Raw genomic sequence first — 114496 nt, 5'->3', positions numbered from 1 at the left:
GCGTGCGAGCAGCGTGGTGACGACCGGAAGCTGGAACACCAGGCCGAAGGAGAGGACCAGCGTCATGATCAGGCTGAGATATTCCGAGACGCGTGGCAGAAGCGAAATCCCGACTTCACCTTCGGTCGGCGCCTGCTGCATGGCGAGGAAGAACCACATGACCATGGGAGTGAAGAAGAAATAGACCAGCGCGCCGCCCATCAGGAAGAGGACCGGCGAAGCGACCAGGAACGGCAGGAAGGCGGCTCGCTCGTTCTTGTAGAGGCCCGGCGCCACGAACTTGTAGATCTGCGAAGCGATCACCGGGAAGGCGATCACCAGCGCGCCGAACATCGCCACCTTCACCTGGGTGAAAAAGAACTCCTGCGGCGCGGTGTAAATCAGCTCGGACTTGGCAAGATCGAGGCCGGCCCAGAGGACAGCCCATTTGTAAGGAACGACAAGCAGGTTGAAGAGCTGCTTGGCGAAGAAGAAGCAGACGACGAACGCGACGAAAAACGCGCCGATCGACCACATCAGCCGAGTGCGCAGTTCCATCAGATGCTCGATGAGCGGCTGCGGCTTGTCTTCGATGTCACCGCTCATGCGTCGTCCTTCGGGGTATCAGCCTTTTTCGGCGTGCGCTTGCGGGCCGGAGCCTTGACGAGCGCCTCATCCACAACCTGGGCAACGGGCGCCGGTTTGGCCGCCGCGCGACTGCGTTTCGGTTTTTCGACAATAGCAGCCGGGGCAACCGGAGCCGCCGCGGTCTCGACAACGGGTTTTGCCCTGGCGGCGGTCTTGCGGACCGGCTTCGGCTTTTCCACGACGGTCGCTGCTGCCTCAGGTGAGGCAGGCGCGGACTGGGCCGGAGCCGGGACTGGCGCAGGTATCGAGGATGCAGGCGCTGCCGACGGGAAGTTTGCGGGAACCTCCGGAGCGGCCTCGATGCTCGACGTGCCCTCGACAGCCTGCCGGGCCTCGATATCGGTCTCGCTGACGGCCGACGTCGGCATCTGCGTCGCCTTCTGCAGGTCGGCGCGGATTTCCTGACCCATCTGCCGGAGCGGGTTGATCGCATCCCTCAGCGCGTTCGTCGGGTTCAGCCGCTGCGCATCCGAAATCGTCTTGCGCACGTCGTCGAGTTCCGACTCCTTCAGCGCCTCGTCGAATTGCGAGCGGAAATCCCCGGCCATCTTGCGCAGATTGGTCGTCATCTTGCCAAAGGCCCTGAGCATGGGCGGCAAATCCTTCGGACCAACCACGACGATCAGCACGATCGCAATGACGAGAAGCTCGGTCCAGCCGATATCAAACATTCAACGAGGCTCCTGGAACCCGCCACTCGGACATTACGACCGGGTGGTTTCCTTGGCCTCTTCAGCCTTGAGATCAACGGTCTTCGTCGCGGTCGTCGCGCCGTTCGCCTCGGGGGCGTCCTCGTCGCTCATGCCCTTCTTGAAGCTCTTGATGCCCTTGGCGAAATCGCCCATCAATTCCGGAATCTTGCCGCGTCCGAAGAGAACGAGCACGATGACCAGAACGATCAGCCAATGCCACACACTGAAAGAACCCATAAGTCCAACTCCATTAGTACCGTTTCATCGATGTAAGCTCTTTATGATGCTTTTTCAAACACCAAAATGTCGTCAGTGGACACCTTATCGAGACGTCCTTAACCCTGCACGACAACTCGTCGGCGCGGATCCGGCCGCAGTCCGGCTGACTGGCCCTGCAAATCGCGAACATCAGGGATTTCAGGCCACCAGGGGAGCCTCCCGACTGGAGTCCCGCTGCAAGCTGGCTGCCTGGGGGCACGGCCGCATCGCCTCTTCAGCATCGTGGCCGACTGCCATCACCGTCGCGACACTCTCATCAGGGTCGCCGGCGTTTCGGCTCGGATAATCTCCCATAGCCAAGAAACGAGGCCGGAAAACGGCCCTTCCGTCAAAAAAACGACCTGCCAAGGAGTCAACGTGACGGACTGTTTGCCGCAGGAGAACGGATGGTGCGACAGACGGACGCGCTCCTGGGCCGCAACCACTCCGGCGAAATCACTCTTCCGCTTCGCCGCCCGGCGTCAGGAGGCCAAGTTCCTCGAGGTCGAGTTGCGTGATCGGGTCCTCGTCCTCGGAAAGATCGTCGACATTGAGCGGGACGGGTATCGCAAAGCCCGGCGGGATGCGGCCGGAAAGCAGACCGGCGCCCTTCAATTCTTCGAGACCGGGCAGATCGCGCAGTTCCTCAAGGCCGAAATGGTCGAGGAAATCGGGCGTCGTGGCGAGCGTCACCGGTCGTCCCGGAGTGCGGCGGCGGCCGCGGAAGCGGACCCAGCCCGCTTCCATCAGCACGTCCAGCGTGCCTCTGGACGTCTGTACCCCGCGAATCTCCTCGATCTCGGCGCGGGTGACTGGCTGGTGATAGGCAATGATGGCCAGCACTTCGAGTGCTGCGCGCGACAGCTTCCTCGTCTCGTTGTCTTCCTTATGGATGACGAAAGAGAGATCGGCGGCGGTGCGGAAGGCCCAGCGATCGCCGCTGCGGATCAGGTTGACCCCGCGGAGGGCGTAGACCTCCGCCAGCCGCAGCATGACGGCGTTCACATTGGTGCCGCGCGGCAGGCGTTCGGCCAGAAACGTTTCAGAGACCGGCTCGGCCGAGGCGAAGACCAGCGCTTCCGCGATCCGCTCGACTTCCGCCGATGAGAAGGACGGGAGCTCCGCCTCTTCTTCCGCGGCGATCGGCGGATCGTCGTCCTCTTGCGGCGTCAATCAACGCCTCCCTTGGCGGGCTGTGGCGGAGCGGGCTGCTGCGGTCCGGTTCCCTTACGCAGAAAGATCGGCTGGAAGGCGCCGTCCTGGCGGATTTCGAGCTTGCCTTCGCGCACCAGTTCGAGCGACGCGGCAAAGGCACTGGCGGTTGCCGTGACGCGATCCTCCGGCGGCAGATAGGGCAAGAGATAGTGCTGCAGCGCCGTCCAGTCGACGATCTCGCCGAGCATGCGGGTCAACAGCTCGCGGGCGTCGACCAGCGACCAGACCTTGCGCCTCTCGATCGTCACGTGGGTGACGGCGGTGCGCTGGCGCAGGTTCGCATAGGCCGAGAGAAGATCGTAAAGCGTCGCGTCATAGGCGGATTCGACGCGATGCGGGATATGTTCCGGCGCCCCGCGGGCAAAGACGTCGCGGCCGAGGCGATTGCGATTGACTAGCCGGGTCGCCGACTCGCGCATCGCCTCGAGGCGCTTCAGGCGGAAAGCGAGCGTCGCTGCCAGTTCCTCGCCGCTCGGGCCGTCGTCGCCCTTGACCTGCTGCGGAATGAGCAACTTCGACTTGAGATAGGCGAGCCAGGCGGCCATGACGAGATAATCGGCGGCAAGCTCGATACGGACCCGCCGGGCGCTGTCGATGAACAATAGATATTGCTCGACCAGTGCCAGAACGGAGATGCGGGCGAGATCGACCTTCTGGGTGCGGGCCAGATGAAGCAGCAGGTCGAGCGGACCTTCGAAACCGCTGACATCGATGACAAGTGCCGGATCGTCCGTCGCACGTTCGGCGCCGGCATCCTGCCACAACTTGTCCATCGGAATGGCGTTCTGCGATATCGTCGTTGCCATTCCCCAACCTCTTGCTGTCGACAGCCGTCAGGAGACGGCGAGAAGACCCTGGAACTCCGCGCGGACCGCCTCCTCGCTCAAGCCGTCGCCCCGGCCAAAGGCCGCTTCCACCGCCTTCGCACGCCGCAACGCTTTCCCGCCAAGCGGTATCGCTTCCTTCACGACGGCCTTCATTTCGTCCATCACGCCGTTGCAATGCAAGACAATATCGCAGCCGCCCCCAACGATTCTCGCCGCGCGCTCACCGATCGTGCCCTTCAGGGCGTTCATCGACGTGTCGTCGGACATCAACAGCCCGTCGAAGCCGATATGGCCGCGGATGATTTCGTCGATCACCTTGCGCGAAATGGTCGCCGGCTCGTCCGGGTCGATGGCGGTGAAGACGATATGGGCGCTCATCGCCATCAGCTCGTCCTTCATGGCGACGAAAGGCAGGAAGTCATGCGCTTCCAGATCTGCGCGCGAGACGGTGACCACCGGCAGTTCGTGATGGCTGTCGGCCATGCCGCGGCCGTGGCCCGGCATGTGCTTCATGACCGGCAGCATGCCGCCCGCCTTGAGGCCGTCAGCGGCGGCCTGGCCCATTTCGGCAACCGTCTTCGGATCGAATCCATAGGCGCGATCGCCGATAACGTTGCTCGCCCCCTCGATCGGCACGTCAAGCACTGGCAGGCAATCGACATTGATGCCGAATTTCATCAGGTCGAAGGCATGCAGGCGCGACATCAGCCAAGCCGCCCGCAGGCCCTTTTCGCGATCCCGGCGGTAAAGCTCGCCGAGCACGGCGGCCGAGGGATAACGCTCGATCATCGGCGGACGGATGCGCTGGACGCGGCCGCCCTCCTGGTCGATCAGCACCGGCGCATCCGGCCGGCCGATGGCATCGCGCATGGACGCGACGAGATCGGTGATCTGCGCCGGCTCGACGCAATTGCGGGCAAACAGGATGAAGCCCCAGGGCCGTTCATCCCGGTAAAGCGCCACTTCGTCCACGGTGAGGGTCGGGCCGCTGGAGCCCAGGATCATTGCTTTTGATTCGCTCATGGTCCGATCTTAGATCATTGGAGGGCCAACGAAAAACGGGGCGCCCAGGCGCCCCGCTCGATTTCTTCGGATTTCAGTCCCTACCGGCCGACCAGGCAGGTACCGCCGGCGGCGCGATAACGCTCGCACAGCGCTACGGCGTCGTTCTTGCTGCCGGCCGGAATGCGGACACGGTAGAACGTGCCCTTGCCGGCGATCTCGGCAGACTTGATATCGACGCCGCGGCCGCCGATGACGTTGCCGAACTTGGCCGACAGGCTCTGATAGGATTTCTGGGCTTCCGCCTGCGACGGCAGCGAGGCGATCTGGATCACGTAATCCCCAGGTCCCAGCGAAGCGACCTGGTTCGATGCGGACGCCGGAACGGCGGCTGTCTGCTGGGCCGGTGCACGGACATTGCCCTGATCGGTAACGGCTGCGACCACGTTGACCGGCTGTTCGGACGGACGTGCGATCGGGACCGGAGCCTTTGCCGCAGGTGCAGAGGCCTGAACCGGAGCGACAGGTGCCGGAGCCTGTGCGGCAGCAGGAGCAGGGCTAGGCGCCGCGGCAGCCGGGGCCGGCTGGGCGGGAGCGGCTGCGACGGGCGGCGTGACCGGGTTCGTTCTCACCACGTTGACGTGTTCGGCCGGAGCGGCCGGATTGGCGGGCGCCGAGACCGGAAGGATACCGCCATTTCCGGCAGTCGAGTTAGCCGGCAGGGGTTGCGTACGGACCGGTGTCGCCGGCACGGAAGCCGGGACCTTCTCGGGGAAAGCAGCGGCCGTTTCAACCGGCTTTGCGCCGGCGGCAGGCAGCTTGGCGGTTTCCGGCGCGGCAAGCGCCGGGGCTGCAACTTCCTGCTCGACCAGCTTGCCGTCGGGGCGGACGATCATCGTCTTGACCTTGCGCGGCATGACGGTCACGGGCTGCTGCTCAGCAGCGGCATTGTTTTGCGCGGTCCGATCCTGCGGCAGGAGGCGAGGATCCTCCGTCTCGCCGACATCGGTCGGCTCGATATCGTTCTCGCCTTCGAGCGGAAGCGTATCGGGCATCAGGGTCTTCTGCACGACGTCGATAGGCTCCTCATTGGAGGAGATCAGGGTGCGCTGCTTCGGATCTTTCGGCGAAACGCCGGCGACACGGTCGTAGACCGCCTTGTCCTGGTTCGGGACCGTCTTGCCGCCCGGATTTTCCGGCGCAATCTTGATCGGTTCGTTGTCTGCGGCAATGATGACCGGTTCGCCGCCCGACACGACACCCGACACGCTGCTGCCGAAGAACGCGTAGGCGCCGACACCTCCGAGGATCACAACCCCGGCAAGGACCAGCGGCACAGCCCAGCTGCGGACGGAACGGCGGGCGTTCTCGACGGTCGCGACATAGTCGGCATCGGAATAATGCAGTTCCTCGTGCTCAGCGGCAGGCAGAGGCGTCGTCAGGCTGCGGCGGAAATCCTCTTCCAGAGCCCGCTCGAAGTCGTCGAGATCCGTATAGTTCGGCGAACGGGCGGCTTCGGCGGCGGCCTGCCGGCCTCTCGGCGCGATATCGATTTCCGGCTTGCGTGCCGGCGCCGAGGCCGGCTTGCCGGGGGCGGCCAGAAGCGTCGCGAGCTCGGCATCGATGTCAAGTTCGTAATCGGGACGATAGGCCGGCGGCTGTTCCGGCTCTTCTGCCGGTAGCGACGGTACGTCGAGTTCGGCGATCGCCTCCACCTGGTCTTCCGAATCGGCAATCTGGGCCGGATCGAACGGCAGGTCAGCAATCGACTCCGGCTCTTCTACAACCTGCGTCTCCACGACTGGTGCCGCCGCAGCAATGACGGGCGCAACGCGCGCGACCGGCGCCACGGAAGGAGCGACAGCAGGTGCAGGTTCGGCTTTCACAGGGGCTGCAGCCAGAGACGGTGCCTGAACCGGATGTGCCTGCGCCTCTTCAACGACGATCTCGGCAAGGTCGAGTTCGAGACCATCGAGCGCCAACTCGAATTCCTCGTCGGAGAACGGATCCGTCTCGTCCACAGACGAGACCTCGGCAACCGGGGTCTTGGCAACCGGCGCATCGACAACAGAGGGTGCCGCCGGCGCGACAGATACGGCGGCGTGCGTCACGGCTGGCTCAGGCTTCGCCACAGGCGTCGCGAGCGGCTGCCCGTTCGATGTCGGCAGCGTATAGCGCTGGACGTCATAGATCAGTTCGTCCAGCGCGGAGAACCGATCCTTTTGCGGCGTAGCGGCCGGTACGGCAGCGATCGGTGCAGCGGTGACCGGCTCAGGCTGCGGCTCCTTTGCGGACACCTGCGGCTCGGCAGCCTGTGCCGGCTCGATATTCGGGCTCGGGATATCGTTCAGGACGGGAGGCTCGAAGGCATATTCGTTCGATGCAGGTGCGGTCACTTGAGAAGCGGTTACCGCCGCCTGTGCGGAGGCCGCAGAGACGTCTCGTGCCACGCTGAAATTGCTGAGCGGCATCCGGAAACCGGGAACGTAGGCGCCCTTGCCCCTCTCCGTCTTCGGCTCCAGCTCGAACTTCGCTTCGGGTTCCAATTTCGCTTCAGGCTCGAACGCCGCCTCGGGCTCGGGGGCTGACCCATGCTCGAATGTCGCCTGAGGCACGAACCGGACTTCCGGCTCGAATCTCGCTTCGGGCTCGAACGTCACTTCGGGCTCGGCTGCCGCAACGGGCTCGGCCGCGATCGAGTTTTCCAGTTCAGCCGCGAGATCGAACTCCTCCGCCGGGTCTTCTACCGACGCGGCGGGCGACATCGAGCCTGCAGCGGGGAAATCGGGCAGATCGAAAACGGGCTCCATGCGCGCGGCTTCGAAAGCCGGCTCGAATACCGGTTCCGCGGCAACGTTCCCGTCAACGGCATCAACCGCCCGCGGCGGCTCCTCGTCGCCAAAACGGTCAGCGCGCTCGCCGACAGCGTTATCGGCCGACCGCAGGGCCTGCGGCACTTCTACAGCGGCAGCTTCGGCCGGAACGAACTCAAGTTCCTCCGGCTCCACCGGCGGCGCGGCGAAATGCTGAGGGACATCGTCGAGCGCGATATCGTGGATGGGGTCGAGATGCGGCGCGTCATAACGCTCGAACTCCTGAAGAAGCTCGTCTTCGAGATTGAACGCCGGCTCCCGCCGCTCAGTCGATGAAGTATCGGCGGAAGATGATCCGGGCCTGGCAGCGACGGGAAGATCGTCGTAGCCTACGATGCGGGCGAGTTCTGCCAGCGGATCATCATCTGCAAAGAAGTCCGGTAAATCATTCCGGCTACGCGCAAGGTTGTTATCGGCCATTACCTCGTCCACTCACCTACATTACAACGCATATGCCAGTGCAATGTGGGGAAATGGTGGCGATATCTACCGCATTTCTTCCGGTGCCGCAGTGCCTGTGATTCCAAGTCCTGACTTCAAAACAGAGGCGACAGCATGCACCAGCCCAAGCCTGGCAATACTCAATTCTCGGTTTTTATCGTTAACAAAGCGTAATTCCGGTTGTTCTTTACCCTTATTCCAATGCGCATGGAAGAAACTTGCCAGATCATAGAGGTAAAAAGCAAGCCGATGAGGCTCCTGCGCCTGGGCTGCAGCCTCAATGATCCTGGGGTATTCCGCAAGTTTGGCGACCAGTTGCATCTCGTTCGGATCGTTGATCAGGCTGCTCGAACCTTTTAGGTCTAGCGAATCGAAATCGAGACCCGGAAACGCTTCCTTTGCCTGCCGGAACACCGACGAGCAGCGCGCATGGGCGTACTGCACGTAGAAGACCGGATTGTCCTTCGACTGTTCGGTCACCTTGGCGAAGTCGAAATCGAGCGGCTCCGAGCTCTTCCTGTAGAGCATCATGAAACGCACCGCGTCGCGACCGACCTCGTCGACCACTTCGCGAAGGGTCACGAAATTGCCGGAACGCTTCGACATCTTCACGGGCTCGCCATTGCGGTACAGCTTGACGAGCTGGCAGAGGAGCACGGTGAGCTTCGCCTTGCCGCCGGAGACGGCGCGCGCGACGGCCTCCAGGCGTTTGACGTAGCCGCCGTGGTCAGCGCCGAGCACATAGATCATCTCGTCGTAACCACGATCGAACTTGTCCTTGAAATAGGCAACATCCGCCGCAAAGTAAGTATAGCTGCCGTCCGACTTGATCAGAGGCCGATCCATATCGTCGCCCACCTCGGTGGAGCGGAACAGCGTCTGCTCGCGGTCCTCCCAGTCTTCCGGCAACTGACCCTTCGGCGGCGGCAGCGTGCCCTTGTAGACGTGCCCCTTGAAGGTGAGGTCGTTGATCGCCTGGCGGATGCGCTGCGCGCCATTGGCATGCAAGGTCCGTTCCGAATAAAAGACGTCGTGATGGACGTTGAGCGCTTCGAGATCGCCGCGGATCAGCGCCATCATCGAGTCGATCGCCTTGTCCTTGACGATCGGCATCCAGGCGTCTTCCGGCATGTTGTGCAGCCGCGGACCGTATTCCTCCGCCAGGGCCTGCCCGACCGGCACGAGATAGTCGCCCGGATAAAGACCCGAGGGGATCTCGCCAATCGTCTCGCCCAATGCCTCGCGGTAGCGCAGGAAGACCGAGCGGGCCAGAACGTCGATCTGGCTGCCGGCATCGTTGATGTAGTATTCCTTGGTCACGTCGTAACCGGCAAACTCCATCAGGTTCGCCAGCGCATCCCCCACCACCGCGCCGCGGCAATGGCCGACATGCATCGGACCCGTCGGGTTCGCCGAGACGTATTCGACATTCGCCTTCTTCTCTGCACCAACCTTGGAGCGGCCGTAATTCGTGCCCTCGGCAATGATCGATGCGAGCAGGCGCTGCCAGTAAGGAGCGCCAAGCCGGATGTTGATGAACCCGGGACCGGCCACGGAAACTTCGCTGACGTCGGAATCCGAACGCAGCGCTTCGGCGATGATATCGGCAAGCGCACGCGGATTGGTGCCGAGCGGCTTTGCCAGAACCATGGCGGCGTTGGTCGCCACATCGCCGTGGCTCTGGTCGCGCGGCGGCTCGACTGCGATACGGCCGAAATCAAGCTCGCTTCGCTTTTCCCTGATAATATCAAGGCTTTCCAAAGCGTTCTTAATTCTTGTTTCGAAGTCGGCAAAAAGATTCATGTTCAATCATCCCCGAGACATGCCCGAGGACCCTTGCTGGCCAGTGTCATTGGTGGCGGTGCCTAGCGCAAATCCGGAGTCTGGTCAAACAGCTCGCCATGCGCCTTGATTGCGAACGTGTCTGTCATTCCGGCGAGATAATCGCCCACGTGACGCGCCCTCGCCGTCTCGCCGAGCCCGGCGATATGATTGACCCAATAGTGGCTGCGCATCAGCGACGGGTCATTCATATAGGCGCCGAACAGGTCCGAGACGATCTGGGAGGCGCCGGCGCGGATGCGCATGATGTCGGGATGCCGGTAGATGCGCGAGAACAGGAGCTTCTTGATGCAGCGGTCGGTCTCGGCCATCTCCTGCGAGAACGTGGCGATGACATGCCCCGCGGCACGGACGTCTTCGGCGCTCTGCGGATCCACCTTGTCGAGATTGTGCTGCGCCACGTCGATCACGTCCTCGACCATATGAGTGATCTGCCGGCGCATGATCTCGTGGGCAAAACGGCTCGGTTCGAGATGCGGATAACGTGCCCTCACCTCCGTCATCAGCTTGGCGAGGAACGGGACCTCATCCAGCATCTCGAAGGTCAGCAGGCCGGAACGCAGCCCGTCGTCGATATCGTGGGTGTTATAAGCGATGTCGTCGGCGATTGCGGCGACCTGGGCTTCAAGGCTGGCATAGCTCGCGAGTTCCAGATCATGCAGCTCGCAATAGTCGCGGATCGGCTGCGGCACGGGGCCACGGGTTCCCTCGCCGGTGGCGCTCAGGAGCGGACCATTGTGCTTGACGAGGCCTTCGAGGCTTTCCCAGGTCAGATTGAGCCCGTCGAAATCCGCATATCGGCGTTCGAGCTTGGTGACGATGCGGAGAGACTGGGCGTTGTGGTCGAAACCGCCATAGGGCTTCAGCATCTCGTCCAGCGCATCTTCGCCGGTATGGCCGAACGGCGTGTGGCCAAAGTCGTGGACCAGCGCCACGCCTTCGGCGAGATCCTCGTCGAGCTTCAGGGCGCGGGCAAGTGCGCGGGCGATCTGCGCCACCTCGATCGTGTGGGTCAGCCGGGTGCGGTAGTGGTCGCCGTCGGGGCTGATGAAAACCTGCGTCTTGTGCTTCAGCCGCCGGAATGCCGTGGTATGGACGATGCGATCGCGGTCGCGCTGGAATTCCGAGCGCGTCAGGCTGCCGTCCTCGGGAAACAGACGTCCGCGCGACGCCCAGGGGTTGGCGGCGTAGACCGCCCGTTCGCCACTGCCGAAACCCAGCGCCCTGGTATCGATCGTCATGCCGTCACCTGTTTGTTCATCCGCCGCCTGCCGCCCATTGACGTGCCGTTCACGTCTTCATACCTATAGTGAAGCTGCGCGCAATGCCGGTGACAGGAATCTCTCCGGGCCTTGAACCCGGCAGGAGGCGGATAATATGGAAACCAATGTAACTCTTTCAAATGCGGCGGCCAAGCGCATCGCCGAAATCGTCGGCAACGAAGCCGGCAAGCAGGCGCTGCGCGTCTCGGTCGAAGGCGGCGGCTGTTCGGGCTTCTCCTACAAGTTCGATCTCGCCGAAGCGCCTGGGGACGACGACGTGGTGATCGCAAACGGCGATGCCAAGGTGCTGATCGACAGCCTCTCGCTCGTCTATATTGCGGGTTCGGAGATCGACTTCGTCGATAACCTGCTCGGCCAGTCCTTCCAGATCAAGAACCCCAACGCGGTCGCCAGCTGCGGCTGCGGCACCAGCTTCTCGATCTGATAACCCTTCCTTGCGCGCAGTTCGCCCTTCCCAACGCTTCCTCTTTCGCTAAAAGAGGAAGCGAACATGGAGGCAAGGGCCGATGAAGATCGCCACCTGGAACATCAACGGCGTCAAGGCGCGGATCGACAGCCTGCGCCAGTGGCTGACCGATTCCTCTCCGGATATCGTCTGCCTGCAGGAAATCAAGTCCGTCGACGAAACCTTCCCGCGGCTGGAGATCGAGGCGCTCGGCTATCACGTCGAGACCCACGGCCAGAAGGGATTCAACGGCGTCGCGCTGCTGTCGAAGACCAAGCCCGACGAGGTGATGCGCGGCCTGCCGGGTGGTGAAGGCCCGGACGGACAGACGGACGAGCAGTCGCGTTACATCGAGGGTGTCTTTTCGGTGCCGGGCGGCGCGATCCGCGTTGCCTCCATCTACCTGCCGAACGGCAACCCGGCCGACGATCCGGTCAAATACCCCTACAAGCTGGCCTGGATGGAGCGACTGCGCCTGCACGCGCAGAACTGCCTTCTCCTCGAAGAGCCGCTGATCCTTGCCGGTGACTACAACGTCATTCCCGAGCCACATGACTGTTTCGACCCGGCCGCTTGGGCGACGGACGCGCTGTTCCTGCCGCAGACCCGCGCCGCTTTCCGGCGCCTGGAAAACCTCGGCCTTATCGACGCGGTACGCGCCACGACAGACGCGACCAAGCTCTATTCCTTCTGGGACTATCAGGCCGGCGCCTGGCAGAAGAACAACGGCATCCGCATCGACCATCTCCTGCTCTCGGCGGAAGCCGCCGACAGGCTGAAATCCACCGCGATCGAGAAACATGTCCGGGCCTGGGAAAAGCCTTCGGACCATGTGCCCGTCATCGGCATGTTCGATTTCGGCTGATCGCCCGAAAGATCGGCGAGGCGTCGGTTATTCGACGCCTCGGGCGAACTCCTGAGACAGGGCGACCGCGCCGCGGCGATCCTCTTCGCCGACGACCGAAAATGCCTGCTCCTGCAATTGCTGCATCCAGACACATTCCTTGGCGGTGCACTTGTCGAGCGCCGCCGTCATGAAGGCGAGCCCCCGCACCGTCTGGCCTTCCTGGAAGAGGACATTGCCGAAAACCGACATGGCGCCCGGATGGCCGCTCTTGCGGGCCTGGTTCAGCCATTTCTTCGCCTGCTGGATGTTGGCGGTACCGCCCTCGCCTGCGAGAATCATCCGGGCGAGCTGGAACTGGGCTTCCGCCACGCCGAATGTGGATGCCGCCTGGAAATAAAGTTGCCGTGCCTGTGAAAGATCCGGCTTGATCGGGCTGCCGGGAATGCCGCGGCGATAATAGTTGGCCAGCGACAGAAGCGCGTTGACGAAGAAGCCTGTATCTTCCGAACCGGGCTCGACGCCCTGCGCCGCGATCTCGTTATAGATCTTGAAGGCCTCGAAATCGTCCTTCGCGACGCCGTCGCCATAGGCGTACATATTGGCAAGCGCCCAGCGCGAACCGGTATGGCCTTTCTCGGCGGCATAACGGTAGGCCTCGACCGCATCTTCCTTCTGGCCGTTCTTATAGGCCTTGAAGCCGAACTTGAAGAGATCGAATGGGCCGGACTCCTTCGTCACGCCCGACTTGATATCGAAGGCCGCAGCCGATCCCGCCAAAATCGAGGCGAGCGACGCTCCAAGAAGCAATACTCTCATGGATCGAAAATCAGACTTCGGCATGGTTCAGTTTCTTTCACTCCGCGCGCGACGACCCGCCGCAGCCCGAGCATCGCTCGCTGCCGGAACAAGATTTGTCCGGGAATATCCCGCGCCTGCTCCTCCCGAGAGACGAATGAAACTGTAGCCGCCGTTTTCGGCAAGACTAGGACCCATAACCGCAGCGATTGCGGCAGGACAGGGCGACATCAGAATCCGCCCGCCTGAGCGCAAAAAGCCCGGCTTTTCATAAAGAAACCCGCCCATGATACTCCAATTACGCGCCCCGCCCCCGCGTTCCGCGCCTGTTCTTCCTCTATCGCTGCTCCCCGTTTGTGGCGGGAAGTGGACAGAAACGCCCCTCTCAAGGCACCTGACAATAGTCTCGAAAAAGTGTTGCTAAATCGTCACAAGAGAAACGACGAAACTGTTCCTCATCCGAACTAAAATTCGCCACAAAAAAGCCCGGTCGCAACCGGGCTTTCAAGCTTCAATCAAGTGAAGTCAGAACTTGACCTTCAGAGACGTCGAGAGAGCAGCAACCAGATCGTCACCAAACCGGTATGTTGCTTCGTCACCAGCGGCAACGCCGTCGATGGTCACGGCACCTGAACTGCCGCTGGTCAGGATGCCAAGCACGCCCGCCAAACGAATCTCGACGTTCTTGTTCGGCGAATAGGCGACACCTGCGCCAACGGTCCAGGTATCCGTGAGGGTGCCAAAGCCCTGCGAAGTCCCGCGATCCCAGGTGAGGCTGACCGCGCCGCTCCACTGTTCGTTGAACTTGTGGCCTACGCCGCCGGTCACCGTCCAACCGTCCCGGTATCCGAGTTCAAGCGCGGTAACTTCCACGCCGCCGGCATTGTAGAACGGGATCCGCTGCAACACGCTCCAATTGGTCCATTTGACCGATCCGAAGGCGAGCCAATCGGGAGCGATGCCGGATTGCAGCTTGAGTTCGATAGCCTCCGGCATGGTGGCCGATCCTTCGACTGGAATGATCGTGCCTGCGCCGGAGATCACGCCCCCGAGGAGTGGCGAAAGTGTAGTCAGATCGACCTCGCCGGTGACATCCTTCAGCTTGACTTCGCTATAGTACATCAGGCTTGCGCGGAAAGCGTATTCCGGGATTTCATAGGCAAGCCCCGCACGCCAGCCCCAGCCGTCGCCTTCAAGATCGAGCCGTCCAACACCAGTTCCGGTCAGTCCTCCAGGAGGCGCCACCAGCCGCTCCTTGAAGCCGTCCATCTGCAAATAGCTGCCGCCACCGATGATACGCAAGTCGCCCGGGCCGGCATCGAATTTGTAGGAGCAGGTCAGCGCGTAGTTGTCGCTGTTGATCTTTGTTTCGATGTTCTGGTTTGCCCCGGCCCAACGGGCGCCTGGGTTAGTATGTGCGCCATAGGGCTGCGAGTAGTCGACCATACAGTCGAATCCCTCGAAGCCCGCCTTGGCGCCGATACGCGGCGACCAGTAGTCTTCCGTCTCATCAACCGAGTTGGAATAACCCAAGGCGTTGAGTGGACCATCTCCCGCGAATGTATCGGTGACGTTCTTGAGTTTTCTCTGGGGCATCACGAAGGTGGCCGTCGACTCGATCGCGACCGAAGACGGATCAAAAAGCAGATCGATATTGTATCCGCCCCGCTCGATGCCGCCTGCGAGCGCAGGCGACTGAAGGGTGCATCCAGCTACGAGAGCAAAGACGCCCCTTGAGATTAGTTTGCTTACCATAAATTCTCCCACTCCCTGGTAAGTGACCGAAATCACTCTAGATGGTTCGCTCCAATTGACAACTTTCGGCTGTCCGGCGCTTCGCGGCGCAAACGCTCTATAGATTTACGTAAGCAAACCAGGAACCGGGGCTTCGATGCCGATTTCGGCACAAAATTGCTCTTTCTCCCTTAACGCGATCGTTAAAATTAGAATTTTATTATTTTAAGCCGGCTATCTGTGTCAATGTGGCAACAATGCGGCTTTCTGCAAGTGAGCAGTTGCACACAAGCGCCCCAAGGCCAACAAATGGTTGCGAAAAGGAAATGCCGCGTCCGTTTCCGGCGCGGCATCCCTGATCGCGTTGATTCCCAATGAAGATGGTCAGCCAGCTTCGCTGATGCGCAGAAGAGCGATCTTCAGGTTCGCCATCTGGATTTCCAGCTCGGCGAAGCGTTCGCGCTCGGCAGCAACCACTTCGGGATCGGCATTGGCGACGAACTTCTCGTTGGCCAGCTTCTTGCCGATACGGTCCATCTCGGCCTCGGTCTTGCCGACCGCCTTCTCGATGCGCGCCTTTTCGGCCACGAGGTCGATCAGGTTGCCGAGCGGCAGGCAGGCGGTCGCCTCGCCGACGACGATCTGGGCGGAACCCTTCGGCGCCGCGTCGGCAAGCTCGATGGTTTCGACACGCGCAAGACGGCGGACGGCCGCCTCGTGACGGCGCAGACGCGCCTGGGTCAGTTCGTTGGCGCCGACGACGATCAGCGGTGCAACGGCCGATGGCGGCACGTTCATCTCGGCGCGGGCCGAGCGCAGACCGGTGACGAGGTCAACCAGCCAGTTGATCTCTTCCGCAGCCGCCTGATCGGCGAATTCCGGCGCCGGCCAGTCGGCGTGGCAAAGCAGGCCGTCGCGGGTTTCGGTGTGGGCCCAGAGCTCTTCCGTCATGAACGGCATGAACGGATGCAGGAGCTTGTAGGTCTCTTCCAGCACGTAGGCGGCACAGGCCTGGGCCTCTGCCTTGGCACCCTCGTCCCCGCTTGCGAAGATCGGCTTCAGGAGTTCCAGATACCAGTCGCAGACCTGGTTCCAGACGAAACGGTAGAGCGAACCCGCCGCCTCGTTGAACCGCTGGGTCTCGACGGCCTCCGTGACGTCGCGGATGGTTTCGGAAAGCTCCGTCAGTATCCAGCGGTTGACGGTGAGCTTCGTTGCCTCCGGCTGGAAGGCCGGATCGCGCTTGACGCCGTTCATCTCGGCAAAGCGGGTGGCATTCCAGAGCTTGGTGCCGAAATTGCGGTAACCGGCGATGCGGGCCGGATCGAGCTTCACGTCACGCCCCTGCGCCGCCATGATCGCCAGCGTGAAGCGCAACGCGTCGGCGCCGTATTCGTCGATCAGGTCGAGCGGATCGATGACGTTGCCCTTCGACTTAGACATCTTCTGACCGCTCTTGTCGCGCACCAGGGCGTGGACATAGACGGTGTGGAAGGGTTCGACCGGGTTACCGTCCTCGTCCTTCATGAAGTGAAGGCCCATCATCATCATGCGGGCGACCCAGAAGAAGATGATGTCGAAACCGGTGACCAGCACGCTGGTCGGATAATACTTTTCGAGTTCCTTGGTCTGGTCCGGCCAGCCGAGCGTCGAGAACGGCCAGAGCGCCGAAGAGAACCAGGTGTCGAGCACGTCCTCATCGCGGGTCAGGATCTCGCCCGGCTTGAAATTCTCCAGCAGATCTTCGACGAGGGCCTTCATCGGGCCTTCGTGCGACAAGTAATGCTGGATCGCCGCCTGCAGCGCTTCTTCCTCGGTCTTTTCGACAAAGACCTGACCGTCCGGGCCGTACCATGCCGGGATCTGATGGCCCCACCAGAGTTGGCGGGAGATGCACCAGGGCTGGATGTTCTCCATCCATTCGAAATAGGTCTTGTCCCAGTTCTTCGGCACGAACTTGGTGCGCCCTTCCTTGACGGAAGCGATCGCCGGCTGCGCCAGGATGTGGGCATCGACATACCACTGTTCGGTCAGTCGCGGCTCGATCGGCACGCCGCCACGGTCGCCATGCGGGACCATATGCTTGTGCGGCTCGATCTTGTCGAGCAGGCCGGCTTCCTCGAAAATCTCGACGACGATCTTGCGGGCGGTGAAACGGTCCTGACCTTCGAGACGGTCCCAGGCGCCGTGAAGGGCGGCGGGATGATCAAGCCCTTCCAGGAAATCCTCGTTGTCCTTGATGGTGATCGTACCGTCGATATTCATGACGTTGATGGCGCGCAGCCCTGCCCGCTTGCCGACTTCGAAGTCGTTGAAATCGTGCGCGGGCGTGATCTTGACCGCCCCGGTGCCGGCCGTCGGATCGGCATAATCGTCCGCGACGATCGGGATTCTGCGGCCGACGATCGGCAGGATGACGTGCTTGCCGACGATAGCCTTGTAGCGTTCATCCTCGGGGTTCACGGCAATGCCGGTATCGCCGAGCATGGTTTCGGGACGCGTCGTCGCGACGACGATATAGTCGCGCGTTTCGAATTCGGTCGCATTGCCGTCTTCGTCGAAGGTGACCGGATACTGGTAGGTGACGCCTTCTTCGAGCGGATAGCGGAAATGCCAGAGGTTGCCGTTGACCTCGTGCTGCTCGACCTCGAGGTCGGAAATCGCGGTCAGCAGCTTCGGGTCCCAGTTGACGAGGCGCTTGTCCTTGTAGATCAGGCCCTGCTTGTAGAGCGTGACGAAGACTTCCAGGACCGCGGCCGACAGGCCCTCGTCCATGGTGAAACGTTCGCGTGACCAGTCACAGGAAGCACCGAGACGCTTCAGCTGGTTGAAGATTAGACCGCCCGATTCTTCCTTCCATTCCCAAATCTTGTCGACGAAGGCCTCGCGGCCCATCTCGCGGCGTCCCGGAAGCTGGCGCTCCATCAACTGGCGCTCGACGACCATCTGGGTGGCGATGCCCGCATGGTCCATGCCCGGCTGCCAGAGCACGTCCTTGCCGCGCATCCGCTCGAAGCGGATCATGATGTCCTGCAGCGTGTTGTTGAGCGCGTGGCCCATATGCAGCGAACCGGTCACGTTCGGCGGCGGGATCACGATCGTGAAGGTTTCCGCGCCCGGCTTGGCGTTGACGCCGGCGCGAAAAGCGTCGGCCTCGTCCCAGGCCTTGGCGATCCTCGGTTCTACTTCTGCGGAATCATAGGTCTTTTCGAGCATTTCCTGACCCGTTTTTGTTCTTTGAGAGCTATCGGGGTGTAAATAGGATGGGGTGTTCCAAGTCAATAAAAAAGCCGCCCCGTCACCGGAGCGGCCGTATCGATCAGCCTTGCGGGCGGATGGGCTAAGCCAGCCGCTGGCTTAGCGGCGCGTGCCACGGGATACGCGTTCGATTTCCTCGCGCACCAGGCGCTCGACCAGCGTCGGCAGGTTGTCGTCCAGCCATTCCTGCAGCATCGGGCGCAGCATGTCGCCGGCCATATCCTCGAGCGAGCGGCGTTCCATGCCGTTGAATACCGAGGCGAGCTCGCTGAAGGATTTTGCGACCTGAGCGCCGGCTTCGGCGGACAGCAGGTTCGCGGTCTCCTCGATCTTCGCCGGCAGGCTGCGCGGGGCGGATTCTGCGGCGAGCTTCGGTTCTGTTTTCGGCTCGATTCTTGGTTCGGGCCGCGCCGGTGCTTCGGCTCTGTGCGGAGCCGACAGCGGCGGATCGAAGACCGGCATCATGACACGCTGGACCGGCTCCGGCTGCGGCGCGACCGGCTGCGAAACCGGAGCGGCCTGCGTGGACGGGGCGGCCTGGGCGACCGGTTCGCGGAATTCCGGCATGCGCGGCATCGGGCGAAGCTGAGCCGGCTCCTCCTGGCGTGCCGCCGGTGGGGGCGAGGACGGCGTTTGCGCGGAAGAGGCAACCGCCGACGGGGCCGGCGCAGTCGAAAGGCGCACGGGGCCGGTCTCCTGCTGGCGGGTGGAAGCGGCCCGGACCCTTGCGGCGACATCTGCGAGCGACAAGGTACGATCCTGCTGTGCCGTCTGGCCCGACGATCCCGACGCGTAGTTCATCGGCTCGTTGCGCGATGGCGCGCCGCGATCATTGGCAGCCATGTCGGGAACAAAGCCCGTCTCTTCGCCGTCTTCGATCTCGTCGTCGCCATAGACCGGGGGAAGCTGGCCGCTGAGCGCGTTCTCGGCATTCGGTTCATTGCTTTCAATGATCCGGCGAATGGACGCCAAGATTTCTTCCATGGAGGGTTCACGCGCTACATTTGGCTGAGCCATTTTCATCCCCGCTGTTACCGGCACTCGAATCGGCCCCGTGGAGGGTGAACCGAATCGACGTTACTCTAAGGTGTTGGGGGGGCTGGAAACAATGACAAGTGCCCCAGGCCTCTTACCGATACACAGTTTTGTTGGCGTTGTGAATCCCGTAAGTCACAGTTGCCGGAAACAAGTGACACTGGCGTGAAATAAACAGATGCCACCGCCGGAAACGACAAAGGGGCCGCAAGGCCCCTTCCCGTTCATGGCGTTCAGACCACGCCGGTCGATCAGAACACGAATTCCTTCGCCTTGCGGAAGCCCGGCAGCGGCTTCACCGAGGCGTTGAAAGAGGCGCTTTCGGAGATGGAACCCTGCTCCTTCACCAGCACCTTCGCCTGGGCGGCATTGCCATAACCGACGACAGCGACCAGCCGTCCGCCATCGCGCAGCTGTTCCAGAAGCGCGGCAGGCACTTCCTCGACGGCACCGTTGACGAAGATGAGGTCATAGGGCGCCTCGGCGGCATAACCATTCTCGAGCTCGCCGGTAACGACCGCGACATTGTCGTAGCCGAGCGAGGAGAGCGTCGCGGTTGCCTGCGAGGCCAGCGCCTCATCCGCCTCCAGAGAGACGACGGAGCCTGCGATCAGCGACAGGACGGCGGTCGCATAACCGCTGCCGGTGCCGATTTCGAGCACGACGTCGTCCTTGGTGATTGCGGCAAGCTGCAGAAGCTTGGCAAGCGGCGAGGCCTCCATCAGATACCGACCAGGGGCAACCTCGATGTCCGCATCGATATAGGCGAGCGACTTTGCCTTGGCCGGCACGAAGGCTTCGCGCGGAACATTGTAGAAGGCCCGCAGAACCGAATGCGACGTGACATCGGTGGTGCGGATCTGATTTTCGACCATCTTCGTCCGTGCTGCTTCGAAATCCATCATCTCAGTCGTCCCAAATCACCCGGCGATGCGCCGGTCTACGCATGACCGTCTTACTGAGGGCAAGACATGCTTTCAAGACACTGGCCGCTTTCGAAGCAAAAAAGCGGAGGAGACCGCCTCCCTCTCCTTAGGCTCAACCGTGGGACCCAGCCTCAAGCGTAGGCCGGCGGCGCTTCTTCCAGCTTGCGGATGGTCACATAGTCCCGGCTATAGGAAGAGCGCAGGCTGTGGTCCTTGTCGAAGGCAGACTGCTCGGCGGAGGTCAGCGGGAACATGCCGTCGGCGAATGTGCCGGTGCCTTCGACCTCGTTGGTCGCCTGGCGGTGTACGTTGATTATCCTGGTGATCATGACGCCTTCCCTCCGTTCTACCCCATAATTGCTGAGCGGGCCTTTCTGTTCCGAGCCTAGGAGGAGAAGGTTAAAAATTAACCATGTTGCAGCGCACACAAAAATGCGTGGTAAATGCTTGGTATCAAAGCACGTTTGGATTTGAGGAACAGGTCCGGGAAGAAGGGGGAAATGGAGGCCTCGCCGAGAATCGAACTCGGGTGCAAGGATTTGCAGTCCTCTGCGTCACCACTCCGCCACGAGGCCGTCCGAACGCATAAAGAGCGAGTGGTGTCGGGCGTTTAGAACGAATCGAATAACGGCGCAAGCGGGTTTGGCCCGTTTGTCATTTTTTTCCTGCACGAGGCGAGGAAGGCCACAGCCGGCACGTCGATTGTTGCATCCCCAGCCCCGCACCTGCGTGCGCAGCGCCCCCGGGATAACATCCCAAGCCGGTTTCATAAAAAATTCACCAAACCCAAGGAACCAAATCCTTTCGGATGAGTTACCTACGCCGCAATGCAAGGTGTAGACATGACGAGTAACGTAACTGAAGCAGATGATGCCGTGTGGAGTTCCCCGGTCAGAGTACGCATTGGATACGGTTTCCCAGAAACGATCCGCGGGCCGAGAGAAGCCCTGGAATACCTCAACTGGCGCTGGCCGGTGCGCGAAGGTACCTATTACATCAAGGCCCTGAAGGAATGCGCCGCCTGCCTGCAGCGCAAGCTCCCGCTGGAAAGGGTGCGGGAAACCTTCATTCTCGCGAGCATCGAGGCGAAGATGCTGAACTGACCGCGATCCTTCCCAATGTCCAGCGGGTTTCGCCATGAGGCGAAGCCTGGAGCTCCGACCATCGCCGGAAAGGATTTGTTAAGCTTCCTTACCGGGACGTTCGTTAAAGGATTTTGCTTAAAACGGCAGACGACGGCGATGTTGTCGTCTTTTATCCTTGTGAGAAGGATCGCCATGACGGCGATGATTCAGTATGAAACTCAGTGTTTCTGACGCCTTGGCGGCGTGCGCGACCGTTGGTTCGCTTTCCAGCATCCTGTATGTGGGGCATCTTTTCGTGACCCTGTTTTAACGCCTGCCGATCACACGGCGGCGCTTACGCTGGCCAGTAGAAGTCGGAACGATAATCAGCCGGAATGTCGGCCAATCTGGCGATGGCTTCAGCCACGAAACCGATCTGCATGGCCAGATAACGGATTTCGCGCGGCACCGGTATGCCGGTCAAACTTTCCCGATTGCGCCAGGTCTCGTACCCGGTCGACCTGATCCTCCGCTCGGCCTCGCGAAGCACGTCGTCGCGGCTCGGCATATCGCCCTCGGCCAGATCGGCAGGCTTCGCCACGCAGGCCGCAAGCCCGCCTTCGATCACTCTCAGACCCATGTTCACCCTCGTCTTCAATCCCGGGAGCAATCCTAGTGATTCGGGGAGAGATGCGCCAGAGTCTCTAAGGCAACACTAAAGTAGCGACAGCCCGGCGACTGTGCTAAAATGACGTCGTTGTCGGGTGGGGAGCACCGGGCGGCGACCATGCGGTAGGAGGAGACCGTTATGCAATATCTGGAATTCATCACCACGCTCAATCCGGTGGTGCTGGCGATCCTCGTGATCGTGCTGGCCTGCGGAGCGTACGATTATTGGGCCCAGTCTCGATAACGGCCCGATAGCGGACCGCGCAGCCTTTTGATTTTCATGAGACGCCGGGGCGTTCACGTTTCCGGCAGGTTGTGGCTCGCGCCTTTGCGAGGACACGGTTTGTTGATATCCATGCCGCTCAATTGAAGCGGAATGGAGAAACGAAGAGTGAGCGCAAGCATCGAGTTCGACGATACCTCAACCTCGCTGAGCGGCACGCTGCGGCAGCTTATCGACGGCATCACGGGTCAGTCGGTGACGCTGCGCCAATTGATGGACGCGGTCGGCGAACAGGGCCTGCTGCTCATCTGCGCCGTCGCCTCCCTGCCTTTCCTCCTCCCCGTATCGATCCCCGGCGTCAGCACCGTGTTCGGGGCGGCGATCATCCTGATCAGCCTGGCGATCACCGCCAACCGGCTGCCGTGGCTGCCGAAGAAAATCCTCGACCGTGAGCTCGATACGAAAAAACTGCTGCCGGCACTGGAAAAAGGTGTCAGTATCGTTTCGCGCCTCGACCGGTTCCTGAAGCCGCGCATCTCCGCATTGACCACCGGGCGGCTCGTCAATCGGGTGAACGGCCTGGCGATCGCGGCCGGCGGCGTGCTCCTGATGTTTCCGCTGGGTCTGGTGCCCTTCTCCAATACGCTGCCGGCGATCGCGATCCTGCTTCTGTCGACCGGCATGATCCAGCGCGACGGGCTGATCGTCCTCGGCGGCTACCTCTTCAACGTCATCACGGTGATCTATTTTGGCGTGCTCGCCTATGTGGCATTCAGCGCCGGCCAGGGTATCGCATCGATGTTCGCCTGAGTTGGGGCAGCCTTATCGCTGCTCGGCCTTGCGCGCCCGCCGCCTTGCCCACCAGAGCCCGATACGGCGCCGCTGACGCCGCACGAAGGGCAGATCGTGCGAAAGCACCAGGAAGCCGAGCGGCACCATCCAGAAGCCGAGAATCGGCAGGAAGCCGAGCACACCGCCGAAAATCAGGCCGAGACCGACGACGACTCGGCCGATCCGCGAGCGCGGCATGGGAATCTGTACGCTGCCGAGCGCCAACTTGCCGCTTTGCGGGTCCATTCCAAATCGCGTCGGCTTCCGTTCACCTGCCACTCTCGATTATCCTCACCGGTTAAAGGCCTAGCTTTGCCCGGGAAATGGGGCTTTACCGGGGATAAAACAACCAAGTTCGTTTTTTTTGCAAAAACCGCTTGGCAAAACGACAAAGCATTTGTATTACCCGCCGCACACGCCGCGACCCTTCGCGGATGATCCCTGGTAGCTCAGCGGTAGAGCATTCGACTGTTAATCGACAGGTCGCCGGTTCGAATCCGGCCCGGGGAGCCAATTTCAACAAAAGCGCGCCTTTCGGCGCGCTTTTGTCGTTTCTGGCCCATGAATGACGACTTCCACTCCCCGTCGTCGCCATAGTCGGCGAGCGCGTCCGGAGCTCGACGGGAGGTCGTGATTCCTCAGCGCCCCGTGCAGGGTCAAAACGCAATCCGGATGCTGATCGGCGCCTGGCGGGTGGCTCAGAGTTCGAGCACGACATACTCGTCATCGACGGAGATCTTGAAGACTTCCGCGCGATACGTCCCCTCGACGAGCCTGGCGCCGTGTTCCACGGCGACGTCGTAGCTCTTCACCCTCGTGCGCGCCGGGTCGCACCAGGATTTTCCCGAGCGCAGGTCGAATTCCCAGCCATGCCAGGGGCATCGTACCAGTTCACCGTGACGGCTCATCTTGACGACGCCCGGCTCGTCGGACTCGAAGAGCGAGGTGAGCTTGCCCTTGCAGAGGTCAGCCCCTTCATGCGGACAGCGGTTGGCGATGGCCATGAACTCGCCGGCGACGTTGAAAACCGCGATGTCGCGGCCTTCCACATGGACCAGCTTGGAAGCGCCCGGCGCGATCTCGTCGACACGAGCGACGACGTGGCGGGCGGGTGGACGCTTTTCCCGCGTTGGCGTCGTGCTCATTTCAGGCCAAACAGTTCCACCGCGTTGTCGCGGAAGATGGCGGAACGCTCGGCGGGCGTCAGCGGCACCTTGAAGGCGAAGCGCGGGTCGTCGAAATCCCAGTGCGGGTAGTCGGTCGAGAACATCAGCCGGTCGGTGCCGATCCAGCGCAGGATATCGAGGAGATGCCGGTTGTTCTCCGGCTCCTCGATCGGCTGGGTCGTGTACCAGAAGTTCTCGCGCACATATTCCGACGGCTTGCGCTTCACATGAGGAACCTCGTCACGCATACGCTTCCATTCCCGGTCGAGGCGCCAGACGAGCGACGGCAGCCAGGAGAAGCCGCCCTCTACGAGCACGATCTTCAGCTTCGGGAACTGCTCGAACACGCCTTCGAGGATCATGCTGGAGAGCACGGTCTGGAGGCTGTTGGAGGCTGCGTAGTGTTCCTCCAGATAAAACGAGCTCCAGCCGGACGGCGTATTCGGGCGGTAGCCGAAGGCACTGGTATGGAGCCCGATCGGCAGGCCGTAGTGCTCGGCCGCCTCGTAGATCGGCCAGTAGCGGCGGCGGCCGCAGGGCTCCAGCGTGCGCGGCGGCATGGCGATCTGCACGAAGCGGCGGTCGGTGACGCGCCGGTCGATCTCGGCGACCGATTCCTTCGCATCCTCTTGGGAGATACAAATGGAGGCTTTCAGCCGCGGTTCCGGCCCGGCAAATTTGTCGATCTGCCAGTCGTTCAGGGCCGCGCAGAGCGCTGCGCCGAGTTCCTGGTTGAAAGCCATGCTGCCCGCCGCGAGCGGCTGCAGGATGCCGTAGTCGATATTGCACTCCTCGAGCAGCTGTTGCTGTAGGAAAGCAAGGTCGGATGCCGGAGGGCCACCGTTCGGCGGCCAAGAATCGCGGCGCATGCCGTTGCCCGGCGTCATGCGCGGATAGGGCAGTGTACCGAGCAAGGGGTTTGCCGTGCGCACGGCAAAATCGCGCACATGCGTTTTCCAGCGTTCGGGGAGATAGTCGAGCAACTGGTCGGGCTTTGAGAAGGCCGGATGCACGTCGCAATCCACCACGCCCTGGATCTGGGATTTTTCGGAGCTACGTTCGAGTACCGGGGTTTCCATGGGTCAGCCTCCAAATCTCGGATAGGTGGCGAGAACGTTGTCGCGAAGGATCTTGTTCACCTTGGCTTCCGGCAGGCCCTCGGGCAGCACGTCCAACCCCTCGAAATGCCAATGCGGATAGTCCGAGGAGAACAGCAGCATATCATCGCTGAGCAGATGGTCGAGCGTCTTGGCGACGTCCTCGACATCATCAGGCCCGTCGAAGGGCTGCGATGTCATGCGGATATGCCGGCGGATGATGTCGGCCGGCGCGTCCTTGACCCACGGAACCTCGATGCGGGTGCCGCGCCAGTCCTTGCTCATGCGCCACATCAGCGCCGGCATCCAGGTGACGCCGGATTCGATCATCACCGCCGTCAACTTTGGGTATTTGACGAAGACGCCTTCGGAAATCAGGCTCGCGACCTGGGTTGCGAAGCCTTGCGGCTGCACCACATGGTCCTCGATCAGGAAGGAATGGAAGCCGCTATGGCTCGGCGCATGGCGGAAATTCGATCCCGCATGAATGCCGATCGGCAGGCCGTGTTTCTCGGCCGCCTCGTAGATCGGCCAGTAGGTGCGCCGGCCGAGCGGAAGCTCGGTCATGGCGAGCGTCAGGATCTGCACGAAACGCTTGTCGTCGGCGCGACGCTCGATCTCCTCGACCGCGGCCTCGACATTCTGGAACGGCACCAGCATGGACGCCCTCAGCCGGCTGTCGCGGCTCAACCACTTGTCGGCAAGCCAGTCGTTGGTGGCGCGGCATATGGCGGCTGAGAGGTAAGGATCGAACAAGGCGTGGGCGCCGGAAACAACGTTGAGGATGGCGCCTTCGAGACCGAGCGGGTCGAGCAGGTTCTTCTGCATCTGCGTGAGCGGATCGCTGCTCCATGCCCAGTCGGGCCGCATGTAGGGACGCGTGCGCTCGGGAAAACTCATCAGTTCCAGCACGTCGACTTCGCGCGAGGTGACGATCTCCTGCCAATAGTCGTCGAGATAGGGAAGCAGGTCGGCACGACGCGGTGTCGGCGGATGGACGTCGCAGTCGATCGCCCCGGCGGTTTCGAATCTAGCCATTTTCGTAAACGTCTCGCTCATTGTTGGTCGATGAATTATCCTTGGGTGTCAGTCTCGCAACGTCCCTCTTTGATTGCCTCATGCCGCCTGCGCTCCCATCTTTTCCTCGCGAATGAAGTCCGCCGCCTTTTCCGCGATCATCACGGTCGGGGCCTGGGTGTTCCCAGAGACGATGGTGGGCATGATCGAGGCATCGACGACGCGCAGGCCGGTGAGACCATGGACCCGCAGCCGATCGTCGACCACCGCCATGCGGTCGCGGCCCATCTTGCAGGTGCCGACGGGATGGAAGGTGGTGTTGAGGGTTTGGCGGGCATAATCGAGCATGTCGTCGTGGGACTGCACGGCAGCAGTCGGCGCTATTTCCTCCGGCTCGAAACGCGCCATGGCCGGGCTTGCAACAATGCGCCGGACAGCCTCGATCGATCGTATCAGGATCTCCCGGTCCGCCTCCTCTTTCAGGAAATTGTGCAGGATGCGCGGCTGGACCGAAGGGTCGCCCACCGCGACGTGGCAATGGCCGCGACTTTCCGGCCGCAGGATGCACGCCGACGAGGTGATGCCGGGGAACGGATGCATGGCGCCGCCGAAACTCGGCGAGGTGGAGCCGGAGACGTGGATCTGGATTTCCGGCGCCGGCGCATCCGGCGTGGTCTTGAGGAAGGCGCCGAGCAGCGTCGGCGACCCGCCGAGCGGCCCGCGTTTGGTCGCAAGATACTGCATGCCGAGCAGCATCCGGCCAAGCCGTGTGCCGGCGCGGGTATTCAGCGTATGGGTATTGTGAAGACGATGCTGCACCCGGATGTGCCAGTGATCCTGCAGGTTTTCGCCGACACCCGGCAATGCGTGCAGCACCTCTATCCCGGCCGCTGCCAGAACGTCCGGCGCACCAACGCCGGAGCGTTCGAGAATGGCCGGCGAGCTATAGGCTCCGGCCGACAGAATGACTTCCCGCCCCGCCTTAGCCTCGTGATTCTGGCCATCGAGGCTGAACACGACGCCGCTCGCCCGCTTGCCGTCGAAGGTCACCCGGTCGACGAGGGCGCGGGTGACGACCGTTAGGTTGCGGCGGTTGCGGACCGGCTCCAGAAATGCGCGGGCGGTGGAGTGGCGCACACCGTTCTTGATGGTGGCGACGAAGAAGGCCACGCCTTCATTGTCGCCGGAATTGTAGTCGTCCGCAGCGGGAATACCCTGCTCGATCGCTGCCCGGCGATAGGCTTCGAGGGCCTCCCACCGCACATTGGGATCGGAAACCGCCCATTCGCCCTCCGTGCCGTGAGCCCCCTCATCCGGACGATGGAAAGCTTCGGAACGCTTGAAATAGGGCAGCACACTTTCCCACGACCAGCCGCGATTGCCGAGCTGCGCCCATTGGTCGTAGTCGTAGGCATGGCCGCGTACATAGATCAGGCCGTTGATGGCGGAACTGCCCCCGAGCATTTTTCCGCGCGGCAGTGCAAGCTGGCGTCCATTGAGATGGGGTTCAGGCTCGCCCTTGTAGAGCCAGTCATATTGGGGCCTGCCGATGAGATAGGCGAGACCAAGCGGCATGTCGACATAGAAGCCCCGCCCCTCGCCGCCGCCCTCGATCATCAGCACCTCGACCGTCGGATCCGCCGACAGCCGGTTGGCCAGAACACAGCCTGCCGTGCCGCCGCCCACGATGACGTAGTCGTAGGTACGGGAATGCTCGAACGCACCCATGGTCTCTCCTCCACTTCCCGCAACAGGTAGCCGCGCGCCTCGCGGTTACGGCGCCGAAACGGGCACCGGAAGAGCGAAGGACACAACGGCCGCACAATCACAGCCTCCCGTATAATCATGGCATACGAGCCGGTTGGAAGGAAGTCGTGTTGCGGCAAAACCGAATACAAAAGTATACATCGATATCCTCCTGCTGTAGGTTTCCCCTACGGCAGGTTGTCGCAATTCGGGAAGAGGAAGCCGAATCGTGGATGTGATGTATGCATCACCAGCCTTGTCGGCATGAGTTTGTTTCATCAGTTTGTTTCATTGGGGAGGAGCCCAGAGATGAGCAAGACGAAGGACGGCGTGCCGTCTGTCATCCATAACAGCAGGATCAACCGAAGAACGCTTCTGGCGTCCGGCGCAGCGCTGGGAGGCGCGATGCTGCTGCCCGGGCAGATGTTCGCCCAGACGCCACAGGCCAAACCGGGCGGCACCTTGCGCATCGCCATGCCCTTCAACCCGGCCGCACTCGACCCGATGACCGGTCGCAACGTGCCGGATTTCAACGCGCTCTACGCACTGTTCGACGCATTGATCGCCTTCGATCCGGCGACGCTCGAGCTGAAGCCGATGCTGGCCAAGGACTGGACCTTCACCGATCCGACGACGCTGGTGCTCAACCTCATCGACGGCGTGAAATTCCATGACGGCACCCCGTTCAACGCCGAGGCCGTGAAGTTCAACCTCGACCGCTTCATGAACGACCCGCGCTCGAACGTGAAGTCGGACCTGGTTTCGGTCGCATCGGTGGCGGTCACCGGCCCGAGCCAAGTGACGATCAAGCTCAAGCAGCCGAACTATTCGCTGCCGACCATCCTGACGGGCCGCGTTGGCTGCATCATCTCGCCCGCTTCCATCAAGGCTGCCGCCGACGGCAATGTCGACCGCAATCCCGTCGGCACAGGACCGTTCAAGTTCGCCGAATGGCGCGACAACGACCTGATCCGCGTCGAGAAGAGCCAGAACTACTGGCAGCCGGGCCTTCCCTATCTCGACGGCATCAACTTCCGCATCATCAACGAGCTGAACACCGCCGCCCGCACGGTCACAGCCGGCGAAACCGATCTTGCGCTCAACATGGCCGCGCAGCAGATCGCTACTGCCCGCCGTGTGCAGGACCTCACCGCCGAAGCCAATCCTTCGATGATCTTCTTCACCCTGATGATGAATTTCGCCAAGCCGCCGCTCAACGACATCCGGGTCCGGCAGGCGATGAACTACGCCATCAACCGCGCCGAACTGAACCAGGTTCTGATGCTTGGCCTCGGCGAGCCGACCTCGACCATGTTCCCCAAGGATTTCTGGGCGGTGGATGCCGGAACGGCGCAGTTCTACCAGCACGATCCGGAAAAGGCGCGCAAACTGCTGGCCGACGCCGGATATCCGAAGGGTCTGGAAGTCGAAACCTGGAGCTGGCCGGATCAGACGTCGGTTCAGCGCCTCGAAGTGGTCGGCAACCAGCTTGAGCAGGTCGGCATTCGCCTCAAGGTCACGCCCTCGCCTCCTCAGGTCGTGAACCAGGCTTTCTATATCGAAGGCAAGGGCGCGATGATCCTCAATCCGCAGGGCGGCTGGCTCGATCCCAGCCAGACCTACGAACGGCTGTTCGGCGCGACCGGCCAGTTCAATGCCGGCAAAATCGAAGACCCGCAGTTCCGTAAGCTGCTGGACGCCACCGGCACCTCGGCCGATGCCGGCAAACGCAAGGAAGCTTTTGCCGCACTCCAGCGTTTCGTCGTCGAGCAGGCGCTGCACCTGCCGCTGGTGACCTCGGCTGCCATGTCGATCCGCAACAAGAAGGTCAAGGACTTCCAATACGACCGGCTGCACTCGCCGCGGTTCCACCGCGTCTGGCTCGACCAGACCGCGTGATCCGCAGCCAGGATACGATAGAAGCAACGAAACAGCCCGGCTGCGAGGCCGGGCTGTTTGCATCTAAAATGGAATTACCGGCGCTTGATGGTGGGGTCGAGAAGCACGCGGATCGATTCGCCGAGCGTGTTGAAGGCGAGCGCCGTGAACAGGATGGCGAAACCCGGCGCATACATCTGCTCGGGCGCCACCTCGACATAGTGGTAGGCGCGCGCCAGCATGCCGCCCCAGCTCGACTCCGGGGGCTGGACGCCGAGCGACAGGAAGCTCAAACCGGCTTCCGCCAGAAGCGCCACGGCCAGCATCAGTGTCACCTCGACGATGACAGGCTGGATCGCATTGGGCAGGATATGGCGCAGGATCAGGTGCAGGCGCGATGCGCCGAAACCGGTCGCGGCCTCGACATAAAGCGCATTCTTCACCACCAGCGTCTGCGCCCGCATCGTCCGGGCAAGCACCGGCGCGAAGGCGAAACCGACGGCGATCATCGCATTGGTGAGACCGATGCCGAGCGCGCCTGTCACGGCGACGGCCAGTACGAGCGGCGGAAAGGCAAGGACCCCGTCGATGATGCGGCTGCCCACCTGGTCGATCCAGCCGCCGATAAAACCGATGAAGACCCCGAGCGGCACACCGATCGCCACACCAATGCCGACAGCGAGGCTCGCGGCGTAGAGCGCATTGTAGGAACCGTATATCAGCCGGCTCAGCGTGTCGCGGCCAAGGTCGTCGGTGCCGAGCCAGTGTGCGCCGCTCGGTGGCGCCAGAAGATCCATCAGGTTCTGCTTGTTGGGCGCATAGGGCACGATCAGCGGCGCGAAGATCGCCGCCAGAACCAGAACGGAGAGATAGGCGAGGCTGATCAGCGCACGCTTGTCGCCCCACAGCCAGGCCCAGAAGCGGAAGCGCACGGGGGGCGGAAGGGTCGCCCTTGCTGACGGCGCGGCAGCGGTTTGGGTCATCGCGGTCATGTTCGTATCGGTCATGTGGAGGCCGCCACTCTGGGATCGAAAGTCGCGTTGAGCACGTCGACCAGGAGATTGGTGAGGATCACCACCAGCACCAGCACGAGCGCTACACCCTGCACCACCGGGAAATCCTTGTTGAGCGCCGAATAGCTGATCAGGTTGCCGACGCCGGGGATGGCGAAGACGGCCTCGATGATGACGGCGCTGGAAAACAGCCGGTTCACCTGCAGGCCGGCAATCGTCAGCATCGTCGCCGCCACGTTGCGAAGCCCGTGCTTCCAAAGGATGGCGCCAGAACCGAGCCCCTTGGCTCGTAGCGTGCGGATATATTGCGAGCCGAGCACTTCGAGCAGCGCACTACGCACCTGCCTTGCCAGAACCGCGACCACGCCGGTGGAGAGTGCCACCGCCGGGAGGGTTGCATAATAGAGCGACTCCAGCGGCTTTTCGAAGACGGATACGGCACCGGTCGCCGGGAACCAGCGATAACCGAGCGAAAACAGCGTCACCAGAATGATGCCGAGCCAGAAATTAGGAACGGCGACACCGAGCGAGGCGACACTGGTAATGATCTTGTCGAGCGTGGTGCCCTGGCGCGTCGCGGCAAGAATGCCGAGCGGAATGCCGAGTGCTGCGCCGAGAACCAGCGCGTAGAGAACCAGCAGGACCGTATGGGGCAGGCGCGACAGGATCAGCCGCAGGACCGATTCGTTCGAGAACAGCGAATGGCCGAGATCGCCCTGCACGGCATTTCCCAGCCAGAAGAAATATTGCACCAGCATCGGTCGGTCGAATCCGTAAATCTGGCGGATTTCCGCGATCCGTTCCGCCGTCGCATAGTCGCCCGCGATCATCATGGCCGGGTCGCCGGGCATCATGTAGACGAGCGAAAACACCACGAACGTGGCCACAATCATCACGGGCACCAGTTGCATGAGCCTTTGCGCAACCATCCCGGGGACGCCGTACATCATCGATACTCCGTCAATCCGCAATTGACGCCGGCCAGTTCAACGGCCTGCGCTGGAACACCGGATGCGCAGAAGCACTGCCTTCCGATGCGGGGGGAGCGGCACGGGCGAACCGCCCCGCTCCGGTTTCCGGGCGATCGGGCCTCAAGCCTCCATCCACACCTTGTGGAAGCGCGGGCGCTGCAGCAGGCTGAAATTGAAGCCGTGCACCTTCGGCGTACGAATGATGATGCCGGCAGACGAGAACTGCGGCAGGTGCAGCGCGTTTTCCAGCACGAAACGCTGCATCTTGTGGAGCACGTCCTTGCGCTTGGCGTTGTCGAACGTGTTCATCGACGCATCCATCAGCTCACGATAGCCCGGCAGTTCGATCTTGGCCGCGTTGCGATAGGCCGTTGCCGAGAACTGACGGTCGTAGGCCGTTGCCGGATCCGGAAGACCGCCGGTCGGGGTCATCAGCATCTGACCCTTTTTCTCGGTGAGGAAGTATTGCATCGTCTGCGCCGGCTGCGCCGGAGTGACCTTCAGCCGGATGCCGGCTTCGGCAAGCTGGGCGCTGAGGACTTCCTGACGCTGCACCGCCGCCTGGTCGGCCCAGGTGAAGGTGGCGATCTCTATGCCGTTTGCGAAACCTGCCGCCTTCAGCAGCGATTTGGCGCGGTCGAGATCCAGCTTGTAGAAGTTCTCGGTCGCTGGATCATTGGCCCAGAAGCCTGATGGGAACATGCTGCAATGCCCGCCGCCGAGGCCGCCCCACAGGACCTGGTTGAGTACCGGCCGGTCGAGCGCCCAGTTCATGGCCTGCCGAACGCGAACGTCTTTCAGCGGCCCCTCACCGTAGTTCAGGAAGGCTGTGTAGTAGATCATCGACGGCGTCGCTTCGGCGACAAGCTTGGGGTCGCGCTTGGCCACGGCCATCTGCTGCGCGCTCATGTTGAGGACGATATCGGATTCACCGGCGGTCACCGTGCGGACAGCCGTGTTGAACTCGTTGACGATGCGCATGTCGACGCCGTCGAGGTAAGGCTTGTCACCCCAGTAGTTGGCGTTTTTCACGACCTTGATCAGGGTATTGTCCTGCCATTCGACGAATTTGAACGGCCCGGTGCCGACCGGCGTACGGTCGACATTGCCGCCGGCAGCAGCCTTGACCGAAGCGGGCGACACGATGAGGCCGGCGCGGTCGGTCAGGATCGCAGGCAGCGTGGCGTCCGGATATTTCAGCTTCAGCGAAACCTGATACGCGCCGGTGGCCTCGACCTTATCGACGACCGCAAGGTCCGATTTCACGTTCGAGCGATCGTATGTGCTGCAGCGCTGCAGGTGGAAGACCACCGCTTCGGCATTGAACGGCGTACCGTCATGGAATTCGACGCCCTGGCGCAGTTCGAGAACCAGCGTGGTTGGATCGGTGAATTTCCACGAGGTCGCCAGCATCGGCTGCAGTTCGAGCGTCTGCGGATCGAAACCGATCAGCGCGTCGAACATCAGGAGAAGAGCATTGAAATCGGGATTGTTGCGGCCCGTCAGCGGGTCTAATGCCGCCGGGTTGAACGGCATGACGGCCCTCAGGGTCCCGCCGGATCTTGGCTGCGGGGCCTGGGCGCGCGCCATTGCCGGCAACAGGGCCAGGCCGCCGGCGGCGACCGTTCCGGCCAGCAGCGAACGGCGGCTAATATCCGGTATCTTTCCAAATAGATTTGTGGTCACCTCTTCTCCTCCTTGATCATGACCGGCCGTATTCGGCCCTTATGTCAGTGCATTCGTGGCAGATGCGGCATGGTCGGCTCCGTTCCCTCCGGCAAGACCAAGACCCTTCCTCTCCTTTTCGCCGAGCATCTCCTCGGCGAAATGGCATGCGACATGCCGCCCGGGCAGCAATTGGCGCTGCTGGGGTTCCTGCGTGCGACAGATGTCGCGCACCCGCGGACAGCGCGTGTGGAAACGGCAGCCGCCCGGCGGCGCGATCGCACTTGGTATCTCGCCTTGCAGGATAATCCTCTGGCGGGCATCGGCGGCCGTCGGGTCGATCTCCGGTTCGGCCGAGCGCAGCGCCTCCGTATAGGGGTGCAGCGGCGTTTCGATCACGGCGTGGGCGGGGCCGACCTCGACGATCTTGCCGAAATACATCACCGCCACGCGGTCGCTGATATGGCTGACCACCCGCAGATCATGGCTGATGAAGACGTAGGTGAGGCCGAACTGCTCCTGCAGTCGGGCAAAAAGATTGAGCATGTCGGCCTGGATCGACACGTCGAGCGCCGCCACCACCTCGTCGCAGACGATCACGTTCGGATCCAGCATCAGCGCACGCGCAATGTTGGCGCGTTGCTTCTGGCCGCCGGAAATCTCGTGCGGATAGCGGTTGGCCATCTCGGCCGCCAGCGACACCCGGTCCAGCATCGCGAACGCCTTTTCGCGCCGCTCAGCCTTCGTCCCCTCGCCCGCGATGTTCAAGGGTTCGCAGATGCTCTGAAGGATAGTCATGCGCGGATCGAAGGCCGCATTCGGGTCCTGCGAGACGATCTGATACTTGCGTCGGTGACGATTAAGCTCGCGGCGGGAAAACTTGAATGGATCGACGCCGTCATGCAGAACGCCGCCACCGCTTGGGCTGAGCAGGCCGACAAGACAACGCCCCAGCGTCGATTTGCCGGAACCGGACTCGCCGATCACGCCAAAAATCTCGCCCCTGCGGACGCTGAAGCTGACCCCGTCGACGGCGCGGATCAGCGAGCCGCGCCGCGGATTGCCGAAGGTGACATGCAGATCATCGACATCAAGCGCCGAAAGCGCCGACCGCTCGGAAGAAGTGGCCAAACTCATGCTCCGACCCCTCTCAATGCGAGTTCTTCCCAGCGATTGCAGCGCACTTCCCTGCGATCGATATCGTCGGTGCCCTCGTTCTCGATGCCCTGGGGCAATTCGCAGGGCTGCATGGAATAGGAACAGCGCGGCCCGAAGCGACAGCCCTTCGGCATGTGACGCAGTGACGGAACGCGGCCGGCGATCGAAGGCAGAGTGCCGCGCGCGCGGTTGCTATCGGGGATCGAATGCAGAAGTCCGGCCGTATAAGGGTGGCGGGGACCGGCGATGACGTCCTTCACCGGACCGCCCTCGACGACCTGTCCTGCATACATCGTGACCATCCGATGACAGCTCTGCGCGACCAGTCCGAGATTGTGGGTGATGAACATGATGGCCGTGCCGGTGCGGTCGGCAAGGCCTAAAAGCAGGTCCATGATCTGCGCCTGGATGGTTACGTCGAGAGCCGTGGTGGGCTCGTCGGCGATGAGCAGGCGCGGTTCGCAGACCAGCGCCATGGCGATCATCACGCGCTGGCGCATGCCGCCCGAAAGGTTCATCGGGTAAAGCGTGGCGACGTGGCGCGGCGATGCGATGCCGACCGAATCCAGCGCTGCGATGGCGCGCTCCGCCGCCTCCCGGCGGTCGAGCTTGAAATGCCGCCGAAGGGTCTCCTCGATCTGATAACCCACGGTGAATACCGGGTCGAGGGCGCTCATCGGCTCCTGAAAAATCATGCTGATGTGCCGGCCGCGAATGCCATTCATCTGCGATTCCGAACAGGACACCAAGTTCTGCCCGCCGAAGATGATCTTGCCGCCAAGGCGCAGATCGCGCGGCGGCAGGAGCCGGAGAATGGAGAGGGCGGTCATCGACTTGCCGCAGCCGCTCTCGCCGACGACGCCGAGGATTTCCTTCGGCTTTACCGAAAGCGAAACATTGTTGAGGACTTCGACCCAACCCGATTGGTCACGCAGTGACAATGTCAGGTTCTGGATATCCAGAAGCGTGTCCTGACCGGCCGTCGTGGTCTCGGCAAGCTGCTGCATCCGGCCCTGATCCTCCCTATCGGCCCGCTGCCTGCATGATCAACATGTGACATGCAGGCGGCTATCAAGCATTTTCCTCACCGTGCAGAAACCCCATCAGGGATCCTGATACGCGATGCAGACTCCTCCCGAGAGCCTAGTCGTGTATACATTACACGTCACGATGGCGAAAGCCAGAATGAAAATTGCCGTCCTCCGGAGCCTGGGCCGTCAGCCCAAGCTTTCGCGGATCGCCTCCCAGCTCGCCGCATCGGGCGCCAGCAGCAGCCGCCCCTGCGTCATCGCGGGCCGATAGGGCTCACCGCTCAGAAGGCCGCTATAACCGCCGGCTTCGCGGTGGATCAGTTCGCCGGCCGCATGGTCCCAGGGCTTCATGTCTGCATTCAGCGAGAAGCTCATCGCTCCGGTCGCCACCATCCGGTATTCGAAGGCGGAGCATCGCCATGTGGTGGTGCGGCCGAAGCGCAGAACCCGCGGCGCGAACGCCGCCTGCTCTTGCGCCGAGAACATATGCAGCGGCACGAAGCCGCTCATTTCGCCGACCGGAACTGCGGCGGCAACGCTGAGGCGGGTACGCTCGCCGTCACGGGCGATATGCCAGGCCCCCTCGTCCGGCCGGGCCACGAGAAAATCGCCGGTCAGCGGATAGTGGATCAGCCCGGCGACGGTTTCTCCGCCGGAAACGATCGCCACGATCATGCCGAACAGCGGCACGCCATGGGCGAAATTCCATGTGCCGTCGACGGGATCGATGATCGCGGCGAGTTCGGCATCCGCCAGGCGGTCGAGCAGTGTCGGATCGGCGGAGACAGCCTCCTCGCCGACGATCAGCGCCTCGGGAAAATGTGCGGAGAGTGCTGCGGAAAGCCGGCGCTCCGCACCCAGATCGGCATCGGTGACGATGTCGTCCGGGGCAGTCTTGGCGCGGATGCCGTCTGCCGTTACTCCGAGGAAACGGGGCAGAACCTCCGCCTCCGCCGCCTGACGCATATCCTCCATCAGGGACTGCAGCATGGCCTCGGAAATGATCGTCATGCTTGGCGGGCCTTTATGTAGGATTTCAATGCGGCGGGCTGATCCGTCTGGATAACGCTGATGCCCGCGTCGATCAACCGACCCCAGATCAGATCGGGATTGGCAAGGGCTGCACTGTCCGTCCATTCGCCGCTGCCGGGCTGGTCGAGCGTGTTGACCCAGAGCGCCATGCGGGCCCTCGCGAAAGCCTCGCGGTGACGAGCGATCGTTTCGAGACTGTCGAAGCGGATCTCGCACATGAAGGGCGAGAGTTCGGAGAGCACCGCCAGTGCGTCGCCGGTGTTTTCGGCGGTGAAGCGCGCCATGCCCATGAACGGCACGCCGTCGATCTTCTGGGCGCGCACCCATTCCACATCCGTCAGACTATGGACCTTGGTCTTGAGATCGACATCGGCATGGGCGCCCATTTCCCGGGCACAAGCGGCGACTTCGGAAAACAGCCCGCGATCCTTGAGATCGAGATCGGCGAAGATGCGGCCGCGGATGATCTCCAGCGCCTGTTTCAGGGTCGGAATGCCCTGATCGGTCACCGCACGGCCCTCGCCGCCGTCGTCTTCGCGCAGCATGATCGCCTGCAGCTCCGCCATGGTGAAAGTCTCGGCATCGCGGCCGATGCCGGCCATGCGTTCCAGCGTATCGTCATGCATCAGGAAAAGCTGGCCGTCTGCGCTCTTGCGCACGTCGAGTTCGACGATCTCGCAGCCGATCGCGATGGCGTTTTCGATGGCCGCCAGGCTGTTTTCCGGCGCGCCATGCCAGGCGCCGCGATGGGCAACGACGGCGCAGCTACGCGCCGGATCGGCGATAAAGTCTTTGTAGTTCATGAGGGTTTCTTTCATATGGCGCCTTTGGCGCCGGGCTTTCATTGGGCGCCGAAGGCACCGGGTATGGCCCGGCCTGTCGCTGCATCGAAGAGATGCAGTCGCGAGGTCGGGAAGTTCAGGTAGAGTTCGAGCCGGTCGGCGATATCCGCACCGAAGGGCGTCGCGATGCGGACGATCGAGCCGCCGAGATCGGCAGCCAGCACCGAATGGGAACCGAGATCCTCGCGGAACCGGAGTGCCGCCTTGACCGCATGGCCATCCGCCTTGCCGTCCACGACGATGTCCTCGGGCCGGATGCCGAGCTGATAGGCGCCGGTCAGCGGGGCGTTCGCCACCACCTGCCCGTCGGCGAGTCGTAGTGCCGACCCGTTTCCGGTCACGGCCAGGATATTCATCGGCGGGGCACCGATGAATTTCGCGACGAACACCGAGGCCGGATGGTGGTAGATCGCCTTCGGCGTATCGAACTGCTCGATCCGGCCCTTGTTGAGAATAAGGATACGATCGGCGAGCGTCATCGCCTCCACCTGATCGTGGGTGACGAAGACGGTGGTGGCGCCGATGCGGCGATGCAGGTCGGCAAGCTCGACGCGCATGTCGTGACGAAGCTGTGCATCGAGGTTGGACAGCGGCTCGTCGAACAGCAGCACGCCCGGCTCTCGCACGATGGCGCGGCCGATCGCGACGCGCTGGCGCTGGCCGCCGGAAAGCTGTCCCGGCTTGCGATGCAGATAGTCGGCAAGGCCAAGCATCTTGGCGACCGCCGCGACCCGCTCGGCACGTTCCGCCTTCGCCATGCCGGCGACCTTGAGGCTGTAGGCCATGTTCTCGAACACGCTCATATGCGGATAGAGCGCATAGTTCTGGAACACCATGGCGCAGCCGCGATGTTTCGGTTCGAGGTCCTGAACCTCGCGGGCGCCGAAAAGGATCTTGCCGCCGCTCACCCGTTCGAGCCCGGCGATCATCTGCAGAAAGGTAGACTTGCCGCAGCCGGAAGGCCCGAGCACGACGGTGAACTCGCCGGCCTTGAGCTCGACATCCATCGGCGGGATAACCACCGTCTGGGGGTCATAGGCCTTGGTCAGGCCTTTTACCGTGATGCTCGCGGCAGCGGCGCGGATGGCTGTATCGATGGCATTCATCGCTATTTCTCCGAAAGCACGAGGCCCTGCACCAGATACCGCTGTAAGAGCGCGATCATCAGGAGGGGCACGAGGGAAACGATCACGGCGCCCGCCATGATCATCGGAAAGTCGGGCACGGTGCCGTCCGAGTCCGGCAGCAGCCGCGCCAGGCCGACGACGGCGGTCTGCATGTCGGGCGTCGAGGAGGCGACGAGCGGCCAGAGATACTGCGTCCAGCCGCTCAGGAAGGTCAGCACGAACAGCGCCGCGAAACTGGTACGCGACAGCGGCAGCAGGATATCGAACATGAAGCGGACCGGCCCTGCCCCGTCCATGCGGGCGGCCTTGAACAGGTCGCCCGGCAGGGTGCGGAAGAACTGGCGGAACAGGAACGTGCCGGTGCCGTGCGCGGCAAGCGGCGCAACCAGGCCGAAACGGGTGTTCAGAACGCTCAGTTCGAGCTGAACCGGCGCACCGAATACCCCTGCGATCAGTCCGTTGAGGCCGGTCACGTCGAGCAGCGCATTGATCGGCGAGAACACGTTCGACGCCACCTGATAGGTGGTGATGACGCGGATATCGACCGGCAGCATGATGGTGGCGAGGATCAGTGCGAAGGCGACGCCCGCCCAGCGGATGCGGAAATAGACGATCGCATAGGCCGACAGGAAGGACAGGATGCAGGTTGCGATCGCCAGGCTGAACGCCACGGCGAGGCTGTTGAACATCTGGATCGGGATGCGCGTCTCGGTGAAGATGCGCGCCACGTTGTTCAGGAACTGGTCGCCGGGATACCAGGCAAGCCCGTTGCGCAGCAGGAATTCGTAGGATTGCGACGCTGTCGCGAGCGTGAGGTAGAGCGGCCCGAGGATGTAGAGCATGCCGACCAGCAGGATCAGGCTCGCGGCAATGTTGAGGGAGCGTGCGTTCTCGATCATCTGTCAGCGCTCGTAGTTGATGCGCCGGCCGAGAAAGACGAACTGGGCGGCGGTGAGAAGGATGACGAAGACCATCAGGATCGCGGTCTGGGTGGAGGCGCCTGACAGATCGTAGCCGCTGAAACCGTCCTTGTAGATCTTGTAGACGAGCAGCGTGGTCGCGCCGCCCGGCCCTCCATGGGTGATCGTGTCGATCAGCGCGAAGGCCGAGGTGACGCTTTCGGTGAATTCCAGCACCAGCGTCAGGAAGAGCTGCGGCATGATCAGCGGCAGCTGCACGTCGAAGATCCGCCGCCAGGGCCCTGCCCCGTCCATCGCCGCCGCCTGATGCATGGTGCGCGGGATCGATTGCAGGCCGGCCAGCAGAATGACGAAATTGAACGGGATGCCGCCCCAGACATGCGCGGCGATCAGCGTGATGAAGGCGTCCGTTCCATCGATGCCGGGCGCCCAGATGCCCGGAAAGGCTTTGTTGAGCGGCGCCAGGATGCCGACGAACGGATTGAAGACGAAGGCGAACACGACGCCGATCGAAGCGCCCGCGACACCCTTCGGCCAGACCAGCACGTTGCGGGCCGGCAGCGACAGGCGGATCTTGCGATCGGCGGCGACCGCAAGGATCAGCGGGATCAGCACGGCGAGCGACGACGCGGTCACCATGAATATGATGGTGCGCCAGCCCGCCTGCCAGAATTCCCGGTCGGAAAGGACACGGGCGAAATTGTCGAAGCCCACGAACATCGAACCGCCGCCGAACGGCTGTTCGAGAAAGAAGGACCAGTAGAAGGCCTGGAAGATGGGCACGTAGAAGAAAAGGACGATCAGCAGCATGAACGGCGCGACCAAGAGGACCGGCAGCCAGCGATTGCTGAAGAGAGTGGATTCGGAGGTCATGGGAAAAGCCCGCAGTGAGGGATCGGCACGGACGGGACAGATGTCCCGCCCGCGCCGATCAAGCTTGGATCAAGGCAGCTTGACGCCCTTATAGGTCTGCTCGAAGCGGCGCAGCAGTTCGTCGCCACGCTTCTTGGCATTGTCGAGCGAGGCCTGCATGGTCTGCTGGCCGCCATAGGCCTTCTGGGTCTCTTCCATGAAGATCTCGCGGAACTGCACGTAGAAGCCGAGGCGAATACCGCGGCTGTCGGCGGTCGGCGGCTGGTTCATCGACTCGATGCCGATGGCGGCGGTTGCGTATTTCGCAGCCTTCGCGTCGCCGCTCTTGTTGATCGCCTCGAGTACGTCGTTGGTGACCGGAACATAACCGGTCGCGGCGGTGAACGACATCTGCTGTTCCGGCTTGCGCAGGAAGTCGAGGAAGGCCTTGGCGCCGTCGACCTGAGCCTGGTCATGGCCCTTCATGACGTAGATCGAAGCGCCGCCGACCAGCGTGTTGTGGCGCTCGTAGCCCTTGTACATCGGCGCCATGTTGACGGTGAGCTGGTACTTGCCGTCGAAAGCCTTGGTGGAGGCGGCGTAGGAGCCGGAGGAGCCTTCCATCATCGCGCATTCGCCGGCGTTGAAGGCGGCGGTATAGTTGCCGGCCTTGGTATCGGCATTGAGCCTGACGAGACCTTCCTTGCGCCAGTCCACCAGGTTCTGGAGGTGCTTGGCGACGAAGGTGGTGTTGAAGACATATTCGGCGTCGAGGCCGTCATAACCGTTGTGCTTGGAGGCGATCGGCAGGCCGTGGCGGGCGGAGAACTGCTCCAGCACGCGCCAGGTATCGCCATCGGTAACGAACGGACATGCATGGCCGGCAGCCTTCAGCTTGCGGGCCGCCTCGATCACCTCTTCCCAGGTGGTCGGGGTCTGGGTGATGCCGGCCTTTTCGAGCTCGGTCTTGTTGGTGTAGAACAGCAGCGTCGAGGCATTGTAGGGCTGCGCGAACAGCTTGCCGCCGGACGTCTCATAATAAGCGCGGGTGCCGGCGATATAGTTGCCCCACTTGACGTCGGGCAAGATTTCCTGGATCGGCACGACGGCGTTCGACAGCATCAGGTCGAGCGTGCCGGCGTCGAAGAACTGGATCAGCACCGGATGGTTCTTGGCACGATAGGCGGCGATCGCCTTCTGCATCGACACTTCGTAGCTGCCCTGGCCGACGCAGGTGACCTTGTGCTGCGACTGTGCGGCATTGAAAGCATCGCACTGGGCCTTGATCGCGGTTTCGACAGGGCCCGTATTGCCGTACCAGAACTCGATATTGGCGGCCTGCGCGGAACACGCGCCCGCCATCAGGGCGGCGGCCGCCGCCAGAATGGAAATCTTCATCATTGCCCTCGCCTGTTTTGGGGATCGGCCGAGTGGGATCGGCACCGGAACGGCGGCATTACTACACTTTATGTGTAACAATTGGATGACGGATGGAAGCCCTTGTCGCGAAAGGGATTTCCATCTAAGCAAAGGGAAACGCGAGGTAGACGGCGGTATGCAACCGCAATTATTACACCTCCATGGTAATTGTTGGCGACGGAGGTGGATCAGTGGCCTATTTTCCCGAAGCTCTGATCCCGCCACAATTCCTGCGCGCAGGTGAAAGCGGCGTCGTGTCTCCGAACGAGCGCAGCCTGCTCAAGCTCATCTGGCGTCACCCCGGTCTCTCCCGCTCCGAAGTGACGGCTCATACCGACCTCACCCAGCAATCGGTCTATCGGATCATCGACCAGTTGGCGGAACGCGGCGTCGTCTTGCTCGGTTCTCCAAAACCTGGCGTCGGTCGCGGGCAACCGAGCCCGACGATCCGCCTCAACGCCCGCTACGCCTATTCCTGCGGCATCTCGGTCAATACCGACGTCATCGGCATCTGCCTGATGGACCTTGCCGGCAATGTTCTGGCCGAAAGCAGCGTGACGCTGCGCGAACACACGATGGCCCAGTCCCTCGATCTCGTCAGGACACGGCTCGCGGAGGCGCAGAAACTCAACGACCTTTCCCCGGAGGCCCTTTTCGGCATCGGGTTTGCAATAGCGGGCTATCATGTCGGCGGAACCCGCTACAACGCGCCCCTGCCGCTGCATGAATGGTCGCTGATCGAGCTCGGTCCGCTGCTGGCGGAGTTTTTCGGCAAGCCGGTCTGGGTGCACAACGGCGCCAATACCGGCGCAATCGCCGAGTCGATGTTCGGTGCCGGCCGCTACGTCAAGCACTTCGCCTATCTGAGCTTCAACTACGGTTTCGGCGGCGGGCTGGTCAGCAACGGTGAATTGCTGCTGGGCGGTAACGGCAATGCCGGCGAGTTTTCGGGCATCTACGACCAAGAGGAAAACCAGCGGCGACCGGCGCTACAATTGCTCATCGAGCGGCTTGTTCGCAATGGCGTCGATGTCCCCTCCATCACTTACATGCGCCGGCATTTCGAACCGCAATGGCCAGGCGTGGCCGAATGGATGAACGAAATCACGCCGGCTTATAACCGCTTGGTCAATGCCATCTCGGCGATTTTCGATCCGCAGGCGATCGTCTTCGGCGGCCAGGTGCCGCCGGACCTGGCGCAGATGATGATCGACCGGACGGAGATTTTCGGACGCCCTCGTTATGGCATACCGCGCCCCAGTCCAAAGCTGATCATCTCGGAGATCGCCAGCGACGCATCGGCGATGGGGGCTGCCGTCACCCCTTTCCACTCGACGTTCTACTGATACGTGGGCGCCGCCTATCTCTCGTGCGCCCGGATCACCGCCAGGAAGGTATCGCCGTAACGCTCGAGCTTCGATTGCCCTACCCCGGAAATGCCGAGCAGCGCGTCGCGGCTCGTCGGGCGGGCGGTGGCAAACGCGACCAGCGTCGTATCCGGAAAAACGACATAGGGCGGCACCGAAAGCTCCTTGGCAATCCCCAGGCGCGCGACGCGCAGTGCCTCGAAGAGTTCAGCATCGGACCCTTCCAGCGCAGATCTTGCGTTTGCCGCGCTCGGTGATGCGCTTCGCGATGCCTTGCCGGTCGTCGGACGGTCCTTACGGAAGCGGACCTCGCGTTCGCGCTTGAAGACGGCACGCGCGTCCGGTTCCAGCTTCAGCGCGCCGAAGGCGTCGTGATCGACGCTGACCAGGCCGGCGGCGAGAAGCTGGCGATAGACCGATTGCCAGGTCTTTGAGGGGATGTCCTTGCCGACGCCGAAGACCGGCATATCCGCATGGCCGAAGCGAGCGGTCTTCTCGTTCCGGTTCCCGAGCAACACGTCGATCAGGTGGCCTGTGCCGAAACGCTCACCAGTCCGGTAGATCGCCGCCAGCGCCTTGATGGCGGCTTCGGTTCCGTCCCAGGTTTCGACCGGCTTGAGGCAGGTGTCGCAATTGCCGCATTGGCCGCCATGCGCCTCGCCGAAATGGGCAAGGATCGCCTGCCTTCGGCAGCCCGGCGTCTCGCAGATGCCGAGCAGCGCATTGAGCTTTGCGCGCTCGACGCGCTTGATATCGTCGCCCGACGTGCCGCCGTCGATCATCCGGCCGCGCTGGATGACATCGGCCATGCCATAGGCCATCCAGACGTCGGACGGCAGCCCGTCGCGCCCGGCGCGGCCGGTCTCCTGATAATAGGCCTCGACCGAACCGGGCAGGTCGAGATGGGCGACATAACGCACGTTCGGCTTGTCGATGCCCATGCCGAAGGCGACGGTGGCGACCAGGCAAAGATCCTCTTCCTTGAGGAAGGCGTCCTGATTGGCGTCGCGCATGCCGCGGTCCATGCCGGCATGATAGGCAAGGGCGCGAATACCCTGCCCGTTCAGCCATTCGGCGGTATCCTCGACTTTGGCGCGCGACAGGCAATAGACGATGCCGCTCGACCCCTTGTGGCGGGAGAGAAAACGCAGGAGCTGCTGGCGCGGCTGATCGCGCTCGACGATTTCGTAGGCGATGTTCGGTCGGTCGAATGACGTTGTGAACACTTCGGCCGAGCGCAGCGCGAGCTTGTCGATGATATCTTCGCGAGTGTGCGGATCGGCGGTCGCTGTCAGCGCCATGCGCGGCACGCCCGGATAATGCTCAGCGAGATGGCCGAGTTCGCGATATTCCGGGCGGAAGTCATGGCCCCATTGCGAGACGCAATGCGCCTCGTCGATCGCAAACAATGCGATCCTAGCACTGCCGATCATCTCCTTGAAGGCCGGCGTGACGATGCGCTCGGGCGTCACATAGAGAAGATCGAGATCACCATTGGCGATCGCCCGGCGGACATCGACGAATTCTTCGCGCGTCAGGGAAGAATTGAGCGCGGCGGCGCGTACGCCGAGCTGCTTCAGCGCCTCCACCTGGTCGCGCATCAGCGCGATCAGCGGCGAAACGACGATGCCGACGCCGTCGCGGCAGAGGGCTGGGATCTGGAAGCAGAGCGACTTGCCGGCGCCGGTCGGAAACAGCACCACGGCATCGCCGCCCGACACGACCTGTTCGACGACCGCAGCCTGCTTGCCCCGGAACGATGAATAACCGTAGACGCGTTTCAGCACATCGAGCGGGTTTTTCGTGCCATCGTTGTCGAAAAGGGGAGCAAGGCGGTTTGGGGTCGGCTGCATGGAATCGCTTTCATGTGGGAGCCTGGACTATGGCACAGGTCCAGCGCCCGTCGCGAGTGTATGCGACATTAAGGTTAGATGGGCATGGCATGGATGAAACCTCACAACTATACCGCTGCCACTTCTGCTTGCAAGCCATGCAGCTTGAAGCGCCTTTCGCGGACGTATAAGCCTCGTCTACATATCCTCGCCCTTCAATCGTATCGATATTTCGCATGGCTGCAGATTCCGACACAGATCAACACACCGATGCCGAACCCGGTCGTGCCCGCGTGGCGATCAAGGTCGATATCATCGTGATCGGCGCCGGCCAGGCGGGCCTGTCCTCGGCCTATCACCTGCGTAAGCTCGGCCTTGCGCCGGACAAGGATTTCGTGGTCTTCGACCAGTCTCCGGAGCCTGGCGGTGCCTGGCAGTTTAGGTGGCCTTCTCTGACGCTGGCCACCGCCAATCGTGTCCATGACCTCCCCGGAATGCGGTTCGAGGAGGTGGTCGATACTTCAGCCAGCCTGGTCAAGGCGTCGGTCGCCGTGCCCCAATATTTCGCGGCTTATGAGCGCGCCTTCGATCTGCACGTCCATCGCCCTGTCAAGGTGACGGTCGTCTGCAACCGGGGAGAGCGACTGAGGGTGGAAACCGACCGGGGCGCCTTCTCGGCGCGCGGATTGATCAACGCCACCGGCACATGGGAATCGCCCTACATTCCCGACTATCCCGGCGCCGACCGATTCCATGGACGACAGCTCCATACGCGAGATTATCGCGCCGCCGAGGAATTTTCCGGCCAGCATGTCGTCGTGGTCGGCGGCGGGATTTCGGCGATCCAGTTGCTCGACGAGATCTCACGCGTCACCTCGACCACCTGGGTGACGCGACGGGAACCGCAATTCCGCGACGAGCCGTTCACGCCGGAGATCGGACACGCTGCCGTGGCGCTCGTGGAGGATCGTGTCCGCCAGGGCCTTCCGCCAGGCTCGGTCGTTTCGGTCACCGGCCTGCCCGTCACGCCTGCAATTCGGGCAGCGCGAGAACGCGGCGCGCTGAAAAGACTGCCGATGTTTTCCGAGATCACCGAACACGGGATACGCTGGGCGGACGGCTCCGAACAGCGGGCCGATGTGATCCTCTGGTGCACGGGTTTTCGCAGTTCGCTCGATCACCTCGCCCCGCTGCAACTGCGCGAGGCGAGCGGCGGCATCCTGATGACCGGCCGGCTGGCGACGCAGGTCGCCAGGGACCCGCGTATTCACCTGGTCGGTTACGGCCCATCCGCTTCAACGATCGGGGCGAACCGTGCGGGTGGCGCAGCCGCACGGGAATTGACAAGCTTCCTCGAAGCTCCAGTCAATCGTGGTCAATGATGCGACCTAGCTGGCGCGTCTCACCAGCTTTCCTTCTTCCGCCTTGTAGAAATACTGGCTCGCCACCAGCCAACCCTTCAGCGGCCGAAGCGGCGGGATACAGGTCAGAAGCATGAACGGCAATGTCACCAGCAGGTGAACCCACCAGGCCGGCTGGTACTGCACTTCCAGCCAGACGCCGAGAAGCACGCTCGGCACGCAGGCAAAGCACATCACGAAGAAGGCCGGGCCATCGGCGGGGTCGGCGAAGGAATAGTCCAGTCCGCAGGCTTCGCACGTCCGGTTGAGCGTCAGGAAGCCGTTGAACAGATGCCCCTGACCACAACGCGGGCAGCGCCCGCGGATACCGGTCTGCATGGGAGGGAGAGGAGGCCATTCGTGATCCATGATCATCGTCCTTGGGAGCAAAGCGATCAAATCGTCCATTGATTGCAGTCATTATATAGATTGATGCATTCAATGAGTCGATTAGCCAGAATGCCGCAGGCATTCCGGCCACGGATCGCAGAGAGGAGAGATCAGAAGAAGGAGCCGGCCATTTCTGGCGAGCTTTCCAGCGCATGGCCCATGAATTCCAGGGCAGCCTCGAGCGCAGGCCGCCGGATGGGACCGCCGAGGCATACGCGCACCGCTTCCGGAGCCGGGCCGTCGACGCAGAAGGCGTCGCTCGCCACAACGCCGATGCCGGCGGAACGCATGTGGCTGCCGAACGTCGAGCGGGTCCAGCCCTGTGCCAAAGGCAGCCAGATGTTGAAGCTGAGCGGGTCGCCGCGATAGCTGCCCTTCGGCAGTATGTGTGCGACCAGCGTCTGGCGGGCCATCGCTTCGGTCCTGACGAAGTGCAGGATGTTGTCGGCCGTACCATCCTCGATCCAACGGGTGGCGAGCGCTGCCGACAGCGGTGATGCCATGACGTTGTTGGCGCGCATGGCACTGACGAACGGCCACGCGGCCCTGGTATCCGGGGCGACGACATAGGCCAGCCTGAGGCCGGCACCGAGCGATTTGGAAAGCCCGCCGATATGCCAGGTCAGGTCCGGAGCTATCGCCGCCAGCGGTGCCGGGGCGCGCAGAGGAATGAAGCCGTAGGCATCGTCCTCGACGATCGACACGCCATATTTTCGCGCCACGGCGCAGATCTCCTCGCGACGCCGTTGCGGAACCGTCAGCGTCATCGGGTTCTGCAGGATCGGATTGAGATAGAGCGCCTTCGGCTTTTGCTTCTCGCAGGCCTCGGCAAAGGCTGCCGGCAGAATGCCTTCCTCATCCATCGGCAGGCCGACAAGGGTCAATCGCAGTTGCGCGGCGATCGAGCGCATACCGGGATAGGTGATGTTTTCCGACAGCACCGTCTCGCCCGGCTTTGCCAGCATGCCGAAGATCGCCAGCAGCGCCGGATGCGCGCCGGGAGTGAGGAAGATACGCTCCTGCGACGGAACCAGGCCACGCCGGCCGAGCCAAACCGCCGCCGCCTCCTTGTCGACGCCGGCACCGCCGAAACTCTGATAACGCAGCAAAGGCACGAGGTTGGTGGCGACTGCGGTTAGCCCACCTTGCATCCGGGCAATCAGTTCGGAATCGTCCGGCTCCGGCGGCATGTTCATGGAAAAATCAACGATCGAGGCCCGGCGTGGATCGGGCGCGGCGTCGGAGACGAAACCCCGGCGCTCCTTGTCGACACCGCCGGTCACGAAGGTGCCGCGCCCCACATGCGAACTGACCAGGCCACGCTTCTGGGCCTCCAGATAGCCGCGCGCCACGGTGGTGAAGTCGACGTTGAGCACCTTGGCCAGTTCGCGCTGCGGCGGCAAGCGATCACCGATCACGAGGTTGCCGCTCCGCAAATCCATCTCGATGACATCGGCAATCGCCATGTAGCGCGGGGAGCGGCTGCGGGTCAGGTCTGGCTTCCAAGTCTTCATCCGTGACGTCCGATAGTTAGTCCTGAATTGACTGTATATTGTTGCTCGGTGAGTCTGTCATCAGGAAAAAAGCGGACATCACGCCGCAGCCCGCAGACCGGAGATGCCGACGATAGCTGCCACCTTCGCCGACCAGTTGAAGCGCCCTACCCCCTCGGGGGATCGCTCTCCTCCAGAACCTCCCTGGCGGGCTGGCTCCTGTTCGGCTTGTCCGGAACATTGCCGTTGCCTTCCGCACGGTCACGGTGAAGGGCTGCGCGCGCCAGCAGCATGAAGGTGATCGGCGTGGTCACCGTCACGAAGATGCCGATCAGGATCTCGTGGAATACGAGGCGCCCCGAGGAGACGGTGAAGAAGATCATCGAGGCCAGCATGACGCCGCCGATCCCCCAGCTGGTGCCGAGCGTCGGCGCATGGATGCGCTCGTAGAAGGTCGGCAGGCGCAGGAAGCCGATCGCGCCGATCAGCGCCAGGCCGGCGCCGATCAGCAGGAAAAACGCGACCGCGATGGCGGCCCATACGGGCATGTCGGCGGCAGACTGCATCATTCGATCACCTCCCCGCGCATCAGGAATTTCGCGAGCGCCACGGTCGCCACGAAGCCCAGCATGCCCATGACCAACGCCGCCTCGAAATAGATCACGCGGCCGGTGCCGATGCCGAAGGTCACCAGCAGCAGCATGGCGTTGATGTAGAGCGTATCGAGGCCGATGATGCGGTCCTGTGCCCTTGGGCCCCGGAACATCCGCACCGAGGCAATCGCCATCGCCGCCGCCAGCATCAGCTGGGCGAGCGAGACCGCGCTGAAAAGAATGATGGCGCTCATGCGAATATCTCCATCAGCAGCTTCTCATATCTGTTCTTGATCGTGTTGCGCCATTCCGCCTCGTTGTCCAGATCGAGGATATGCAGCAACACCGTCTTGTCGTTTGAATCATACTCCAGCCAGGCCGATCCCGGCGTGCTGGTCAGCACGACGGCCAGAACCGCGATTGCCGTATGGTTCTCGATATCCAGCTCCACAGTCAGGAAACCGGGATTGTGGCTGCGGCGACCGGCTTTGAGGATAATCAGCGCGACGGCGATGTTCGATTTGACGATATCGTAGAGTACGATCCCGAACAGTTTCGGCAGCAGGTACCATTTGCCGAGCCGCGGCTTGTCCGGACGCAGCGATGCCATCGCCCACGAAGCGAACACGGCAACCAGGATGCCGAGCACCAGATGGCCGGGCGTGAAGCCGTTGAGCAGCAGCCACATCAGGACCAGCGACAGGGTGAGCAGCGGATAGGGCAGCATCATTTGCTCCCCGTCCCGGTCGATGCGGCGCCATCATAGTCGGGCACTACCGCTGCATTGCGCACTGCGTCGATATAGATCTTCGGATTGCTGAGCGTCCGGATCGTCGTGTCCATGTACTGCATCGCGGGTCCGGCCTGGACAGTCAGCGCAAGCGTCAGGAAAAGCAGAAACATCACCGGCACGATCTCGATGACGAGAACGCGCGGTACGGTTCCCTCGAGCGAACTCCAGAAGGTGCGGATGCCGGCGCGCGTCATGGAAATCAGCGCTGCAATGCCGGAGAGGATGACGAGGATGACCAGAACCCAGACGGTCGCCGTCGGTGGCACGCCGATCGCGCCCGTGCCCATCATCGCCGACAGCATCGCGAACTTGGCGATGAAGCCGGAGAGCGGCGGCAGGCCGGACAGCAGGATGCCGCAGGCGGCAAAGCAGATGCCGAGGATGGCCATCGTGCCCGGCATGGTGACGCCGTCGCCCTCCTCCGGCTCGTCCTCATCCGCGTCGCCATAGGCTTCCATGGTCACCGCAAGCACGATCGCACCGGCATCCTGGCCGCGTTCGACCAGTTCGATCAGCATGAAGAAGGCGCTGATCGTCAGCGTCGAGCTGACGAGATAGAGCAGCGCACCGGACGAGATCGCCCCGTCATTGATGCCAAGCACCATCAGCAGCGTGCCGGAAGAAACCAGAACCGAAAAACCTGCAAGCCTTCCCAGCGCCTGCGACGCCAGCACACCGATCGTGCCGAATATGATGGTAGCGATCCCGCCGTAAAGGAGCACATCGGCGCCGAAACCCGCAGATGGTCCTTCGCCGAAGAGCAGCATGGTCAGCCGCAGGATGATGTAGATGCCGAGCTTGCTCATGATCGCGAATATGCCGGCGACCGGAGCGGAAGCGGCGCTGTAAGCGGTCGGCAGCCAGAAGCAGAGCGGCCACATGCCCGCCTTGATGAGGAAGGCGATGCCGAGCACGCCGGCGCCTGCCTCCATCAGCATCCGTCGGTCCGGCTCGATGTCGGGAATGCGCGCGGCAAGATCGGCCATGTTGAGCGTGCCGGCGGTGCCGTAGATCAGGCTGACGCCGATCAGGAACAGGAGTGCGGCGGCCAGATTGACGGCGATATAGTGCATGCCCGCCTTGACGCGCAACGGACCGGAGCCGTGCAGCAGCAGGCCGTAGGATGACGCCAGCATCACCTCGAAGAAGACGAAGAGATTGAACAGGTCGCCGGTCAGGAAGGCGCCGTTCAACCCGACCAGCAGAAGCTGGAACATGGTGTGGAAATGCGCCCCGACCGCATGCCAGCGGGCGAGCGAGAAGACCAGTGCCGCGACCGAGAGCAGCGCCGTCAGGAGCAACATCAGCGCCGACAGCGCGTCGAGAACCAGCACGATGCCGAAGGGGGCGGCCCAGTTTCCGAGAAGATAGACGCCGTCGAAGTCGTTGGGACCGCTTTCGATCCGCAGAAGCGCGAGCGAGACGACGACCAGGATCAGCGTCGAGGCGAGGCTGATCATTGCCTTTACGACGCGCTGACGCTCGTCGAAGAACAGCAGGAGTGCGGCGACGACCAGCGGCACCAGGATCGGCGCGATGATGAGGTGATGGGTCCAGCCGCTCATTTCGGCTCGTTCCTCCCGTCGACATGGTCGGTGCCTGTCAGACCCCGGGAGGCCAGCAGCACGACGAGGAACAGCGCAGTCGTCGCAAACCCGATGACGATGGCCGTCAGAACGAGCGCCTGCGGCACCGGATCGGCGAGCGTCGAGGTGGGAACGCCGTCGACGAGGATTGGCGGAACGTTGGTCTTCACGCCGCCGACCCCGAAGATGAACAGGTTGACCGCATAGGAGAGAAGCGAGAGGCCGACGATGACCTGATAGGTGCGCGGACGCAGGATGAGCCAGACGCCGCAGCCCGTCATCACGCCGATCGCGGTGGCAAGAACGAGTTCCATCAGCCCTCCTCCGTCCGCGCTGTATCGATCGCCCGCAGGCGGTTGATGCGGATCGACTGGTGCGCCAGGGCCACGAGAATGAGGACCGTCGAACCGACCACCAGCGAGAACACGCCGAGATCGAAGAGCAGTGCGGTGGCGGCCGGCATCTTGCCGATAAGCGGCAGCTCGACATACTGGAAATGCGAGGTCAGGAACGGGTAACCGAAGAACCAGGCGCCGATGCCCGTCGAAACCGCCGTCAGCAGGCCCGCCCCCATCCAGCGCAGCGGCAGAATGCGCAGACGATCTTCCGCCCAGCGCGTGCCGCCGGCCAGATATTGCAGCAGGAAGGCGATCGACAGCGTCAGCCCGGCCGAAAAACCGCCGCCCGGCATGTCGTGACCGCGCATAAAAATGTAGACGGCGAAGGTGATGATCACCGGGAACAGCCAGGTCATGATGACCGAGGGGACGAGCAGGTAGTCGCGCACCGTATCGCCGGCCGAACGCTCTGGGCGATCCTCGTCAAAGCTGTTCTGGATCCGCTGCTGTTCCGGCAGGTCCATGCTGTCGTCGGCGGGGCGGAAACGGCGAAGCAATGCGAAGACCGTCAACGCAACGACGCCGAGCACCGCGATCTCGCCGAGCGTATCGAAGCCGCGGAAATCCACCAGGATGACGTTGACGACATTGCGCCCGCCGCCTTGCGAGTAGGCGTTATCGAGGAAGTAGTTGGCGATCGTATCCGGCACCGGCATGGTCATGACTGCATAGGCGATGAAGGTCATGCCGATGCCGCAGACGATGGCGAGCGCCAGGTCGCGGAAGCGGCGGAAGCGGGCCCGCAGGGTGATGGACTCGGCCATCCCCTCCGTCCGTTTCGGCAGCCAGCGCAGGCCGAGAAGAATGAGGACGGTGGTGACGATTTCGACGAGGAGCTGGGTGATCGCCAGATCCGGCGCCGAGAGCCAGACGAAGGTGATGCAGACGATCAGTCCGACGCCACCGAGCATGACGAGGGCTGCAAGGCGATGGTATTTGGCGAGATATGCGGTGCCGAAGGCGAGGCAGATGCCGAGCAGCCAGATCGCGGCGAAGGCCGGATCGATGCCGGAAAAGGCGATTTCGCGGGTTTCGAAACCGGAGAGATAGAGCGGCAGGAGCCCCGCGAGGAAACCGGTCGCCGCCACCCAGCGAAGCTGCGGCTGCAGATTGCGGGTGCCGAAGCGCCGTTCGAGCGTGCGAGCCCAGCGCCAGGACACTTCCACGAGAACCCGCTCGAAGATGCGCTGACCTTTCAGATTGCGCAGGATCGGCGGGCCGTCCTCGCAGGTTGCGAGATATTTGCGGAGCGAGAGATAGAGCAGAGTGCCGCCGACGAGTGCGATGGCGCTCATGATCAGCGGCAGGTTGACGCCGTGCCAGATGGAAAGGCTGTATTCCGGCGTATCGGCGCCCAGCACGCTGACGACGGCGGTATGCAGGAAAGGTCCGATCGAAATCGCCGGAATGATGCCGACGATCAGGCAGGCGACCACCAGAAGCTCGATGGGAAAGCGCATCCAGCGCGGCGGCTCATGCGGCTTAGGCTTGGGCAGATCCGTCGGCGGCGGGCCGAAGAAGACGGTGTGGATGAAACGCAGCGAATAGGCGACGCTGAAGGCGCTGGCGAGCGTCGCCACATAGGGCAGGATGCGGTCGAGAATGGAATCCGCATGGGTTTCGACCGCCTCGGCGAAGAACATTTCCTTCGACAGGAAGCCGTTGAGCAGAGGAACACCCGCCATGGCGGCACTTGCCACCATGGCCAGCGTGCCCGTGATGGGCAGATACCGGAAAAGCCCGCTCAATCGTCGCATGTCGCGCGTGCCGGTCTCATGATCGATGATGCCGGCCGCCATGAACAGCGATGCCTTGAACGTCGCATGGTTGACCATGTGGAAGATCGCGGCGACGGTTGCGAGCGGACTTCCGAGGCTCAAAAGCGTGGTGATGAGGCCGAGATGGCTGATCGTCGAATAGGCGAGCAGGCCCTTCAGGTCCTGCTGGAACATCGCGAAATAAGCGCCGAGCACCAGCGTGATGATGCCCGCCAGCCCGACAAGGTAGAACCATTCATAGGTTCCCGACAGGGCCGGCCAGAACCGCACCAGCAGGAAAACGCCGGCCTTCACCATGGTCGCCGAATGCAGGAAGGCGGAAACCGGGGTCGGCGCCGCCATGGCGTTGGGCAGCCAGAAATGGAACGGAAATTGGGCGCTCTTGGTCAAGGCGCCGAGCAGGATGAAGACCAGCGCCGGCACGTAGAGGGAATGGCCGCGGATGACGTCGCCGGCGGCCAATATCTTGTCGAGATCGTAGCTGCCGACGATGTTGCCGAGCAGCAGCAGCCCGATCAGCAGGCCGAAACCGCCGATCCCGGTGATCGTCAGCGCCATGCGAGCGCCGTCACGGGCGGCGGCATTGTTGTGCCAGTAGCTGATCAGCAGGAAGGAGAAGATGCTGGTCAGTTCCCAGAACACCGACAGGAGAATGACATTGCCGGAAATGACGATGCCGAGCATCGCGCCCATGAAGGCGAGCAGGAAGGAGAAGAAGCGCGGAACCGGATCGTCTTCCGACATGTAGTAACGGGCGTAAACGACGACCAGGAAGCCGATGCCGGTGATGAGCATGGAGAACAGCCATGCGAAACCATCCATGCGAAGAGTGAAGTTCAGTCCGAGCTGCGGAAGCCAGGTGCCCTCGAAGCGAAGCACGCCGCCATCGGTGACGCTCGGATAGAAGGCCGCGACGATCAGCACGGACAAAAGAGCAGTGGCGCCGGCAACCCAGGACGGCAGGATGCGCGAACGCGTTCGCAGCAGCGATACGGAGACCAGGCTTCCGAGAAAGGGCAGGACCAGCAGGAAAAGAAGAAGATATGGTCCTGACGTTATCCCAATGCTCCGGCCTTTCCATGTGCTGCGCTTCGCCCGGCGCCTGATGCGAAGATGCCTGCGAATGCTCCATCTAGCAATCGAATCCAAATTGCCATATATGGGAGATATTGACCAATATGGGCAGTTTGGTGAGATGGGTCAAGCCGCAAAGAACGCAATTTTAACGCCGGCCTTGTGTCGCGCCGCCCGGGGGTTTCTGGATTGGACGCAGACCGATCTCGCCGACCGGTCGGGCGTGTCGCGCAGCACCATCCGCGATTACGAAGGCAGCCGGCACGACCTCCACCGCGCGACGGAGGCGCAGCTGCGCCTCGCCTTCGAAGAGGGCGGCGTCGCCTTCGTCCACATGGAAGGCGGCCATTTCGGCGTCTGCCCGAGAGCCGTGCAGACACCGCTATAGGTCGAGCGAAGCGGCCCTAACCCGGCACCACCATTTGGTGACCAAGCCGTCCCGGCGCTTGAGGTGCGGAGCCTCCGCAATGGGCGGCCCCGTGCATTGAGGACCCGAAGGGCGCCGTTTAAATCCTCGGCATGCCTTCAGGGCGAAGCGCCCTCTTCAGCGCCGCGATCCGGAAGATGGCGTTCGGCGCGCCGTAGCCGCGATAACCGCGCCGTTCGACGATCTCGAAGAAGAAGCCCTCGCCATAGGTCATGCTGTAAAGCTGGAAATATTCGCCGTGCTCGTCGCGGTCGTAGAGAATGTTCTCTTCCTTCAGCCGCTCTGAAAGCTCCGCATCGAGGCCGAAGCGGGCTTCGACGTCGCCATAGTAGTTGGGCGAGATGGCAAGCGGCTTGAAACCGTTCTTGCGCAGCGCCGCGGCCGTCGCAAAGATGTCGTCGGTCTGAAAGGCGAGATGCTGGACGCCGGATCCGAATTTTTCGGCGATGAAATGACCGGCGAGCGTGCGGCGGTTCTCGGCACCGTTCAAGGTGATCCGCAGCGTGCCGGAAGCGTTTTCGACCACCTGGCTGCGTATCACGCCGGCCGGATCGATGATGTCGACCATCGGCGTCTTCTGCGTCTCGAAGATCGAGGTGTAGAAGAGCAGCCAGGTCAGCATTTCCTCGTAGGCGACCGTCTGGGCGATATGATCGACATGCTCAAGATGAGCCGGCGCCACCTCGGCTTCGCCCTCTTCGTTGACAGGCTGGAAATCGATCTCGGAAAAACGGCCGAGATTGCTCTTGTCGTCGATCAGGTAGACGAGCCCGCCGCCGACGCCGCGGATCGCCGGTATATCCACCTCACCCTCCGCCACCTGCTGCCGGAACGGTTCAGCCCCGAGCGCCACCGCCCTTTCGAACGCCTGCCCGGCATCCTCGACGACGAGGGCCATCGCATAGGCCGAGGTGCCATGGACGGCAAACGAGGCGTTGGCAAATCCCTTCTCGTCGGTATTGACGAGGAGACGGATATCTCCCTGGCTGTAGAGGCTGACCTTCTTCGACTTGTGCACGGCCGTCTTGCGGAAACCGAGCGTTCGAAGGATCGCGGCAAGATCGGCCGCATCCTTTTCGTCGGAGGAGAATTCCACGAAACCGACCCCCTTGACCGTTGCGCGGTCCGGCATGTCGCGAACCGTCAGGCCCGACGCGTTCGGGTTGCGCCGCACCTGGTCGCCGAGATAGATCAGCGAACGGTAGCCGTCATCGGCAATCGCCCGGCTCGAGCCGCCACGGAACTGGTCGTTGAAGATTTCCAGCGAGAAATAACCGTCGTAGCCGGTTTCGGCGATCGCGGTGGTAAAGGCCGTCACCGGCAGATCGCCCTCGCCCGGCATGTTGCGGAAATGCCGTGACCAGTAGAGCAGGTCCATGTCGATCAGCGGCGCATCGGCGAGCTGGACGATGAAGATCTTGTCCTTGGGGATGGAGCGGATCGAATTGATGTCGATCTTCCGCGACAGGGTGTGAAAGCTGTCGAGGATCAGCCCGATATTCGGGTGGTCGGCACGCCGCACGATCTCCCAGGCATCGCGGTGGTCGTTGATATGCCGGCCCCAGGCGAGCGCCTCATAGCCTACTCTCAACCCGCGTTTGGCAGCCCGTTCCCCGAGTTCGTGGAAATCGGCCGCCGCCCGGTCGATGCCGCCAAGCGAGACCGGCGAGACGTTGGAGCAGACGAGAACGAGGTCGGTGCCGAGTTCCTGCATGACGTCGAACTTGCGTTCGGCGCGATCGAAGGTGCGGCCGCGATGCGTGGCGGGCATGCCCTCGAAATCGCGGAACGGCTGGAACAGCGTGATCTCCAGGCCATGATCGCGGACCATTTTCCCGACATCCGAGGGGCTGCCGTCGAAGGCGAGGAAATCGTTCTCGAAGATCTCCACTCCATCGAAACCGGCCTTGGCTATCGCTTCCAGCTTCTCGGGCAGCTCTCCGCTGATCGAAACCGTGGCTATCGACGTTTTCATGCGCTCCCTCCCATTTCCTCGGAACGTGACCGAAGAGGCTCCTCAGATGCACCGGCGAGCGACCTCCCGCTTCGAGCCGGCATCAGCGACGCCATTTTGTACTAAATAGTTCGTAACATCAAATGGGAAGTTTGTGGTCTAGCGATGGCCAGCCTTGGCGACAGCATTCGAACGCACGCAGGAGCCGCCAATGTCGGGGCTTGGGCCGCATTCAAGGCTTCAACCGTGCAGTCCAGGCCAGCACGGTTGAAGCCATCGTCGCGAGATGGTCGGCGGCGGAAAATCCGGAAATCGTCTTGCGCGGCTTCAGGTCGTGGTCGCCATCCTCCAGCCAGAGGATTTCGATGGTCTGAGAGAGTGCGTAGCCGGATACTTCTTCGCGGGTGCCAAACTCATCGCGGGTTCCCTGGCAGATCAGCGCCGGGGTCCTGAGCCCCTTGAGATGTTGGGTGCGGAGCTGCTCCGGTTTTGCCGGCGGATGGAACGGATAACCAAGGCACAACAATCCGGCGATCCTGTCTTCCGTGTAAAGCTCGTCGGCAATCATGCTCGCGACCCGTCCGCCCATCGACTTGCCGCCGATGATCAGCGGTCCCTTCGCACCGAGCTCGGTGATCGCCGCCTTGTATTCGGGATTGAGCGTCTCGGCCCGCGGCGGCGGTTTGCGATCGCCGGAGGTACGGCGCGCCGCCATATAGCCGAATTCGAAACGCGCCACGCGAAAACCCTTGGCCGACAGGGCTTTCGCCGCAGCCGTCATCGATGCGGAATCCATCGGCGCGCCGGCGCCATGCGCCAGCAGGATCGTGACGCGTGCGTCTTCCGGCCCCTCGATCAGAAATCGCCCTGACATCTTGCTCCCTCAATTCCGGTTCACTTTTTATATGCGCCTGTCGGACCACACCGTTGGCGCACGTTCTTTGTATGGGCGAGCCATGGCCGCCCGCAATTTGGCGACTATATCAGCGAGAGCAAGGCCAAGTCTCCTGCCCGGCCATTACAGATGGAGGAATGTCATGGATATGCAGAGCCTCACACCAGCAGTCGAACTTGCGAGAAAGAACGGTGTGCACTTCCCGAACGAAAGCGCCGCATACAGGGAGGCGCGGGATGCGCTTCTCGCCGAGGAAATCGAGCTCCGCCGCCATATCGAGCGGGTTGCCGAGCAGCGACGCCATCTGCCGCCGGGCGGACATGTGCCGAAGAACTACACGTTCGAGGGCGCGAACGGCACGATCTCGTTCGAGGAACTGTTCGCGGACAAGGAAACGCTGGTCATCTACAGCTATATGTTCGGTCCGGAGCGGGAGCGGCCCTGCCCGATGTGCACGTCGCTGCTCTCCTCCTGGGACGGCGAGGTTCCCGACATCCAGCAGCGCGTCGCGTTCGCGGTTGTTGCGCGTTCGCCGCTGCAGCGCCTCACAGACGTCAGACGCGAACGCGGCTGGCACCATCTGCCGCTCTATTCCGACACGAGCGGCGAGTTCAGCCGGGATTACCATGCGCTCGGCAAGGACGGCAGCGATGACGCGGCCTTCAACGTGTTCACCCGCCGGGATGGAACGATACGGCATTTCTGGAGCGGCGAGATGGGCGGGGCCACCGCCGATCCGGGCCAGGATCCGCGCGGCGCACCCGATCTGATGCCGATCTGGACGATCCTTGATTCGACCCCGGAAGGCCGGGCGCCGCATTGGTACCCCAAGCTGTCCTACTAGGACTTAAGTCCTGCGCGCCCATCGCGGCGGAACGAAAAATGATGTCGCCACGTTCTCCGGCCACTTCAATCGAAAGGAAGTGACCATGAAAAAGCTCATCATTCTCTCCGCGACAGTCGGCCTCCTCGCGACCGGCGCAATGGCCCAGCAGAGCACGGTCAACGGTGCCGTGGGCGGTGCGGTTACCGGTGCAATCGTCGGTGGACCGGTCGGCGCTGCCGTGGGCGGCGTGGTCGGCGCGGTCGCCGGCACGGCGATCGATCCGCCGCCGGAACGCGTCATCACCTATGTGCGCCAGCAGCCGGTACAGCAGTCCGTCGTGGTGCGGGAGCGCGTCGTGGTCGGCCAGCCGATCTCGCAGCAGGTCGTCCTCACCCCGATCCCGGAATCGCCGACCTACGCCTATGCGATCGTCAACCAGCAGCGCGTCATCGTCGATCCGCGCACCTACACGGTGGTGCAGGTCGTCGAATGATCGTTCCGCATTGCTGACCGAAAGCCGTCGTATCGAGAGGTACGGCGGCTTGTTTTTTGGCCATCGCCTGTCCCATGATTTTTTTTGAACCTGACGGAACCAGTTGCCAGCTTCGTCGTTTTCCAAGGTTGGTATCCAGGGAGGAAACGAAAAATGCCGCAGGCAAGTTGGCAAAAACCGGTGCGCGTCGCCTTCGGGCAACTCGGTACTGAGGTCATCAACGGACCGTTCGAGGCGCTTGCGCTTCTGACGGATCGGTGGCCGGACATGCGCGGACCACACTTTGTCAAGGCGCGCAGCGTCTGCCGGGCAGCGCTCGACGGGCGCAGGTCGCCGGAGGAAGCGCGCCAGCAATTCGAAGAAGCGGTCAGCGAAGCGCAACTGCATCTGAACTGATCGCCAGGGCCGGCGTCGCCGGCCTTGATGGATCAGAGACCGACGAGATCGCCGAAAAACCGGAGGGTGGAGCCGGAAAGGGCGATCGGCGCGAACAGCACGGAAAAACAGAGGCACGGCCCGCGCTTGCCCGCGATCGGCCGATGGTCCAGCACTTCGTCCGCGATCGAGACATCACCCTTGCCGAAATTGCCGCGATGGTCATGAAATTCGCCGTCGAGAACCAAAGTCATTTCAAGCCCCAGATGGCCGTGCTGGGGCAGCGCCCTTCCCGGCCGTACCCATAAAAGGCTCGTCTCGACATCCTTCGACCTTTCGATGAGGTGGTGGCGCAGTCCCGGGAGTTTCGTTTTCCACCTGATATCGGGAAGGTCCGTGCCCGCATAGGCACGCAGCGACGCGGGAAATCCCGATTTTTCGAAGATCCTGGCAGGAGGCTCTGCTGGCGCAGCAGAAGCGAAAATCTCAGCCAACCGGTGCTCGCGGGCCGACAATGCCACGGGCGGGATCATATGCAGGATATCACCGGCAAACGCCTCCATGAGACCGGCCAGTTTCCCGGCCGAAGCCTGCATTTCCAGATGCGAACCGACGAGAACGTGAGCCGGCTCCGGAAGTGAGCCGGACACGTAATGCGCGATCAGAAGATCCAGCCGTTCGAGGTTCTGCAGCATGTCCAAAATGCCAGTTTTATGCAAAAATCCGGTCAAAGCGAGGTCAATGCGTCGCCTAAAACGGTTTCGCCGCTGCTTTAACTTTACGTCTATACGCATGGAGAGAAATTTGGATTACTACTTCCAATATAATAAGGCCGATTTTTTTAAGGGCTTGTCGATACATTAGAGGTCGGCACTTCGACCCCTCATTTCCCGCCCTTCGCAACCGCAGGCCCGGCCTCGGAAAGACGGATTTTACGGAGGCAAACCCTTTCCGGAAACAGAATTTCTTGCCTCCGGGTCCTTGTCCGCCGAAAAGACCCTGTTTACATGTGCGATGAACAAGAAGGCACCCCCGATGACCTCCCATTCCTCCGTCCTCGACGTGATCGGCAACACGCCCCTCATCCGGCTGAACGGCGCTTCCGAAGCGACCGGCTGCGAAATTCTGGGCAAGGCGGAGTTCCTGAACCCCGGCCAGTCGGTCAAGGACCGGGCCGCGCTCTACATCATCCGCGACGCCGAAAAGAAGGGCCTCCTGCGCCCCGGCGGCGTGATCGTCGAGGGCACGGCCGGCAATACCGGCATCGGCCTGACCCTCGTCGCCAAGGCGCTCGGCTACCGCACCGTCATCGTCATCCCGGAAACCCAGAGCCAGGAAAAGAAGGATGCGCTGAAGCTGCTCGGCGCCGAACTGGTCGAGGTTCCCGCGGTCCCTTACAAGAACCCGAACAACTACGTAAAAATCTCGGGCCGCCTTGCCGAGGAGCTCGCAAAGACCGAGCCGGCCGGCGCGATCTGGGCCAACCAGTTCGACAACGTCGCCAATCGGGAAGCGCATATCCAGACCACGGCGCCCGAAATCTTCGGGCAGACCGGCGGCAAGGTCGACGGCTTCATCTGCGCGGTCGGCTCGGGCGGCACGCTTGCGGGCGTCGCCATGGGCCTCAAGGCCAAAAATCCGGATATCAAGATCGGCATCGCCGACCCGGAAGGTGCTGCCCTCTATGAATTCTACGCCCATGGCGAGTTCAAGTCGGAAGGCAATTCGATCACCGAGGGCATCGGCCAGGGCCGCATCACCGCCAATCTCGAAGGTTTCAAGCCGGATTTCGCTTACCAGATCCCGGATGCCGAAGCGCTGCCCTACATCTTCGATCTGGTCGAGCACGAAGGCCTCTGCCTCGGCGGCTCGACCGGCATCAATATCGCCGGCGCCGTCCGGCTCGCCAAGGATCTCGGTCCCGGCCACACGATCGTGACGGTGCTCTGCGACTACGGCAACCGCTACCAGTCCAAGCTTTTCAATCCGGACTTCCTGAAGTCGAAGGGCCTGCCGGTGCCAGCCTGGCTGACGCAGAAGCGGCAGATCGACATTCCCTTCCAGACGGTCTGATACAATTTAAAGAACAGAGTGATTTATGCCCGTTGAAGCCCTCTACCGCGACGACTTCTATCTATCGACAGCAGAAGCGGTGGTGACGGCCATCCACGAGGACGGCGGCATCGAACTGGATCGCACCTGTTTCTATGCGGCATCCGGCGGCCAGCCGGGCGATACCGGTTTTCTCGAACGGGCCGACGGCACCAGGATCCAGCTCGGCCAGACCAGGCACGGCGGCAGCAAGGATATCGTCATCCACGTGCCGCTCGAAGGCGAGGCGCAGCCGCTGGCCGGCGAAAACCTGGTCATGCATATCGACTGGCAGCGCCGCTACAGGCTGATGCGCATGCACACCGCCTGCCATCTTCTCTCCGTCGTCTGCCAGTATCCGATCACCGGGGCCGCTGTCGGCGAAGAAGAATCGCGCGTCGATTTCGACATGGCCGAGACGATCGACAAGGACGAAGTCACGGCGAAACTCATGGAGCTGGTCGCCCAGAACCATCCGGTCTACCTGCAGTGGATCACCGACGAGGAGCTTGCCGCCAATCCGGGCATCGTCAAGTCGAAGAACGTCCGCCCGCCGATGGGGCTCGGCCGCGTCAGCCTCGTCTGCATAGGCGAAAATTCCAGCGTTGACAGCCAGCCCTGCGGTGGAACACATGTCTCCGAAACGCAGGAGGTCGGGGCGATTCATATCGCCAAGATCGAGAAGAAGGGCAAGGAAAACCGCCGGTTCCGCATTCGGTTCGGCGAGCCCGGCGCAGAGGCCTGATATCAGGCCCAAAGGAGATTTGACATGAGTGAAACCAGCCGTTTCGTCGTTTCGTCCGAGTGGCTTCACAAAGAGCTCGGCAGCACCGACCTCAAGATCCTCGACGCGTCCTTCTACCTGCCGGCACAGAACCGCAATGCGGACGCCGAATACGCGGCCGGGCATATTCCCGGCGCCATCCGCTTCGACCACGACAAGGTCGCCGACCACTCGACCGGCCTGCCGCACATGGTGCCGGCGCCGGATGTGTTTGCCGAGGCCGTCGGCCGGATGGGCATCTGCGAAAACGACCGGATCGTCATCTATGACGGCCCGGGCATCTTCTCCTCGCCGCGCGGCTGGTGGCTTTTCCGGATCATGGGCGCAAGACAGGTGTTCGTGCTCGACGGAGGCATCGACGGCTGGAAGGCCGAGGGCCGGCCGCTCGAGACCACCGTCCCCTCGCCCGAACCCGTCACCTTCACCCCGAACTTCCGGGTCGATAAGGTCATCGACTTCCAGACCATGCTGTCGATCGTCAGCGACGGCACGCGCCAGATCGCCGATGCACGGCCGGCCGGCCGTTTCGCCGGTACCGATCCCGAGCCTCGCGCCGGCATGCGCTCCGGCCACATGCCGGGCGCGGCCAGCCTTCCGTCCGGCACATTCTCGGTCAACGGCAAGCTGCGTCCGCTGGCCGAACTGCAAAAGGCGATCGAGGATGCCGGCATCGACTTCGGCAAGCCGGTAGTGACGAGTTGCGGCTCCGGCCTCACCGCCGCAATCATCACGCTGGCGCTCGAATCCCTCGGCCATGAGGACAATGCGCTTTACGATGGCTCCTGGACCGAATGGGGCAGCCGCCAGGACACGCCCGTCGTCACCGGTCCGCCCGCGCCGAAAGCGGCGTGAGCGCCATGGCGAAGAAACCCGCTCCGCTCAATGCCCATGTCACCAGCCTGGAAATGACCGCACCGCCGAAAACGAGCCTGGCGGTGCCGGTGAATATCCAGACGGCGATCATCCGCGCGCCCGAAATCCCGCTTCACTATTACCGCTATCTCTATCGGCAGGTGGGAAAACGCTGGCACTGGTACAAGCGGCTGCGCATGAGTGACGAGGAGCTTGCGGCGGCCATCCACAATCCGCGCACGTCCGTCACCGTGCTTTACGTCAACGGCGCGCCGGCCGGCTTTTTCGAGCTGTTCAAGGAAAGTGACGACGTCATCGAACTCTCCTATTTCGGGCTGTTCGAGCGGGCGATCGGGCTTGGCATCGGCAAGTGGTTCCTGCTCCAGGCGCTTTACTCCGCCTGGCAGGACAATCCGCAGAAGGTGACCGTCACCACCAATACGCTCGACCATCCGCGCGCCCTGCAGCTCTACCAGATGATGGGGTTTTCACCCGTCTCGACCTATGAGGCGCTGGTCCAGCCGATGACGGATGCCGAGCTCCTGAAAGCGCTCGACGGCTGATGTCGAAATTTTCACCCAAGGCGATGCTGATCGCTTTGGTGGTGATGATGCTCGTTGTCGTCACATTGTTTCTCTCTTGGGGCGTGATCAGGATCGCCCTCTATGTCCCGCAGATCGTCGGCATCGATAGGGTCGATGTGCTGTGTTCGAAGCGGCCGCCGCGTCGGCAGATGCCCTTTTTCGAAACGCCACGCCGGTGGAGCTCGGATTGCGACGCGTTGCGGCGGCAGTTCGGGTCGCACGTATCCGAAGATACGTTCATTTCCTTCGCCTACACCTCCCCCGCCGACAATAAGAGCTATCGTGGAACGCTGCAGCGGAATTGGAACGACCAGAACCAGCTCGCCCGAACGGGTGACCGGATCGAGATCGAAACATCGCGGCTGATGGCTGCAACCTTCACCGACTGGTCGAGCCCCAGCATCGCCGCCGAAAACATCATACGCTCGCCGGCAGCAGCTAAATGAACCGGTCTGCCAGCGCGGCAGATTGATATTCTTGAGGGCCGGCAAGTATCGGGTGGCGGGGAATATCCGGCGGAGTCATCTCTTGTGCAACACGCACAGGAGAAAGCCATGACCATCGCCTTCATCGCCATGCCCGCCGCCGATGCCGAGCACCTCTGGAACGGCGGCGCCGACGCCTACGGACGCCAGCCGGAAACGATGACGTCCGATGGCCCCGGTTATCCCTGCCGCCATTGCCTCAAGAATATCGAGGCTGGCGAGGAGCTGCTGGTTCTTGCCTATCGTCCTTTCCCCGAACTGCAGCCCTATGCGGAAACCGGCCCGATCTTCCTGCACAGGAAGCCCTGCCGACGTTATGCGGCGGAAGAGGTTCTGCCGCCGATGCTGGCGAGCACGGACTATATCGTCCGCGGCTACGGACGGGACGACCGGATCGTCTATGGCAGCGGCGCGGTGACGCCGACCGAGAGGATCGCCTCGCGCGCCGAGGAACTGCTGGCCCGCGCCGACATCGCCTATGTGCATGTCCGCTCGGCCCGCAACAATTGCTACCAGTGCCGGATCGACAAGGTCGAGGTGCCGGCGTTCGCTGACACGGCTCTGGCGATCTGAAATGCGAAGGCGCGCCGTTCTACCGAAGCGGCGCGCCGTCATCTTCGTTCTCAAGCCTGCTTGAGCCTCAGTTCTGGGTATTGTCGCCCTGCTCGTCGTCGCGTTCGAGGTTTTCGGCGAAATCGAGCAGCAGCCTGACGATCTCGCCGCCCTTCTTTTCATCACCTTCGAGCTTGCGGGCGATCACCTCGCGAAGGTTGAGCATGGCCGCATCGACGCTGCGCGGCAGTGACGGGCCGGTGTCACGGCCGCGCTCGTGGCGTTCCTGACGCTGCTTGATGCGCTCGGCGAGCTGCGACAGCCGGTCGAGGATCGTCGCGGCAAAGCTGCGGTTCTCGTCGAGATATTTGCGACCTTCGTCGGTGATCGCATAACGCTTCTTGTTGCCGTCCGCCTCGGCGACGACGTAGCCGGCCTCTTCGAGATAGGTCAGCGTCGGGTAGATGACGCCGGGGCTCGGCGCGTAGAAGCCGTAGGTGAGATCCTCGATATGCTTGATGATCTCGTATCCATGGCGCGGCTCCTTCTCGATCAGCGCCAATACGACGAGGCGCAGGTCGCCCTGCATCAGGAACCGGCCGATACGGCCATCGCCCTCATCGCCGAAACCGCGGCCGCCGCCGGGACCGCCCCGGCCGCCGCGTCCAAATCCTCCGCCAAGCGGCCCGCCGCGCGCAGCGAACACTTCCTCGAAACCCTTGCGGCCGCCGCGTTCGCCGCAACCATTGCGTCCTTCGAACCTGTGTTTAAACATTTTTATCTCCTTAGACTGTCTTTCGATATATCTAAAGATAGCAATTCCCGAGCCCTCGTCAATTACTTAGATATATCTAAATCATATCTTATTGATTTTGAAGACAGAAAAACGCCGGACGCGAAGCGCCCGGCGTCTCTCCAACCCCTAACTGATGGCTCAGCGGTCCTTCAGCTCTTCAGTTACGCCACGCTGAGCAGGCTTTCCGGCGCGAAGGCCTCGTAGCCGAGCGCTTCTGCCACCGGCTTGTTGGTCACCCGGCCTCTGTGGACGTTGAGCCCGTTGCGCAGGTGGCGGTCTTCGGCGATCGCCCGCAGCCCACGGTCTGCCAGCGCCAGCCCGTGCTGCAGCGTCGCATTGTTCAGCGCGTGCGCAGACGTCACCGGCACGGCGCCCGGCATGTTGGCCACGCAATAATGCACGATGCCGTCGACCTCGTAGGTCGGCTCGGAATGGGTCGTTGCATGCGAGGTCTCGAAGCAGCCGCCCTGATCGATCGCGACGTCGACCATGACCGCGCCCTGCTTCATGCCCGACAGCATTTCGCGGCTGACCAGTTTTGGAGCCGCGGCGCCCGGAATGAGGACGGCACCGATGATCAAGTCGGCACTGAAGACTTCCTCTTCCACCGCGTCGATCGTCGAATAACGGGTATGGACGCGGCCGTTGAAAATGTCGTCGAGCTGGCGAAGACGCGGCAGCGAGCGGTCGATGATCGAGACGTCGGCACCGAGGCCGGCGGCCATCCGGGCAGCATGCAGGCCGACGACGCCGCCGCCGATAACGGCGACCTTGGCCGGCAGCACGCCCGGCACGCCGCCGAGCAGGATGCCCCGGCCGCCATGGGCCTTCTGAAGCGCGGTCGCGCCCGCCTGGATCGCCAGGCGACCGGCGACTTCCGACATTGGAGCCAGCAGCGGCAACCCGCCGCGCTCGTCGGTCACGGTTTCATAGGCGATGGCGGTGACGCCGGACGCGAGCAGACCCTTGGTCTGTTCCGGATCGGGCGCGAGATGGAGATAGGTATAGAGGAGCTGGCCGTCGCGGAGCTGCACCCATTCGGAGGGCTGCGGTTCCTTGACCTTGACGACCATGTCGGATTTTTCGAAGATTTCCTTGGCCGAACCGACGATCCTGGCCCCGGCTGCCGCATAGGCGCCGTCATCTGCGCCGATGCCGGCGCCGGCCTTGGTTTCGATCAAGACCTCGTGGCCATGGGCCACATATTCACGTACCGCGCCGGGGGTAAGCCCTACGCGATATTCATGGTTTTTGATTTCCTTCGGGCATCCGACACGCATACAGCGTTCCTCTCAGGTTATGGCCTTCGCCGATTGATGTTCCCAGCCCGAAACAAACCAGAAAATCTGCCGAATGTCCTTGCGAAGACGAATTGCGAAGGATGAGATTTTCGCAGATAATTGCGTGACGGAGCAGTTTTTCGAAGGATCTGCGAATGAGCGCCATGGATGCCATTGATCTTGCGATCATGCGGACCTTGCAGCAGGAAGGCCGGATCTCCAATGCGGAGCTTGCCGAGCGGGTCGGGCTGTCGCCGTCGGCCTGTTCGCGGCGGCTCGACATTCTTGAGAAAAGCGGCACGATCAGCGGCTACCATGCCCGCCTTTCCAACAAGGCGCTCCACTACAAGATGATGGTGATCGTCCACATCTCGCTGTCCGGCCAGTTTGCCAAGACGCTCACCGAATTCGAGGCGGCGGTGAAGCTCTGTCCCAATGTGCTGGTCTGCTATCTGATGTCGGGCGAATACGACTACATCCTGCGGGTCGCGGCCAAGGACCTCGAGGACTACGAGCGCATCCATCGCGACTGGCTGTCGGCGCTGCCGCATGTGGTGAAGATCAATTCGAGCTTCGCGCTGCGCGAGATCATCGACAAGCCGAATGTCGGGCTATGAAACGCCGATGAGAATGGCGCCCGCCGCAACCACGATGCAGGCGGCGATACGTCTCGCAGACAGGGTCTCGCCGAGAAACAGCCAGCCGATCAGCACCGCAAACACGACGCTGGTTTCCCGCAGCGCCGAAACCGGCCCCGCCGGCGCCATCGAATAGGCGACCAGCACCGCACCGTAGGAGACGAGCGAAACCAGGCCGCCGCCGACCGCCTTCAGCGTTTCGCGCGACCGCAGATCGACCCGCAGGCGTCCGCGCATCGCCATGAAAGCGACCAGGAGCAGGATGCCGGGCAGCACGAAGACCCAGGTGATATAGGCGGCCGTATTGCCGGACAGGCGTATGCCGACGGCGTCGATCGTCGAATAACCGGCAATCGAAACACCGGTCGCCAGCGCGTAGAGCATCGAACCGGTAGAAGCCTTTCCCCTGCCGAGGGCGAGAAGCATGATACCCAGCACCACGAAACATATCCCGACCATGGAGAGCGGCAGCGGCAGTTCCCTCGCGAAGATCACGCCTGCCAGCGTCACCAGCAGCGGCGCGCTGCCGCGGATGATCGGATAAACCTGACCCAGTTCCCCATGCCGATAGGCGGCGACCAGCAGCAGGCTGTAAATCAGCTGGAAGACCGCGGAGCCGACCAGATAGGGCCACGCTTCAGCGGCCGGCAGCGGCAGGATCAATGCTACCGGCAAAGCGACGACACTCATCGCCAACGCCATGATCGTCATCGTCCAGAAACGGTCGGCGCCGGAGCGCAGGAACGCATTCCAGCAGGCGTGAAGCACGGCTGCGGAGAGAGCAAGCAGGACGACGGATGTGCTCATGTACGGCGGCTCGCGGCGATGATATCCGATACCGCCTCGCGTGCGGCATCGATGGCTTTGCCGCCCTGCCCCATCTCGGCCATCAGGGTCGCTCCCTCCAGGAGCATCAGGATTGCCGTGGACGCCGTTTCGGCCTCGGCACCGGACATCCGTTTCTCCAGAATATGCGCCATACGGCGCCTGAGGCTTTCCTTCTGCCTGACGGCGGCTTCGAAAACGGGATGGCCGGGCGAGCCGTGTTCCGCAATGGCATGGGCAAACAGGCAGCCGTTGAAATCCGCCCGATCGAACCAGCGCCCGTACCACGCGATGATATCCTCGATCATCCCTTCCGGCTGCTTCGGCACGGCAGCCATGCGGTCGAGCTGCTCCTCGAAACGCCGGAACCGCTCATCGAGGACTTCGACGATCAAGCCCTCCTTGGATGGAAAATGGCGGTACATGGTCATCTTGGCCACCTGGGCCTCGGCGATGATCCGGTCGATGCCGGTCGCATGAAAGCCGTCCTGCGTGAACAGCCTGTAGGCCGTCTCGACAACATGCTGCCGCTTCGATGAAGTTTGCTCGGATGACACGAAACATACCATAGTGATGAGACAGGTCTGTCTCATCACTATTAACATTGCTTACGGCCGTCAAGTCGCGGCTCTCGAGGAGCTTCGCCGTCAGGAGATTCGGGCCATCGATAGATTTTTACAGATCGACCTAAGCGGACTTCAACAAGTCTTCCCTATTGGTGGGAACAACAGAGGAAACGACGAGGGCTATATCGCATGACGGCCACCAGCAACGGACGAATGAAGACCCGCAGCGCGGAGCGCAAGAAGACCCGCATCCTGGGTACGGTCAAATATTTCAATCAAGCCGTTGAAGGCCGCGTTACCGACCTTTCGCCAACCGGCATGGCGCTCGACCTCGGCGGACGCACCTTGCATGCCGCCGACGGCAGTCCGGTCCGGATCGAAAGCGAAGAGCTCGGCATCCTGGAAGGCACAGTCAAATGGCGCCGCAGCGGCCGGCTCGGTGTACAGTTCAGCATCAACAGCAATGCGGTGGCGCAGGTATCGTCCTATTTCCGCTTCTTCCACAGAGAAGTTCCAGCCTCGCGCTGAGGCCGGCGGGCTCAATTTCCCCGCCCCCATCTCCAACTTATTCGTGCATCGCGAATCGCCGCCATACACAGACAGAATCGTTCTAAAAACGGCAAAGACGTAACCCATCAAGCTCCGATTGTCGTTTGCGGAATATTTACTACTTGCCGTTGAATTGATAAGTGCTAAAGTCCTAATCTATTCAGAGGAAGCAAAACTAAAACCGCCCTCGTCAAGAGTAGCGGCTGTTCAAGCGTCCACGTTTTTCCCGCCTGTATTGAGCCGACAGCCACGGCGCACAGGCAAAACCAAGGATGCTTAGATGGTTGCTGTTCCCCTTAGCTTGCCTTCTCCTACATCGCGGGCGCCGCGCCTGCTGGTTACCCTTGTCACATGCTTGGCAGTCGCCCTCCTGGCACTGGGCGCACTTCTGGCGCAGTCCGACGAGCCGAGCCGTCCGGCCGTCACTGCGGGCGAGGCGGTCGTCCTCCTGGCGCTCGCGACTGCCTTGTTCGCAGCATCCATATGGGCAAAACGAAGGATACAGCGCGATATCGACGCGAAATTCTACCGGCTCGAACGGTTCATGCAGGCATTCGGGCAGACCCAGGGCATGTTGCGCAGCCTCGACGGAAGGATCGTATTCTGGGGGATCGGCGCGGAGCGCCTTTACGGTTATTCGGTGAAGGAAGCCCTTGGAAAGGACGGCGTCGAGTTCCTGCACACCCGCTGCCCAACCTCTCTCGAAGAAATCAATTCGGCCCTCGTTCGCGACGGCGAATGGCAGGGTGAGCTCACACGTCGCCACAAGGACGGCAGGGAGATCCATATCGTCAGCAAATGGTCGCTGAGCCGCGGCGAAGCCGGGGAACCGGAAGTCGCGATCGAAGTCAGCAATGACATCACCTCCATCAAGCTCGCCGAACGGCAGCTCCATCAGAGCAACGCCCTGCTGCGCACCATCCTGGAAACCGCGCCGGGAATGATCTACGCCAAGGACATGGAGGGCCGCATCATCCTGGCGAATGTCACGACGCTCGACCTGATCGGCAGACCATGGTCCGAAGTCGAGGGCCGCACGGACATGGAATTCCTGGACAGCAAAAGCCAGGCCGGGGCGGTTATGGCCAACGACCGCCGGATCATGGATCAGGCGAGAACCGAGGAATTCGAAGAGGCCATCAGCCACGCGGGCCACCATCCTCGGATATGGTCGTCGACCAAAGCCCCTTTGCGCGACGCCGATGGCAAAGTCATCGGCATGGTCGGCGTCTCGGTCGAGATCACCGAGAGGAAACGGATCGAAGAGCGGCTGCAGCTCATGGTCAACGAGTTGGACCACCGCGTCAAAAATACGCTTGCGACCATCCAGGCCATCGCCTCCCAGACCCTGCGGGGCGGCGATCCGATCGTGCGCCAGAACCTGGAGCGGCGCCTCATGGCGCTGGCCGCCGCCCATGACGTGCTCACCCGCGAAAACTGGGAGGGGGTCAATATCGACGACGTGGTCACCGGCGCGCTGGCACCCTTCGGCGAGGGCGGCGGCTACCGCTTCGCGGTTTCCGGGCCGCCCATCCGGCTGCTGCCGCGGGCGGCGCTCGCGCTTGCCATGGGTCTGCACGAATTAACGACCAACGCCCTGAAATACGGCGCGCTCTCGACGCTTAACGGCCAGGTCGCGATCAACTGGCAGATTGTCGAAGGTGCCGAACCTTTGCTGCGATTGACATGGACGGAAAGCGGCGGCCCGCCCGTGGTTGCGCCGTCGAGACGAGGGTTCGGCGTCAGGCTGATCGAGCGCAGCCTTGCCCAGGATCTCGGCGGCAAGGCATCGGTGATATTCGACCAGCCTGCCGGGATCATCGGCACGATGGAAGCCCCGCTCGCCGGCGTCGCCGTCCCGGCGGTGGCGACGCCACTCGTGCAAGTGGGTGCAAGGTGAACGACACCCATATCTTCGCCGGAATTCGCGTCCTCATCATCGAGGACGAGGCCCTCGTCTCGATGATGCTCGAAGAGTTCCTGGAGCAGATCGGCTGCCGGACGATGGCGACGGCCTCGCGGCTCGACGAAGCGATCAGCAAGGCCCGGTCGCTTCCGCTGGACATGGCCCTGCTGGACGTGAACCTTGCCGGCGAAGCCAGCTTTCCAGTCGCCGAGATCCTTACCGCGCGGGACATTCCCTTCATTTTCGTGACCGGATACGGACCGCTCGGCCTGCCTGCCGACATGCGCCATATCCCCCTCCTTCCCAAACCCTTCCAGATGGCGCAGCTCGTCGACGCCATGCGAATGGCGGCCTATTGACGCCTGGCCTTTGCACCTCGCGTGGGTGGCATCCGGGATAGACACAATGATCGCACGTTCGTCTCCTCCAACGCTTCAGAATCCGCTTGGAGATACAATCCACGCGGGTCAATATGGCGCCGAATTGTCGCTTATCGGTCCGTTCCAAGGAGGCTGCCCATGTCGTCGCTCAACGATCTTCATCCGATCACCCGCCGCTCGCTGCTCGGAGGTTTTGCCGCCTCGTCGGCGCTTGTCATGCTGCACCCGTTTGCCGCCCGTGCGGCCGGCAATCAGGCGCATCTGCGCATCATGGAAACGACCGATATCCACGTCCACGTCTTCCCCTACGACTATTACGCCGACAAGCCGAACGACACGCTCGGCCTTGCCCGCACCGCCTCGATCATCGACGCGATCCGCGCCGAAGCCGGCAATTCCATGCTGATCGACAATGGCGACTTCCTGCAGGGCAATCCCATGGGCGACTACATGGCCTATGAGCGCGGCATGAAGGACGGCGACAAGCACCCGGTCGTCAAGGCGATGAATGTCCTCGGCTACGATGCCGGCACGCTCGGCAACCACGAATTCAACTACGGCCTCGATTTCCTGTTCAAGGTTCTGGCCGGTTCCGGCTTTCCTTATGTCTGCGCCAACCTCACCAAGGGCCAGCTCGCCTCCGACGCCAAGAAGGACGAGCTGTTCCTGAAGCCTTACGTGATCGTCGAAAAGCAGATCCGTGACGGTTCAGGCGCGACGAGCCCGGTCAAGGTCGGCTTTATCGGCTTCGTGCCGCCGCAGATCATGACATGGGACGCAAAGAACCTCGAAGGCAAGGCGCAGACCCGAGACATCGTCGATGCGGCCAAAGCCTGGGTGCCGGTCATGAAGGAGGAAGGCGCCGATATCGTCATCGCCCTCTCCCATTCCGGCATCGACGGTGGCGGACAGAGCGAGCGGATGGAAAACGCCTCGCTCTATCTCGCGGGCATTCAGGGCATCGATGCGATCTTCACCGGCCACCAGCATCTGGTCTTCCCGGGCACCAAGGATTTCGACGGCATTGTCGGCGCCGACACCAAGAAGGGCAAGCTGATGGGCAAGCCGGCCGTCATGGGCGGCTTCTGGGGCTCGCATATGGGGCTGATCGACCTGCTGCTCGAAAAGGACGGCAAGAGCTGGAAGATCGTCGATTCCACGTCCGAAGCCCGGCCGATCTACCATCGCGACGAAGCCCGCAAGATCGTCGCCGACGTCAAGGACAAGCCGGAAATCATCGCTGCCGCGAAAGAAGAGCATGAGGCGACGCTCGCCTATATCCGTCGCGCGGTCGGCAAGAGCTCGGCGCCGCTCTATTCTTATTTCGCGCTGGTCGCCGACGATCCGTCGGTGCAGATCGTCGCCAATGCGCAGACCTGGTACATCAAGGACATGCTGAAAGAGGGCCAGTACAAGGACATTCCCGTGCTCTCGGCCGCGGCGCCCTTCAAGGCAGGCGGCCGCGGCGGCGCCGAGTATTTCACGGATGTCCCGGCGGGCGACATCGCCATCAAGAACGTCGCCGACCTCTATCTCTATCCGAACACCGTGCAGGCGGTGCTGATCACGGGAGCGCAGGTCAAGAACTGGCTCGAAATGTCGGCCGGCATGTTCAACCAGGTGCAGACCGGCGCGAAAGACGCGCCTCTCCTCAACAATGATTTCCCGTCCTACAATTACGACGTGATCGACGGCGTCACCTACCAGATCGACCTGTCGCAGCCGACCCGCTTCGACAAGGACGGCAAGCTGATCAATGCGAACGCCAACCGCATCGTCGATCTCAAGTACAACGGCAAGCCGATCGATCCGGCCCAGAAATTCGTGGTGGCCACCAACAATTACCGCGCCGGCGGCGGCGGCAAGTTCCCGGAGATCGCCGGCGACAAGGTGATCTTCGTGGCGCCCGACACCAACCGCGACGTGATCGTGCGCTATATCGTCGAACAGGGCACGATCAACCCGTCGGCCGACGCCAACTGGTCGTTCAAGCCCTTGCCCGGCACAAGCGCTATCTTCGAAACCGGCCCCAAGGCCCGCCAGTTCGCGACCGCGGTCAAGGGTGCCAAGATCGAGGACGCCGGCGACGGCGAGAACGGCTTCGCCAAGTTCCGGCTCGTGCTGTAACGGCCAACATCACCTTCCGGTGACATCTGGACGGCAGCCTTGGCTGCCGTCTTTCTTTTCAACTGAATGAGACAAGGCAATGCCAAAATTCTCCTTCCAGCAGGTCGACGTCTTCTCCAGCCAGCCGATGCGCGGTAATCCGCTTGCCGTGGTGATCGGCGCCGACGGACTGAGCGACGCGCAGATGCAGTCCTTCGCCAACTGGACCAATCTCAGCGAAACGACATTCCTGCTCGAGCCGACCGATCCGAAGGCCAGCTACCGGGTCAGGATTTTCACACCGTCGCAGGAACTGCCCTTTGCCGGCCATCCGACGCTCGGCAGCGCGCATGTCTGGCTCTCGCAGCAACAGACGTCACCGACCGGCGATATCGTGCAGGAATGCGGCGCGGGCCTCGTCCGCATCCGCCGTGACGGTGATCGGCTTGCGTTTGCGGCGCCGCCGCTTACGCGCAGCGGCCCGGTTGATCCGGCGCTGGTGGAGCGGATCGCCAAGGCGCTCAGCCTGCCCGCCAACCTGATCGAGGATTCCAACTGGTGCGAGAACGGCCCGGACTGGATCGGCGTACGCCTGCCCTCGCGCGCCGATGTGCTGGCGGTCAAGCCGGACTATTCCGCTCTCGCCGGCACCCGCGTCGGGCTCGTCGGGCGCTTCAATCCCGATCTTGACGGCAAGGACGCGCAATTCGAGGTGCGTGCCTTTACCCGCAACGGCTATGAGGATCCGGTCACCGGCAGTCTCAACGCCGGCCTTGCCCAATGGCTGATCGGATCCGGTGTCGCGCCCGAAAGCTACGTTGCGACCCAGGGCACCGTGCTTGGCCGCGCCGGCCGGGTGTATGTCGACAAAGTCGGCGACGATATCTGGATCGGTGGAGACGTGGTCGCATGTATTCAGGGTGCGCTGGAACTCTGATCCTGTCGGCGGTGCCATCGGCAGGGAAAGTCCCGACCGATGGCTCACGATCGCGATTTGGACCGGTTCCGGAATTGGCCGACTGACGGTTATGCCGCCTTTGCCCGGGCGAGACCGATCCGCGACAGCAGCAAGTTCAATTCCGCCGGCGGCTTCTGCTCGATACGGCGGTATTCCCGGCCGTCGCGGGTACGCTGGACGAGACCGAAATCGAAGAGGTCGCGGCGCAACATCGCGGCGTCGCCGAACAGGTGCAGGGTGTTCAGCAGATCGCTGATCTGACGTTCGGTGAACTCTCGGTCCGCCGGAATCTTCGACCAGAGGAACCAGAGGCAGACTTCCTGCAGCCCGCGCTTGCCGGGCCAGCGCACCAGCCTGCCCTCCTCGTCGAAATGGCGCGCTGTCTTCAGCACCCGCGCCTCATCGGGCGCCGGCATGTCGTCCAGCACCGGGCGCCACTCAGCGATGACCTCGGCCGTTTTGGCAGCGGCTCTAAAATGCTGGTAGTTGCGGAAACCCGCTGCGCGCGTCAGGAGATTGAGCATCTCCAGATGGCTCGGTTTGTGATCGAACCTGAGAATTTCGCTGCGGACGGATTTGGCGAAAGCCGACAGGTCGGCGATCTCCATGGGAAAGATGGATCTCGGCATGTCTTATCCTTAAACGCGCCATTCCCTAAAAATCAGGGTGTCGCTGGTCGCCGGCTTGTCGACTCGAGCACGGGATAAGTGCTGATGATCTTTTCATGTGCAGGTTTAGCTTCCCTTTCGGGACGGCGACGCCTCGGTGAACTGCAGACCGTGGCGCCGTTATAGCAGAGGTCGAAACGTCGTCAACTCGCAGCCGGCGCGCTCCGGTCGTCCCGCCGTTGTTGAAGGAATGCTTACCCTTCGCGGGCATGGTATTTGCTGGTAGAATCGATCCGAAATCGGCGGGGAGGATGCGCACGGATGCTCGAAAAGGCAAAGACCACGGTAAGCTACGGAGACGAGCCTGGCCTGCGCTTCGCCCTTGTCCTCGACGGGCACGGCGGCTGCAGGACGATGAATATGGCCGAGGCCTGCAGCTGGAAGCCGGGAGACGGTCTCGTCTGGCTGCATTTCGAGCGCGACCATCCGGCAACGGCGGACTGGATAAACACCAATGGCGGCTTCGATCCGCTGGTGGCGGAGGCGCTTCTTGCAGAGGATTCCCGCCCACGCGTCGAGCCCCTGGACGACGGGCTGCTGATCATCCTGCGCGGTGTCTGCGCCGCTCCGCCGGAAGAAGCAGAAAAAAGCTCCGAGGAGGTCGACCTCGTTCCCCTGCATATCTGGGTAGACGAACACCGACTGGTGACATTGCGCGACAGCGGCCATTATATCACGGCGCTGCGCGATATCCGGCGGGCGCTCGACAACGGCAAGGGTCCCCGGCAGGCGGGAGAACTGCTGGCGCTCGTCAGCGACAAGCTCGTCCGCGATCTCGAACCGGTGCTCGACGACATGGACGAAGAGGTCGATGAACTCGACGAGCTGATCTTCAAGGGGGAAGCGAGCGAGGTCCGCCAGAGGCTCAAGCTGCTGCGTCGCCGCGCCGTGCAGCTACGCCGCTATCTCGCGCCGCAACGCGACGCGCTCAACAGGATCGAGCACGACGACGCGCCATGGCTCAGGGAGCGGGACAAGCTTCGCTTTCGCGAGGTGATCGACAAACTGATGCGGTTCATCGAATATCTCGACGCGATCCGGGACCGGACCGGCATCCTTCATGACGACCTTTCCACCGTCATCGGCGAACGGATCGCGCGCAATTCCAACCGGCTTGCCGCGTTGGCGGCCCTTCTCCTGCCCCCGAGCGTCGTCGCCGGTCTCTTCGGCATGAATGTCGGCGGCATTCCCGGCGTCGACGAGACCTGGGCTTTCCTGATCATCGTTGCGCTCGTCGTCGTTATTTCCGCCGGCACGCTGTGGATTCTCAAGCGCATCGAGTGGCTTTGAGCCCCGCGTCAATGCGCCCGGCCGAAACCGCTTCGGCTATTCGGCGGCTTGAGAGATCCCTTCCCGAGGCTCGATACCGAGCATCTGCTTGAAGTCGTCGTGGCTCGGGCAGGTCGAAAGCCGGCGCTCCATGGCCTCGACCAGCCACCGACCCGCAGGTCCCAGCGGGTTTGCTGCCTTTCGCATGGCATAGAGCGGGTATTTGCTCTGCTCGTAGGCTTCGAGATCGAGCGCCACGAGAGTTCCGTCCATGATGTCCTTTCCGGCGACCGAAGCCGGCAGGCCGCCCCAGCCAAGACCGCCCTTGATCAGCTGGTGCTTCGTGGCGATGTCGCTGACGCGCCATGTCTTGTAGGACAGGACGTTGAAATCGCGGCCCTTCGTCAGACCGGACGTATCCGTGACGACCATCTGGACTTCCTCGCGCACGTCCGCGAGCGTCAGAGGTCGACCAAGTTTTGCAAGCGGGTGTTCGGCAGCGGCGACCGGAATCATGAAGGAGTAGCCGATCTTCTCCATCACCACCGAGTCTTCCTGCCGAAGGATCGATCCGCCTATACCGATATCGGCCTTCCCGGAAATGACCATCTCCATGACCATGCCGAGCTCGCCGACATTGAGATTGAGCGCCACGCTCGGGAATCTCTCCCGGAACTCACGCAGCTCCGCCACAACGGCATCCGACGGTACCATCACGCTCAGCGCCACCGACAGTTCTGCCTCCAGCCCCTGCTTGATGCTCTTCGCCCGGGCGCGCATCACCTGGAGGTCCGCGACGATGCGCCGGGCGTCGGTCAGCAGCGCCTTGCCCGCTTCGGTCAGCTTCGGCTGGCGGGCGCCGCTGCGCTCGAAGAGAGCAACTTCCAGCTGTGTTTCAAGATTGCCGATCGTATAGCTGACCACCGATTGCGCCCGGTTCAGCACCCGCGAGGCTGCGGAAAAGCTGCCCGTCTCGGCAACCGCCAGAAACACCTGCAACTGATCGAGTGTGGGATTTGCATCCATGGTCGTCATCCAGATTTTCGATAGATAGCTTCGATATTATCTCAGTTTTATCGATGGGCGTCCACGCCTATCTGTTCTCTCGACCACAGCGGATCCACCCGTTCTCCAATCCTTCTGCGGGCCCAAGACCGCAGATAAGATCTCCAGATAAGGAAAAAAAGCATGTCCTCCATCCTCCTCGTCACTTCCAGCCCGCGCGGCGACGACTCGCTGTCCAGCAAGGTCGCCCATGACCTCGCCAACGAACTGAGCGCCCGCGACAATGGTACGTCGGTCGTCCATCGCGATCTCGGCGCCAACCCGATCCCGCATCTCGACAGCGTCACCACGTCCGCCATCCGCAAGCCGGCGGCCGACCGCACCCCGGCAGAAGCTGCCGCCGCCGACTATTCCGACAAGCTGGTCGCCGAACTGCTGGCTGCCGACACCGTGGTCATCGCCACCGGCCTCATCAACTTCAACATCTATTCGACGCTGAAGAGCTGGATCGACAACATCGCCCGCGCCGGCCAGACGTTCCGCTACACGGCTGAAGGCCCGGAAGGCCTCGCCAAGGGCAAGAAGGTCTATATCGTGCTTGCATCCGGCGGTGTCTATTCCGAGGGCCCGGCCTCCGGCATGAACCATGCCGTCCCTTACCTGACGACCGTCCTCGGCTTCATGGGCATGACCGATGTGGAAGTCATTTATGTCGAAGGCGTCGCCTTCGGCCCCGAAGCTGCTGAAAAGGCGATCGCCAGCGCCCAGCAGCGCAATCGGCAGCTCGCTCTCGCCGCTTAAGCCGTCCCTGCGCCTGACGGGACGAGCCTGCCAAGACGGCCGTGGACATTGTCCCGGCCGTCATTTTTTGCGCGGTAGAGCCGCTCGTCGGCGCCCCCGAGCAGCGCATCGAGCGCATGTCCGTCTTCCGGGGCCGTGGCGACGCCGATCGAGACGGTGACGCATTGGCCGTCGGGACGAATGACCGAACGGCAGATGGCGGTCCGCAGGCGTTCGGCGATCATCAGGGCGCTGTCGTGGTCGGTGTCGGGCAGGATCAGCACGAATTCCTCACCGCCGAAGCGGGAGAGATGGTCGCTCGGGCGGGAACCGGCCTGCAGGCATACGGCAACCTCCTTCAGCACCTCATCCCCCTTCAGATGGCCGAAGAGGTCGTTGACCTGCTTGAAATGATCCGCGTCGACGATGATGAGGCTGAGCCCTTTTCCACGATCGAGACAGCGGTGAATGAGCTTCGGAACATCTGCCTCCAGGCGCCCGCGGTCGAAAAGACCGGTCAACCCGTCGACCCCGCTCTTGGCAAGCAGCGCCTGATAACGCTCGCGAAACGTCAGGTCGTTGAAGATATCGGTAATCTCGCGCGTCGATCTGGCGAGCCGCGGGATCTGCTCAATCTTGAGATAGACGGCAAACAGCATGGAATAGAGCACCACGGACAGCAGCTTGGCATACCACCCGCCGAAGAAGACCGAAGGCGGCGCGCCGAAGAGGATGTTCAGCCCCGAATAAAAACCGATCTGGTCGAAAGTCAGGACAGCTGCGCCGCTGATCGCGAAACGCAGCACGACATTGTTGCCCAGAACCCGGCCCAGCCGTTCGTAGAGCAGGATGATGCCGATCGCGTCGACATAGAGCAGCGCCGTGCCCCACACCATCAGCCAGCCCATCTCGCTCAGGAACGCCATGTCGGCGGCGCGGCCGCCCGGCAGTGCCACGACTTCATGCACCTGGAGAATCTGAGCGATGCCAACCGTCAGGAGATTGCCGAGGAAAAGCCCGTAGATTGGCTGGCGGACGACTGCCGCGTCCTCCTTCAGGTAGAGGAGCAGGATCATCATCAGCTTGCCGGCAAAAAAGACCGATGAGCCTGGCGAAACGGTGCCGAACGGAAGATCGATGTAGAAGACCGCGGCGAGGTAGGTCTCCATGAAATGCATGACGCCGAGAGCGGCCAGGAACACCCCGAGGCCGAGCTGACGACGGAAATGCAGGAACGCCGTCATGACAGAGAAGTAGATCACCGCTTCCAGAAGGAAGAGGGCTAGATTGAACGCTTGCATTTCGATCCGCTTCCACCCCCTGCAGGTGCTATACCGCTGTAACGGCTATCGTTTTACGTGCTCCAACCCATGCGGATTATGGCCATTATGCATGACTATGCAATAACGGCTGGTGGGTTTCCCCTTCGAACGCGAGGTAATCCTGGATCTCCGGCAGCTTCTTCGGCACGTTACGGAGCTGAGTGGCGATCACCGGATCGATTTCGCGCGTGATCTCGCTGACTTTCCGGGGCTTGCCGAGAAGATAACCCTGCAGCTCGTCGCAGCCTGCATGCGCGAGGAACAGTGCCTGCTCGGTCGTTTCGACGCCTTCCGCGACGATCTTCATGCCCAGGCCGGTGCCGAGGTCTATGATCGTGCGTACAATGATCTGCGCATTGTCGACCAGGTTCAGGTTGTTGACGAAGCTGCGGTCGATCTTGATCGTGTCGAACGGGTAACGGCTGAGATAGCTCAGGGACGAATATCCCGTGCCGAAATCGTCGAGCGCGATGTGGAAACCCATGCGCTTCAGGTCGTTGAGGATCTGCACGGCGCGCTTGTCGTCCTCGATCAGCACGCTTTCGGTGATCTCGAGCTCGATCCGGTGCGGATCGGCGCCGGTGCGCTTCAGCAGGTCGGCAAGATCGGCGACGAAATCCGAGTGACGAAACTGCAGCGGGCTGACGTTGACGCTGATATGGCCGTCGAGGTCGTCGAGTATTCTGCAGGCCTCGGCGAGCACCCAGGCGCCAAGCCGGATGATCTTGCCGGAAGCTTCGGCAACCGGAATGAAATCGCCAGGGCTGATCATGCCGCGCTTCGGATGGAACCAGCGCAGCAGCGCCTCGTGGCCGATGATGAGGCCGCTTTCCGCCTCGACACGCGGCTGCAGGTAGAGTTCGAATTCGCCCCGCTGCAGGGCGATTTCCAGATCGACTTCCAGCGCCCGGCGCTTTTCGATCAGTTCGTTCATGCCGGGCCTGAACATGCGGCAGGCGTTCCGGCCGGCATTCTTGGCATGATAGAGCGCAACGTCGGCGCAGCCGATCAGCGCGTCCATGTCCCCCGCGTTTTCGGGGCACAGCGCGCCGCCGATGCTGACGCTGATATTGACCTGCTCGCCGTGGCCGATATCGATCGGGTGGGCCATCGCGGCGAGCAGCCGATCGCCGAATTTCTCCAGTTCGTCGGTATCGGACGTATGGGCGATGATGACGGCGAACTCGTCGCCGCCGAGCCGGGCGACGATGTTGTCCGGACCTGCCTCGGCCGCAAGCCGGACGGCGGTTTCGCGGATCACAGCGTCGCCCGACTGATGGCCGTGGATGTCGTTGATGTCCTTGAAGCGGTCGAGATCGACCATCAGGACGCCGCATCCCTTGCCGTTTCCAGCCGCGTCCACCAGTTCGGTCAGCCGCTCGGAAAACAGCACACGGTTCGGCAGCCCGGTCAGCGGATCGTGGAGAGCGAGGTAGCGCATGCGGCTCTCCGCCAGCTTGCGCTCCCGGAGGTCGACGAGGCAGCCGATACGGGCTTTCTCGCCGCGATAGAGGATGTCGCGGCCGCGCGCCTCGACGGGAATCTCCTCGCCGTTCGCCAGCGTCACGCGGATCTCGTGGCTGTTGTCGTCGTTGCGTTTCATCATGTCGACGACGCGGATCGTCTCGCCGTCATGCAGGAAATCGAACGCGGAACGGCCGATGATCTCGGCAAGCGGCAGGCCGATCATCTTGCCGAGCTGTTCGTTGCCGTCGACGATGACCCCGTCCCGGTGGATCAGGATCGCCTCGAACGTAGCGTTCGCCAGCGCTGCGACGCGCTCTGATTCCTCGTTGTCGCGCCGGAGCTCGATCAGCTCTCCGCGGCTGCGCTCCTCCTCCTCGACATTGTCCATCAGCCGGTTGAAGAGGCCGGTCAGCTTTTCCGCCTCGTCGCCCTTGACCATGGGAAGGCGCTTGCGCAGGTCGGCATTGCCGCCGAGAAGATCGGTCAGTGCGTCCTCCACGTGGCCGACGCCGAGGCGGGTCGCGTGTTCGGCGAGGTTCAGCCCTTCCTCTTCGTCCTTCGCCGAAACCCGGATCCGCATCAGCCGGTCGGCCGCCCAGAAAAAGGCGTAGCCGAGACCGAAGGACCAGTAGAAATTGACGCCGACGCCGACCAGCTGCACATGCAGCTGCGCCAGCCTGCCGCCAGCCGGAAGCTGATCGACCGGCGCGAGAAGCGCCAGAAGCAGGGTTCCGGTGACGCCGGCAAAGGCATGCACGCCGATCGCGCCGACAGCGTCGTCGATCTTGAGCCTTCTCTCGATGAAGGCATTGCCGAAGATCGCCACCGCGCCGCCGATCGCCCCGACCATCAGGGCGCTTGCCGGATCGAGGATGTGGCAGCCGGCGGTGACCGCAACCAGCCCGCCGAGCATGCCGGAATTCGATTTTTCCGGAAGGATGACGCCGTCCTGGTAGAAGCCGATGACATAACCGACGCAGGTGCCCATGCCGCCGGCCAGTACCGTGTTCATGATGATCGGCGCCACCTGGTCGGTAACGCCGAGCGTCGAACCGCCGTTGAAGCCGATCCAGCCGATGAAGAGCAGCAGCGCGCCGGTGGTCGACAGGACCGGGCTATGGCCGGCGATCCTGACCGGCGTTCCGTCATCATTGAACTTGCCGATGCGCGGGCCGATGACCATGCAGGCCGCAAGCGCCACCCAGCCGCCGGTCGAATGCACGACCGTGGAGCCGGCGAAATCGACGAAACCCATCTGCGACAGGAAGGCCGAGGCATTCGGGAACAGCGCCGAGCCCCAGGCCCAGTGCACGAAGACCGGATAGATCAGCCCCGACATGAACAGCGAACCGAACACATAGGCCGACAGCTTCATACGCTCGGCAACGGCGCCCGAGACAATCGTCGCGGCAGTACCGCAAAACATGACCTGGAAGACGAAAAAGGCCGACTGCCAGCTGTCTAGATCGCGCAGGAAATAGAACTCGCTCTGCGTCCCGAACAGGAAGCCGTTCGAACGGCTGAAGGCGATCATGAAGCCGACCGCGGCGAACGCGACGACGCCGAAGACAAAATCGAGAAGGTTTTTCTGCGCCACGTTGATCGAATTCTTCGAGCGCACCATGCCGGCTTCGAGAAGAAGGAAACCGACCTGCATCATCATCACCAGCCCGGCGGCGACGAGAACCCAGGTCATGTCCAGTCGGGAGGTGCCCGAAGGAAGATCATCCGCGAAGGCAAAACCTGGAATAAGGCCGCCGGAAAGCCCGGAGCCGAAAAAAAGCATAAAATATGACCAGCGAGATCGCATCAAAAGTCGACCGCAGAAAAAAGCATCGGAACAGATGCTTCAAGCTATCGCTAATGCTTTAATTTTGAGTGTGGTCGGCAATTTTTGCGATCACAATGCGGAACGCATGTCACGCGGAGCGCGACTTCTCCCCATCGGAAAACAGCGAGGGACCATTCTGGTCGATGATCTGCTGAGCCTTGCGGACGGTATATTCGACCGCGTCGTCCATGGAGGTGAAGACGTCGGCGCGGACGAAATTGCGCACCAGGGTCTCGCCGTCTATGTCCTTTTCGATACGTCCGGCCAGCCGGAACTGCGAGCCTTCGCGGATCGGCGCGGGATGGATGATGCAGCCGCCATGCTCGACAGGCTTGGCGGAAGCAGCAGGTGCCTCGGCCGATTTGCCGCCACCGGAGAACATCGAGAAAATATTGGACAGAAACGAAGCCATGGCGGCTGCCTAGCATATTCCTGCGCAGGCAGGAAGCAGGGTACCCAAGGAAAAGTCACGGTTCGACGTCTCATATCCACCCGCACAATTAGGAGCCTGACCGCATGAAATGGAAGATCGCCGCAGCCGTCCCTCTCGTCATCGCCGCCGCGCTTTGGGTCGGCAATACCTCGCTTTTCTCCAGCTTTCCCAGCGACAAGCCGCTCAGGATCATCGCCCATCGCGGCCAGCACCAGCTTTTCGACGCCACCAACGTGAAGAACGACACCTGCACCGCAAGCCTGATGCTGCCGCCAACGCACGGCTTTCTGGAGAACACCATTCCGGGCATGAAGGCCGCCTTCGATGCCGGCGCCGACGTGGTCGAACTCGACGTGCATCTGACGCCGGACAAGCAATTCGCCGTCTTCCACGACTGGACGCTCGATTGCCGCACCGAGGCCAAGGGCGTCACGGAACAGACGCCGATGCCGGTTCTGAAGACACTCGACATCGGCTACGGCTACACCGCCGATGGCGGCCGGACCTTTCCGTTCCGAGGTCAGGGCAAGGGCCAGATGCCGACTTTGCCGGAGGTTTTTGCCGCCCTGCCGGACGGCCGCTTCCTGATCAACTTCAAGAGCCGCCGCGCGGAAGAAGGCGAAGCTCTGGCCGCCCTGCTCAACAGCCAGCCGCCCGCCCGCGCAGCGACATTCGGCGTCTATGGCGGCAACGAGCCGACCGAAAAAGCGGTCGGCTCGGTCGCAGGCCTTCCGGGCTATTCGAACCGCACGGCAAAATCCTGCCTTCTCACCTACCTGGCGCTCGGCTGGAGCGGCTACGTGCCGCAAGCCTGCCGCGATACCCTGGTTCCGGCCCCGGCCAACCTCGCCTTCCTCCTCTGGGGCTGGCCGGAGCGTTTCTACGACCGGATGCAGGCAGCCGGATCGGACGTGGTCCTGATCGGCCCGTTCGAGGCCGGCGACGCCGGATCCTCCGGCATAGACGACCGCGACACCTGGGACATGGTCCCTTCAGGCTTTCCGGGCCTCGTCTGGACCAACGTGATCGAGAAGACCCGGCCAGAGGCGGAGCGCCGCGGCTTCTGCGCCCTGCCCTCCCGGCCACATATCTGCGGCTAGGTCGACGATCTGCGGCCGATAGACTTCCCGCCGTCACGAAGCCCGCCTATCATCTCCCTTGGTTCGGAGGGAGCGCCGGATGCGGAGGAGTTTCCTGTCATGGCGGACGGTCATTTATGTCTGCGCGATCCTGGTCGCCGCCTTCGGAGTGATGCTGATGTCCGGCCCGCGCATGCCCGCTGACGGTTTTCCCGCTTTCGACAAGGCCCGCCTCGGCACCGATATCGACGCCTATCTCGCCGCCGGTGAAAGCCGCTATCCGGATATTCGGCCGGGGGCCGCCAAACGCATCGTCTGGGCCGATCCGGCAACGAAGGCAAAGACGTCCTTCGCGATCATCTACCTGCACGGTTTTTCGGCTTCGGCCGAGGAGATACGCCCCCTGCCCGACCGCGTCGCGGCAGCGCTCGGCGCCAATCTCTTTTTCACCCGGCTCGCCGGCCATGGCCGCAGCGGCGACGCCATGGGCGAGCCAAGCCTCGAATACTGGCTGGCGGATTTTTCCGAAAGTCTCGCGATCGGTGAAGCGCTCGGCAATCGCGTCATCGTCATCGGCACCTCGACCGGCGCCTCGCTTGCGACGCTCGCGCTGGCCGATCCGAAGATCGCATCGCGCATCTCGGCCGCCGTCTTCGTGTCGCCGAACTATGGCATCAACAGTTTTGGCGCTTTCCTGCTGACGACACCGGTCGCACCGCAGCTTTCAAGGCTGCTGCTGGGCAAAAGCCGCGGCTTCACGCCCTATAACGACCGTCACGCCGCCCACTGGACGACCCGGTATCCGACAAGCGCGCTGCTGCCGATGGCGGCCCTTGTCAAACTCTCCGTCGTGAGCCCGGTCGAGCAGATCAAGACGCCGGCGCTGTTTCTCCATTCGTCGCTCGATCAGGTCATCCGTCCCGACAAGGTGCGCGAAGTCGCCGGGCGCTGGGGCGGACCTCACGCGCTTTTCGATGTGGGAAAGACCGGCGATCCCGGCAACCATGTGATTGCCGGCGACATCACCTCGCCGACGACGACCGGGCCGCTTGCCGACCGGACCATCGCCTGGCTCAACGGCATCCTCAAATGACGAGGTTCGCCAGGATCTCGTTCTCGGTGATATCCTGGTAGCCCATGCCGGCGGCTTCGAAGCGTTCGAGCAGGCCGGCGAAATTCTCCGGCCTTGCGGTTTCGATGCCGATCAGGATCGAACCGAAATTGCGCGCCGATTTCTTGAGATACTCGAACCGGGCGATATCGTCTTCCGGGCCCAGCAGATTGAGGAAATCGCGCAGCGCGCCGGGGCGCTGGGCAAGCCGCAGCACGAAGTACTTCTTGAGACCGGAATAGCGCATGGCGCGTTCCTTGACGTCGGGTAAGCGCTCGAAATCGAAATTGCCGCCCGAGACGACGCAGACCACCGTCTTTCCGGCCAGCTTTTCGCATCCCAGCATCTCCAGCGCCGTGATCGACAGGGCGCCCGCCGGCTCCAGCACGACACCCTCGACGTTGAGCATCTCGGTGATCGTCACGCAGATGGCGTTTTCCGGCACCAGCAGGACCTGATCCGGCGAAAAGCCCTTCAGCGCCTCGAAATTCAGGTCGCCGATCCGCGCCACCGCCGCGCCATCGACGAAATTATCCAGCTTGGCGAGCGTGATCGGCTCGCCCGCCTCGAGGCTCTTCTTCAGGCTCGGCGCTCCCTCCGGCTCGGTGAAGAGAAAGTCTTCCCGCTTGACGATGTCCTTCAGGTAGCCGGTCGTGCCCGACGAAAGTCCGCCGCCGCCGACTGGCAGGATGACCAGATCGGGCGTCACGCCTTCCGGCAATTGCTCGACCAGTTCCGCCGCGACGGTCGCCTGGCCCTCGATGATGTCGGCGTCATCGAAAGGCGGCACCATGACGCCGCCGATCTCTTCCACATGGGCGCGGGCCGCCGCATAGCACTGGTCGAAAATGTCGCCGATCAGCCTGATGGTGATGAACGGACCGCCGAACATGCGGGTCTTGTCGATCTTCTGCTGCGGCGTCGTCACCGGCATGAAGACCACGCCCGGCACCTCGAAATGGCGGCAGACGAAGGCAAAACCCTGCGCATGATTGCCGGCCGAGGCGCAGACGAAGGTCTTGCCCCTGGCGCCTGACGCGATCGCCTTGCGCAGGAAGTTGAAGGCACCGCGGATCTTGTAGGAGCGGACCGGGGACAGGTCCTCGCGCTTCAGCCAGATTTCGGCACCATAACGGCGGCTGAGGTGCTCGTTCATCTGCAGCGGCGTTTCGGGAAAGATCTCCCGCATCGCCACTCTGGCTTCGTCCACGCCCGCTTTCGTCACGCCTGCCTTGGTCACACCCGCCTTGGTCACGTCTGCCTCGGTCACATCGGCCATCCATTGAATTTCAAGAATGGTCCCGCTATGCCATAGGCTTACGGCTGAGACAAAGCTTCTTTCAGTTGCCGCGAACTTCGGGACAACCATTTTTTGAACGCCAATCTTCTTCGGTCGATCATCTACATGACGGCGCTCTGCGCACTCTACCTGTCGCTCGCCATGTTCCTGCCGGCGATGGTGGACCTTTATTACGGGCATCGCGACTGGCAGGTCTTCGCGATGTCCGGCTTCATGGTCGGCGGACTTGCGGCGGCAGCGGCGCTTGCGACCCATGGCCCACCGCCGGTCTTCAACAAGCGGCTGGGTTTCCTGCTGGTCAACGTGTTGTGGGCGATGTTTTCGGTAGTGGGCGCCATCCCGCTCTTCCTTGCCGAACACGAGCTCTCGTTTGCACAGGCGCTGTTCGAATCGATTTCCGGCATCACCACCACCGGCTCGACGGTGATCGTCGGGCTGGACACCATGCCGCCCGGCATCCTGCTCTGGCGCTCGCTGCTCTGCTGGTTCGGCGGCATCGGAATCGTCGGCCTCGGCCTGTTCGTCCTGCCGTTCCTGAAAGTCGGCGGCGCCTCGATCTTCAAGCTCGAATCGTCGGAGACCAACGACAAGCCGTTCGCCCGGCTTGCGAGTTTCACCCGGGCCTTCCTGATCGTCTACGTGCTGCTGACGCTTGCCTGCACCGTTGCATACGATCTTGCCGGCATGGACCATTTCGATGCGCTGAACCATGCGATGTCGACGATCGCGACGGCCGGTTTCTCGACGCACGACATGTCGTTTGGCTATTTCGACAACAACGGCCTTCTGGTCGTCGGCACCGTCTTCCTGGCGATCTGCAGCCTGCCGTTTTCTGTGCTGATCCTGCTTGCCGTGCGCGGGCGGCTGGATACGCTGCGCGATCCGCAAATCCTGGTTTTCCTCGGATATCTCTGCGTCATCTCGATCGGCGTTGCGGTCTACCATCACCTGAGGAATGGCATCGAACTCGACGACGCGCTGATCCATTCGTTCTTTAACATCACCTCGATCCTGTCGACCGGCGGCTTTGCAAGTGACGACTATACGCTCTGGGGACCGTTCGCGGTGCTTGTGGCCTTCTTCGCCACCTTCATGGGCGGCTGCTCCGGTTCGACGGCCGGCGGCATCAAGGCCTATCGTTTCGTGGTGATGGTCAACGTCATCCGCGCCGGGCTGAACAAGCTCATCTATCCGAACGCGATCTATCCCGTGCGTTACGGCAGCCTGACGGTGGATGCCGAGACCCAGCGCGCGGTCTTCCTGTTCGTCAGCCTCTATATTTTCCTCTGGGTGGTCGGCAGCGTCGGCATGGCGCTGTTCGGCTACGACGTCCTGACCGCCACGTCCTCGGTCATCACCGCGCTGTCGAATGTCGGTCCCGGCATCGGCCCGATCGTCGGCCCGGTCGGCAACTTCTCGACGATCAGCGATCCCGCTCTCTATCTGCTCTCGCTGATGATGCTGCTCGGCCGTCTCGAAATCCTGACCGTGCTGGTGCTGCTGACGCCGATCTTCTGGCGCCACTAGGCCGGCACGCGGAGGAAACGGATCGGCCCGCCGGGCTCGTCGTCATCGAAGACCGCGCAGGTCAACTCGCCGCCGAATACGCAGCCGCTGTCGATATTGGTGCGGTTGCCGACCGTCTGCGGATTGCCGGGAAGCGGCGTGTGGCCGTGGCAGAGATGCCGGCCCCAGAATTCGCCGTCGTCATCGCTTGCAAATCGCTTCCAGGTCAGGTCGCGCTCCCGCTGCCCATCGAGCGGCAGCGTCTCGTCGACGCCGGCATGCACGAAGATGCGATGCTCGTCGATATGGATCAGCGGACGATGCGCACACCATGACAGCACCTGCGGCGGCACGTAGCCGTCGAAGGAAACCATCGTCTCGCGGCCGCCATTGTCGAGCCAGATGATCTCGTCATGCCCGCGGTTCTGATGCGCGCGGACCATCATGTCTTCATGGTTGCCCTTGAGCGCCGTCCACCGCCACCCTTCCTTGCGCGGCCCGGCCATGACGAGGTCGAGCACGCCCCTGCTCTTCGGCCCGCGATCGATATAGTCGCCGATGAACACCACGTGCCCGGAAGGCGCATGGTCCTCCACATGCCCGAGCAGTTCCTTCAGCTGCGCCAGGCAGCCGTGGATATCGCCGATGGCAAAGGTAAAGCCCAAAGCACGCCTCCATCAAAATGGATATCAAACGGTCTTCATCGCAAACGGTTGCAGGCAGGGTCAGGCTTGGTGCGGACGGCGGGGATCGAACCCGCATGACCAAAGGCCGAGAGATTTTAAGTCTCTTGCGTCTACCAGTTTCGCCACGTCCGCATGGGCGTCCTGTTTCTTGAAGTTGCGGGGCGTCGTCAAGCACCCAAATCGCGGAAGCGGTTCGCCAGCCACGAAAAAAGCTTGGCCTGACGAACAAAGGGCGCGGAGGTCTCTCGCCGCGCCCTTCAGAAATTATCGCAATTCAATCAGGCAGCGAGCTTGGCAGCCAGCTTGGCGACGTGGGCGCCCTGGTACTTTGCGCCTTCGAGTTCGATCTCGGAAGGCTGGCGCGAGCCGTCGCCGTTGGTGATCGTGCTGGCGCCGTAGGGCGAACCGCCCTTGACTTCTTCGGTGCCCATCTGGCCGGCAAAGGCGTAGGGCAGGCCGACGACCGCCATGCCCTGGTGCAGGAAGGTCGGAATGAAGCCGAGGATGGTCGATTCCTGGCCGCCGTGCTGGGTGGCGGACGAGGTGAACATCGAGCCGAGCTTGCCGACCAGCTTGCCCTGTGCCCAGAGGCCGCCGGTCTGATCCCAGAAATTGCGCATCTGCGACGCGACCGTGCCGAACCGGGTGCCGGCGCCGACGATGATCGCGTCGTATTCGGTGAGTTCCTCGACGGTCGCGACCGGAGCCTGCTGGTCCATCTTGTAGTAGGAAGCCTTTGCGACCTCGTCCGGAACCAGTTCCGGTACGCGCTTGACCGTCACGTCGGCGCCTGCCGACTTTGCGCCTTCCGCAACGGCATAGGCCATCTTTTCGATGTGGCCGTAAGCGGAATAATAAAGCACGAGAACCTTCGCCATGATCTTCTCCATTCGATGTCTGGTGTGTGAACAAGGCCGTCTGCGGCCAGAACCAGACCCACATGTAACGGCTTCACCAGTGAGCGACAGCCCTTGCGAGGTCTACGCACTGTTCAGGATTCGGAGACGATATTTCGCTTGCGGATCATAAATTCGTAACAGACGCGGTTTCTGCGTCCCTCCCGACAAAATTGCTTCTGCCTTCAAAAAATTGAGCTTAGGAGTGTGGCACTTACGGAGGAATATCCATGTCTGAAGCGTCGCAGCCATCCTTAATCGTCACCGCCGCCATGCTCGCGATCGGCGATGAACTTTTGTCCGGCCGGACCAAGGACAAGAATATCGGCCATCTCGCCGATCTGCTGACGCTGTCGGGCATCGATCTCAAGGAAGTGCGGATCGTCGCCGACGAGGAGGATGCGATCGTCGAGGCGCTGAATGCGCTACGCGGCCGTTACGACTATGTCTTCACCTCGGGCGGCATCGGGCCTACCCATGACGACATCACCGCCGATGCGATCTCAAAAGCCTTCGGCGTGCCCTGCATCCACGACCCGGATGCGATGAAACTGCTTGCCGACATGTACAAGCGCCGGGAGATGGAATTCACCGAGGCGCGCCAGCGCATGGCCCGCATGCCCGAGGGCTCCAGGCATATCGCAAACCCGGTCTCGACCGCCCCGGGCTTCATCATCGGCAATGTCTATGTAATGGCCGGCGTGCCGCAGGTTTTCCAGGCGATGGTCGACAACGTGCTGCCGATGCTGCGCTCGGGCGCAAAAATGCTGTCGCGGGCGCTGCCCTGCCCCTATGGCGAAGGCGATATCGGCACGCTTCTGTCGGCCGTGCAGAAGGCGCATCCGGAGACCAGCATCGGCTCCTATCCGAAATATGACGGGCAGCGGTTCTCGACCGAGATCGTCGTGCGCGCCCGCGATCCGCAGGTTCTCGATGCGGCAGCACTAGCCGTGGCGGAGATGATCGCCGGCATCGACCGCGCCAAGATCGCCACCAATCCGACAGCCGACGCCTGACCCGCGGCACTCAGTCTTCTCTTCGCCGACGGCCCGCTCCTTGACCGGGATCAAAGCGCGACACACGTATTTATGTGACACTGGTTCCCAATCCCGCAGAACCAGTTGATGAGGAGGCACGGCCATGGCCTACAAGACCATTCTAGCGGTTCTCGACACACCTCAAAACGCCGGGCCGATCACCGATTACGGGATCGCGCTCGCCGAACGTTTTTCCGCCCACCTGATCGGCGTCCACGCAGAAACGCTGGCCGCCGTGCCGCTGATCGCGCCGATGGAAATTCCGGATCCCTCCGCAGTGCAGATCCTGCAGGACGCGGCGCAGAAGGAGACGGCGGAGGTGGAACGGATCTTCAGGCAACAGTCGTCCCGCGAGGGACTTTCCATCGAATGGCGCAGTTTCATGTCGTCGGCGGGCTACGGCTCCCATTCGGTCATGGATACCGCCCGCTCCGTCGATCTGATCGTTGCGAGCCAGAGCGATCCGGCGCATGCCGATCACCGCGCCGATCTCGAGACTTTCCTCTTCGACAGCGGCCGACCGATGCTGCTCGTCCCCTACACGTTGAAGGTGCCGCAACCGATCAAGCGGGTGATGATCGCCTGGAACGGTTCGCGGGAGGCGGCGCGGGCAACCTTCGATTCGATGCCGTTCCTTAAAGCTGCCGATAGCGTCGAGGTCTTCTGCGTCGATCCGAGCGACCGCGGCGGCCAGACGCCTGAAATGGCAGGCGCCGAGATCGCGACCACCCTTGCCCGGCACGGGATCAACGTGACGCTGTCGACGCAGGGAAAGAGCGGCAAGTCTGCGGCTGCAGCGATCGAGAACCATCTGTCGGAAGGCAGCGTCGATCTTCTGGTGATGGGTGGCTACGGCCATTCGCGCTGGTGGGAAATGCTGTTCGGCGGCGTGACGCGCAGCCTGCTCGATTCGATGACGGCGCTGACTTTGCTTTCCCGCTGACAAATCCTTGCGTCTACGGGCGAATTGCCGCTATTAGCGAGAGCCAGCAACATGCTTTCGCTAATGGTGGCCAGCCTCATGTCTCTTCCCGAAAAAGCCTTCCCCGTTTCCTGGGATCAATTCCATCGTGACGCCCGGGCGCTTGCCTGGCGTCTCGCAGGCCTCAAGCGGGATTTCCGCGCGATCGTCTGTATCACCCGCGGCGGCCTGGTGCCGGCGGCGATCATTTCGCGCGAACTCAATATCCGCCTCATCGAGACGGTCTGCATCGCCTCCTATCACGACTACGTCAACCAGGGCGAAATGAACCTGCTCAAGGGAATCACGCCCGAACTGATGGTCGATGAGGGCGCCGGCGTCCTGGTCATCGATGACCTGACCGATACCGGCAAGACGGCATCGGAGGTGCGCGCCATGCTGCCGAAGGCGCATTTCGCCTGCGTCTATGCCAAACCCTCCGGCGTGCCGACCATCGACACTTTCGTCACGGAAGTCAGCCAGGACACCTGGATCTACTTCCCCTGGGACATGGGCTTCACCTATCAGGAGCCGATCGCCAAAGCGGACCGCAGCTAGCCTGGAGCAGCCAGGTTTCGGGCGCGGCGCGACGACGTGGAGCCATCTCCGCAAGAGCGCTTCGTGCGGACGAGCCCACTAAATCCGGCGCGTCCCGAAGACCTGCGGTGAAAGTCATTCATTTCGGCTCGTGAAGGCTCGAGGAGAACGCCTCGCGGCTTGAATTTGGCATTCATCAAGGAACTCGCGTCGAGATCTCGCCCCAGGCGAGTATATTTCTCCGCTTTCCCCATGAGGGCGTCCTAATTTTATTTTTTCTTCATATAAAGAAGGAACACTGTCGTCCGTAGGCTTTGCCTGACAATGGCGGCACGGGCATGATGCCTGTCGTGTAACACTCTCAGCGTACGATGTCCGAGTTCAATCCGCCAGGCTGGGGTCCCCCCGGTCGCGTCTGCACGACATCGAGGCCCGCATGCGTGATTTTCTGAATAGGATGCCGCTGACCACGAAACTGGCGGCGCTTATCGTCGCGGTCAACATTTGTGGCATTTCCGCCCTGGCCACCTATACCTGGATATCCGAAACGCGCTTGCTGATCAGCACGGCGACGGCACATTGGTCGCGCGGCGCCGAGCAGTTCGCGTCGGTTGCGGCCGGCGGCGTGAAATGGGGCAAGGTCAACGCGGTGCGGGAAGCCTATGCTCTGCAGCGCGACAACCCTACCCTCGACCTCGTCCAGTTCGCTGCGTTCAACGCCGAGCTCGCCCCGGTCGACATCTGGGCACGCGAAGGCGTGGCAGGCGTCCTGTCTTCCGCCGAATTGGCCCAGGCGATCGGCCAGAAACCCGACAGCACGGTTGTCGATACGACGCTGGCTTCGAGGGGTCTGGTCGGAATCGTTGTGCCCCTGCCCGCAGACAAATCCGGCAAGGTCACGGGCTATCTCTTCACTGCCTGGTCGGTAGAAAAGATCCTCGCCACGGCGCAGCAGGAAGTGCTGAACACCCTGCTTATCCAATTGCTCATCATCACCGTTGCGGTCACAGCCTTCCTCTTGGCAATGCGCCGACTTGTAGGACGCCCTGTTAGGAACCTCAGTGCGCGCATCATCGCCTTGCAAACCGGCGACCTCACATCCCCGGTCGACTACCAGCGCAATGGGGACGAGATCGGCGTTCTCTCCCGCGCGCTGGAAGTGTTCCGCGGCGAGGCTATTGCGAAGGTTGAAGAGGAGCGTATCGCTGCGGAGCAGCGCCAGTCGCTTGACGAGGAACGCGCCCGTAATACGAGGATCACCGAGGAAACCAGCAACACGCAACGCGCCGTCATGGCACAGCTCGGACACTCGCTGGAAAAGCTTGCCGGAGGTGACTTTTCGATTCATCTCGATGGTCTCGGGCCGGATTTTGAAAAACTGCAGCTGGACTTCAACAACATGGTCGAGGCGGTTGCCGCCGCCCTGACGGAGATCAAGGAAGCGTCCCACCAGGTGGAAGATCGCTCCAGCGAGCTTGCCGGCGCCGCCGACCAGCTGGCTCAGCGCACGGAACGACAGGCCGCCGCTCTCCAGGAGACCGCCGCCTCCCTTGGCCAGGTCACAACAACGGTCAGAACCTCTTCACAGAAGGCGGAGAGCGCCGGGCACCTCGTCGAGGAGACGAAGAAGGGCGCCCATTCCTCGGCAACCGTCGTCCGCAATGCGATCGGGGCGATGGACCGGATCCAGGCCTCGTCCAGCCAGATCGGCCACATCATCGGCGTTATCGACGAGATCGCCTTCCAGACCAATCTCCTGGCGTTGAATGCCGGCGTCGAGGCGGCCCGCGCGGGCGAGGCCGGCAAGGGTTTTGCAGTCGTTGCCCAGGAGGTCCGCGAGCTGGCCCAGAGATCGGCCAATGCGGCCAAGGAAATCAAGGTTCTGATCACCAGCTCCAATCAAGAGGTCGCCGCAGGCGTCGGGCTTGTCAACGACACGGGCGATGCCCTTCTCCAGATCGGCGACCAGATCAACCGCATCAGCGACAGCATCGTTTCGATCGTCCAGTCCTATCGGGAACAGGCCACGGGCCTGCAGGAGATCAACACCGCGATCAATCAGATGGATCAGGCTACGCAGCAGAATGCCGCGATGGTGGAGGAAACCAATGCGGCCTGCCAGGAACTGCTCTCGCAAGGCCGTCTGCTGCTGAGTTCGGCCAGCAGCTTCACTGTCGGAGAAACAGCCGGAAATGGTGCCCGGACCCATTCCGAATCGGGGAGACATCAATCTCTCTCCGACAAAAGAGCCGGCTTTGCCGCTCCGTTCAGACAAGCGTCCTGAAGACGCCTCTGCGGCGGCATGACCTCATAAACGTCAGCAACCTATGTAAGGGAAACACCTATGCATAAGATCATCGCCATGCTCCTTCTCGGCAGCACCGTATCCGCCCTGCCGCTTGGCACGGCTCTGGCCGAGGAGGCCCACGTCGCGCCGGTGACCGAATATGTCACCGGTAAAGTAAAGCCCTGGCTCACCGACGCAGTGATCATTTCGGCGATCAAGGCCCAGAATGCCACCAACGCCAAGCTGAGCGACGCCGATATCCTGGTGCTCGACAAGAAATGGCGCGCCGAAGTCGACGGTTCCAATCGTGCGACGATCGACAGCGTGCTGAACAACGCCCTGTCGAAACTTCTCGTGGAAAAGAAGGAAAAGTCCGAAGGGGCGATTACGGAAATCTTCATCATGGACGCCAAGGGCCTCAATGTCGGCCAGAGCGACATAACCTCCGATTATTGGCAGGGCGATGAGGCAAAGTTCAAGAAATCCTTCGGTGCCGGCAAGAATGCGCTCTTCGTCGACGAGGTCGAAAAGGACGAATCGTCCCAGACGCTGCAGTCGCAGGCAAGCGTGACGATTTCCGATGAGAGTGGAACACCGATCGGCGCCGTGACGATCGGGATCAACGTCGATTCTCTCTGAGCCGGGCGAGATACCCCTGGCGCTGCGGCATCGTTGACGCCGCAGCGCCAGGGAACGATAAGCGAAGTCCCAAGGGACTCGCCGATGAAGAACCTGTTCGGCACACATCCACGCCTTTTCGGATAGCTTGCGCGGCTATCGTCCCGACGCACTGGACGTCAGTTGGGACACCTGGGCGTCTTTTCCGCGGGGACAGGGCTTCATCAGGAGCTGAGCGCCGGCGGCTGATTCTTTCCGGCCCCTTTCAAAAATCTCGGTGATTGTCACGGGCCTGCCGGTTAAAAAACCGCGCGGGCTTATCTATTAGTGGTGGCCACAGATTCTTGAACTGCCTCGATATGGTACAGCCGAACCCTCAAAACCCCGCCGAACCGGGCTTCCGGCACCTGCCGCTGCTCACGAAATATTTCTGCGCCTCGTAACGCAAGTTTCAGGCTGTCCCCGCAACTGCCTGAGAATCCTCGGCTATTTCTTCGTCCCCGTTATCCACAGCCGCAAACCACAATATCTTGTGGTTATAAAAGCGTTGCAATCTACGCCTTGACGAATCTCTCGGCTCGTTCGACAGTGTTCCTTACGTTGCGGCGGCGACTGGACCGGAATTAACGAGGCCGGTTCTTCTTCGAGTTTGACGGGAAAGATCATGCAGTCCGGCTATGAGGGGCGGGCTGCTATCACGGTCTCCGTGCGTGCTCGATTTTCCGCTCCGGAACAACGGCTGGGACTGGCGGAAAGATTCTGTTAATACTATATGTAGTAGTGTTGCAGCCGTTATCACCACAACATACAGGTTGGCATCTGCGGATGATCACCTGGGACGGGAAACATTCAACCGGCTGCGCGCGTCGAACGTGTGGGCTGGAGCGGCACATCTGCGCTCTTCAATCGGGCGCCAACTGACGAGGGATTTAAGGCAATGCGCATCGAACGTCGTTTCACCAAGCCAGCCACGGGCGCTTACGGGGAAATCGAATTCCGCAAGGGGATCAGCGAGATCCGCAATCCGGACGGCTCGATCGTCTTCCGGCTTGCCGATATCGACGTGCCGGCGCAGTTCTCCCAGGTCGCGACCGACGTTCTGGCGCAGAAGTATTTCCGCAAGGCCGGCGTTCCGAAGATCCTGAAAAAGGTCGAGGAAAACGACGTCCCCTCCTTCCTGTGGCGCTCTGTAGCTGACACGGAAGCGATGAAGGCGCTGCCGAAGGAAGAGCAGTACGGTTCCGAAACCGATGCGCGCCAGGTATTCTCGCGCCTTGCCGGCACCTGGACCTATTGGGGCTGGAAGGGCGGCTATTTTACGTCCGAAGAAGATGCGGCCGCCTTCAATGACGAGCTTGCCTACATGCTCGCCACCCAGCGCGTCGCCCCGAATTCCCCGCAGTGGTTCAACACCGGCCTGCACTGGGCCTATGGCATCGACGGCCCCGGCCAGGGCCATTTCTATGTCGACCCCTTCACGGGCAAGCTCACCAAGTCGAAGTCGGCCTATGAGCATCCGCAGCCGCATGCCTGCTTCATCCAGTCGGTCGAGGACGATCTCGTCAACGAAGGCGGCATCATGGACCTTTGGGTCCGCGAAGCCCGCCTGTTCAAATACGGCTCCGGCACCGGCTCCAACTTCTCGATGCTGCGCGGCGCAGGCGAAAAGCTGTCCGGCGGCGGCCGTTCCTCCGGCCTGATGAGCTTCCTCAAGATCGGCGACCGCGCCGCCGGCGCCATCAAATCGGGCGGCACCACCCGCCGCGCCGCCAAGATGGTCGTCGTCGACATCGACCATCCGGATATCGAGGAATACATCAACTGGAAGGTCAAGGAAGAGCAGAAGGTGGCGGCCCTTGTCACCGGCTCGAAGATCGTCTCGCGCCACCTGAAGGCGATCATGAAGGCCTGCCTCAACTGCGAAGGCGGGAGCGGCGACGATTGCTACGACCCGCTCAAGAACCCGGCCCTGAAGCGCGAGATCAAGGCGGCCAAGAAGGATCAGGTTCCGGAAAACTATATCGGCCGCGTCATCCAGTTTGCTCGCCAGGGCTACAAGGACCTGGAATTCAAGACCTATGACACGGACTGGGATTCGGAAGCCTATCTCACCGTCTCCGGCCAGAACTCCAACAACTCCGTCTCGCTGAAGGACGACTTTTTGCGCGCCGTGGAAACGGATGGGGACTGGAATCTCACCGCCCGCAAGGACGGCCGCGTAATGAAAACGCTGAAGGCCAAGGACCTCTGGGAACAGATTTCCTACGCGGCCTGGGCGTCCGCCGATCCGGGCATCCACTTCAACACGACGATGAACGACTGGCACACCTCGCCGGCCGGCGGCCCGATCCGCGGCTCGAACCCGTGCTCGGAATACATGTTCCTCGACGACACGGCCTGCAACCTCGCCTCCATGAACCTGCTGCAGTTCAAGGACAAGACGACCGCCCGCATCAACATCGCCGACTACGAACACGCGACGCGCCTGTGGACCGTCGTGCTCGAAATCTCGGTGATGATGGCGCAGTTCCCTTCGCGCCAGATCGCCGAACTCTCCTACCAGTACCGCACGCTCGGCCTCGGCTACGCCAATATCGGCGGCCTGCTGATGTCGACCGGCATTGCCTACGACTCGCCGGAAGGCCGCGCCATCGCCGGCTCGCTGACCGCGATCATGACCGGCGTTTCCTACGCCACCTCGGCTGAAATCGCCTCCGAGCTCGGCCCCTTCCCGAACTACGCGCCGAACCGCGACAGCATGCTGCGGGTCATCCGTAACCATCGCCGCGCCGCCCATGGCGAAACCTCCGGCTATGAGCAGCTGTCGGTCAATCCGGTGGCGCTGATCCATTCGGAAAACCCGGACCAGGATCTGGTCGCCCATGCCAAGGCTGCCTGGGACAAGGCGCTCACGCTTGGCGAACAGCACGGCTACCGCAACGCGCAGGTCTCGGTCATCGCCCCGACCGGCACGATCGGCCTCGTCATGGATTGCGACACGACCGGCATCGAGCCCGATTTCGCGCTCGTCAAGTTCAAGAAGCTCGCCGGCGGCGGCTACTGGAAGATCATCAACCGCGCTGTCCCGGAAGCCCTGCGCACGCTCGGTTATTCGGAAAGCCAGATCGCCGAGATCGAGGCATATGCCGTCGGCCACGGCAATCTCAACCAGGCGCCTGGCATCAACCCCGGCTCGCTGAAGGCCAAGGGTTTCACCGAAGAGAAGATCGAAGCCGTCAACGGTGCGCTGAAGGCCGCCTTCGACATCAAGTTCGTCTTCAACCAGTGGACCTTGGGCGCCGACTTCCTCAAGGGCACGCTCAAGGTTTCCGACGAACAGCTCGCCGACATCAGCTTCAACCTGCTGGAGCATATCGGTTTCTCCAAGAAGGACATCGAAGCCGCCAACATCCATGTCTGCGGTGCGATGACGCTCGAAGGCGCGCCCTTCCTGAAGAACGAACACCTGGCCGTCTTCGATTGCGCCAATCCCTGCGGCAAGATCGGCAAGCGTTATCTCTCGGTCGAAAGCCATATCCGCATGATGGCGGCTGCCCAGCCGTTCATCTCGGGCGCAATCTCCAAGACGATCAACATGCCGAACGACGCGACCGTCGAGGATTGCGGCTCCGCCTACATGCTGTCCTGGAAGCTCGGTGTCAAAGCGAACGCGCTTTATCGCGACGGCTCGAAGCTCTCCCAGCCGCTCAACTCGTCGCTGATTGCCGATGACGATGCGGAAGACGCCGTCGAGGAACTGCTGGCCCAGCCGGCCGCCGCCCAGGCGGTGACGATCACCGAAAAGATCGTCGAGCGGATAATCGAAAAGGTCGTCCGCAGCCAGGAAAAGCTGCCCGGCCGCCGCAAGGGTTATACCCAGAAGGCGAAGATCGGCGGTCACACCATCTTCCTGCGCACCGGCGAATACGACGACGGCCGCCTCGGCGAGATCTTCCTCGACATGAACAAGGAAGGCTCGGCGCTACGCGCCTTCATCAACAACTTCGCGATCTCCGTCTCGCTCGGCCTTCAGTATGGCGTGCCGCTCGAGGAATATGTCGACGCCTTCACGTTCACCAAGTTCGAACCGGCCGGCATCGTCACGGGCAATGACGCGATCAAGAACGCCACGTCGATCCTCGACTACGTCTTCCGCGAACTGGCGATCTCCTATCTCGGCCGCCACGACCTCGCGCATGTCGATACGTCGGACTTCTCCAACACCGCGCTCGGCCGCGGCGTTTCGGAAGGCAAGGCGGATGTGGTCTCCAAGGGCCTGACCCGCGGTTACAAGCCGACGCTCGTCTCCGGCACCGGCGGCGACCGCCCGGCCGACATCAAGGGCTCGGCCACCGCCGCCCCTGCCCGCGCCTCGGCCGGCACCAACGTCACCGCCTTTGCCGGTGCCGCCGCCCGCAAGCTGGAACCGACCGTCGCCATCTCGACCTCCGAAATCGTCTCCTTCAAGCGGGACTACGAGGAGCGCGCCAAGGAACTCGCCGAAGAGATCGTCGAGGAACTGGTCGAAGAACAGGCAGCCACCACCGCCCTCTTCTCCGACAAGGCCGCCGACGAGGCTGCGACCGCCAAGACGGAAGCCAAAAAGGTCGAAAACGAACGCCGCATGCGCTCGATCGCCCAAGGCTATACGGGCAACATGTGCGGCGAGTGCCAGAACTTCACGATGGTCCGGAATGGGACTTGCGAGAAGTGCGACACTTGCGGCGCGACGAGCGGGTGCAGCTGATTTCTGTGAATAGCTGAAGAAGAGCTAGCCCGGAGGAGACTTCGGGCTGGACTATATCCCAGCTTCCTGTCTAGCCTTAGGAAACTCGAGACGTAGCGAATCCACCAAACTAGAGGTCAAGGATACGCCTCTCGACACATTCGCGCGATAGAGCAACGATAAGTACTATGTTACTGGGCAAAAGCCGAGTGGCAATGTAGTTTATTTTTTTAAATTCAATAACTCCACCAATAAATTTATGAATTCTCCCATAGCGCGCCCTTGACTTCAAAGAATCGAACGTATAGTAAGTAGACAGACAAAATTCCCCTGAAATACTCATTTACAATTCGTTAAAACTCCGCTACTGATTCCTTACCCAGACAATCTGGGCAGTGATCAGAAACGGAGGTGATTTAGTTGGCTACGAACCCGCCGAAAGGCGATGGACACCGCAATGGCGCGGTGCGCGATCGCACTCAGGTTCACAATCCCAAAACAGATACCTGGACCAAACGCGGCCCCGATGGGAAGTTTATGGACGGGAAAAAAGATGGCACGCCCTTCAAGGGCGTTCGGAAGGAGCGATAATGCTCCGCTCGTGCCGTGACCAAGCGCCAACCTGGCCACGACACGCCGCGAAAGCCAAGGCAACGCGGGGCAAAGAGACTTTCATCCCTATACCGTAGCAGGATCAATTATAGGATTGAAAGGCTCGGAGTCGAGTAGCCTGGCACCCTTTTTATCGAGGAGTGTCCTGGATGACACCTATAACGACATTCGGTTTTTCTGCGTTCATGGGCATGTTGTTCTTAAGGGAGCGCCCTCAACGCACATCTATAAAAAAACGGCTTTCCCCTTCGAAGAAAGGCGGAAGAGACTTTCACACCTCATTCCGCCAAGGCGCCAATGAGCTTGTCGCACAAGGAAAGCCGCTTCACGAAATCATCGCTTCAATGCAAAACATAAAGCTGGAAGCGGAGCGAACGTCAGCCATCAAGGGAATAAAACGCCTCGCAAGCTGGAAAGCCTTGCAGCTTTATAAGCCTATGAAGTTTTCTGCCGCGACGTACGAAAGCCCGGCATCAATGTTTCGAGTTAGATTTGAACCAAATCTCGGCCTAAATCTCGACGGGCGACATACAGCAATACATATTTGGAACAACAAAGCCGACATCGTCCCTGCTTTGACTTTGGCGTCGCTGACGCTCTTAAAAAATGCGTACGCCACAACGAGGGGTGGGCCAGACGATTGGGCCATACTTTCAGTAAAGGATCTCAAGCTATATAAGCATTCAGAAGCAGACGAGCGTCATCTCAGACTGAGTGAGATGCTTGTCGAGAAATTGGAGAAGACATTTTCCAACGTACGGGATGAATTGGCCAGCTCGGGTAAACTCATATTTCCCTACGACGAAGATCGTCCAGAGGATCATTTTTAGCCCTCTACCCTTCCTCCCTCTTCTCCGTTTTCTGGCGGGATCCATGCTTGGCTTCGAGACGGACAAACCAATGGACGGCGAATGCTGCTTCGCCAGCCTCCATGGCAATGATCCGCCGGGTCGCCATGAGACGGTAAGGATAAAGGTAAACCTCAATCCCAACGAGACGGTGTCAGAAATCGCCCAAAGCGTATCCGGTGCCACGTACGGTCCGGATCACGTTGTCGGACTTGCCAAGGCTGATGACTTTGCGAAGCCGGCCGATATGGACATCGATCGCGCGCTCGTCGACGGTCGTGTCGTCGCCCCACAGGGATGCCTTGAGCTCCGAGCGGGAATAGACCTTGCCCGGTGTCCGCATCAGGAATTCAAGAAGCTTGAATTCCTTCGGCCCGAGCTTGACCTCCCGTTTCTGCCGGTGAACCCGATGGGCTTCCCGGTCGAGCGTGAGATCGCCGACCTTGAGCATATGGTCCAGGAGGGCGGGATTGACGCGCCTGAGCAGGTTCTTCACACGGACGACGAGCTCGACCGGGGAAAATGGCTTCATGAGGCAATCGTCGGCGCCCGCCGCCAGCGCGGTAAGGTGAAGGCCTTCGCCACCCGACGGCACGAGGAGGATGATCGGAAGGCGCGACAGGACGGGATCGAGACGCACCTCGCGGCAGACCTCGAGACCTTGCACGCCCGGAAGGTCCGAACTCATGACCAGGATATCCGGCGGAACGGCTTTCAAGCGATTCGAGATCTCGGCTCCACTTGCCAGCATCGACACGACGAAGCTGTCGGCCACGAGGGCTTTCTGCAATATCAGACGGAACGACTCGTCGTCGTCGACCAACAGGACCCGCGCGCTCATCTCGTGGCCACCAACTATGTTTCCATGGAGTATCCGGCACCGCGGACGGTGCGGATGACATCCTGCATGTTGGAGAAGTTGAGTGCCTTGCGAAGTCTTCCCACATGGACATCGACCGTACGCTCGTCGACATAGATGTCGTGACCCCAGACGCCGTCCAGAAGCTGCGAGCGGGAGAAGACCCGCCCCGGCGCCGCCATCAGGAATTCGAGCAGGCGGAATTCGGTCGGGCCAAGACGCACTTCGCGGCTCTTGCGGTGAACGCGATGGGTTTCCCGATCGAGTTCGATATCCCCGCAGCGGAGCACGCTGGAGAGCACTTCGGGACGGGCCCGGCGCAGCATGGCCTTGACGCGCGCCATCAGTTCCGGCGTCGAGAAGGGTTTTACCACATAGTCGTCGGCACCGGTGGCGAGGCCGCGAACACGTTCGCTCTCCTCGCCACGGGCCGTCAGCATGATGATCGGCAGGCGCTCCGTTTCCGGGCGCATGCGCAGCCGGCGGCAGAGTTCGATGCCGGAAACGCCGGGCAGCATCCAGTCCAGGATCAGAAGGTCCGGTACCCGCTCCTGAAGCCGAATTTCGGCTTCGTCGCCCCGCAAAACGGTATCGACCTCATAACCCTCGGCTTCCAGATTGTAGCGAAGAAGCACGCTCAGCGCTTCTTCGTCTTCTACGACAGCGATTTTTGGCAGCATTCTTCAGCCTGCTCCGTCAACATTCCGTCTCTATTCGGTGATCGCGCCGAGCGTGTTCGACGAATCGTCCTTCGGACGATCGCCTTCCGGCTGGGCGCCTGTCGTCATGTAGTAGATGGTCTCGGCGATGTTGGTGGCGTGGTCGCCGATACGCTCGATGTTCTTGGCGCAGAACAGAAGATGCGTGCAGGTGGTGATGTTGCGCGGATCCTCCATCATGTAGGTGAGGAGTTCGCGGAACAGCGAGGTGTACATCGCGTCGATTTCCTCGTCGCGGCTGCGGATCGCCTCGGCCTTCTCCGCCGAACGCGTCGAATAGACGTCGAGGACGTCCTTGAGCTGCACGAGGGCAAGATCGGAGAGATGCTCCAGACCGCGGGCGAGCTTGCGCGGAACGCCGGTGCCCTGAACCGCGATGACGCGCTTGGCGGTGTTCTTGCCAAGGTCGCCGACGCGCTCCAGATCGGAGGCGATGCGCAGCGAACCGACGATCTCGCGAAGGTCGGCTGCAACCGGCTGGCGGCGGGCGATCGTGATGATCGCCTTGTCGCCGATCTCGCGCTCGGCGTGATCGAGGATCACGTCGTCGGAGATGACCTTCTGCGCGAGTGCTGCGTCGGAATTGACCAACGCCCGCACGGCGTCCGAGCACATCTGCTCGGCGAGGCCGCCCATTTCGGAGATGCGGCGGCTCAGGTATTTCAGTTCGTCGTCATAAGCCGACAGGATATGGGTCGATGCCATCTTCTAGTCCTCAAAATTGATTTTCAGGCGGCACAGTCGGCTGGATCAGCCGAAACGGCCCATGATGTAATCCTGGGTGCGCTGGTCGTCGGGATTGGTGAACATCTTGTCGGTGTCGTTCTCCTCGACGAGCTGGCCGAGATGGAACATGGCGGTGCGCTGCGAGACGCGGGCAGCCTGCTGCATCGAGTGCGTCACGATCACGATCGTGTAGTTGGCACGCAGTTCATGGATGAGTTCCTCGACCTTGGCGGTCGCGATCGGGTCGAGAGCCGAGCAGGGTTCGTCCATGAGGATGACTTCCGGCGACACGGCGATCGCGCGGGCGATGCACAGGCGCTGCTGCTGACCGCCGGAGAGGCCGGTGCCGGATTCGTGCAGGCGATCCTTGACTTCACCCCAGAGACCGGCGCGCTGCAGGCTCGCCTCGACGATCTGATCCATGTCGGCCTTGTTCTTGGAAAGACCGTGGATGCGCGGACCGTAGGAAATGTTCTCGTAGATGGTCTTCGGGAACGGGTTCGGCTTCTGGAACACCATGCCGACGCGGGCGCGAAGTTCCACGACGTCGATGTTATTGTCGTAGATATCGTCCGCGTCGAGGGTGATCTTGCCGGTGACGCGGCAATTCTCGATCGTGTCGTTCATGCGGTTGAGGCAGCGCAGGAAGGTGGACTTGCCGCAGCCGGAAGGACCGATGAGAGCCGTCACAGTGTTTTCGCGGACGTTGAGGTTCACGTCGAAAAGCGCACGCTTTTCACCGTAATAAACCGAAACGTCCTTGCCGATCATCTTGTGGGAAGCATCGCTCATCTTTTGGTCCAGCGCCTTTTCTACTGCCGATTCTGACATCATATTCATTGTCATACTCCTTCTACCAGCGCCGCTCGAAGCGACGCCGCAAGAGAATTGCGCCAACATTCATTAGGATGAGGAACAGGAGCAGGATGATGATTGCTCCCGAGGTACGCTCGACGAACGCGCGCTCCGCTTCGTTCGCCCACATGTAGATCTGGACCGGCAGCGCCGTCGACGGGTCGAGCGGCGTGGTCGGATAGTTGGCGACGAAGGCCACCATGCCGATCAGGAGCAGCGGCGCGGTTTCGCCGAGTGCGTGGGCCAGGCCGATGATGGTGCCGGTCAGGATGCCCGGCATGGCAAGCGGCAGGACATGGTGGAAGATCGTCTGCATCTTCGATGCGCCGAGCCCGAGGGCGGCCGCGCGGATCGACGGCGGCACGGCCTTCAGTGCCGCGCGGGTCGCGATGATGATCGTCGGCAGCGTCATGAGGGTGAGCACCAGACCACCGACCAAGGAGGCGGAACGGGGCAGGCCCATGAAGTTGACGAAGACCGCCAGACCGAGAAGACCGTAGACGATCGAGGGAACGGCCGCGAGGTTGTTGATATTCACCTCGATCAGGTCGGTGAACTTGTTCTTCGGCGCGAACTCCTCGAGATAGATCGAGGCCGCGACGCCGATCGGCAGAGCCAAGACGAGCACGATCAGCATCATGTAGAACGAGCCGATGAGCGCGACGCCGACGCCGGCCGCTTCCGGACGGCTCGATGCGCCGTTGACGAAAATGCCGCTGTTGAAATGCTTGGCGAGCGCGCCGCTGTCGGAGAGCTGCGTCATCCAGCCGAGCTGCTGGTCGTTGATCTTGCGGTTCTCCTGGCTGACGGTGAGGTCGATCTGACCCTTGTAGGCCGAGTCGATATCGCCGGAAGCAAGCAGGGTGACCGTCTGCGTCGTGCCGATGATCGCCGGATTGGCGACGACCAGGTCACGCAGCTGAACACGCACGCCATCCGACAGCATCTGGCTGACTGCGCGGGCTGCGACACGGTCGTCCACGCTGACGTTGAGCAGCTTGGCGAGAGCGTTGCGGGCGACGACCGGATAGTTCGCCGTCATCAGCTTCTGCGGGTTGGTGGTCCGTTCGTTCTGCGGGTCGATGATCTGCTGCGAAAACTCGACCGGCATGGTGATCATGGTCTGCTGGAAGGCGGTGTATCCCTTGGAGACCACCGACCACAGCAGAAGCATCAGGAAGATGATGCCGAAGGAAAGCGCGGCGATGCCATAGGCACGGAAGCGACGCTCGGCGGCGTAACGGCCCTTGATGCCGATATCGCGACGGACGGCCTTGGCCTTGGGGATGCCGGCGGCGGGAGAAACCACATCGGTCATTCGTACTGCTCCCGGTATTTGCGCACGATATAGAGCGCGTAGATGTTGAGGCAAAGCGTGATGGCGAACAGCGTGATGCCCAGCGCGAAGGCAACCAGGGTCTGCGGCGAGGTGAACTCGAGGTCACCCGTCAGCTGGTTGACGATCTTGACGGTCACGGTCGTCATCGGCTCGAACGGATTGATCTGCAGGCGGGCGGCGACACCGGCCGCAAGCACGACGATCATGGTTTCGCCGACGGCGCGCGATGCGGTCATCAGGAGCGCGCCGACGATGCCCGGCAGAGCGGCCGGCAGGACGACCTTCTTGATGGTTTCCGACCGGGTGGCGCCGAGACCGAGCGAGCCGTCACGCAGGGCACGCGGCACTGCGGTGATGATGTCGTCCGACAGCGAGGAGACGTAGGGGATCAGCATGATGCCCATGACGAAACCGGCCGTCAGAACGCTCTGTGCCTGGATGAAGTTGGCGTAGTCGCCGGTGACCAGGCCGTTCAGCTGCGAAGAAATGTCGCGAAGGAACGGACCGACCGTCGTCAATGCGAAGAAGCCGTAGACGATGGTCGGAATGCCGGCAAGCACTTCGAGCAGCGGCTTGGCAACCGCGCGGACTTTCGGCGAGGCGTATTCCGACATGTAGATTGCCGAAAAGAGGCCGATCGGAACCGCGAAGAGCATCGCGACGAAACCGATATAGAGCGTGCCGAGCAGCAGCGGAATGAGGCCGAACTGACCTTCGGAGCCACCCGAGCCCGCAGCCGCAAAACGCGGATCCCATACCGTGCCGAAGAAGAATTCCCAGGCGGGAATGGCGGTGAAGAAGTGAGTAGCTTCGGTCAGCATCGATGCGACGATGCCGACCGTGGTCAGAATAGCGATCGAAGAAGCGACGACGAGGCTGCCGAGAACCACTTTTTCCACCCGGTTGCGGGCGCGGAAGCGCGGCGCGATCTGGCGATAGGCGAAGAGGGCGCCGCCGATGGAAACCCCCAGAACGACGATCGTCATCAGGATACGGCTGACGAAGGTCATCCTGTTCAGTTCGGCAGCCGCCTTGACCATGAAGGGCTGCGGATCACCCGCAAGCGGAACGCCCTTGGCGCCAAGCGCTGCACGAAGCTCCACCGGACTATTCTCGATGCGGGCGATCTCGTCGCCGGTCAGCGCATTCATGCCGCGGGCAATCGAGGTGATCATGCCGTAGCTCAGGCCCTGCTCGGCCTGCGATTGGGTTTTCACCTCTTCGGGAAACGCACCGCGCACCGAGGAGCTGATATACATGGGGCTGGCGACCAGCCAGACAAAAAGAATGACGACGGCCGGCAAGATCGCCCAGACGGCGACAAAAGAACCGTAATATCCAGGCCGCGAATGAAGTTTGGAGGAAATTCCTCCGACCAGTGCCATTGCATACCGGGCACCGGCGACGTAACCGGCTATGCCGATTATCGCCAAAATCAACAATATTAGTGATGTGTTCATCATAATCCCCCGGCGTACCGCCTTCGGCGGCAACCCATCACCGCCCAGCTCCGGTCATCGGAACCGATCGCATCGCCGTCGCGCCTCGCGCAACACCATCGCCGCAAGAACGACGATCCCCCACCGAGGCAAAAGCCTGCGGCCGGAGAGAAACGGCGCCGCCGAAGCGGCGCCGTTCTTTTGATTACATGGACTTGCCAGCGGTAAAGTCCTTGCGGGCCTGTTCGCGCTGCGCGTCCGGAGCGGCAACCAGACCGTACTCGATGAGCGGCGAGTCAGGGCCGATCATGTCGTCGGAGAGGAAGAACTCGACGTATTCCTTGAGGCCCGGGACGACGCCCAGGTGAGCCTTCTTGACGTAGAAGAACAGCGGACGGGAAACCGGATAGGTGCCGTCAGCGATCGTGGCCGCGGTCGGCTTGATGCCGCGCATGGTGGCGACCTTCAGCTTGTCGGCGTTGTTTTCGTAGAAAGCGAGGCCGAATACGCCGACGCCGGTCTTGTTGGCAGCGATACGAGCGAGCGTCTCGGTGTAGTCGCCGTCGATGTCCACGGCAACGCCGTCCTTGCGAACAGCAACGCAAGCCTTGGCCTGGGCAGCCTTCTCAGCGATTTCCTTGGCGATGACGTCGGTTGCGCCGGAATCCTTGCAGCCTGCGGCAAGAACGTTCAGTTCGAAAACTTCGCGGGTGCCGTGCTTTTCGCCCGGGATGTAGGCGGCGATCGGGCCCTTCGGAAGCGTCGGATTGATCTCCGACCAGTTCTTGTAGGGGTTGGCGACGAGCTTGCCGTCAACAACGACCTGAGCAGCGAGAGCCTTGTAGATGTCCTTCGGCTCGAGCTTCATGTCACCGTTGCTGCTGGCAGTCGCGAAAACGATACCGTCGTAGCCGATGCGGATTTCCTGGACGTCGCTGACGCCGGCGGCCTTGCAGGCTTCGGCTTCAGACTTGTTGATCGGGCGGGAAGCATTTGCAATGTCGATCGTGGCTTCGCCGACGCCCTTGCAGAATTCCTTGAGGCCAGCGCCGGTGCCGCCCGACTCGACGATCGGGGTCTTGAATTTCGGGAAGGCTTCGCCGAAAGCTTCCGCAACGATCTTCGCATAGGGAAGAACGGTGGAGGAACCGGCAACCTGAACCTGATCGCGAGCCGTTGCAACGCCTGCGGTGGCCAGCAGAATTGCGGCTACAGCGCAGCTTCCTAGATACTTCTTCATGGATTTCTCCCTTGGAATTCGGATTGACGCTTGGGCGTCGGCTACCCTCTATCTGTTGCTCATTACAGTTTTGTGACAGATTTATTTCATTTGTGAAAAGGACGCGCCCCAGCATTTGCACAGGTTTGCACCGTCCGTGCCCGCTCCGGCAGAAGGGACAGAATATGGGTTATGACAGCGATATTGGCGAGGGTGGACACTTCCACCGCCGCAGTTCATCGAACGCATCAGGATAGTCTGATCCGGTATCGGTGACATCCTTGTCCGAGGTCGTGCAAGAGCCCGCCGGATCGTTGCCACGGAACAAAGGAAGCCTCGACCTGGCCGGCGGAACGCCTCAGTCGCTCCGCGGCACGGTGTCGAGCCAGGTCGAGACCGTGTCCTGCGTGCGCTTCTCCTGATCGGCCTCCAGGGAAAAGCCGGGGCGGACGATTGCCTTGGGGGCATGAGCCCCGACGACGCTGATGCTGTTGCCCGGGCCGTAACCGCCGTGGGTCATGAACGGAACGACCTGCTTTCCCGCCAGGTCGTGGGCCAGCAGGAATGATCGGATCACCGGCGGCGCGGTCATTCCCCAGATGGGGAAGCCCAGGAAGATCGTGTCGTAGGATTGAATGTCGGCAACGAAATGCGTGAGGGGCGGCAGATAGGCGGATTTGGTCTCTGCCGCAGCCTGGGCGACCGTTGCCTGGTAATCCTCCGGATAGGGCGTGGCCGCTATGATTTCAAAGAGCGTGGCATCGCGGGCACGCCGGATCTGTTTCGCGATCACCCGTGTGTTCCCGGTTCGGGAGAAATAGGCCACCAGCACGCGGGGCTGCGGAGCTGCGAGTGCCGGCACCCGGGGTATGGCCACACCTGCGGCCGTCAACGATATCGCCTTCAAGAGCGTGCGTTTCGGGATCTTATGGCTCACGCCCCGCCTCCTCTCAGGACTCGTATTTGTAGAGCGCCGCGCGATTGAACGGATCGATCTTCAGCGCCGAGACCTCCCGGAGGGCGTCACCCCGCCAATCCGTAGCCGCCTCACACGTCGCACCAATGAGCATCGTCGTCCTCGCCGCGGCGTCGTACGGCTTCCATTCCGGCATGCGATCGTTGTTCGGGTTTCCGGTCCGCGCGAAGTTCGCGAATGCCGACATCAGGTTCATGGAGGTCTCCATTGCCTCGTCGCCCGACCCGGTCATCTCCCCGGCCTCGTTCACGGTGCCGAACGCAAACGGGATATCGACGGCATGCGGCGAGCCGAGCACGCCGTTTTCCCACGGGATGGGCCAGTTGAAACTGTACATGTAGACGGGAGCCTGGCCGGATGCGCCCGACTTGGTCTCGGCGGCCCCCGTCAACGGAAGACGGAACTGTACGTCGGAGGCGACGGCGACCAGGATGTCGGACGGGGTCATCTCGGGTGACGCCTGGCGGTACGCCGCCACGATGGCATCGACCTTCCGGTCGCCGATCTTGAACACCGTGCGCATCCTCATCCGCATCTGGTCGTCGGTGAGCTTGAAGTTCCGCATGTCGCTCTGGAAGAACAGGCTGGCCTCCGTCTTGGTGCTCCCCATCATGAGCGGCACCTTGGCATGCATTGCGAGGCCTTCCGCCGTCATCGGACGGGTGACGATGTGCTTTCCGTCGATGACCGGGCGGGCGCCTTCGAACGAGGCGGCCACGGCACGGTTGCGCGAGTCGAGCACGGTCTGCATCGGGATCTGCTGCGCCACCGCGAGGTTGTTCGGATCGACACCGAGCTCCCTGATGAACGCGTTGGCATAAGGCTCCATGGCCTCCGCCGGATCGACGTTGAGGCCGGCCGCGCCGCTCATGCTGATGGCGCGATGGAACAATCCTTGGGCCTTCGGCATGGCCAGCAGGGTCATGATCTTCGACCCGCCGCCGGACTGTCCGAAGACGGTTACGCTGCCGGGGTCTCCGCCGAATGCAGCGATGTTGTCGCGGACCCATACCAGTGCCGCAACGATGTCGAGATTGCCGGCATTGGCTGCGTCGCCGAAACGCTCGGCATCGAGGTGGGACAGGTTGGTGTAGCCGAATGCGTTGAGGCGGTGGTTGATCGTGACGACCACGACGTCGCCGTAGCGGGCGAGATTGCTCCCGTCGAGGCCGGCACCGCCTCCCCCGCCGTTGATGTATCCACCGCCATGGATATAGAACATCACCGGGCGATTGGCATTCCTGTCCAGGTCGGGCGTGAAAACGTTGAGGACGCAGCAGTCCTCGCCGAGCGGCTCGTTCTGGTTATACCAGCCGAACACAGGCCCGCTCATTCCGGTGTTGATCTGCGGGCTGAGGGGGCCGTATTTCGTGGCATCGCGCTCGCCTGACCAGTCCTGCACCGGTTGCGGAGCCTTGAAGCGATTGGCACCGGCCGTGCTTGCGGCATAGGGGACCCCCTTGAAGCCGAAGGCCCCCTTTGCAAAGGAGCCGCGCAGGACGCCATTCCTGATCCCGACGGTTGCGGATTGGGCCGCCATCGACACGCTGCCTCTGAAAAAGACTGGCGCGGCCAGGCCGACTGCCAGGGTGGAAAGGAACTTGCGTCTGGTCTGCTGCCCGATTTTCATCGTTTTCTCCATGCCCTCGATCTCGCAAGGAAACCTAGTCCGACTTGCTTCCATCGAAAAGATGGTGGAATGCTCTAGGGCCTATTAGGAAAACTTATCGATGGCCAAGCTCTATAACGACCTTGCAGTGTTCGTCGCCGTGGCCCGAGAAGGGAGCTTCACGAAGGCCGCGGCGAGATTGAACGTCTCGCAGTCGGCTTTGAGCCAGACGATCAAGAACCTGGAAGAACGTCTTGGGTTGCGGCTTCTTGCACGGACATCCCGAAACATCTCTGCCACGGAAGCGGGCGAACGCCTTCTGGCGTCGCTCGGGCCCCGGTTCGAGGAGATTGACGCGGAGCTTGATTCATTGATGCATCTGCGGGAGCGTCCTGCCGGAAGGATTGCCATCACGTCGAGCCGGCACGCGGCAGACACAATCCTGTGGCCGGTGCTCGAGAAGTTTCTCCGCGAATACCCGGAGGTGAAGATCGAAGTGATCGTCGATGCGACCATGGTCGACCTCGTGGCCGAGCGGTTTGATGCCGGGGTTCGTCTGGGGGAACAGGTCGAGAAGGACATGATCGCGATGCGCATCGGGCCTGACCTGAGAATGGCGGTGGTCGGCTCACCGTCCTATTTCGAAAAGCAGGGACTGCCGGTAACTCCCGAGGATCTGACGCATCACAACTGCATCAACATCCGGATGCCCACCTCCAAAGCCATCAACGCGTGGGAGTTTGAGAAGGCTGGAAAAGTCGTGAACGTCAGGGTCGACGGACAGGCGGTGTTCAACAGCGGTTCACTCAGGATCAACGCGGCCCTCACCGGCCTTGGCATCGCCTACATGCTGGAGGACTACGCCCAGCCATACATCGAGGACGGACGCCTGGTCCGGGTTCTTGAAGATTGGTGCCCGCCCTTCGCTGGCTATCATTTGTATTACCCGAGCCGGCGGCAGCATTCCCCTGCATTCGTGCTCCTGCTGAACGCGCTTCGTTATCGCGCCTAGGTTTCGGTCAAAGCGACGATGCACTGTCGGACGGGGCATGTGGGGAGCAGGCTCCCAATGAGACCAAGGTCCCCGCCCCCACCGGACCTTGGTCCCGAAGGCAGGCTCATTGGTCCTAATCCCATGGATTTATATCCGCCCCTGCTCCAGAATGCGGGGCATGTGAAAAGCCACGAAGCGCAAAACTTCTTGTGGCTTTGGCAATGCATATCGAGGAGATGGGTGAACATGAACAAGGTCCTCAAGAACGGCATCGTCGTCCTTGCGCTCGCCGCAGTGTCCGTCGGCGCAGGCGTGACCGGGTTTCCGGACCTCGCCTTGGCCAAGGATGGCAATGGCGGAGGTAATGGCGGCGGTGGTGGTAACGGTGGCGGCGGCGGAAACGGTGGCGGCAATGGCGGTGGTCGCGACAACGTCTCGAATCATGGCAATTCCGGCAAGGGCCGGTCGACTTCGGCCAGTCTCGGCTCCGGCAAGGAGCGGACGAAGAAGGATGCCGACCGCAAGGTTTCGAACGGAACACCCGCGCAGAAAGCCAAGCCGCAAGCCGCAAAAGTGGCGGGCCTCAGCTCCCTGAAGCGCAATTACCACGCCTATCTCAACACCAGCGATCCGCGGATGACCTCGCTCTCGGCCTACGTGAAGGCCTATGCGCAATACGAACTGACGAACGGCATCGACCCTGCCGCCACCGATCCCGAGCTCGGCGAAGCCGCGCTTCGCGATGCGCTGGAGGATTTCGCGGGCGCTCCGGTGACCGACGAGGCCTTCGGATGGGCGCAGGACGAGCTTGGAGTGGGGCCGGCGGTCGGCAAGATCGACCAGGTCCGCGACCAGCTCGACTCGGACGCAGCTCTCTGAGAGCCGCCCCTCTAAACCGACAGCGCCGTACGCCTCCCGGCATACGGCGCTTTGAAGATTGTCGAACCGCGACGATACCCTCTCCAGATCCGATGGATCCGGAGAGCTTGCGGCACTAGAACTTGTAGTTCACGCCAGCCTTGAGCGTCTGGTCGCGCACGTCGGTCCTGGAGGAGACGCCGCCGGAAGTGCTGCGGACATCGTTGGTCATGGTGTAATTGTATTCGACCCGGGCCGACAGGTTGTCGGTGAGCTTCTGCTCGACGCCGGCGCCCAAGATCCAGCCCGGCTTCCAGCCGTCCGGACCGGATGTGCCGTTCTTGCCGCCAAAGCTGGTGAGCGCAGCACCCGCGGTGCCGTAGACGAGCGTCTGGTTGAAGCCGACGCCGGCCTTGGCCTTGGCGGCGACGCGGCCCTTTTCCGTGATCTTGCCGCCCGGTACGCGGCTTTCTACGTTGCCGAGATGCGAGGCTTCGATTTCCGCGCCGACGACGCCGGAATCGAGGTCCATGTTGTAGCCGCCGTGAGCGCCCAGAACGAGGCCCTTGTCGCCATCGAACGGGTTCAGCTTGCGGGATGCCATGCCGAGATCGGCACCGACATAGGCGCCACCCCAGCCCGCTTTCGGCGCGCCGGCAGGTTCGTTATAAGCCGGCGGTTCGGAATAGGGCGCGAGGTCGGCAGCCCAGAGGGGCGTGGCGAAGGATGCGGCGAAGATCGCCAGGGCGAAGGGCTTCTTGTTCATGGTCTTGGCTTTACTCCGTACAGCACCTGCGTCGCGAACACATGCAGGCGGTTACTCAAAAGGTTACGCACCGCGCGGCAGTCACGGTCATCCCAACCAAGCCCCTCAGGCCCGGACCGCCGGCAAGTATCCATTCATTTTTCACGAATTCATAAAGACTTCCTTAACTCGCCGGCTGCGAGTGGCGGAGAGCCGATCAACAAGTGTAACAGCATCGAGAGCAGGCTTCGGTACCGATGGAATGAAACCGCGTCGCCCAGAACCGCTCGATACGGATGCTGCGGACACCAGTGGGAGCACGCAGCTTCGGC

At 62.1% G+C, this 114496-nt stretch carries 103 protein-coding genes and 3 tRNA genes (1 of these 106 only partly in view); 38 read left to right on the top strand and 68 right to left on the bottom strand.

Features of this window, described 5'->3' with window-relative positions; translation table 11 throughout:
• The 9 genes from tatC to LZK81_RS09280 all read right to left on the bottom strand — a co-directional run.
• Positions 1-585: the 5' portion of a twin-arginine translocase subunit TatC gene (gene tatC, locus LZK81_RS09320; RefSeq protein WP_046608994.1), read on the bottom strand. Its footprint begins 240 nt before the window's first position; the window shows 585 of its 825 coding nt (coding positions 1-585); its start codon is at positions 583-585; its stop codon lies beyond the left edge, outside the window.
• On the bottom strand, positions 582-1298 hold the full coding sequence (gene tatB / locus LZK81_RS09315) for a Sec-independent protein translocase protein TatB (protein WP_233955968.1): 717 nt from the start codon (positions 1296-1298) through the stop codon (positions 582-584). The genes tatC and tatB overlap by 4 nt, the downstream gene beginning before the upstream one ends.
• 33 nt (positions 1299-1331) lie before the next feature.
• Complete coding sequence (locus LZK81_RS09310; RefSeq protein WP_046606211.1) at positions 1332-1556, bottom strand: twin-arginine translocase TatA/TatE family subunit; 225 nt, start codon at positions 1554-1556, stop codon at positions 1332-1334.
• Positions 1557-2033: 477 nt separating this feature from the next.
• On the bottom strand, positions 2034-2720 hold the full coding sequence (gene scpB, locus LZK81_RS09305) for an SMC-Scp complex subunit ScpB (RefSeq protein ID WP_046609111.1): 687 nt from the start codon (positions 2718-2720) through the stop codon (positions 2034-2036).
• A gap of 26 nt (positions 2721-2746) precedes the next feature.
• Positions 2747-3598 (bottom strand): segregation and condensation protein A, encoded by an 852-nt coding sequence (locus LZK81_RS09300; protein ID WP_233955966.1) that lies wholly within the window; start codon positions 3596-3598, stop codon positions 2747-2749.
• A gap of 27 nt (positions 3599-3625) precedes the next feature.
• On the bottom strand, positions 3626-4642 hold the full coding sequence (gene nagZ / locus LZK81_RS09295) for a beta-N-acetylhexosaminidase (protein ID WP_233955964.1): 1017 nt from the start codon (positions 4640-4642) through the stop codon (positions 3626-3628).
• A gap of 80 nt (positions 4643-4722) precedes the next feature.
• A complete protein-coding gene (locus LZK81_RS09290; RefSeq protein WP_233955962.1) occupies positions 4723-7914 on the bottom strand; it encodes an SPOR domain-containing protein in 3192 nt (1063 codons plus the stop codon).
• A 66-nt stretch (positions 7915-7980) separates the two neighbouring features.
• A complete protein-coding gene (argS, locus tag LZK81_RS09285) occupies positions 7981-9738 on the bottom strand; it encodes an arginine--tRNA ligase (RefSeq protein ID WP_233955961.1) in 1758 nt (585 codons plus the stop codon).
• Positions 9739-9800: 62 nt separating this feature from the next.
• Entirely contained in the window at positions 9801-11018 is a 1218-nt protein-coding gene (locus LZK81_RS09280; protein ID WP_233955959.1) for a deoxyguanosinetriphosphate triphosphohydrolase, read from the bottom strand.
• A 136-nt stretch (positions 11019-11154) separates the two neighbouring features.
• On the opposite strand from LZK81_RS09280, the gene erpA reads away from it, so the two are divergent.
• Entirely contained in the window at positions 11155-11484 is a 330-nt protein-coding gene (gene erpA, locus LZK81_RS09275; RefSeq protein WP_233955957.1) for an iron-sulfur cluster insertion protein ErpA, read from the top strand.
• Positions 11485-11566: 82 nt separating this feature from the next.
• Positions 11567-12370 (top strand): exodeoxyribonuclease III, encoded by an 804-nt coding sequence (gene xth / locus LZK81_RS09270; RefSeq protein WP_233955956.1) that lies wholly within the window; start codon positions 11567-11569, stop codon positions 12368-12370.
• A 27-nt stretch (positions 12371-12397) separates the two neighbouring features.
• Here xth and exoR read toward each other — a convergent pair whose 3' ends face one another.
• The 7 genes from exoR to LZK81_RS09235 all read right to left on the bottom strand — a co-directional run bounded on the left by exoR (position 12398) and on the right by LZK81_RS09235 (position 20675).
• Positions 12398-13192 carry an exopolysaccharide production regulator ExoR gene (exoR, locus tag LZK81_RS09265; RefSeq protein WP_046606204.1) on the bottom strand — a complete coding sequence of 265 codons (795 nt, stop codon included), beginning with the start codon at positions 13190-13192 and terminating at the stop codon, positions 12398-12400.
• A 480-nt stretch (positions 13193-13672) separates the two neighbouring features.
• Positions 13673-14902 carry an OmpP1/FadL family transporter gene (locus LZK81_RS09260; RefSeq protein WP_233956514.1) on the bottom strand — a complete coding sequence of 410 codons (1230 nt, stop codon included), beginning with the start codon at positions 14900-14902 and terminating at the stop codon, positions 13673-13675.
• A 363-nt stretch (positions 14903-15265) separates the two neighbouring features.
• Positions 15266-18097, bottom strand: a complete 2832-nt coding sequence (locus LZK81_RS09255) for a valine--tRNA ligase (protein ID WP_046606202.1) — start codon at positions 18095-18097, stop codon at positions 15266-15268.
• Between the two features lie 141 nt (positions 18098-18238).
• A complete protein-coding gene (locus tag LZK81_RS09250; RefSeq protein ID WP_046606201.1) occupies positions 18239-19156 on the bottom strand; it encodes a DUF2497 domain-containing protein in 918 nt (305 codons plus the stop codon).
• A gap of 269 nt (positions 19157-19425) precedes the next feature.
• Positions 19426-20079, bottom strand: a complete 654-nt coding sequence (locus tag LZK81_RS09245) for a protein-L-isoaspartate O-methyltransferase family protein (RefSeq protein ID WP_233955955.1) — start codon at positions 20077-20079, stop codon at positions 19426-19428.
• A gap of 152 nt (positions 20080-20231) precedes the next feature.
• Positions 20232-20429 (bottom strand): hypothetical protein, encoded by a 198-nt coding sequence (locus LZK81_RS09240; protein ID WP_046606200.1) that lies wholly within the window; start codon positions 20427-20429, stop codon positions 20232-20234.
• A 172-nt stretch (positions 20430-20601) separates the two neighbouring features.
• A tRNA-Cys gene (locus LZK81_RS09235) sits at positions 20602-20675 on the bottom strand.
• A 267-nt stretch (positions 20676-20942) separates the two neighbouring features.
• On the opposite strand from LZK81_RS09235, the gene LZK81_RS09230 reads away from it, so the two are divergent.
• Positions 20943-21203, top strand: coding sequence for a DUF982 domain-containing protein (locus LZK81_RS09230; protein ID WP_046624116.1), 261 nt, complete (start codon positions 20943-20945; stop codon positions 21201-21203).
• 316 nt (positions 21204-21519) lie between these two features.
• Here the strand turns inward: LZK81_RS09230 and LZK81_RS09225 are convergent, their stop codons facing one another.
• Positions 21520-21804 carry a hypothetical protein gene (locus LZK81_RS09225; protein WP_233955953.1) on the bottom strand — a complete coding sequence of 95 codons (285 nt, stop codon included), beginning with the start codon at positions 21802-21804 and terminating at the stop codon, positions 21520-21522.
• Positions 21805-22224: 420 nt separating this feature from the next.
• On the opposite strand from LZK81_RS09225, the gene LZK81_RS09220 reads away from it, so the two are divergent.
• Positions 22225-22866, top strand: coding sequence for an exopolysaccharide biosynthesis protein (locus LZK81_RS09220; RefSeq protein WP_233955952.1), 642 nt, complete (start codon positions 22225-22227; stop codon positions 22864-22866).
• 12 nt (positions 22867-22878) lie between these two features.
• Here the strand turns inward: LZK81_RS09220 and LZK81_RS09215 are convergent, their stop codons facing one another.
• Positions 22879-23133: a hypothetical protein gene (locus LZK81_RS09215; protein ID WP_233956513.1), complete on the bottom strand. Its 255-nt coding sequence runs from the start codon at positions 23131-23133 to the stop codon at positions 22879-22881.
• Positions 23134-23325: 192 nt separating this feature from the next.
• On the opposite strand from LZK81_RS09215, the gene LZK81_RS09210 reads away from it, so the two are divergent.
• Positions 23326-23400 (top strand) — tRNA-Asn (locus tag LZK81_RS09210).
• 185 nt (positions 23401-23585) lie between these two features.
• On the opposite strand, the gene LZK81_RS09205 is transcribed toward LZK81_RS09210, so the two are convergent.
• The 4 genes from LZK81_RS09205 to LZK81_RS09190 form a co-directional block, all read right to left on the bottom strand.
• Complete coding sequence (locus tag LZK81_RS09205; protein WP_046609031.1) at positions 23586-24032, bottom strand: Rieske (2Fe-2S) protein; 447 nt, start codon at positions 24030-24032, stop codon at positions 23586-23588.
• Positions 24029-25132, bottom strand: a complete 1104-nt coding sequence (locus tag LZK81_RS09200) for an amidohydrolase family protein (protein WP_233955950.1) — start codon at positions 25130-25132, stop codon at positions 24029-24031. Before LZK81_RS09200 ends, LZK81_RS09205 begins: the two co-directional genes overlap by 4 nt.
• A gap of 3 nt (positions 25133-25135) precedes the next feature.
• Positions 25136-26188, bottom strand: coding sequence for an amidohydrolase family protein (locus LZK81_RS09195; RefSeq protein WP_233955949.1), 1053 nt, complete (start codon positions 26186-26188; stop codon positions 25136-25138).
• Positions 26189-26266: 78 nt separating this feature from the next.
• On the bottom strand, positions 26267-27895 hold the full coding sequence (locus LZK81_RS09190; RefSeq protein WP_233955947.1) for a GMC family oxidoreductase: 1629 nt from the start codon (positions 27893-27895) through the stop codon (positions 26267-26269).
• A 327-nt stretch (positions 27896-28222) separates the two neighbouring features.
• On the opposite strand from LZK81_RS09190, the gene LZK81_RS09185 reads away from it, so the two are divergent.
• Positions 28223-29812 carry an ABC transporter substrate-binding protein gene (locus LZK81_RS09185; protein WP_233955946.1) on the top strand — a complete coding sequence of 530 codons (1590 nt, stop codon included), beginning with the start codon at positions 28223-28225 and terminating at the stop codon, positions 29810-29812.
• A 74-nt stretch (positions 29813-29886) separates the two neighbouring features.
• On the opposite strand, the gene LZK81_RS09180 is transcribed toward LZK81_RS09185, so the two are convergent.
• From LZK81_RS09180 to LZK81_RS09130, 11 genes are all read right to left on the bottom strand, one after another.
• Positions 29887-30798, bottom strand: coding sequence for an ABC transporter permease (locus LZK81_RS09180; protein ID WP_233955944.1), 912 nt, complete (start codon positions 30796-30798; stop codon positions 29887-29889).
• The gene (locus LZK81_RS09175) at positions 30795-31697 is read right to left on the bottom strand and encodes an ABC transporter permease (RefSeq protein ID WP_233955943.1); all 903 of its coding nucleotides are present in this window, start codon (positions 31695-31697) and stop codon (positions 30795-30797) included. The genes LZK81_RS09180 and LZK81_RS09175 overlap by 4 nt, the downstream gene beginning before the upstream one ends.
• Before the next feature lie 198 nt (positions 31698-31895).
• Entirely contained in the window at positions 31896-33461 is a 1566-nt protein-coding gene (locus LZK81_RS09170; protein WP_233955941.1) for an ABC transporter substrate-binding protein, read from the bottom strand.
• Between the two features lie 39 nt (positions 33462-33500).
• Complete coding sequence (locus tag LZK81_RS09165; protein ID WP_233955940.1) at positions 33501-34577, bottom strand: ABC transporter ATP-binding protein; 1077 nt, start codon at positions 34575-34577, stop codon at positions 33501-33503.
• A complete protein-coding gene (locus LZK81_RS09160) occupies positions 34574-35605 on the bottom strand; it encodes an ABC transporter ATP-binding protein (protein WP_233955938.1) in 1032 nt (343 codons plus the stop codon). The genes LZK81_RS09165 and LZK81_RS09160 overlap by 4 nt, the downstream gene beginning before the upstream one ends.
• A gap of 210 nt (positions 35606-35815) precedes the next feature.
• A complete protein-coding gene (locus LZK81_RS09155; protein ID WP_046609038.1) occupies positions 35816-36640 on the bottom strand; it encodes an inositol monophosphatase family protein in 825 nt (274 codons plus the stop codon).
• Positions 36637-37464, bottom strand: coding sequence for a glycerophosphodiester phosphodiesterase family protein (locus tag LZK81_RS09150; RefSeq protein WP_233955936.1), 828 nt, complete (start codon positions 37462-37464; stop codon positions 36637-36639). The genes LZK81_RS09155 and LZK81_RS09150 overlap by 4 nt, the downstream gene beginning before the upstream one ends.
• 38 nt (positions 37465-37502) lie before the next feature.
• The gene (locus LZK81_RS09145) at positions 37503-38609 is read right to left on the bottom strand and encodes an ABC transporter ATP-binding protein (RefSeq protein ID WP_233955934.1); all 1107 of its coding nucleotides are present in this window, start codon (positions 38607-38609) and stop codon (positions 37503-37505) included.
• Between the two features lie 2 nt (positions 38610-38611).
• Positions 38612-39529, bottom strand: a complete 918-nt coding sequence (locus LZK81_RS09140) for an ABC transporter permease subunit (protein WP_046606186.1) — start codon at positions 39527-39529, stop codon at positions 38612-38614.
• Between the two features lie 3 nt (positions 39530-39532).
• Positions 39533-40423, bottom strand: a complete 891-nt coding sequence (locus LZK81_RS09135; RefSeq protein WP_233955932.1) for a carbohydrate ABC transporter permease — start codon at positions 40421-40423, stop codon at positions 39533-39535.
• Between the two features lie 69 nt (positions 40424-40492).
• Entirely contained in the window at positions 40493-41800 is a 1308-nt protein-coding gene (locus tag LZK81_RS09130; RefSeq protein ID WP_233956512.1) for an extracellular solute-binding protein, read from the bottom strand.
• A gap of 212 nt (positions 41801-42012) precedes the next feature.
• On the opposite strand from LZK81_RS09130, the gene LZK81_RS09125 reads away from it, so the two are divergent.
• The gene (locus tag LZK81_RS09125; protein WP_233955931.1) at positions 42013-43167 is read left to right on the top strand and encodes an ROK family transcriptional regulator; all 1155 of its coding nucleotides are present in this window, start codon (positions 42013-42015) and stop codon (positions 43165-43167) included.
• Positions 43168-43181: 14 nt separating this feature from the next.
• On the opposite strand, the gene recQ is transcribed toward LZK81_RS09125, so the two are convergent.
• A complete protein-coding gene (recQ, locus tag LZK81_RS09120; RefSeq protein ID WP_233955930.1) occupies positions 43182-45041 on the bottom strand; it encodes a DNA helicase RecQ in 1860 nt (619 codons plus the stop codon).
• A gap of 215 nt (positions 45042-45256) precedes the next feature.
• Between recQ and LZK81_RS09115 the strand changes: the two genes are divergently transcribed.
• Entirely contained in the window at positions 45257-46402 is a 1146-nt protein-coding gene (locus tag LZK81_RS09115) for an NAD(P)-binding domain-containing protein (RefSeq protein WP_233955928.1), read from the top strand.
• A gap of 6 nt (positions 46403-46408) precedes the next feature.
• Here LZK81_RS09115 and LZK81_RS09110 read toward each other — a convergent pair whose 3' ends face one another.
• The 8 genes from LZK81_RS09110 to LZK81_RS09075 form a co-directional block, all read right to left on the bottom strand.
• A complete protein-coding gene (locus tag LZK81_RS09110) occupies positions 46409-46792 on the bottom strand; it encodes a DUF983 domain-containing protein (protein WP_233956511.1) in 384 nt (127 codons plus the stop codon).
• Positions 46793-46920: 128 nt separating this feature from the next.
• A complete protein-coding gene (locus tag LZK81_RS09105) occupies positions 46921-48324 on the bottom strand; it encodes a PLP-dependent aminotransferase family protein (protein ID WP_233955926.1) in 1404 nt (467 codons plus the stop codon).
• A 146-nt stretch (positions 48325-48470) separates the two neighbouring features.
• Positions 48471-48869, bottom strand: a complete 399-nt coding sequence (gene mnhG / locus LZK81_RS09100; RefSeq protein WP_233956510.1) for a monovalent cation/H(+) antiporter subunit G — start codon at positions 48867-48869, stop codon at positions 48471-48473.
• The gene (locus LZK81_RS09095; RefSeq protein ID WP_037084596.1) at positions 48869-49150 is read right to left on the bottom strand and encodes a K+/H+ antiporter subunit F; all 282 of its coding nucleotides are present in this window, start codon (positions 49148-49150) and stop codon (positions 48869-48871) included. Before LZK81_RS09095 ends, mnhG begins: the two co-directional genes overlap by 1 nt.
• Positions 49147-49623: a Na+/H+ antiporter subunit E gene (locus tag LZK81_RS09090; RefSeq protein ID WP_038593261.1), complete on the bottom strand. Its 477-nt coding sequence runs from the start codon at positions 49621-49623 to the stop codon at positions 49147-49149. Before LZK81_RS09090 ends, LZK81_RS09095 begins: the two co-directional genes overlap by 4 nt.
• Positions 49623-51254 carry a monovalent cation/H+ antiporter subunit D gene (locus LZK81_RS09085; protein WP_233955924.1) on the bottom strand — a complete coding sequence of 544 codons (1632 nt, stop codon included), beginning with the start codon at positions 51252-51254 and terminating at the stop codon, positions 49623-49625. The genes LZK81_RS09090 and LZK81_RS09085 overlap by 1 nt, the downstream gene beginning before the upstream one ends.
• Positions 51251-51589, bottom strand: coding sequence for a Na+/H+ antiporter subunit C (locus LZK81_RS09080; RefSeq protein ID WP_046606177.1), 339 nt, complete (start codon positions 51587-51589; stop codon positions 51251-51253). The genes LZK81_RS09085 and LZK81_RS09080 overlap by 4 nt, the downstream gene beginning before the upstream one ends.
• Entirely contained in the window at positions 51589-54510 is a 2922-nt protein-coding gene (locus LZK81_RS09075; protein ID WP_233956509.1) for a monovalent cation/H+ antiporter subunit A, read from the bottom strand. The genes LZK81_RS09080 and LZK81_RS09075 overlap by 1 nt, the downstream gene beginning before the upstream one ends.
• A gap of 91 nt (positions 54511-54601) precedes the next feature.
• On the opposite strand from LZK81_RS09075, the gene LZK81_RS09070 reads away from it, so the two are divergent.
• A complete protein-coding gene (locus tag LZK81_RS09070; protein WP_046606176.1) occupies positions 54602-54913 on the top strand; it encodes a helix-turn-helix domain-containing protein in 312 nt (103 codons plus the stop codon).
• Between the two features lie 118 nt (positions 54914-55031).
• On the opposite strand, the gene LZK81_RS09065 is transcribed toward LZK81_RS09070, so the two are convergent.
• Both LZK81_RS09065 and LZK81_RS09060 read right to left on the bottom strand, forming a co-directional pair.
• Positions 55032-56927 carry a bifunctional sugar phosphate isomerase/epimerase/4-hydroxyphenylpyruvate dioxygenase family protein gene (locus tag LZK81_RS09065; protein ID WP_046606175.1) on the bottom strand — a complete coding sequence of 632 codons (1896 nt, stop codon included), beginning with the start codon at positions 56925-56927 and terminating at the stop codon, positions 55032-55034.
• Positions 56928-57138: 211 nt separating this feature from the next.
• Positions 57139-57780 (bottom strand): alpha/beta family hydrolase, encoded by a 642-nt coding sequence (locus tag LZK81_RS09060; protein WP_046606174.1) that lies wholly within the window; start codon positions 57778-57780, stop codon positions 57139-57141.
• Positions 57781-57943: 163 nt separating this feature from the next.
• Here LZK81_RS09060 and LZK81_RS09055 point away from each other — a divergent pair, with 163 nt between their 5' ends.
• From LZK81_RS09055 to LZK81_RS09045, 3 genes are all read left to right on the top strand, one after another.
• On the top strand, positions 57944-58645 hold the full coding sequence (locus tag LZK81_RS09055; RefSeq protein ID WP_046606173.1) for a DUF899 family protein: 702 nt from the start codon (positions 57944-57946) through the stop codon (positions 58643-58645).
• An 85-nt stretch (positions 58646-58730) separates the two neighbouring features.
• A complete protein-coding gene (locus LZK81_RS09050; protein WP_046606172.1) occupies positions 58731-59120 on the top strand; it encodes a DUF1236 domain-containing protein in 390 nt (129 codons plus the stop codon).
• A gap of 153 nt (positions 59121-59273) precedes the next feature.
• On the top strand, positions 59274-59516 hold the full coding sequence (locus tag LZK81_RS09045; protein ID WP_007772754.1) for a DUF982 domain-containing protein: 243 nt from the start codon (positions 59274-59276) through the stop codon (positions 59514-59516).
• Between the two features lie 32 nt (positions 59517-59548).
• On the opposite strand, the gene LZK81_RS09040 is transcribed toward LZK81_RS09045, so the two are convergent.
• The gene (locus LZK81_RS09040) at positions 59549-60190 is read right to left on the bottom strand and encodes a ChrR family anti-sigma-E factor (protein WP_233955922.1); all 642 of its coding nucleotides are present in this window, start codon (positions 60188-60190) and stop codon (positions 59549-59551) included.
• 340 nt (positions 60191-60530) lie between these two features.
• On the opposite strand from LZK81_RS09040, the gene LZK81_RS09035 reads away from it, so the two are divergent.
• The 6 genes from LZK81_RS09035 (at position 60531) to LZK81_RS09010 (ending at position 64864) form a co-directional block, all read left to right on the top strand.
• Complete coding sequence (locus LZK81_RS09035; RefSeq protein WP_233955920.1) at positions 60531-61568, top strand: cysteine synthase A; 1038 nt, start codon at positions 60531-60533, stop codon at positions 61566-61568.
• 25 nt (positions 61569-61593) lie between these two features.
• Positions 61594-62331, top strand: coding sequence for an alanyl-tRNA editing protein (locus LZK81_RS09030; protein ID WP_233955918.1), 738 nt, complete (start codon positions 61594-61596; stop codon positions 62329-62331).
• A gap of 24 nt (positions 62332-62355) precedes the next feature.
• Positions 62356-63222 carry a 3-mercaptopyruvate sulfurtransferase gene (gene sseA / locus LZK81_RS09025; protein WP_233955916.1) on the top strand — a complete coding sequence of 289 codons (867 nt, stop codon included), beginning with the start codon at positions 62356-62358 and terminating at the stop codon, positions 63220-63222.
• Between the two features lie 5 nt (positions 63223-63227).
• Positions 63228-63785, top strand: coding sequence for a GNAT family N-acetyltransferase (locus LZK81_RS09020; RefSeq protein ID WP_046624149.1), 558 nt, complete (start codon positions 63228-63230; stop codon positions 63783-63785).
• Complete coding sequence (locus LZK81_RS09015) at positions 63785-64252, top strand: hypothetical protein (protein WP_046606168.1); 468 nt, start codon at positions 63785-63787, stop codon at positions 64250-64252. Before LZK81_RS09020 ends, LZK81_RS09015 begins: the two co-directional genes overlap by 1 nt.
• A 108-nt stretch (positions 64253-64360) precedes the next feature.
• Positions 64361-64864, top strand: coding sequence for a DUF1203 domain-containing protein (locus LZK81_RS09010; RefSeq protein WP_233955914.1), 504 nt, complete (start codon positions 64361-64363; stop codon positions 64862-64864).
• A gap of 67 nt (positions 64865-64931) precedes the next feature.
• On the opposite strand, the gene LZK81_RS09005 is transcribed toward LZK81_RS09010, so the two are convergent.
• Together LZK81_RS09005 and ald are read right to left on the bottom strand one after the other, a co-directional pair.
• Positions 64932-65618, bottom strand: coding sequence for a PadR family transcriptional regulator (locus tag LZK81_RS09005; protein ID WP_233955912.1), 687 nt, complete (start codon positions 65616-65618; stop codon positions 64932-64934).
• 182 nt (positions 65619-65800) lie between these two features.
• On the bottom strand, positions 65801-66919 hold the full coding sequence (gene ald, locus LZK81_RS09000) for an alanine dehydrogenase (RefSeq protein ID WP_233955910.1): 1119 nt from the start codon (positions 66917-66919) through the stop codon (positions 65801-65803).
• Between the two features lie 155 nt (positions 66920-67074).
• Here ald and LZK81_RS08995 point away from each other — a divergent pair, with 155 nt between their 5' ends.
• The gene (locus tag LZK81_RS08995; protein ID WP_046624154.1) at positions 67075-67536 is read left to right on the top strand and encodes an Lrp/AsnC family transcriptional regulator; all 462 of its coding nucleotides are present in this window, start codon (positions 67075-67077) and stop codon (positions 67534-67536) included.
• Here the strand turns inward: LZK81_RS08995 and LZK81_RS08990 are convergent.
• Together LZK81_RS08990 and LZK81_RS08985 are read right to left on the bottom strand one after the other, a co-directional pair.
• Complete coding sequence (locus LZK81_RS08990; RefSeq protein WP_233955908.1) at positions 67531-68364, bottom strand: DMT family transporter; 834 nt, start codon at positions 68362-68364, stop codon at positions 67531-67533. The genes LZK81_RS08995 and LZK81_RS08990 overlap by 6 nt on opposite strands.
• Entirely contained in the window at positions 68361-68939 is a 579-nt protein-coding gene (locus LZK81_RS08985; protein WP_418936482.1) for a TetR/AcrR family transcriptional regulator, read from the bottom strand. Before LZK81_RS08985 ends, LZK81_RS08990 begins: the two co-directional genes overlap by 4 nt.
• A 198-nt stretch (positions 68940-69137) precedes the next feature.
• On the opposite strand from LZK81_RS08985, the gene LZK81_RS08980 reads away from it, so the two are divergent.
• The 5 genes from LZK81_RS08980 to LZK81_RS08960 all read left to right on the top strand — a co-directional run bounded on the left by LZK81_RS08980 (position 69138) and on the right by LZK81_RS08960 (position 74826).
• Complete coding sequence (locus LZK81_RS08980) at positions 69138-69476, top strand: PilZ domain-containing protein (protein WP_046609055.1); 339 nt, start codon at positions 69138-69140, stop codon at positions 69474-69476.
• Between the two features lie 376 nt (positions 69477-69852).
• A complete protein-coding gene (locus tag LZK81_RS08975; RefSeq protein WP_233955907.1) occupies positions 69853-71397 on the top strand; it encodes a sensor histidine kinase in 1545 nt (514 codons plus the stop codon).
• On the top strand, positions 71394-71762 hold the full coding sequence (locus LZK81_RS08970; protein ID WP_080954554.1) for a response regulator: 369 nt from the start codon (positions 71394-71396) through the stop codon (positions 71760-71762). The genes LZK81_RS08975 and LZK81_RS08970 overlap by 4 nt, the downstream gene beginning before the upstream one ends.
• Before the next feature lie 159 nt (positions 71763-71921).
• Entirely contained in the window at positions 71922-73910 is a 1989-nt protein-coding gene (locus LZK81_RS08965) for a bifunctional 2',3'-cyclic-nucleotide 2'-phosphodiesterase/3'-nucleotidase (RefSeq protein WP_233955905.1), read from the top strand.
• Positions 73911-73989: 79 nt separating this feature from the next.
• Positions 73990-74826, top strand: coding sequence for a PhzF family phenazine biosynthesis protein (locus tag LZK81_RS08960; RefSeq protein WP_046606157.1), 837 nt, complete (start codon positions 73990-73992; stop codon positions 74824-74826).
• Between the two features lie 89 nt (positions 74827-74915).
• Here LZK81_RS08960 and LZK81_RS08955 read toward each other — a convergent pair whose 3' ends face one another.
• Entirely contained in the window at positions 74916-75476 is a 561-nt protein-coding gene (locus LZK81_RS08955; protein ID WP_233955903.1) for a DUF2087 domain-containing protein, read from the bottom strand.
• A 300-nt stretch (positions 75477-75776) separates the two neighbouring features.
• Here LZK81_RS08955 and LZK81_RS08950 point away from each other — a divergent pair, with 300 nt between their 5' ends.
• Positions 75777-76805: a zinc transporter ZntB gene (locus LZK81_RS08950; protein ID WP_233955900.1), complete on the top strand. Its 1029-nt coding sequence runs from the start codon at positions 75777-75779 to the stop codon at positions 76803-76805.
• Between the two features lie 36 nt (positions 76806-76841).
• On the opposite strand, the gene LZK81_RS08945 is transcribed toward LZK81_RS08950, so the two are convergent.
• Complete coding sequence (locus LZK81_RS08945; RefSeq protein WP_233955899.1) at positions 76842-77810, bottom strand: LysR family transcriptional regulator; 969 nt, start codon at positions 77808-77810, stop codon at positions 76842-76844.
• Between the two features lie 162 nt (positions 77811-77972).
• Here LZK81_RS08945 and LZK81_RS08940 point away from each other — a divergent pair, with 162 nt between their 5' ends.
• The gene (locus tag LZK81_RS08940) at positions 77973-78590 is read left to right on the top strand and encodes an FMN-dependent NADH-azoreductase (RefSeq protein ID WP_046606152.1); all 618 of its coding nucleotides are present in this window, start codon (positions 77973-77975) and stop codon (positions 78588-78590) included.
• Here LZK81_RS08940 and LZK81_RS08935 read toward each other — a convergent pair.
• The 3 genes from LZK81_RS08935 to LZK81_RS08925 form a co-directional block, all read right to left on the bottom strand.
• A complete protein-coding gene (locus tag LZK81_RS08935; protein WP_233955897.1) occupies positions 78587-79870 on the bottom strand; it encodes a sensor domain-containing diguanylate cyclase in 1284 nt (427 codons plus the stop codon). The two genes, LZK81_RS08940 and LZK81_RS08935, sit on opposite strands and share 4 nt — an antisense overlap.
• A gap of 85 nt (positions 79871-79955) precedes the next feature.
• Positions 79956-83144, bottom strand: coding sequence for an ammonium transporter (gene amt, locus LZK81_RS08930; RefSeq protein WP_233955895.1), 3189 nt, complete (start codon positions 83142-83144; stop codon positions 79956-79958).
• Positions 83145-83277: 133 nt separating this feature from the next.
• Positions 83278-83601, bottom strand: a complete 324-nt coding sequence (locus tag LZK81_RS08925; RefSeq protein WP_046606149.1) for an HlyU family transcriptional regulator — start codon at positions 83599-83601, stop codon at positions 83278-83280.
• Positions 83602-83705: 104 nt separating this feature from the next.
• Here LZK81_RS08925 and LZK81_RS08920 point away from each other — a divergent pair, with 104 nt between their 5' ends.
• Complete coding sequence (locus LZK81_RS08920) at positions 83706-84722, top strand: glycerophosphodiester phosphodiesterase family protein (protein WP_233955893.1); 1017 nt, start codon at positions 83706-83708, stop codon at positions 84720-84722.
• A 79-nt stretch (positions 84723-84801) separates the two neighbouring features.
• Positions 84802-85794, top strand: coding sequence for an alpha/beta hydrolase (locus LZK81_RS08915; protein ID WP_233955891.1), 993 nt, complete (start codon positions 84802-84804; stop codon positions 85792-85794).
• Here the strand turns inward: LZK81_RS08915 and ilvA are convergent.
• Positions 85787-87001, bottom strand: a complete 1215-nt coding sequence (ilvA, locus tag LZK81_RS08910) for a threonine ammonia-lyase (RefSeq protein WP_418936500.1) — start codon at positions 86999-87001, stop codon at positions 85787-85789. The two genes, LZK81_RS08915 and ilvA, sit on opposite strands and share 8 nt — an antisense overlap.
• A gap of 183 nt (positions 87002-87184) precedes the next feature.
• On the opposite strand from ilvA, the gene LZK81_RS08905 reads away from it, so the two are divergent.
• Entirely contained in the window at positions 87185-88639 is a 1455-nt protein-coding gene (locus LZK81_RS08905; RefSeq protein ID WP_233955889.1) for a TrkH family potassium uptake protein, read from the top strand.
• Here the strand turns inward: LZK81_RS08905 and LZK81_RS08900 are convergent.
• From LZK81_RS08900 to wrbA, 3 genes are all read right to left on the bottom strand, one after another.
• Complete coding sequence (locus LZK81_RS08900) at positions 88636-89283, bottom strand: metallophosphoesterase family protein (RefSeq protein WP_233955887.1); 648 nt, start codon at positions 89281-89283, stop codon at positions 88636-88638. The two genes, LZK81_RS08905 and LZK81_RS08900, sit on opposite strands and share 4 nt — an antisense overlap.
• Before the next feature lie 67 nt (positions 89284-89350).
• Positions 89351-89436, bottom strand: a tRNA-Leu gene (locus tag LZK81_RS08895).
• Positions 89437-89582: 146 nt separating this feature from the next.
• Entirely contained in the window at positions 89583-90182 is a 600-nt protein-coding gene (wrbA, locus tag LZK81_RS08890) for an NAD(P)H:quinone oxidoreductase type IV (RefSeq protein WP_233955885.1), read from the bottom strand.
• A 248-nt stretch (positions 90183-90430) separates the two neighbouring features.
• Between wrbA and LZK81_RS08885 the strand changes: the two genes are divergently transcribed.
• The 7 genes from LZK81_RS08885 (at position 90431) to LZK81_RS08855 (ending at position 101808) form a co-directional block, all read left to right on the top strand.
• Complete coding sequence (locus tag LZK81_RS08885; RefSeq protein WP_233955883.1) at positions 90431-91216, top strand: competence/damage-inducible protein A; 786 nt, start codon at positions 90431-90433, stop codon at positions 91214-91216.
• Between the two features lie 124 nt (positions 91217-91340).
• Positions 91341-92180 carry a universal stress protein gene (locus LZK81_RS08880; protein ID WP_233955881.1) on the top strand — a complete coding sequence of 280 codons (840 nt, stop codon included), beginning with the start codon at positions 91341-91343 and terminating at the stop codon, positions 92178-92180.
• 78 nt (positions 92181-92258) lie between these two features.
• Positions 92259-92756 (top strand): xanthine phosphoribosyltransferase, encoded by a 498-nt coding sequence (gene gpt, locus LZK81_RS08875; protein ID WP_046606394.1) that lies wholly within the window; start codon positions 92259-92261, stop codon positions 92754-92756.
• Between the two features lie 415 nt (positions 92757-93171).
• Positions 93172-95019, top strand: a complete 1848-nt coding sequence (locus tag LZK81_RS08870) for a methyl-accepting chemotaxis protein (protein ID WP_233955879.1) — start codon at positions 93172-93174, stop codon at positions 95017-95019.
• Positions 95020-95079: 60 nt separating this feature from the next.
• On the top strand, positions 95080-95661 hold the full coding sequence (locus tag LZK81_RS08865) for a hypothetical protein (RefSeq protein ID WP_233955878.1): 582 nt from the start codon (positions 95080-95082) through the stop codon (positions 95659-95661).
• A 916-nt stretch (positions 95662-96577) separates the two neighbouring features.
• The gene (locus LZK81_RS08860; RefSeq protein WP_233955877.1) at positions 96578-100387 is read left to right on the top strand and encodes a vitamin B12-dependent ribonucleotide reductase; all 3810 of its coding nucleotides are present in this window, start codon (positions 96578-96580) and stop codon (positions 100385-100387) included.
• A gap of 740 nt (positions 100388-101127) precedes the next feature.
• On the top strand, positions 101128-101808 hold the full coding sequence (locus tag LZK81_RS08855; protein ID WP_233955875.1) for a hypothetical protein: 681 nt from the start codon (positions 101128-101130) through the stop codon (positions 101806-101808).
• Positions 101809-101980: 172 nt separating this feature from the next.
• Here the strand turns inward: LZK81_RS08855 and LZK81_RS08850 are convergent, their stop codons facing one another.
• The 9 genes from LZK81_RS08850 to LZK81_RS08810 form a co-directional block, all read right to left on the bottom strand.
• Positions 101981-102667 carry a winged helix-turn-helix domain-containing protein gene (locus LZK81_RS08850; RefSeq protein ID WP_233955874.1) on the bottom strand — a complete coding sequence of 229 codons (687 nt, stop codon included), beginning with the start codon at positions 102665-102667 and terminating at the stop codon, positions 101981-101983.
• A gap of 14 nt (positions 102668-102681) precedes the next feature.
• Entirely contained in the window at positions 102682-103365 is a 684-nt protein-coding gene (gene phoB / locus LZK81_RS08845) for a phosphate regulon transcriptional regulator PhoB (protein WP_037084667.1), read from the bottom strand.
• 30 nt (positions 103366-103395) lie between these two features.
• Positions 103396-104109, bottom strand: a complete 714-nt coding sequence (gene phoU / locus LZK81_RS08840) for a phosphate signaling complex protein PhoU (RefSeq protein ID WP_038539431.1) — start codon at positions 104107-104109, stop codon at positions 103396-103398.
• Positions 104110-104154: 45 nt separating this feature from the next.
• Positions 104155-104970: a phosphate ABC transporter ATP-binding protein PstB gene (gene pstB, locus LZK81_RS08835; protein ID WP_046605410.1), complete on the bottom strand. Its 816-nt coding sequence runs from the start codon at positions 104968-104970 to the stop codon at positions 104155-104157.
• Positions 104971-104983: 13 nt separating this feature from the next.
• On the bottom strand, positions 104984-106303 hold the full coding sequence (gene pstA / locus LZK81_RS08830) for a phosphate ABC transporter permease PstA (RefSeq protein WP_233955872.1): 1320 nt from the start codon (positions 106301-106303) through the stop codon (positions 104984-104986).
• Positions 106300-107784 (bottom strand): phosphate ABC transporter permease subunit PstC, encoded by a 1485-nt coding sequence (gene pstC, locus LZK81_RS08825; RefSeq protein WP_233955870.1) that lies wholly within the window; start codon positions 107782-107784, stop codon positions 106300-106302. The genes pstA and pstC overlap by 4 nt, the downstream gene beginning before the upstream one ends.
• 184 nt (positions 107785-107968) lie before the next feature.
• Positions 107969-109003 (bottom strand): substrate-binding domain-containing protein, encoded by a 1035-nt coding sequence (locus tag LZK81_RS08820; RefSeq protein WP_233955868.1) that lies wholly within the window; start codon positions 109001-109003, stop codon positions 107969-107971.
• A gap of 337 nt (positions 109004-109340) precedes the next feature.
• Positions 109341-109919, bottom strand: coding sequence for a flavodoxin (locus LZK81_RS08815; RefSeq protein ID WP_052753564.1), 579 nt, complete (start codon positions 109917-109919; stop codon positions 109341-109343).
• A gap of 13 nt (positions 109920-109932) precedes the next feature.
• Positions 109933-111588 (bottom strand): carboxylesterase/lipase family protein, encoded by a 1656-nt coding sequence (locus LZK81_RS08810; RefSeq protein ID WP_233955866.1) that lies wholly within the window; start codon positions 111586-111588, stop codon positions 109933-109935.
• 100 nt (positions 111589-111688) lie between these two features.
• On the opposite strand from LZK81_RS08810, the gene LZK81_RS08805 reads away from it, so the two are divergent.
• Both LZK81_RS08805 and LZK81_RS08800 read left to right on the top strand, forming a co-directional pair.
• Entirely contained in the window at positions 111689-112579 is an 891-nt protein-coding gene (locus LZK81_RS08805; protein ID WP_233955865.1) for a LysR family transcriptional regulator, read from the top strand.
• A gap of 228 nt (positions 112580-112807) precedes the next feature.
• Positions 112808-113440 (top strand): hypothetical protein, encoded by a 633-nt coding sequence (locus LZK81_RS08800; RefSeq protein WP_233955863.1) that lies wholly within the window; start codon positions 112808-112810, stop codon positions 113438-113440.
• Positions 113441-113555: 115 nt separating this feature from the next.
• On the opposite strand, the gene LZK81_RS08795 is transcribed toward LZK81_RS08800, so the two are convergent.
• A complete protein-coding gene (locus tag LZK81_RS08795; protein ID WP_037084677.1) occupies positions 113556-114185 on the bottom strand; it encodes an outer membrane protein in 630 nt (209 codons plus the stop codon).
• Between the last annotated feature and the right edge of the window lie 311 nt (positions 114186-114496).

This window comes from Neorhizobium galegae, from assembly GCF_021391675.1.
Taxonomy (GTDB): Bacteria; Pseudomonadota; Alphaproteobacteria; order Rhizobiales; family Rhizobiaceae; genus Neorhizobium; species Neorhizobium galegae_B.
The sequence above is the reverse complement of the archived record's forward strand: the minus strand, read 5'-3'. Positions and strand labels throughout refer to the sequence as shown.

Excerpts from the sequence above, each read along its gene's own strand:
- tatB (WP_233955968.1), bottom strand. The coding sequence starts at position 1,298 with ATGTTTGATATCGGCTGGACCGAGCTTCTCGTCATTGCGATCGTGCTG.
- LZK81_RS09310 (WP_046606211.1), bottom strand. The coding sequence starts at position 1,556 with ATGGGTTCTTTCAGTGTGTGGCATTGGCTGATCGTTCTGGTCATCGTG.
- LZK81_RS09300 (WP_233955966.1), bottom strand. The coding sequence starts at position 3,598 with ATGGCAACGACGATATCGCAGAACGCCATTCCGATGGACAAGTTGTGG.
- nagZ (WP_233955964.1), bottom strand. The coding sequence starts at position 4,642 with ATGAGCGAATCAAAAGCAATGATCCTGGGCTCCAGCGGCCCGACCCTC.
- LZK81_RS09290 (WP_233955962.1), bottom strand. The coding sequence starts at position 7,914 with ATGGCCGATAACAACCTTGCGCGTAGCCGGAATGATTTACCGGACTTC.
- argS (WP_233955961.1), bottom strand. The coding sequence starts at position 9,738 with ATGAATCTTTTTGCCGACTTCGAAACAAGAATTAAGAACGCTTTGGAA.
- LZK81_RS09280 (WP_233955959.1), bottom strand. The coding sequence starts at position 11,018 with ATGACGATCGATACCAGGGCGCTGGGTTTCGGCAGTGGCGAACGGGCG.
- erpA (WP_233955957.1), top strand. The coding sequence starts at position 11,155 with ATGGAAACCAATGTAACTCTTTCAAATGCGGCGGCCAAGCGCATCGCC.
- xth (WP_233955956.1), top strand. The coding sequence starts at position 11,567 with ATGAAGATCGCCACCTGGAACATCAACGGCGTCAAGGCGCGGATCGAC.
- exoR (WP_046606204.1), bottom strand. The coding sequence starts at position 13,192 with ATGCCGAAGTCTGATTTTCGATCCATGAGAGTATTGCTTCTTGGAGCG.
- LZK81_RS09260 (WP_233956514.1), bottom strand. The coding sequence starts at position 14,902 with ATGGTAAGCAAACTAATCTCAAGGGGCGTCTTTGCTCTCGTAGCTGGA.
- LZK81_RS09255 (WP_046606202.1), bottom strand. The coding sequence starts at position 18,097 with ATGCTCGAAAAGACCTATGATTCCGCAGAAGTAGAACCGAGGATCGCC.
- LZK81_RS09250 (WP_046606201.1), bottom strand. The coding sequence starts at position 19,156 with ATGGCTCAGCCAAATGTAGCGCGTGAACCCTCCATGGAAGAAATCTTG.
- LZK81_RS09245 (WP_233955955.1), bottom strand. The coding sequence starts at position 20,079 with ATGATGGATTTCGAAGCAGCACGGACGAAGATGGTCGAAAATCAGATC.
- LZK81_RS09240 (WP_046606200.1), bottom strand. The coding sequence starts at position 20,429 with ATGATCACCAGGATAATCAACGTACACCGCCAGGCGACCAACGAGGTC.
- LZK81_RS09230 (WP_046624116.1), top strand. The coding sequence starts at position 20,943 with ATGACGAGTAACGTAACTGAAGCAGATGATGCCGTGTGGAGTTCCCCG.
- LZK81_RS09225 (WP_233955953.1), bottom strand. The coding sequence starts at position 21,804 with ATGGGTCTGAGAGTGATCGAAGGCGGGCTTGCGGCCTGCGTGGCGAAG.
- LZK81_RS09215 (WP_233956513.1), bottom strand. The coding sequence starts at position 23,133 with ATGGACCCGCAAAGCGGCAAGTTGGCGCTCGGCAGCGTACAGATTCCC.
- LZK81_RS09205 (WP_046609031.1), bottom strand. The coding sequence starts at position 24,032 with ATGAGCACGACGCCAACGCGGGAAAAGCGTCCACCCGCCCGCCACGTC.
- LZK81_RS09200 (WP_233955950.1), bottom strand. The coding sequence starts at position 25,132 with ATGGAAACCCCGGTACTCGAACGTAGCTCCGAAAAATCCCAGATCCAG.
- LZK81_RS09195 (WP_233955949.1), bottom strand. The coding sequence starts at position 26,188 with ATGGCTAGATTCGAAACCGCCGGGGCGATCGACTGCGACGTCCATCCG.
- LZK81_RS09190 (WP_233955947.1), bottom strand. The coding sequence starts at position 27,895 with ATGGGTGCGTTCGAGCATTCCCGTACCTACGACTACGTCATCGTGGGC.
- LZK81_RS09185 (WP_233955946.1), top strand. The coding sequence starts at position 28,223 with ATGAGCAAGACGAAGGACGGCGTGCCGTCTGTCATCCATAACAGCAGG.
- LZK81_RS09180 (WP_233955944.1), bottom strand. The coding sequence starts at position 30,798 with ATGACCGATACGAACATGACCGCGATGACCCAAACCGCTGCCGCGCCG.
- LZK81_RS09175 (WP_233955943.1), bottom strand. The coding sequence starts at position 31,697 with ATGATTGTGGCCACGTTCGTGGTGTTTTCGCTCGTCTACATGATGCCC.
- LZK81_RS09165 (WP_233955940.1), bottom strand. The coding sequence starts at position 34,577 with ATGAGTTTGGCCACTTCTTCCGAGCGGTCGGCGCTTTCGGCGCTTGAT.
- LZK81_RS09160 (WP_233955938.1), bottom strand. The coding sequence starts at position 35,605 with ATGCAGCAGCTTGCCGAGACCACGACGGCCGGTCAGGACACGCTTCTG.
- LZK81_RS09155 (WP_046609038.1), bottom strand. The coding sequence starts at position 36,640 with ATGACGATCATTTCCGAGGCCATGCTGCAGTCCCTGATGGAGGATATG.
- LZK81_RS09150 (WP_233955936.1), bottom strand. The coding sequence starts at position 37,464 with ATGAACTACAAAGACTTTATCGCCGATCCGGCGCGTAGCTGCGCCGTC.
- LZK81_RS09145 (WP_233955934.1), bottom strand. The coding sequence starts at position 38,609 with ATGAATGCCATCGATACAGCCATCCGCGCCGCTGCCGCGAGCATCACG.
- LZK81_RS09140 (WP_046606186.1), bottom strand. The coding sequence starts at position 39,529 with ATGATCGAGAACGCACGCTCCCTCAACATTGCCGCGAGCCTGATCCTG.
- LZK81_RS09135 (WP_233955932.1), bottom strand. The coding sequence starts at position 40,423 with ATGACCTCCGAATCCACTCTCTTCAGCAATCGCTGGCTGCCGGTCCTC.
- LZK81_RS09130 (WP_233956512.1), bottom strand. The coding sequence starts at position 41,800 with ATGAAGATTTCCATTCTGGCGGCGGCCGCCGCCCTGATGGCGGGCGCG.
- recQ (WP_233955930.1), bottom strand. The coding sequence starts at position 45,041 with ATGCAGCCGACCCCAAACCGCCTTGCTCCCCTTTTCGACAACGATGGC.
- LZK81_RS09115 (WP_233955928.1), top strand. The coding sequence starts at position 45,257 with ATGGCTGCAGATTCCGACACAGATCAACACACCGATGCCGAACCCGGT.
- LZK81_RS09105 (WP_233955926.1), bottom strand. The coding sequence starts at position 48,324 with ATGAAGACTTGGAAGCCAGACCTGACCCGCAGCCGCTCCCCGCGCTAC.
- mnhG (WP_233956510.1), bottom strand. The coding sequence starts at position 48,869 with ATGCAGTCTGCCGCCGACATGCCCGTATGGGCCGCCATCGCGGTCGCG.
- LZK81_RS09095 (WP_037084596.1), bottom strand. The coding sequence starts at position 49,150 with ATGAGCGCCATCATTCTTTTCAGCGCGGTCTCGCTCGCCCAGCTGATG.
- LZK81_RS09090 (WP_038593261.1), bottom strand. The coding sequence starts at position 49,623 with ATGCTGCCCTATCCGCTGCTCACCCTGTCGCTGGTCCTGATGTGGCTG.
- LZK81_RS09085 (WP_233955924.1), bottom strand. The coding sequence starts at position 51,254 with ATGAGCGGCTGGACCCATCACCTCATCATCGCGCCGATCCTGGTGCCG.
- LZK81_RS09080 (WP_046606177.1), bottom strand. The coding sequence starts at position 51,589 with ATGGAACTCGTTCTTGCCACCGCGATCGGCGTGATGACGGGCTGCGGC.
- LZK81_RS09065 (WP_046606175.1), bottom strand. The coding sequence starts at position 56,927 with ATGAAAACGTCGATAGCCACGGTTTCGATCAGCGGAGAGCTGCCCGAG.
- LZK81_RS09060 (WP_046606174.1), bottom strand. The coding sequence starts at position 57,780 with ATGTCAGGGCGATTTCTGATCGAGGGGCCGGAAGACGCACGCGTCACG.
- LZK81_RS09055 (WP_046606173.1), top strand. The coding sequence starts at position 57,944 with ATGGATATGCAGAGCCTCACACCAGCAGTCGAACTTGCGAGAAAGAAC.
- LZK81_RS09050 (WP_046606172.1), top strand. The coding sequence starts at position 58,731 with ATGAAAAAGCTCATCATTCTCTCCGCGACAGTCGGCCTCCTCGCGACC.
- LZK81_RS09045 (WP_007772754.1), top strand. The coding sequence starts at position 59,274 with ATGCCGCAGGCAAGTTGGCAAAAACCGGTGCGCGTCGCCTTCGGGCAA.
- LZK81_RS09040 (WP_233955922.1), bottom strand. The coding sequence starts at position 60,190 with ATGCTGCAGAACCTCGAACGGCTGGATCTTCTGATCGCGCATTACGTG.
- LZK81_RS09035 (WP_233955920.1), top strand. The coding sequence starts at position 60,531 with ATGACCTCCCATTCCTCCGTCCTCGACGTGATCGGCAACACGCCCCTC.
- LZK81_RS09030 (WP_233955918.1), top strand. The coding sequence starts at position 61,594 with ATGCCCGTTGAAGCCCTCTACCGCGACGACTTCTATCTATCGACAGCA.
- sseA (WP_233955916.1), top strand. The coding sequence starts at position 62,356 with ATGAGTGAAACCAGCCGTTTCGTCGTTTCGTCCGAGTGGCTTCACAAA.
- LZK81_RS09020 (WP_046624149.1), top strand. The coding sequence starts at position 63,228 with ATGGCGAAGAAACCCGCTCCGCTCAATGCCCATGTCACCAGCCTGGAA.
- LZK81_RS09015 (WP_046606168.1), top strand. The coding sequence starts at position 63,785 with ATGTCGAAATTTTCACCCAAGGCGATGCTGATCGCTTTGGTGGTGATG.
- LZK81_RS09010 (WP_233955914.1), top strand. The coding sequence starts at position 64,361 with ATGACCATCGCCTTCATCGCCATGCCCGCCGCCGATGCCGAGCACCTC.
- LZK81_RS09005 (WP_233955912.1), bottom strand. The coding sequence starts at position 65,618 with ATGTTTAAACACAGGTTCGAAGGACGCAATGGTTGCGGCGAACGCGGC.
- ald (WP_233955910.1), bottom strand. The coding sequence starts at position 66,919 with ATGCGTGTCGGATGCCCGAAGGAAATCAAAAACCATGAATATCGCGTA.
- LZK81_RS08995 (WP_046624154.1), top strand. The coding sequence starts at position 67,075 with ATGAGCGCCATGGATGCCATTGATCTTGCGATCATGCGGACCTTGCAG.
- LZK81_RS08990 (WP_233955908.1), bottom strand. The coding sequence starts at position 68,364 with ATGAGCACATCCGTCGTCCTGCTTGCTCTCTCCGCAGCCGTGCTTCAC.
- LZK81_RS08980 (WP_046609055.1), top strand. The coding sequence starts at position 69,138 with ATGACGGCCACCAGCAACGGACGAATGAAGACCCGCAGCGCGGAGCGC.
- LZK81_RS08965 (WP_233955905.1), top strand. The coding sequence starts at position 71,922 with ATGTCGTCGCTCAACGATCTTCATCCGATCACCCGCCGCTCGCTGCTC.
- LZK81_RS08960 (WP_046606157.1), top strand. The coding sequence starts at position 73,990 with ATGCCAAAATTCTCCTTCCAGCAGGTCGACGTCTTCTCCAGCCAGCCG.
- LZK81_RS08955 (WP_233955903.1), bottom strand. The coding sequence starts at position 75,476 with ATGCCGAGATCCATCTTTCCCATGGAGATCGCCGACCTGTCGGCTTTC.
- LZK81_RS08950 (WP_233955900.1), top strand. The coding sequence starts at position 75,777 with ATGCTCGAAAAGGCAAAGACCACGGTAAGCTACGGAGACGAGCCTGGC.
- LZK81_RS08945 (WP_233955899.1), bottom strand. The coding sequence starts at position 77,810 with ATGGATGCAAATCCCACACTCGATCAGTTGCAGGTGTTTCTGGCGGTT.
- LZK81_RS08940 (WP_046606152.1), top strand. The coding sequence starts at position 77,973 with ATGTCCTCCATCCTCCTCGTCACTTCCAGCCCGCGCGGCGACGACTCG.
- LZK81_RS08935 (WP_233955897.1), bottom strand. The coding sequence starts at position 79,870 with ATGCAAGCGTTCAATCTAGCCCTCTTCCTTCTGGAAGCGGTGATCTAC.
- amt (WP_233955895.1), bottom strand. The coding sequence starts at position 83,144 with ATGCTTTTTTTCGGCTCCGGGCTTTCCGGCGGCCTTATTCCAGGTTTT.
- LZK81_RS08925 (WP_046606149.1), bottom strand. The coding sequence starts at position 83,601 with ATGGCTTCGTTTCTGTCCAATATTTTCTCGATGTTCTCCGGTGGCGGC.
- LZK81_RS08920 (WP_233955893.1), top strand. The coding sequence starts at position 83,706 with ATGAAATGGAAGATCGCCGCAGCCGTCCCTCTCGTCATCGCCGCCGCG.
- LZK81_RS08915 (WP_233955891.1), top strand. The coding sequence starts at position 84,802 with ATGCGGAGGAGTTTCCTGTCATGGCGGACGGTCATTTATGTCTGCGCG.
- ilvA (WP_418936500.1), bottom strand. The coding sequence starts at position 87,001 with ATGCGGGAGATCTTTCCCGAAACGCCGCTGCAGATGAACGAGCACCTC.
- wrbA (WP_233955885.1), bottom strand. The coding sequence starts at position 90,182 with ATGGCGAAGGTTCTCGTGCTTTATTATTCCGCTTACGGCCACATCGAA.
- LZK81_RS08885 (WP_233955883.1), top strand. The coding sequence starts at position 90,431 with ATGTCTGAAGCGTCGCAGCCATCCTTAATCGTCACCGCCGCCATGCTC.
- LZK81_RS08880 (WP_233955881.1), top strand. The coding sequence starts at position 91,341 with ATGGCCTACAAGACCATTCTAGCGGTTCTCGACACACCTCAAAACGCC.
- gpt (WP_046606394.1), top strand. The coding sequence starts at position 92,259 with ATGTCTCTTCCCGAAAAAGCCTTCCCCGTTTCCTGGGATCAATTCCAT.
- LZK81_RS08870 (WP_233955879.1), top strand. The coding sequence starts at position 93,172 with ATGCGTGATTTTCTGAATAGGATGCCGCTGACCACGAAACTGGCGGCG.
- LZK81_RS08865 (WP_233955878.1), top strand. The coding sequence starts at position 95,080 with ATGCATAAGATCATCGCCATGCTCCTTCTCGGCAGCACCGTATCCGCC.
- LZK81_RS08860 (WP_233955877.1), top strand. The coding sequence starts at position 96,578 with ATGCGCATCGAACGTCGTTTCACCAAGCCAGCCACGGGCGCTTACGGG.
- LZK81_RS08855 (WP_233955875.1), top strand. The coding sequence starts at position 101,128 with ATGACACCTATAACGACATTCGGTTTTTCTGCGTTCATGGGCATGTTG.
- LZK81_RS08850 (WP_233955874.1), bottom strand. The coding sequence starts at position 102,667 with ATGAGCGCGCGGGTCCTGTTGGTCGACGACGACGAGTCGTTCCGTCTG.
- phoB (WP_037084667.1), bottom strand. The coding sequence starts at position 103,365 with ATGCTGCCAAAAATCGCTGTCGTAGAAGACGAAGAAGCGCTGAGCGTG.
- phoU (WP_038539431.1), bottom strand. The coding sequence starts at position 104,109 with ATGGCATCGACCCATATCCTGTCGGCTTATGACGACGAACTGAAATAC.
- pstB (WP_046605410.1), bottom strand. The coding sequence starts at position 104,970 with ATGAATATGATGTCAGAATCGGCAGTAGAAAAGGCGCTGGACCAAAAG.
- pstA (WP_233955872.1), bottom strand. The coding sequence starts at position 106,303 with ATGACCGATGTGGTTTCTCCCGCCGCCGGCATCCCCAAGGCCAAGGCC.
- pstC (WP_233955870.1), bottom strand. The coding sequence starts at position 107,784 with ATGAACACATCACTAATATTGTTGATTTTGGCGATAATCGGCATAGCC.
- LZK81_RS08820 (WP_233955868.1), bottom strand. The coding sequence starts at position 109,003 with ATGAAGAAGTATCTAGGAAGCTGCGCTGTAGCCGCAATTCTGCTGGCC.
- LZK81_RS08810 (WP_233955866.1), bottom strand. The coding sequence starts at position 111,588 with ATGAAAATCGGGCAGCAGACCAGACGCAAGTTCCTTTCCACCCTGGCA.
- LZK81_RS08805 (WP_233955865.1), top strand. The coding sequence starts at position 111,689 with ATGGCCAAGCTCTATAACGACCTTGCAGTGTTCGTCGCCGTGGCCCGA.
- LZK81_RS08800 (WP_233955863.1), top strand. The coding sequence starts at position 112,808 with ATGAACAAGGTCCTCAAGAACGGCATCGTCGTCCTTGCGCTCGCCGCA.
- LZK81_RS08795 (WP_037084677.1), bottom strand. The coding sequence starts at position 114,185 with ATGAACAAGAAGCCCTTCGCCCTGGCGATCTTCGCCGCATCCTTCGCC.